Source organism: Streptomyces sp. NPDC025651, from assembly GCF_055558735.1.
Map to the genome: position 1 here is coordinate 845697 of NZ_JBVHLZ010000002.1, position 101027 is coordinate 946723.

Sequence of the window (101027 nt, forward strand, 5' to 3'; positions counted from 1 at the left end):
GACGCCTCCGAACTGTCCGAGCGGCCGGGCGACTTCCCCTCCGAGTCGCCTTCGCCGCCGCTCCCGGGAGATGCGGGGCGGGAGCCGTCGCCGTCTCCCTCGCCCTTCGGCGCACCGCCACCAGGGGTCTTCCCGTCGCCGCCCCCGTCCAGCGGCACCAGCTTCACGTCGCCGGTCGGGCCCACCGCCTCGCCCGGCGCCCGCTCCGGTACGGCACCGGCCGCGCCGGTCGCCACATAGCCGTCGCCGCTCCCGCCGCCGCACGCGGCGAGGAGGCCGCCGAGACACACCACGGCCGCACCGGCACCGAGCACGTTCCGCACACCACGTCGCATCGCGCCAGTGTGGCTGACGGCCCGTCACTTAGGAACCCCGACAGCAACACCGGCCACGCGACGGACGGTTGACCTCGTACTCGGGTCGGATTCAGTCCGAGATGAGTCCCTCGCGCAGCTGCGCCAGCGTCCGTGTGAGCAGCCGGGAGACGTGCATCTGCGAGATGCCGACCTCCTCGCCGATCTGCGACTGCGTCATGTTCGCGAAGAACCGCAGCATGATGATGCGGCGCTCGCGCGGCGGCAGCTTGGCGAGCAGCGGCTTGAGCGACTCGCGGTACTCCACGCCCTCCAGGGCGGAGTCCTCGTACCCGAGGCGGTCCGCGAGGGAGCCCTCGCCGCCGTCGTCCTCGGGGGCCGGGGAGTCCAGCGAGGACGCGGTGTAGGCGTTGCCCACCGCGAGCCCGTCGACCACGTCCTCCTCGGAGACCCCGAGCGCCGCGGCGAGTTCGGGCACGGTCGGCGAGCGGTCGAGCCGCTGGGCGAGCTCGTCGCTGGTCTTGGTGAGCGCGAGCCGCAGCTCCTGGAGGCGGCGCGGCACCCGCACCGACCAACTGGTGTCCCGGAAGAAGCGCTTGATCTCACCGACGACCGTCGGCATCGCGAACGTCGGGAACTCCACGCCCCGTTCGCAGTCGAAACGGTCGATCGCCTTGATCAGGCCGATCGTGCCGACCTGGACGATGTCCTCCATCGGTTCGTTGCGGCTGCGGAAGCGGGCCGCCGCGTAGCGCACGAGGGGGAGGTTGAGTTCGATGAGCGTGTCGCGTACGTAGACGCGCTCCGGGCTGTCCTTGTCGAGCGCGGCGAGCCGCAGGAAGAGGGAGCGGGACAGGGTCCGGGTGTCGATGGCTTCCGAGGCTGTTGAGCTGTGAAGCGCGTCGGGCGCGGAGTCGCTCGGGCTCTTGGTGAGCGTGAGCGTGAGCACCTTCGAGCTGCCCTGGTCTGCGGACATGCCACCCCCTTGAGGTCGCGGACGGTCGCGGCGGGCGCTCCCGTCGGAGGAACGCAGCCTCCACCTGAATACCGGAGGTGGGGCTACGGCAAACGCGGTTCCAGCAGAATGTCACATGTCGGCAACACGCTGTAGTTACTTGTCGACAAACAAGGGTGACATCCGTGCAGGAAAGAGGGGGTCTGGGGGATTTCAGCAAGGAGTGCCGTCGGAAAGATCCCCGACGGCACTCCACTCGTTACGGTTACGCCTCGATCCGATTTGCGGACCGAAGCCGCGCGAAGCTTCTGGCGAGCAGTCTCGACACGTGCATCTGGGAAACGCCCAGTTCGGCGCTGATCTGCGACTGCGTCAGATTGCTGTAGTAGCGCAGCAGCAGGATCCGCTGTTCCCGCTCGGGGAGTTGGACCAGGAGGTGGCGTACGAGATCGCGGTGCTCGACGCCGTCGAGCGCGGGGTCCTCGTACCCGAGCCGGTCGAGCAGACCGGGCAGCCCGTCGCCCTCCTGGGCCGCCTCCAACGACGTTGCGTGGTACGAGCGTCCGGCCTCGATGCAGGCGAGCACCTCGTCCTCGGTGATGCGCAGGCGCTCGGCGATCTCCGAGGTCGTCGGCGAGCGCCCGAAGGCGGTCGTGAGGTCCTCGGTCGCCCCGGTCACCTGCACCCACAGCTCGTGCAGCCTGCGCGGCACGTGGACGGTGCGGACGTTGTCGCGGAAGTACCGCTTGATCTCGCCGACCACGGTCGGCATCGCGAAGGTCGGGAACTGCACGCCGCGGTCCGGGTCGAACCGGTCGATGGCGTTGATGAGACCGATGGTCCCGACCTGGACGACGTCCTCCATCGGTTCGTTGCGGCTGCGGAAGCGCGCGGCCGCGTACCGCACGAGCGGCAGGTTGGCCTCGATGAGCGCGCCGCGCACGCGGCCGTGTTCGGGGCTGCCCGGCTCCAGCTCCTTGAGCTGGCCGAAGAGCACTTGGGTGAGGGCCCTGGTGTCGGCGCCGCGGGTGCTCCCGGTGCCGGGTGAAGCCTTCGCGGGTGGAGCCTCGGGCGCAGTACTGGCCGGCACGGTCAACGCCACCCCTTCTCAGACAGTCACAGTCAAGCTCAGTCGACCTTGGTCAACTCATCCGTCAAAAGCGGTCATAGCATCACAAGACATGTGCACTGTGTGCAAGCACCCGATAACTACGTGTTGAGGGGCAAGTTGGGGCTGAAGACGCGGAACGGCCCCGCACCGTTCCGGTGCGGGGCCGTTCGGGGAGCTGCTGCGCCCTGCGGCTCAGAACTCGTAGTCCGCGATCACCCACGTGGCGAACTCGCGCCACTGCGCGACGCCCGCCTGGTGGGCCGGGTGCTCGATGTACCGCTTGAGCGCATCGGTGTCCTCGACCGCCGAGTTGATGGCGAAGTCGTACGCGATGGGGCGGTCGGTGATGTTCCAGTCGCACTCCCAGAACGTCAGTTCCGGGATCTGCTCGCCGAGCGCGCGGAAGGCCTTGACGCCCTCGACGACGCGCGGCTCGTCGCGCTGTACGCCGTCGTTGAGCTTGAAGAGGACCAGATGGCGGATCACGGGCACTCCTTGGAGAGGGCTGCGGCTGTACGGCCTTGGCCGCCGCTCAGTCCTTGCCTCCGTTGGCGATCCACGTCATGAAGTCGCCGATGCTCTGAGCGGCGCTCGAAACACCCTCGAACCCTATCTGCACGTAGTCCGCGGCCTTGGCGGGGTCGGTGATGATCACATAGAGCACGAAGACGACCAGCACGAAGAGCCCGATCTTCTTCCACTGCACTGCCACGATCTGGCCTCCCCTTACCGCGCCCCGTGTGACCCCTGTGACGGCCGTGAGTCTAACCCGGACCCTACTCACGGGGCTTTTAAGGACCAACGGCCCGGCAGCACAGGCCCTTTGCCTGCGCCGTGCGAGTGGCGCGAGGCGCAGGATGGGTGGTGAGCCCGGCGGATCTGGCAGGAATCCGCAGGGTGAGGGACTTGGCCCTACTGCGGGGTCGGCGCCGTCTGCTTCCCCCCTGACGGCGGTGCTGACTTGAGGGCCGGTCCTCGTCGGGGGAAGCGGCTTGTCCCCCCGATGCCGCTTCCCCCGTCCTAGCGGGAGAGAGAGCCCCGGTGCCGTACAGGCGCCGGGGTCTTCTGCGTATCAGGGGCCATACGGGAGAGACGACGACGAAGGGCCCGTCCAGCTGGACGGGCCCTTCGCATCAAGAGCGGTAGCGGAGGGATTTGAACCCTCGGTGAGTTTCCCCACACTCGCTTTCGAGGCGAGCTCCTTCGGCCGCTCGGACACGCTACCGAGAGGAACTCTAGCCCACGATGCCCCGTGGACTGAAATCCGTTCGGCGCAGCCCCGCGCTGCCCCTGCCTCACCGCTTCCGCCTCACCGCTTCCGGAAGAAGTCCGTCAGCTGCGCGGCGCACTCCTCCGCGAGGACCCCGAGGACGACCTCGGGCCGGTGGTTGAGCCGTCGGTCGCGCACGACGTCCCAGAGCGAGCCCGCCGCTCCGGCCTTCTCGTCCCGCGCGCCGTAGACCACCCGGTCCACGCGGGACTGCACGATCGCGCCGGCGCACATCGTGCACGGCTCCAGCGTCACGACGAGCGTGCAGCCGGTCAGCCGCCACTCACCGAGCTCCGCGGCGGCCCTGCGCAGCGCCAGCACCTCCGCGTGCGCGGTGGGGTCGCCGGTCGCCTCGCGTTCGTTGTGGCCCGCGGCGAGCACCGTCGTACCGTCCGGGGACAGCACGACGGCGCCGACGGGCACGTCACCGCCCCGTACGGCCAGCTCGGCCTCGGCCAGAGCGAGCCGCATGGGCGCCCGCCAGCGATCGCGTACGGGATCGGGGATGTCGTTCGGGTCGTTCTGGTCGGTCACACGGGGAACCTAGCGGACGGTCTCGAGCACCTCCGCCGCGCCGAGGATCTCGGCGATCTCGCCCAGCGCGTCGCCGCTCTCCAGAGCGAGCAGCTCCTTCTCCGGCACGCCCAGGTCGGCGAGGATCTCCGTGTCGCCGAGCGGCCCCGAGGGCACCGCGTCGCCGCTGTCGGCTTCCCCGTCGTCCGCGTCGGCGGAGTCCGAGGGCTCGCCGTCCTCCGTACCGTCGAGGTCGAGGGCGTCCAGATCGTCGGCCGGGTCGTCGCCCGGGTCCCGGCCGAGCATCTCGTCGGTGAGCAGGATCTCCCCGTACGAGCTGCGGGCGGCCGCGGCCGCGTCCGATACGTAGATGCGAGGGTCCTCCTCGCCGTCCACGCGGACGACGCCGAACCACGCGTCTTCCTGTTCGATGAAGACGAGCACCGTGTCGTCGTCGTAATCGACCGTGGCTTCACGGGCCAGATCGGCCAGATCCGACAGGGTCTCCACATCGTCGAGCTCCGTGTCGCTCGCTTCCCACCCGTCTTCGGTGCGCGCGAGCAGTGCGGCGAAGTACACCGTGACTCTCCCACTGGTCATAGGCAGTGCCGGTTGGCGGTTTGGGGTCCCCCCGGCGAGGTCGGGGAGCGGGGAGTGCAGTTTCTGGCCCCGCCCATTCGGAATCGTGGCAGAAACGGCGCCGTCAGGAGAGGTCTTCCGGCCGCTGTGTTCCGCGTCGCGTTCTCCGGCGCCTTCGCGAGGGCCCGCGGCGCGAGGGGCGGCTACCAGCGGAACGTACGCATACGCATCGCCTGCCGCATGCGTGCCGCCCGGGCGCGGCGCGGCTTCACGCGCTCGCGGAGCTCGATGGCCTCGGTGCGTTCACGCAGGAACTGGGCGCGGCGCCTGCGGCGCTCGGCGTCGGTCTCGTCCGCTGGTTCCGGCTTGTGCTCAGCCATGGGCCACACCACCTCAGTCCGTACGTCCCCACCTTCCCCCCGGCGGCGGGGTTGATGCCAGCGCGGGGAGAGGGGCCCTGTCCCGGTTACTGTTGATGTCATGCGGATCCACGTCGTCGACCACCCGCTGGTGGCGCACAAACTCACCACGCTGCGCGACAAGCGCACCGACTCCCCGACCTTCCGGCGCCTCGCCGACGAGCTGGTCACCCTGCTCGCGTACGAGGCCACCCGGGACGTGCGCACCGAGCAGGTCGACATCGACACCCCGGTGACCCGGACCACCGGCGTCAAGCTGTCGTATCCGCGCCCGCTGGTCGTGCCGATCCTGCGCGCCGGCCTCGGCATGCTCGACGGCATGGTCCGGCTGCTCCCGACCGCGGAGGTCGGCTTCCTCGGCATGATCCGCAACGAGGAGACGCTGCAGGCCTCCACGTACGCGACGCGCATGCCGGACGACCTCTCCGGCCGTCAGGTGTACGTCCTGGACCCGATGCTCGCCACGGGCGGCACGCTCGTCGCGGCGATCCAGGAGCTCATCAAGCGCGGCGCCGACGACGTGACCGCCGTGGTGCTGCTCGCCGCCCCCGAGGGCGTCGAGATCATGGAGCGCGAGCTGGCGGGCACGCCGGTGACGGTCGTGACGGCCTCGGTCGACGAGCGGCTCAACGAGAACGGGTACATCGTCCCGGGGCTCGGCGACGCGGGCGACCGGATGTACGGGGCCGCGGAGTAGTCCCGCGGCACCGGGCCCTCAGGGGCTCAGCAGTTCCTGTCGTTGCCTGACGGAGCGGGCGTCGGCTCGGGCTTGGCCAGTTGTGCCAGGGCCTTGTCGGCGTCCTCTTTCTTGGCCAGGTCCTTGAACTTGTCGCCGAGGATCAGGTCGACCTCGCCGCCCTTGCGGCCGTCGGTCCTGTGCTCGGCGCCCGCGAGCTGTGTGCCGAGGACCGGGAGCGCGGTGTCGGTGGCCGCCTTGGCGCCGAGCAGTATCCCGGTGCCCTTGACCTTCTTGTCGAAGGCCTTCGTCGCGTTGCCGACCTTGCCGATGGCGAAGCCGCGCTTCTTCAGCTCGTCGGCGGTGTCCTTGGCCAGGCCGCCGCGGGGCGTGGCGTTGAAGACGTTGACGGTGATCCGGCGGGGCTCGGGCAGCGGCTCCGGCTTGGGCGGCGAGGCCTTGGCGGAGGCCGCGGGCCTGCGGTCGCAGTCCGGGGCGGAGCCCGCGGCCGACGCCTTGTCGCCGCCCGTGAAGACGTCGATGAGCTGCAGGGTGCCCCAGCCGATAAGGCCCACGGCCGCGGTGGACGCGATGGCCGCGAGCACGATCCTGCGGCGCCCGCTGGGGCGGCGCATTCGCGGATATTTGTCCCCCGTGATGCGGTACTTGCCGCCCATGCCGGGGGGAGTGAGCATGCTCATGGGCGCAGCGTAGTGCCGCGTGGCGGCGATGCCTACTAAATGATCATTGCCCGGGGCTCAGTCCAACCCAAAAGGGCCAATGCGGACTTGGGCCCGGTTCGGGCGGGGGAACGGGCGCGTCAGCCCAGTTCGAGAACGCGCGCGTGGAGCACCTGGCGCTGCTGGAGCGCGGCGCGGACGGCGCGGTGCAGCCCGTCCTCCAGGTACAGGTCGCCCTGCCACTTCACGACGTGCGCGAAGAGGTCGCCGTAGAACGTGGAGTCCTCGGCGAGCAGGGTCTCCAGGTCGAGCTGGCCCTTGGTCGTCACGAGCTGATCGAGGCGGACCGGGCGCGGCGCGACGTCCGCCCACTGCCGGGTGCTTTCCCGGCCGTGGTCGGGGTACGGCCGGCCGTTTCCGATGCGCTTGAAGATCACACGGAAAGCCTACCGGTCAAGGCTCTCCGGGCGCAGCCATGGCGACGGAGTGCGACTCTGGGAAATGACGCCGGAAACCGGGATAAACCGGGAACTCTCAAGCCGGGAACAGGGGCCGAAGTGAGCGAGAGCCAGCCGATGCCGTCCATGTCCGGGAGTGGGAACCGCCCGAACGAGTCAGTGCCGGTCGCGGGGGTGACGGCCGGAGGCGATGGTTCCGGCGGTTCGGGAGGTCCCGAGGAGGCCGGGGGCGCCGCGGGTGCGCTCCCTCAGGAGGCCAGGGAGATCGCCGCCGGGTACGCCTTCACCGGGCCCGCCCTCGATCTGGGCGCCCTGATGTGGGGCGGGCGGTGCTACGCGGACGCGCAGATCCGCATCCCGCTGCCCATGCTCAACCGGCACGGCCTCGTCGCCGGGGCCACCGGCACCGGCAAGACCAAGACGCTGCAGCTCATCGCCGAGCAGCTGGCCGCGCAGGGCGTGCCCGTGTTCCTCGCGGACGTCAAGGGCGACGTCTCGGGGATCTCGGCCCCCGGCGAGGCGGGCGAGAAGGTCGCCGAGCGCGCCGGGGACGTGGGGCAGGAGTGGGAGGCGACCGGCTTCCCGTGCGAGTTCTACGCGCTCGGCGGCATCGGCACCGGCATCCCCGTGCGGGCCACCGTCACCAGCTTCGGGCCCGTCCTGCTGTCGAAGGTGCTGCAGCTCAACCAGACGCAGGAGCAGTCGCTCGGGCTGATCTTCCACTACGCCGACCAGAAGGGCCTCGAACTCGTCGACCTCAAGGACCTGCGGGCCGTGGTCACCTTCCTGACGTCGGACGAGGGCAAGCCCGAGCTGAAGGGCATCGGCGGCCTGTCGACGGTCACCGCCGGCGTCATCCTGCGGGCGCTGACCGCCTTCGAGGCGCAGGGCATGGCGGACTTCTTCGGGGAGCCCGAGTTCGACACGAGCGAGTTCCTGCGGGCGGCGCCGGACGGGCGGGGCCTGGTGTCCGTGCTCGAACTGCCCGCCGTACAGGACAAGCCGCAGCTCTTCTCGACCTTCCTGATGTGGCTCCTCGCCGACCTCTACAACGACCTGCCCGAGGTCGGCGACGTGGAGAAGCCGAAGCTCGTGTTCTTCCTCGACGAGGCGCACCTGCTCTTCAACGGCGCCTCCAAGGCCTTCCTCGAAGCCGTCACGCAGACCGTGCGGCTCATCCGGTCCAAGGGCGTGGGCATCTTCTTCGTGACGCAGACGCCGAAGGACGTGCCCGCGGACGTCCTGGCCCAGCTGGGCAACCGCGTGCAGCACGCGCTGCGGGCGTTCACGCCGGAGGACCAGAAGGCGCTGAAGGCGACGGTGCGGACGTTCCCGAACTCGGCGTACGACCTGGAGGAGGTCCTCACCGGGATCGGCACCGGCGAGGCCGTGGTCACCGTCCTGAGCGAGAAGGGCGCCCCGACGCCGGTCGCGGCGACGCGGCTGCGGGCCCCGGAGTCGCTGATGGGGCCGGTCGACGCGGGCGAGCTCGACCGGGCCGTGAAGGGGTCGCTGCTCTACGGCAGGTACGCGGACGCCGTCGACCGCGAGTCCGCGTACGAGAAGCTGACCGCCCGGGAGGCCGAGACGCAGGCCCGCAAGCAGGCCGAGGCGGAGGCGGCCGAGGCGGAGAAGGCGGCGCGCGCGGCGGCGCGGGCGAAGCCGCAGGGGGACGGGTCCGTGGTCGAGCAGGTGGTGGGGAGCGGGATGTTCAAGTCGCTGCTGCGCTCGATGGGGACGCAGATCGGGCGGGAGATCTCGCGATCGGTGTTCGGGACGGCTCGGCGCAGGCGCTGAGCGCGGCCCGGCGCCGCCTCGAGCAGGCGGCGCCGGGCCGTGGTCTCGCGGGGGTCAGTCCTCCTTGGGGCGGGTCCGGTTCCGGGGCTGGTCCTGGGGCCGGTTCTCGGCCTGGGCCCGGTTCGGGTGCTGCGTGGTGGCTTCCGGCTTCTGGTCCGTGTCGGCGGGAGCCGTGCGTACGGCTTCTGCGCGCAGGAGGGCGTGCAGGGCCGCGTAGGGGTCCATGGGCATGGGGGTGTCGTCCTTCGTCTGCGGTTTCTGCCGGGGGAGGAGAAGGCCCGGTTCCCTGAGGGGGGCCGGGCGTTCCTGTCAGCAGCGCAGGACCACCGAGCGGGGGGTCGGGACGTGGGGGTGGAGACGAGCGGGGGCCAGGCCCTTCGGGGTGCCGGGAGTCCGCGGAGGGCCGACCGCGGTGTGCGGGCGCCGTGTGGGGACGCGGGTGGCGTGGCGGGTCGGCAGGCGCAGGGCGGTGTCGGTGACGTCCTGCTGGAGCTCGCTGCCGGTCTCCGTGGAGAGGGCGGCCTGCGGGGGCGGGGTCGCGGGGCCCGCCGGGGCCGTGAGGGTGAGGGTGGCGGCGACCAGGACGAGGAGGGTGAGCAGCGCCCTGGGCCACGTGGTGCGGCGGTGGGGTGCGGGCGGGACGCTCATGCATGGCATGTCCCCCGGGCGGACCCCGAAGCCGATCGGTCCCCGCCCAGATCCGCCCTCATGGGCTAGGGCACGGCCTCGCTCCGTCCTACTTCGACGACGCCTTCGCCGCGGCCTTCAACGCCTGTTTGTGGGCGCGGACCTTCTGGAGGGACTCCGGGCCCGTGATGTCCGCGACCGAGCGGTAGGCCTTGGGGGCGCCGTAGTCGCCCGCGGCCTCGCGCCAGCCCTTGGGGTGGACGCCCAGTTGTTTGCCCAGGAGGGCCAGGAAGATCTGGGCCTTCTGCTTGCCGAAGCCGGGGAGGTCGTTCAGGCGCCTGAGGAGTTCGTCGCCGGTGGCGGCGTCCTGCCACAGGGCCGTGGGCTCGCCGTCGTAGTGGTCCACCAGGTACTGGCAGAGCTGCTGGATCCGCTTGGCCATCGAGCCGGGGTAGCGGTGCACCGCCGGCTTCGTGGAGAGGAGCGCGGCGAAGGCCTCGGGGTCGTACGCCGCGATCTCGTGGGCGTCGAGGTCGTCCGCCTCCAGCCGCGTGGCGATGGTGTACGGGCCCGCGAACGCCCACTCCATGGGGACCTGCTGGTCCAGGAGCATGCCGATCAGTGCGGCCAGCGGACTGCGGCCGAGGAGCTCGTCGGCCTCCGGCTGCTGGGCGAGGTGCAGGGTGACGTCCATGGGTCGATGATCCCTCGCGGGACCGTCCGGCGCAGTGCAGGAGGGTGGGGGCGGGCGGAAATCCGGGTGCGGGGATCTCGGAGGGCCCGTTAGCCTCGGCTTCATGTCTACGCCCCGCATTTCCTAGCCAGGACACACGCCTTCACGCCACCCGTGTGTCCATTCGCTATTGCGGAGCGTCATCCCATGATCACCGTACGAGGTGTCGACGTGCGCGTCGGCGCCCGCCTCCTGCTGTCCCGCGCCTCCTTCCACGTCGCCCCCGGCGACCGCGTCGGCCTGGTCGGCCGCAACGGCGCCGGCAAGACCACCCTCATGAAGATCCTCGCCGGGCGGACGGCGCCCGCCGAAGGGACCGTCACCCACACCGGTTCCGTCGGGTACCTCGCCCAGGACCCCGGCGCCGCCGACCCCGCCGCCACCGTCACCGACCGCATCCTGTCCGCCCGCGGCCTCGACGAGGCGGTCGCGGCGCTGCGTACCGCGGAGACCGCCATGGCACAGGCCGCGGGACCGGCCGCGCAGGAGCGGGCCATGGCCGCCTACGCCCGCGCGGACGACCGGTTCCAGGCGCGCGGCGGGTACGCCGCCGAGGCCGAGGCGGCGCGCGTCGCCGCCGGGCTCGGGCTGCCCGAGCGGGTGCTGCGGCAGGCCGTCGGCGAGCTGTCGGGCGGTCAGCGGCGCCGCGTCGAGCTCGCCCGGATCCTGTTCTCGCGCCACGACACCCTGCTGCTCGACGAGCCGACCAACCACCTCGACGCCGACTCGGTGGGGTGGCTGCGCGGCTACCTGGCCGGATACCCGGGCGGCGTCGTGGTCATCAGCCATGACACCGGGCTGCTCGCCGGCATCGTGAACCGGGTCTTCCACCTCGACCCGGCGCGCGCCGCCATCGACGTGCACAACACCGGCTGGCACACCTACCTCGCCCAGCGTGCCGCGGACGAGCGGCGGCGCGCCCGCGAGCGCGCCAACGCCGAGCGGAAGGCGGCCTCGCTGCGCGCCCAGGCCGACAAGATGCGCTCCCACGTCTCCACCGCCACCGCCGCGAAGAACATGGACCGGCGTGCCGAGCGGCTGCTGTCCGCCGCGGAGCCGGTGCGGCGCGGCGAGAAGGTCGCGCGGATCCGGCTGCCCGAGCCCGCGCCGTGCGGCCGGATGCCGCTCGGCGCCATCAGCCTCACCAAGGCGTACGGGTCCCATCGCGTCCTCACGGGCGTCGACCTGGCCGTCGACCGGGGCAGCCGGCTCGTCGTCCTCGGGCTGAACGGGGCCGGGAAGACGACGCTGCTGCGGATCCTCGCCGGGCGCGAGGTGCCGGACGAGGGGCGGGTCGTCGCGGGGCCTGGGCTGCGGCTCGGGTACTTCGCGCAGGAGCACGAGACGCTGGACGGCGCGCGGACCGTCCGGGAGAACCTCGCCGCCGCCGCGCCGCGGCTGGCCGACGGCGAGGTGCGGGGCGTCCTCGGGGCGTTCCTGTTCCGCGGGGACGACGCGGACAAGCCCGTCTCGGTCCTCTCCGGGGGGCGAGAAGACGCGCCTCGCGCTGGCCGGGCTCGTGCACTCCGGCGCGAACGTCCTGCTCCTGGACGAGCCCACCAACAACCTCGACCCGGCGTCCAGGGACGAGGTGCTGGCCGCCGTGGGGACGTATCCCGGGGCCGTCGTGATGGTCACGCACGACGAGGGCGCGATCGACGCGCTGCGGCCCGACCGGGTGCTGGTGCTTCCCGACGGGGTCGAGGACCTGTGGGGTCCGGAGTACCGGGGGCTAGTCGAACTCGCGTGAGCCCGGCTCCGGCTCCGGCTCCGGTCCGACTCCGGCCTCGGCCCCGGTCCCGGCCTCGGCTCCGGCCTGACTCCGGCCTCGGCTCCGGCTCCGGTCCCGGCTCCGGCCCCGAGGGTTCACCAGGACTCGGTGCGGTGCATCGGTCGCGTCGGCGGGTTCACCTCGCTCCCGCTCCCCGCGCGCAGCCTCAGCGCGAGGAGCGGGAAGACCAGGACCGACACCATGCCCGCGCCGACCAGCGCCGCCGCCTCGCCCGCGGTCAGTGCCTCCTCGTCGAGGCCGATCGTCGTGATCGCCACGACCAGCGGCAGCGCCGTCGAGTTGTAGAGCATCAGCGCCGTGCGGTCCCGGCGGCCCAGGTCGCGCGGGGCGAGCGCGTAGACGGGCAGGCCGCGTACGACGAGGAACAGGAGGAGGAAGGCGGGGAGCAGGATCAGCGCGCGGCCGCCGTGCAGCAGGGCGTTCAGGTCGAAGTCGATGCCGGTGACGATGAAGAACACCGGGACCAGGAAGCCGAAGCCCATCGCCTCGATCTTGCCGAGGACGAGTTCGCTGCTCTCGGGGGCCGCGCCCTGCAGCACGAGCCGGGTGAGCAGGCCCGCCGCGAACGCGCCGAGCAGCGTGTCGAGCCCGAAGGCGTACGACAGGCCGAGCATCGCGGCCAGGAGCAGCATCACGAAGCGGACCGCGAACTGGGCGCTGCTGTGCAGGGTCCTGGCGATGACGTTGGCGAACCACGGCGGACGCGGGCGCAGCGCCCAGAACACCGCGCCCGCCGTGACCGCGGCGAAGGCGGCGAGCAGCGCCGTGGACCTGCCCGGGGCGCTGCCGCCGAGCAGCAGCGTCATCGCGATGATCGGGCCGAACTCGCCCACCGCGCCGAACGCCATCATCACCGTGCCGAAGCGGCCCTTCAGGTCCCCGGAGTCGCGCAGGATCGGCAGGACCGTGCCGAGCGCGGTGCTGGTGAGCGCCGTGCCGATGACGAAGCTCTTGGTGACCGCGCCGCCGTTCAGGGCGAAGGCGATGCCGAGGCCGAGGGCCAGGGCCGCGAGCCAGGCCCACACCGAACGGCGCAGGGTGTCGCCGCGGACCGTCGCGAACTCGATCTCGTACCCGGCGAGAAAGATCAGCATCGAGAGGCCCAGGTTGGAGAGGGCGTTGACGGTCTCGCTGTGGTGGGCGACCCCGAGGACGTCGGGGCCGATCACGATGCCGAGGACGATCTCGAAGATGACCAGGGGGACCGGGATCCAGCGGCCGATCCCGTAGGCCAGGAGCGGGGCGAGGACCGCGACGGCCATGATCAGAATGAGGGTCCCCGACTGCGACATACGGAGTTATTTAGCATAAAGTCGGGCGAAGTCGGACCAGGTCGGGCTGTTGGAGGGCCCGGCGCGGTCCGGAGCGGTCCACAACGGTCTGGAAGGGGGTCCTGTGAGCCTTGGTCAGGATCCGGTCGACGGCGGTGGCGTGCCGGGCACGAAACCCGGGCTCACGAAACCCGGGCTGTGGAAGCGGTGCCTGTGGGGCGGGCTCGGTCTGTGGCTGCTGACCGCCCTCATCACGTACGCCACGAGGAACACCAACCTCCTGCCCACGCTGATCCTGCTGGGCAGCTTCCTGGTCCCCGGCGTCTTCGTCCTGTGGGCCTACGAGCGGCACGGCCGCGACCTCGGTCTCGGCGTGCTGCTCAACTGCTTCGTCGTGGGCGGTGTGCTGGGCGTGCTCGGCGCGTCCGTCATGGAGTACTACCTGCTGCACCCCTCGGTGTGGATCTTCGTGGGGGTCGGGCTCATCGAGGAGGCCGTGAAGCTCGCCGCGCTCGTGATCGTGCTGCGGCGGTTCCGGCAGGTGCGGGGGGTTCGGGCCGGGCTCGTGCTCGGGGCGGCGGTGGGGTTCGGGTTCGCCGCGTTCGAGAGTTCCGGGTACGCGTTCAACGCCGTGGTCAGCATGCGGGGGCTCGATCTGCGGTCCCTGCTGGAGACCGAGATCCTGCGGGGGCTGCTCGCTCCCTTCGGGCACGGGCTGTGGACCGCGATCGCCGGCGGCGTGCTGCTCAAGTACCGGGAGCCGGACGGGCGGTTCCGGTTCCCGGGGGCTTTCGTCGTCACGTATCTCGGCGTCTCGTCGCTGCACGCCCTGTGGGACTCGATGCACGGGATCGCCGTCTGGCTCGTCGCCGAGATCACCACCACCGGGCTCGACCGGGAGCTCTTCGCGCAGGGGTACATCCCCGATCCCACCGCCCAGCAGAAACACCTGTTCACCGTCTTCTCCGTGGGCGGGCTTGTGCTCGTCTCGCTCGTCGGAGTCGCCTGGCTGCTGTCGCTCGCCCGGTCGGGTGCGCGGGGCGGCCGCCTCTCCGCACCCCGTCCCTCGCTCCCGCACGCAGAAGCCCACCATCCCGGCTCGCCGGAGGCATAGGGTGGCGACGCATGGTGCACACGCTCCCCGCGCTGGGCGACACCGCCCGGCGCCTCGCCACCCGCTGCGAACCCCGCGTCAACGAACTCGCGCGCCGCATGACGCGCGACGCCTTCGCCCGCCTCCGCGGCTACGCGGAGCTCCCCGCGGACGTGAAGGACGTCGAGATCGCCGCCACCGCCCGGCACGGCCTGCGGCTCTTCCTCGACCGCGTGGCCGCCCCCGCGCCCGTCGAGGCCCCCGGCGACTACGAGTACTTTCGCGAGCGCGCCGCCCAGCGGGCGGACGAGGGCATGCCCCTGCACCTGCTGCTCAGCACGCACTGCCTGGGCACCCAGGTGCTGTGGCGCGCCCTGCGCGACGCCGCCCTGCCCGGCGAGGAGGCCGCGCTCGCCGAGCTCAGCGACTACCTGTTCGCCGCGCAGGAACGCATCGTGGCCGCCGTCACCGAGACCTACCTCGACGAGCAGGCAGCCATCGTGGCCGAGCGCCGCGAGGAGCGCAGGTCGCTGGCCAAGGCCCTGCTGGAAGGGGCCCCGACGGGGGACGCGGAGCGGGAGGCGCTTGCGCCCTTCCGAGAAGGGGCCCTGGTCCTGTTCCTGCGGCTGCCCGCCGCCGGCCGCAGTGGCCGCCCCGTCGCCGTGCGGCGCCTCGTGCGACGGCTGCAGGCCACGCTCGACCGCGTCTTCGGCGCCGGCGTGCTGACCCGTCTCGACGGTGCGGGCGGCCACGCCATCGTGCCCGGCCGCGGCGGCGCCTCCGAGCGCGTGCTCGGTGACGTACGCGGTGACGTACGCGATGACGTACGCGACGGCGTACTCGATGAACTGACCGAACTGCTGCGGGAGTTCTGCGGGCCCGAGCTCCGCCTCGCCGTCGCGGCCGCCGGGTCCGTCCAGGAGATACCGGAGGCCGCCCGCACCACCGAAGAAGTCGTACGCGTCGCCCGTGCCTGCGGCAGGCCCGCCGGGCCGCACCGACTCGACGACGTACTGCTCGAATACCACCTGTCACGGCCGAGCGCGGGCAGCGAGCGGATCGCCGGGCTGCTCGAACCCGTCGCCGAACGGCCCGAGTTGACCGAGACCCTGCGCGCCTATCTGGCCCTGCGGCAGGACCGCAGGGCCACCGCGCGCCGCCTCAGCCTGCATCCGAACACCGTCGACAACCGGCTCGCCCGCGTCTCGTCCCTGACCGGGCTCGACCTCACCTCGTCGCACGGCACGGCCCTCGCCCTCGCCGCGCTGCTCCTGCGCGAGATCAAGGAGCCGACGGCTTCGCCTGCGCCGCCGCGCACTCGTCCGGCGTGAGCAGGCTCTGCCGCGCCGTCCGTACCGTCCGCGCCGTCCGTACCGTCCGCGCCGTCCGTACCGCGCCGCGCCGTCCGTACCGCGCCGCACCGCCCGCACCGCCTGCGCCGTCCGTACCGCGCCGCGCTGTCCGTACCGCGCCGCGCTGTCCGTACCGCGCCGCGCTGTCCGTACCGCGCCGCGCTGTCCGCGCCGCGCCGCGCCGACCGCACCACCCGTGCCGCGCCGCCGCCCGCGCCGTACGTGGTGCCGCCGACCAACAGGCCGCGCGGCAGCGGAGCGCCGCCCCGCACCTCGCACTCGCCTGCTCGGCGGGCGAGTTGATCGGTAAACCCTTTCCCGGTCGTACGGCTGTGCTTCCATGCTCCGATGAGACGAGACCGTGCCGCCGACGCGGCCGAAGGCCACCCCGTCCTGCGCATACGGGAGCCGGCCGGCGAGCGCGACCTGGAGGCGTGCGTCGGTGTGCTCGCCCAGGTCCACCGCACCGACGGTTACCCCGTGAACTGGCCTGCCCGGCCCGCCGAATGGCTGGCCGGGCAGGCCCCGCTCGGCACCTGGGTGGCCGAGCTCGACGGCCGGGTCGTCGGCCACGTCAGGCTGTCCCGGGGCGGGCCCGGGGACGTGGCGCCGGGTCTGTGGAGCGAGCGCGCGGGCGTCGGCGCGGACACGACCGCCGTGGTCAGCCGTCTCTTCGTCATGCCGGACGCCCGCGGCCACGGCATCGGCGCGCTGCTCCTGGGCCGCGTGACGCGGGAGGCGCGGGCGCTCGGGCTGCACCCGGTCCTGGACGTCGAGTCCTCCGGCACCTCGGCCACCGCGCTCTACGAACGCCTCGGGTGGCAACTCCTGTCCGTCGTCGAGCGGGAGTGGCAGCCCGGCCAACGGGTCACCCTGCGCTGCTACGCGGCCCCCGACGCCGACGATGCCGTACGCGATGCCTCCGCCGCCTCGCGCAGCGCCACCAGCAGCCCCCGCAGCGCCGGTTGAAAGGCGCCGGCTGAACCGGTGACCCGCCCCGCTCCGCGGCCTGGATCCGTCGGGGTCAGCCGAGCAGCGAACGCACCGCGGCGCGGTCGACGTTCGTCAGGGCGCGGACCAGCTTCGGGGTGAGCAGGACGAGTACGGCGCCGACGGCACCGACGGCCAGGACCTGCGCGGGCGAGGTGATGTAGTACTGGTGCCGCTCGCCGCCCGAGGTGAAGTCGTAGAGGCGGTAGCCCGGCCAGCCCACGTAACGGTGGAAGACCCAGGAGTACGTGGGGAAGAGCGCGACCACCCAGCCGGTGACGAGGAACGTCACCGAGAGCGTGAAGCTCAGCACCCGCCAGGGGAACATCACCAGCTGGAAGAGCAGCGCCTTCCAGCCCGCGGCGTCCGCGAGCCGGGCCCTGGCCCCGGCCCACCACCCTTCGCCCCTGGGCGCTTCGAACGCCTCGGGGCCCGCGACGTCGAGCCCGAGCCCCGTGCGGGCCCGACGCCGCTCGGCGGCCCCGAGGCCGCGCGCCGCCGCGAGCGCCGCGGCGAGGACGGGCAGCCCGAGCGCGGTGACGAGCAGACCCGCGCCGAGCGCCAGCGCGGTCACGGCGAAGGCGAACCCGGCGACGGCGACGGGCAGCGACGTCAGTACGTGGCCGATCTCCCGGAAGGTGACGGCGCTGAAGGGCGCCCGCCAGAAGCCGGGCCGCCGCGAGGGAGCGGCGGTACGCAGGGGAGCGCCGGTACGCAGGGGAGCGGCCGTCGAAGCGGCGTACGGGAGGGTGTCGGTGCTCATGGCGGGCCTCGGATCCTTCGCGGTGGGAGGGAGTGGGGAGGGGGGAACGACGTGCCGTGCTGACGTCCTCCACACTCGCGAATCCGCGGGCCCCGCGGCATACGGTGATGTGGTGTCTTGGGGGTGGTGCTAGGCCCCCTGTCGCCCTGCGGCCCGCCGGTGCAGATGGTCGCTGCCGGTGAACGGCGGCCGGGCGGGCCGTACTTCGACGAACGCGTACCCCGCCTTCTCGGCGACGCGGCACGACGCGGGGTTGCCCACCTGGTGGAGCAGGTCCAAGTGCCGCAGGCCCTCGGCCCCGTACGCCCCGAAGGCCCAGTCGGTGAGGGTCCGCAGCGCCCGCGGTGCCACGCCGCGGCCGCGGGCGCGCGGGGCGGTCCAGTACCCGACCTCGGCGGTTTTGGAGGTGGGGACGGTGGTCCTGAGCGTGGCGTTGGCCAGGAGGCGTCCCTCGCCGCCCTCGCCGTCCTCCTCCAGGACGGCGAAGCAGAGGTACTCCCCGCTGTCCCAGCCCTGGCGGCGGATCTCCAGCCACCGCTCGGCGTCGCCGAGGTCACGCACCGGCGGTGTCGCCCCGTCGCGCGGGACGTCGCCGCGGTAGGCCTCGACGAGCGCGGGGGCGTCCTCGCCGCGCCACGGACGCAGCAGCAGGGCGGGCAGCGCGTCCGTGGCGGCGGCACGCAGGACGGGGCCGCTCACGCCACCTCCGTCCCGGTCCGCGCGCCTTGGGCGCGCAGCCATGCGACGACGTCCTCCGCGCCCGCCTCGACGGCGATGTCCAGCGGCGTCATGGCGTCATAGCCGATCCAGTCGAGCTCGGCGCCCCGCTCCAGCAGATACCGCGCGGTCGCCAACTGCCCGCCGTGGCAGGCGCCCCAGAAGGCGCTGGTGAGGTCCTCGGCGTCGGGACGGTCCGCCGGGTCACCCCCCTCCACGCGGGCCTCGACGCGGTCGAGGAGCCCCAGCGTCGCCGCGTCCTGCAGGGTCGTCCGCGCCCCGTGCTCCAGAAGCCGCCGCGCCGCACGCCACTGCCCGAACCCACGGGCGTCGGCCAGTGGGGTGCCGCCCCCGATGACGGCGCCGGTCGCCTCGATGTCCGCGCCGGCCGCGATCAGGGCGTCGAGCGCGGCCACGTCGTCGTTGCTCGCGGCCCAGTGCAGGGGAGTCTCGGCATGCGCCCCGACGAACCGGGCATCGGGGTCCGCGCCCGCCGCGGCCAGTACGCCGATGACCTCGGGCCCCGCGGGGAAGTGCCCCGGCCAGTCCGTGGCGATGTGCAGCAGACTGCGCGTCCCCGCGGCCTCGCCGTCCTGTCTGACGCCCGCGGAGGCGAGCGAGGGATGCGCGCCGAGCAGCTCGCGCAGGACGGGGACGTCACCGGCGCGGATCGCCTCGGTCACCGCGACGGCCAGCGGGTCCCGCGCTTCGAGAACTGCCATGCCCGACCTCCTGATCGACTGCTCCCGAGTCTGCCAGCGACCACTGACAACGCACGGCGGCGAGGGCCATCGCGACGGCCACGGCGATCAGGTGCTCGCGCCCGGCGAGGTTGGGCTCGGCGATCGAGCCCGCGACCGTCGGCACGACGGCGGCGAGAAAGAGGAGCGGCGCCCGTAGCCGCACGGCCGTGAAGGCGAAGAGCCCGACGATCGCCGCGGAGGCACCGGTGTCCACCGCGTGCGCGGCATCGGCGGGGAGCCCGGGGCCGCCGGGGCCGAGGGCGACCATCACGCGCGCCCCGAGGGTCCCGGCGAGCGTGACGGCGTACGCCACCACCAGCGCGCGCACGCGCCCGAAGAGCAGCTCGGCGAGCGCGAAGGAGAGGAACAGCCGGGGCAGCCCGCCCCACACGGCCAGATCCACCGCGGGCACGAACACGGAGACGGGCGTACGTATCAGGGACAGCCAGAGCGGCTGGTCGGCCCGCACCTCGCTGAGCACCCGCACGACATCGGCGCCGACGCCGGTCTGCTGGAACTCGTGCAGTCCGATCACGGCGACGGTGGCGAAGAGGGCGAGCGAGACCCCCAGAGGGCCGCGCTCCAGAAGCCGGCGGCAAGGCACGACCACGACGCCCCGCCACTCACGCAACAGAACATCGCGCAACAACACTGCCCCATCCCCTTCCCGGCCGCCCTGTCCGGGCGGAGAAGGCGGAGAACGTCGAAGGCCCCAACCGCGAACGGTTGGGGCCTTCGGCTGCCCTTGCGGGCGAGTGCGGAGGATACGAGATTCGAACTCGTGAAGGGCGGCCCCAACACGCTTTCAAGTCTTCGCCCGACCGTTCTTGAGGGTACGGGACTACCTTGACCTGCAGTGTGACTGGGATGGGTATGGCTTCTGGACGGTGCTGTACGACGGCGAATGCAACCAGAACTGCAACCACGGATCAGCGTGGTCTGTCTGGTCACCGCCCCACTCGACTACTGCTCGTTCGCTCAGGGTTCGCGCGGGAAGGCGGCTGACCACTTCGTGCAAGTGGAGGCAGTCGGCGAAGCGGAGCACCCCAGGCCCGTTCTGTGCCTTCATGCTGGCGGAACTGTTAGAGGTAGACGTGGGCGATGCCGTACCGGTCGTTGTAGTCGAGGAGCAGGTATCACCGATGTCGCCCCTGCCAGTGAGCACTGGGCTGCAGATGCGGGCCTGAGGAGGCAGCCTAACGGAAGTGCCTCACTCCATCCTCTCCGAGCCACTTGTCATTGGGGATGACTGCGTGCGAAATAACTTCTGGGTAGCGATCCGCCAGGTACTCCTGTTGAATTTCTTCGCCCGTCCTTCGATCGAGAACAGTTTTGATTCCACCCAACTTCATCTTCTTCAAGGTTCCGATGGACTCGCCAGAGACAAGAGCATTGAAGGCTTTGACCGCTTGTGCTGACTGCTGAACGCTGTCCCGACTGACCATACCGCGGTTCACGCTGAGCATGGTGTTTGTGTACATTGCTCGTGGGTCCCTGCCGACGAATTCTCGGCTCGCCTCGCCGATGCCGTCAAAAAACAAGTCTGCGGCGTGCTCCGGCCATACTTCTGTGATGATTTCGTAAGCGACGATCAGACCTGTTGCGCTGGAATGGCACTGCTTTCCTTTGCTCACCAGGCGGAGGATGTGTTCCTCGGGGACGGGCCACTGCGTCACGAGTTTCTGCAGCTCCTCGGCGGTGAGCCGGCCGTTGGTCCAGCGCGTCCAGGAGTGTCCCGCTTCCCGGTTGGCGAGAATTTTCAGTGCCGCCGCGTACACGTTGGCGTTGGCCTGCTTCATTTCCGTGATCTGCGCGACGAAGTCGCCAGCAGTGCGGACGCGGCCACCGTCGATGGCAGTGAATGTTTCAGGGCTGAGGTTGTACGTGACCTGTGCAGTTACGGTCGTATCGGTCTCGATGATTGCTGCGGCGCGGTGCTGTCCATCGATGAGGCAGCCATGCCAGTCGAGTGCGAATCCCTGATGTGTGGTGCGGAATTCCCCATTGCGAAGAATATTCTTAAACTTATCTACATTGCCGCGCTTCAAGGGGACTCGATTGCACGTCCTTTTGGTCATCCAGTCCGAGCATTTTTCGGGCGTCACCTCGATGATCTCGGTGTACACCGGCGGATTGTTCCCGCTTTGCTCGGCCATAGTGTCCTCTCCCTGCGATCATGTGATGGTCGTCTCGCTCCTCGTCGAAGGCTAGAGACTGCCTCGTCAGGCAGTGGGTGATGTTGCAATTCGATCAAATGTGATCAATAAGTGTCTGCAAGTACATTCTTTCTGACTGATTCTCCCTCTATGTGGGTGTGCTCGCCGGCCTCCACAACCATCGAGGCCTGTGCAGAGCCATGAGCAGTCACCCCCGCCCGTCCTGCCTACGGCCCTGCGATCAGACCGCGGGAGCCCGCGTGTCAGTCATCGGTGGATTTGCCCGGCGCCGGGCACAGTGACGCGGGCCCTCTACGTCTGGACGTAGCTGCTGCGGCGCGCGCCTTGTCGTCGATCCCCTGCTTCACTGAGGCGCTTTGAGTCGTGTGTTGAGGGCGTCGCAGCAGCCTGCCAAGATCACCCGGCAGCGGCTCGGTGATGCCTGGAACTCGACAGCGAGGTGATGGCCGAAGGGGAGGGCCATCAGTTCCAGCCCCGACCGTCCTTGAGGATTCTGACCTTCGGTAACAGCCGCTTTTGGGGACTTCTGAGCGATGTGCGGTGGTGAATGCAGCCAGAACTGCAACCACTGCTGACTACTTGCTGTGTTCCGGGCCGTACCACTGGAGGGATTGCCTGGTCGCTGTGGCGATGCACTCGAAGTCGCGATCGCGATGGAGCAGGGTGAGCTCCGCATCTCAGCGGTCGCAGCGACGCCCAAACCAACCGCTGCGGCACTTCAGTGTTCCCCCTGCTTGGCGAGGGCCTCTTGGACCTGTCATGTGCGGTCGTGGGCGCGGTTGTCGACGGACACCCAGCCGAGAGCAGCCGTATGCCCTCGAAGTCCTCTGCCCGGTCCGCGGCGGGGCGGGCGCTGCAGAAGAATTCGAGTTCCGTGATGAGGCAGTCTGCGATCGTCCCGGCCGCTGCAGCCGTGGGTCACGGCAAGCCATCGTCCGATCGGTAGTCGGGCAGCATGCGGATCTCGTCGCCCAGCTCGGGGGCGGAGATCTCGTGACCCCTGGCGAAGCTCTTGAACACTGCAGCCCCAGTACGTCGATCGACCGAGGAGGCGTAGCAGACCTCCATCTGCTTGCATTGATCGCATAGAAGGCTGGCGACGAAGGGCGCCAGGGTGAGTGGGCCCTCTGGACTCAGCACGTAGAACGTGTCGTTGGCGACAGGCTCAGCCCATGTGAAGGACTGGCACTCGAAGTCGGGGTGGTCGCCCGTTACACGCTGCATGACTACTTCGAAGGCTCGCGGTCTCGGCCGATAACTGCACGAAATAGTGAGAAGCCACCGAGCGCCGCTGAGGAAGTCGGCCTGTCCCAGGGCCCGTTCGAGCTGTGGTCTGAACTCGACCATGCGCAGAGCGGATTCCTGCGGGCTCCGGGGTTTGTCGCCGTGCGAGGCGCGGTTGCGTTCGTTCTGCAGGGCCCGGAGATCCGCGAGGACCCCTGGGGCCCCGTTGTCGCCCCGGAGGGCGTTTCGGAGGCCGGGGATTAGGTCGGGCTGGGTGTCGGCGATCGGCCCGAGGTGCTGGTCGAGCCAATTCGTCCAGGTCCCGAACGTAGTCCGCTTGAGAAACCCGTTTCGCAGCGCGGTAAGCGCCTGTCGCGCTTGATCTCGCTGGTCAGAGTCGCCTGGCACACGGCCATCAATCTGCCCCCTGAGCAGCGCTGCCCCGGTGACTGTGAGCGTGATGGCGAGAATCTCGGCAGCCTCGAGCAGTGCCTCGTACTGGTCCTTCGGGGCGTGTGCCTGTTGGAGCACTCGTACGGCGCGGGCGAGTGGGTGTGGCAACGATTCCTGGGCGGTCACGAGTGCCTGCGAGGAGCACGGAGGTTGACTGCTGTCTTCCCGACGCACGCTGCTGGTCGGCACAGCTGGCGATGGCTGGGGATTCGGCACGGGGGCACCCGGGCGTTGTGGGGCGTGCCTGGAGGGCGGCGCCGACCCGCCGGGACGAAGCAGCAGCTCGGTTGTTGGCCCAGCGGTTTGGGCCGGCACCCGTGGCACCGTGCCAGGCGACTCCTCCTGTCGTTGCCTCCGCCATCGGCGGAAGAGCAGCCGCAACCAAGCTGGGAATATGCCGAACAACGCGATGAACACGACGATGGCGAGAAGGGTGTCCAGCCATACCGGTAGAGCGCTCGGTTCTTTACCAGCCGGAATGGAGACAGCCGCCAGAAGCCCCCAGCCGATGGTCATCCACAACGCCCAGTCCCGGTGCACGGGGTCGTCGAACAGTCCGAGCACCGCGTTGCGCCGCTTCGGCCGGGTCACAGGCGGAGGCGATGACGGCACTCTGGCGTCACTGTCCATAGAGCCATGGTGCCTCGGGGCGTCGTCCGAAAACAGCGCCACGTAACAATCAGTTGATGCCTCAGAAGCCCTGGGTGACAGCGCGGTCCGAGGTGGTCCCTCGTTCGCGGTGCCATGGCCTGTTGCGGAGCAACGGCTGTGCGGCAGCGGGGGGCGACGCTTCACTGCCGTACAGACGGCCCGGCCGGGGCGGAGAACGCCGAAGGGCCCCACCGCGAACGGTGGGGCCCTTCGGCTGCCCTTGCGGGCGAGTGCGGAGGATACGAGATTCGAACTCGTGAGGGGTTGCCCCCAACACGCTTTCCAAGCGTGCGCCCTAGGCCACTAGGCGAATCCTCCGCCGCAAACAATACAAGACGTTGGGCAGTGCTCGCGAACACGATCCGTCCGAGGGCATCCCGAGGACACCCCGAGAGCTTCCCGAGGTCGGAAGGGTGCCTCCCGGCGTCGCTTCCGCGGCCGAGGATCCGCTAGGGTGGGCGTCAGCCCCTCACGTGGCGCTATCTGACTGAACTCCCCCAGGGCCGGAAGGCAGCAAGGGTAGGTCGGCTCTGGCGGGTGCGTGAGGGGCGCTTTGCGTTGGGGCGGTCCAGGTTGTCAGTGGTCCCCATTAACCTCGTATGCGTGTCGTCTCTCGCGCTGTACCGCCGCTATCGCCCGGAGTCGTTCGCCGAGGTCATCGGGCAGGAGCATGTAACCGACCCGTTGCAGCAGGCGCTGCGGAACAACCGGGTCAATCACGCATATCTGTTCAGCGGCCCGCGCGGCTGCGGCAAGACGACGAGCGCGCGCATCCTGGCCCGCTGTCTGAACTGTGAGCAAGGTCCCACTCCCACGCCCTGCGGCGAGTGCCAGTCCTGCCGGGACCTGGCGAGGAACGGGCCGGGCTCGATCGACGTCATCGAGATCGACGCCGCGTCGCACGGCGGTGTGGACGACGCCCGTGACCTGCGCGAGAAGGCCTTCTTCGGCCCCGCGTCGAGCCGGTACAAGATCTACATCATCGACGAGGCCCACATGGTCACCTCGGCGGGCTTCAACGCCCTCCTGAAGGTGGTCGAGGAGCCCCCGGAGCACCTCAAGTTCATCTTCGCGACGACCGAGCCCGAGAAGGTCATCGGCACGATCCGGTCGCGTACGCACCACTACCCCTTCCGCCTGGTGCCGCCCGGCACGCTCCGGGACTATCTCGCCGAGGTCTGCGGGCGCGAGTCCATGGCCGTCGAGGACGGGGTGTTCCCGCTGGTCGTGCGGGCCGGTGCCGGTTCCGTGCGTGACTCGATGTCCGTCATGGACCAGCTCCTCGCCGGCGCGGGCGACGCCGGTGTGACATACGCCATGGCGACCTCCCTCCTCGGGTACACGGACGGTTCGCTCCTCGACTCCGTGGTCGAGGCCTTCGCCTCCGGGGACGGCGCCGCGGCCTTCGAGGTCGTCGACCGCGTCATCGAGGGCGGCAACGACCCGCGGCGCTTCGTCGCCGACCTCCTGGAGCGGCTGCGGGACCTGGTGATCCTCGCGGCCGTGCCGGACGCCGCGGAGAAGGGGCTCATCGACGCCCCCGCCGATGTCGTCGAGCGGATGCAGGCGCAGGCCGGTGTCTTCGGAGGCGCCGAGCTGAGCCGCGCCGCCGACCTCGTCAACGAAGGCCTGACGGAGATGCGCGGCGCCACCTCGCCGCGGCTCCAGCTGGAACTGATCTGCGCGCGCGTGCTGCTCCCCGCCGCGTACGACGACGAGCGCTCGGTCATGGCCCGCCTCGACCGCCTGGAGCGCGGCGGGAACTTCATGCCCGGCGGCCAGGGCCCCGCCATGGGGTACGTCCCCGGGCCCGACGCCCACGCGGGCGTGCAGCAGCCCGGCGTCGCCATGCCCGCGGGCGGCCCGCCGCCCGTGCCGCAGGGTCCGCCGGTTCCGCCCGGGGGAGGACCTGCCGCCGCACGCGCGGCCGTGCGAGGCGGGACGCAGCAGGGCGGGGCCCCGGAAGCGGCGGCTCCAGCGGCTCCGGCTGCCCAGCCCGCTCCTGCGGCCCCGGCTGCCCCTGCCGCTCCCGCGGCCCCTGCCTCGCCTGCCGCCGCCCCGCCCGCCGCTGCCGCCGAGCGGCGGCCCGGTGGCTGGCCGACGGCTTCGGCACCGGGGAGCGGCCCGGCTCCCGCTGCCGCGCCCGCGCCGACCGCTCCGGAGGCGGCGCAGCGCCCGGGCGGCTGGCCCACGGCGGCGTCCGCGGGAAGCGGCGCTCCGGCTCCGGCCCCGCAGCAGCCCCAGTCCCAGTCCCAGCCCCAGCCCCAGGCCTCGGCTCCGGCTCCGCAGGCCCCCGCCCCGATGGCCGCCGCGGCGCCTGCCGCGGGCGGGCTCGACCCGCGCAGCCTGTGGCCGAACATCCTTGAGGCGGTGAAGAACCGCCGCCGCTTCACCTGGATCCTGCTCAGCCAGAACGCCCAGGTGGCGGGCTTCGACGGGACGACCCTCCAGATCGGCTTCGTCAACGCGGGAGCGCGGGACAACTTCGCGAGCAGCGGCAGCGAGGACGTGCTGCGGCAGGCGCTGTCCGAGCAGTTCGGCGTGCAGTGGAAGGTCGAGGCGATCGTCGACCCGTCGGGCGGCTCCGCGCCCCCGCCGGCCGCGGGCAACTTCGGCGGCGGCGCCCCGGCGGCCCCGCGCCCCGCGGCACCCCCGCAGCAGCAGCAGCAGCCGTCGCCGCCGGTGTCGGCCCCCGCCCCCCAGGCCCCGCCCCCGCCGGCCCCGGAACCCACCCCGGCACCCCAGTCCGCCCCCGCCCCGGAACACGTGGCCCCCGAGGACGACATCCCCGAGGACGACGACCCGGACCTGGTCGAATCGGCCCTCTCCGGCCACGACCTGATCATGCGGGAACTGGGCGCGACGGTGGTCGACGAGTACCCGAACGAATAGCCGGGGAGGGGCAGTCACCGGGTAGCCCGGGGCGGGCACCGGGTCCTTGCGCGGCAACCGCCCCACTGACCCACCGCGGAGCGGCGGCTCAGGTCGGATACGGCCCGAACCCGCCGAACCGCGAACCCGCCGAACCCGCGCACCCGCGAACCCGAGCCCCCAGCCACGGCCAGGCCTGCCCCCGGGGCCCGCCGAACTGGAGGAACGTACAACCGTCGAAGCCCCCGGACCTGGCGGCCCGTACAAAGCCACCCCGCCCCGCGGGCTAGGCTGGCCACCGTGAAGGTCCTCGTCATCGGCAGTGGTGCCCGCGAACACGCCCTGTGCCGCTCTCTGTCCCTCGACCCCGACGTCTCCGCGCTGCACTGCGCCCCCGGCAACGCCGGCATCGCAGAGGTGGCCGAGCTGCACCCGGTCGACGCCCTCGACGGCGCCGCCGTGGCCGCCCTGGCGACCGGGCTCGGCGCCGGGCTCGTCGTGGTGGGCCCGGAGGCCCCCCTCGTCGCGGGCGTCGCCGACGCCGTGCGCGCCGCGGGCATCCCCTGCTTCGGCCCCTCCGAGGAGGCCGCGCGGCTGGAGGGCTCCAAGGCCTTCGCCAAGGACGTGATGGCGGGCGCGAGCGTGCCCACGGCACGGTCGTACGTGTGCACCACCCCCGAGGAGATCGACGAGGCCCTCGACGCCTTCGGCGCGCCGTACGTCGTCAAGGACGACGGGCTCGCCGCGGGCAAGGGCGTCGTCGTCACCGAGGACGTCGAGGCGGCCAGGGCGCACGCCCGCGCCTGCGACCGCGTCGTCATCGAGGAGTTCCTCGACGGCCCCGAGGTCTCCCTCTTCGCGATCACCGACGGCGAGACCGTCGTCCCGCTCCAGCCCGCCCAGGACTTCAAGCGCGCGCTGGACGGGGACGAGGGACCGAACACCGGCGGCATGGGCGCGTACTCGCCCCTCCCGTGGGCCGACCCGAAGCTGGTCGACGAGGTCATGCAGAGCGTGCTGCAGCCGACCGTGGACGAGCTGCGCCGCCGCGGCACCCCGTTCTCCGGGCTGCTGTACGCGGGCCTCGCGATCACGAGCCGCGGCGTACGCGTCATCGAGTTCAACGCCCGCTTCGGCGACCCCGAGACCCAGGTCGTCCTCGCCCGCCTGAAGACCCCGCTCGCCGGCATCCTGCTGGCGTCGGCGAACGGCACCCTCGCCGACCTGCCCCCGCTGCGCTGGAGCGACGACGCCGCGGTGACCGTGGTCGTCGCCTCGCACAACTACCCCGGCACGCCCCGCACGGGCGACCCCATCGAGGGGCTCGACGAGGTCGCGGCGCAGGATGCCCCGGACGCGTACGTCCTGCACGCCGGGACGAAGCGCGACGGCGACGCCGTCGTCAGCGCGGGTGGCCGTGTGCTGTCCGTGACGGCCACCGGCGCGGGCCTCGCCGAGGCCCGCGAGCGCGCGTACGCCGCGCTGTCCCGCATCCGCCTCGACGGCTCCCAGCACCGCACGGACATTGCCGCGAAGGCGGCCGCGGAGGCGGCTTCGTAGCCGTGCTCCCCGTGGTTCCGACGGCGTGAACCGTCCGGTTCACGCACAGAACGCGTAACTTTCAGCCAACTTCAGGCCCCGGATCTGACACTGGATCCGGGGCCTTTTCGGCAGCCACCTTTAGCCAAAGCCATTCCATCGAGTGACCGATGGCCCATCCGGCTGACGACGACGGGCACCCCAACTAGGGTGCGGCGCAAGCGTTCAGGGCGCCCAGAGCCAAACAGACCACCGGCATTGCGATGTCGGTGGCGGGTGCCACAGTGGGGGAGTGAGCAACACCAACGCCATTGATGTGCGCCGCCGGTGCGAGCCGGCGGCCGAGCAGTAGGCAGCAGGGGGTGCCATCGGTCGTGTCAGGTATGGGTGTGGAGGTGGGCGCGCAGGCCGCGCGCTCCCGGGCCCTCGCCGTGCTGCGCCTGCGCAGCCGGGCGCTGGCCGTCGCCCTGCTGCCCGCGGCCTTCGCCGTCGTGCTGCTCGCGGCCGGTGCCACGGGCCATGCGGGCGGCGGGAGTTGGGACGTCGTCCGCTGGATCGTGACGATCTTCGCCGCGGTCGTCCTGCTCGCCGCGGCGGGCGTCGCCCTCGTCGTCGCGAGGGCCAGGCCGGCCCTGAGCCCCACCGTCCCGATCGCCGAGGAGTCCGCCCCCGACCTGTACCGCCTGGTGCGGGACCTCGCCGACCGCCTGGACGTCCCGGCGCCCTCGGCGATAGCGCTCACCCCGGACTGCGACAGCTGGCTGGAGGATCGCGCCCACCCCGCGCACGGCCCGCCCGCCCGGGACCGGGACGAGACATCGGCGGCGAGCGGACCGGCGTCCGACGGCGTCCGCGGCGGCGGTGCCCCGCCCCGTCGGTCGCCGATCGCCCCCGTGCTCGTCATCGGCTCCCCGTTCCTGTGGTGGATGCGGGTCGGCGAGCTCCGCGCGGTGCTCGCCCCGGTCGTCGCGGGCACGGGCCCCTCCGCCCACCCCGACATAGCCGCGGCCCGGCGCTTCGTGCGCGGGCTCGACGCCGCGGTCGCGGTCGCGGCCGCCCCCGGGCGCGGGCCCCTCGGGCGCGTGGTGCTCGGCGGCATCGGCCGGGTCGCCCGGTTCCTCCTGCGCAACTGCCGGGTTCACGCCGCCGAGATGGAGCGCGGCGTCGCCGCGGCCGCCGCCGAGCGCGCCCAAGCCGTGGACTACGGCGTGCGGATCGTCGCCCAGGAACAGGTCGGCCTCGCGTACGCGGGCTGGGACCGCCTCCTCACCCGCGTCGCGCTGCCCGCCTGGCGCATGGGCCGCTGGCCCTCCCGGCTGGACGCGGGCGTGGTCTCGGCGCTCACGGAGCTCTCCCGCAGGGACCGCCTGGCGGAAGGGTTCGCCTCGCGCCTGGGCGAGCGCCCCGCCTGTGACCTTCTGGAGGAGCCCGGTTCGGTGGACGAGGCGGCCTCGCTCCTCGCCGCCCGCCTCTTCCACGGCGGCCCCGCGGAGGCGGGCCCCGACTGGGCGCCGGTGGCCTGGCAGGAGTATCCGGACGAGGTCGTGGACCGCAAGTGGCGCATGGACGCCGCCCGGCTGCACCGCGTCCTGGACTCCCTGGGCGTCGGCCGCTCCGCCGACCCGACCGCCCCCGACCCCGAGGGCCCGACCCTCGACCGCGTACTGGATCACCTCACGGCGGCCGGCCCCGACCCCACGGGCATGGCTACGGAGGGTGACGATCCCGCCGCCGTCCCCCCGGGGCAACCGGCCCCCGCGGCCCCCACGGCCCCCGAGAACCCCGCGACCGAAACCGCCGCCGACGCGCACCTCGTCGTCGGACTCGACACCGACTCCCGCGCCGACTCCCGCACCACCACCGCGCCCGGCACCGACCCCGATGCCTACCCCGACATCGACACCGACGAGGAAGGCCCCGGCGGCATGCTCGCCGCCGGCCTCAGCGCCGAGCTGGCCCGCGAGGAGGCCGCGGCCCCGCCCCGCCCCGCCCCCACGGGACAGGGCCCGGACGAGTCCCTCTGGGACGACGGCGCCCTGCCGCTCTTCCCGCTGCAGCCGCCCCGATCGGGCCGCGAGCTGCTCGCCGACCACGTCACGGCCATGGTGTGCTGCGCCGCGGTGGACACCGCGGGAGCCGCCCCCGGCCTCGACTGGCTCGACGGTCCCGCCCTCCTGGTGGACGGCGAGCGCGCGGCGGACCTCGCGCCGCGCGTCCTGAGCCTCGTCGAGGACGGTGACCCGTCCCCCCTGCGGGACTGGCTCACCCGCCTCGGCATCCGTCCGGAGAAACCGGTCCGCCTGGTCTGACCCCCCTCCGCCCCGCCCGCGCGCGGACCGCCCGCCGCCCCTGCCCGGCAAACCCGCAGGCAGGCCCCGCCCTCGCGCCACCCCGGTCCGCCCCCCTCACGCCACCCTCCCCGCCACCCCGCCCGGAAGGTCACGTTCCGTTCACGTCAATTCGCGACGAACGGTGACGGTGCGCGTGCGTAATGTGATGTGCTGGGACCCGCCGCCGGGACCTTGGCGCCGGGCGGCGCCGCAAGCTCGGGGGAGCGAGGGAGGGGACGTCATGGGACCGGAGCCGATCCGCCGCTGGGAATCGGGCGCGCTGGCGCATGCCGTGTCGGACCCCTTCGGCCAGGGCCCGCTGCCCTGGCTGCGCGGAGCCGAGCACTACTTCGACGACACCGGCAACGTCGTTCCCTGGTACGTCGACCACGCCCCGGCCCCCGGCGCCGCGGACATCCCGGCGCCCCGCACCGGCGGCCCGCTCACCGCCGACGACGTGCACCGCCAGATCAAGGGCTTCACCTCCACCGGCGCCGCGGCCCCGGGCGAGGCGATCGACTTCCACGTCACGGTCGACCCGCCCCAGCAGTTCAGCGTCGACATCTACCGCATCGGGCACTACGGAGGGGACGGCGCCAGCAAGATCACCACCAGCCCCCGCCTCTCCGGCATCGTGCAGCCGCCCCCGCTCGCCGCCGACCGCACGGTCTCCTGCCACCACTGGTGGCTCTCCTGGCGCCTGCAGATCCCGACGTACTGGAGCATCGGGGCGTACGTGGCGGTTCTCACCACCGCCGACGGATACCGCTCGCACGTCCCCTTCACGGTCCGCGACAGCCACCCCGCCGACCTCCTGCTGCTCCTGCCGGACGTCACGTGGCAGGCGTACAACCTCTATCCGGAGGACGGCAGGACGGGCGCCAGCCTCTATCACGCGTGGGACGAGCAGGGCCGCCTCCTCGGCGAGAGCGAGGCCGCCGTCACGGTCTCCTTCGACCGTCCCTACGCGGGCGCGGGCCTGCCCCTGCACGTCGGCCACGCCTACGACTTCATCCGCTGGGCCGAGCGCTACGGCTACGACCTGGCGTACGCCGACGCCCGCGACCTGCACGCGGGCCGCATCGACCCCACCCGCTACCGCGGCCTGGTCTTCCCCGGCCACGACGAGTACTGGTCGACGAACATGCGCCGCACCACGGAACTGGCCCGCGACGGCGGCACCTCCCTGGTCTTCCTCTCCGCCAACACCATGTACTGGCAGGTGGAGTTGGGCCCGTCCCCCTCCGGGGTCGCGGACCGCCTCCTGACCTGCCGCAAGCGCCGCGGCCCCGGCAGGCCGGCCCTCTGGCGCGAGCAGGACAAGGCCGAACAGCAGCTCCTCGGCATCCAGTACGCGGGCCGTGTCCCCGAGCCGCACCCCCTCGTCGTCCGCAACGCCGACCACTGGCTGTGGGAGGCGACCGGGGCGCACGAGGGCGACGAGATCGAGGGCCTGGTCGCGGGCGAGGCCGACCGCTACTTCCCGCGGACGCCGCTGCCCGAGCACCAGGGCCGCATCCTGCTCGCCCACTCCCCGTACGCCGACGCGGAGGGAGTCACACGCCACCAGGAGTCCTCGCTCTACCGCGCCCCCTCCGGCGCCCTGGTCTTCGCGTCCGGCACCTTCGCCTGGTCACCGGCGCTCGACCGCCCCGGCCACGTGGACACCCGTGTCCAGCGCGCCACCGCCAACCTCCTGGACCGCATCTGCAAGCGCGACTGACCCCGCGCCCCCGCGCCGACGCACAGTCCGGCCCAACCCCTGGCCAAGACCACACTCCCGATACGGGAGAATCGACCTCACTTGGCCAGAACCACGGGAGGGAACCGTGTCCGGATTCGTAGAAAAGCCCGAGCCCCTTGAGGTGCCGGGCCTGGTCCACCTCCACACCGGCAAGGTGCGCGAGCTGTACCAGAACGAGGCGGGCGAGCTCGTCATGGTCGCCAGCGACCGCCTCTCCGCCTATGACTGGGTGCTGCCCTCGGAGATCCCCGACAAGGGCCGCGTCCTCACCCAGCTCTCCCTGTGGTGGTTCGACCAGCTCGCCGACCTCGTCCCCAACCACGTCATCTCCACCGACCTGCCGCAGGGCGCGCCCGCCGACTGGGAGGGCCGCACCCTCGTCTGCAAGTCCCTGGAGATGGTCCCGGTCGAGTGCGTGGCCCGCGGCTATCTGACGGGCTCGGGCCTCCTGGAGTACGACGAGTCGCGCACCGTCTGCGGCCTCGCCCTGCCCGAGGGCCTGGTCGACGGCTCCGAGCTGCCCGCGCCGATCTTCACGCCCGCCGCGAAGGCCGCCGTCGGCGAGCACGACGAGAACGTGTCGTACGAGGAGGTCGCCCGCCAGGTCGGCGCCGAGACGGCGGCCCAGCTGCGCCAGACGACCCTCGCGGTCTACGGCAGGGCGCTGGACATCGCGCGCGAGCGGGGCCTGATCCTCGCGGACACGAAGTTCGAGTTCGGCTTCGAGGGAGAGCGGCTGATCCTCGCCGACGAGGTCCTGACCCCGGACTCGTCCCGCTTCTGGCCCGCCGACCAGTGGGAGCCGGGCCACGCCCAGCCGTCGTACGACAAGCAGTTCGTGCGGAACTGGCTGACCTCGCCGGCCTCGGGCTGGGACCGCAAGAGCGAGCAGCCGCCGCCCGCGCTGCCGCAGGACGTGGTGGACGCCACTCGCGCCAAGTACATCGAGGCGTACGAGCGCCTGACCGGCACCGCCTGGTAGCCGGCGCCCGCGTCGGTGCACGAGCCGGCGCACGAGAAAGGCCCCGGTCGACTCGACCGGGGCCTTTCATCTGGAGCGGACGACCAGGTTCGAACTGGCGACCTCAACCTTGGCAAGGTTGCGCTCTACCAACTGAGCTACGTCCGCGCTGCGCCGAAGCGCGAGGACAACTATACCCAACCTCGCTCGCGTGCGAGACGCACTGCGGCATGACGGTTCTCGGCACCGACTTTGGTGGCCGCCGACGAGAGGTAGTTGCGGACGGTCCCCTGGGAGAGCGCGGCGCGCTGGGCGATCTCCGCGACGGGTGCCCCGTCGGCGGCGAGTTCGAGCACTTCGGCCTCGCGGTCGGTCAGCGGCGAGTCCCCCGCGGAGATCGCGTCGGCGGCCAACTCCGGGTCCACGTAACGGTTTCCGGCGTGCACGGTCCGGATGATCTCGGCGAGCCGCTGGGCGCTCACAGTCTTCGGCACGAAGCCGCGCACCCCCACCGCGAGGGCCCGCTTGAGATGTCCCGGTCTGCCGTGGCTCGTCACGATCATGGTGCGGCAGTGCGGGAGTTCGTCCCGCAGGGATGTGGCGACACTCACACCGTCGGCGCCCGGCATCTGGAGATCGAGCACCGCGACATCCGGCTGGTGGGCGCGCGCCATGGCGAGCGCCTCGGGCCCGGACGCCGCCTCGGCGACCACGACGAGATCGTCCTCGAGCGCGAGCAGGGCGGCGAGGGCTCCCCGGATGAGGTGCTCGTCATCGGCGAGCAGTACGCGAAGACTCACGCGGCCACCTCTTCGTCCCGGTCCTTGTACCGCTCGTCGTCTTGGTGCTCGCACCGCTCGTCGCCCTGGTGCTCGCACCGATCCTCGTATCGCTCGTTCCGTCCCGGCCGGGCGCGGGTGTGGCGCGCGGTGGGGCAGGGCACCTCCACGCTGAGCCGGAACACCCCGTCGCCCGACGTGAAGTCCAGCGTCCCGTCCACCGCGGCCAACCGCTCCCGGAGGCCCGCGAGCCCGGATCCGGACCGGGCCCCGGCGCCGTCCGCGGGCGGCGCCTCCGGCACTCCGTCGTTCTCCACGACCAACGTCGTACGCCCCTCACTCACCGCCACGGCGATGTCGCACCGCTTGGCGTCGCCGTGCCGCAGCACGTTCGTCGCCGCCTCCCGCACGGCCCACCCGAGGGCGGACCGCACGGCGACCGGCAGCTCGGCCGCCGCCCCGGTCACCCGGCAGGTGATCCCCGCGGCCTCCAACACGCCCTGCGCACCGGCCAGTTCCACCCCGAGGTCGACCTCCCGGTAGCCCCGCACCACTTCGCGCACCTCCCGCTGCGACTCCTGCGCGATCCGCTGCACCTCGACCATCTGGTCCACCGCCTCGGGGCGCCCGCGCCGCGCGAGCTGCACCGCCAGCTCGCTCTTGAGCGCGATGACGGCGAGGTTGCGCCCCATCACGTCGTGCAGGTCACGCCCGAACCGCAGCCGCTCCTCGGCGACCGCGAGCCGGGCCTCGACCTCGCGGGACCGGTCGGCCTCCCACATCACGGAGAGCGTCCAGGCGCCGCAGCGCGCGGAGAACAGCGTCAGGACGCCGCCGAAGGCGGTGAGCCCGGCGAACGCGGCGAGCTGCCCGCCGCGCACGCCGACGGCGGCCATGGCGCCCACGGCCACGGCGTCGACCAGCGCGAGGCACAGGAGGAAGCGCCGGACGGGAACGGCGAAGGCGAGGGACTGCCCGAACGGCACCACCAGGTACAGCAGGGTGAAACCGATCAGCCCGTCGGCGACGCCGTCCACCGCCTGCAGCGCGACGGTGAGCCCCAGCGCGACGGCCATGAGGGTGCCGCCCACGGCCAGGTCGCGGCGCGGCAGGGGGCCCCGGTCGAGGTAGTGGTCGAGGGAGCGCCGCAGCGTGCGGTTGACGTGCACGCTCTGCGCGGCGGCCACCGCGATCAACGTCCAGCCGAGGAGCTGCGCGCCCGGCTCGTGCCGCAGGCTCAGGCCCAGGGGCACCGCGCCCCAGCTGAAGAAGAAGACCCAGGGCATCGCGTGCCACACGGCCACGCTCTGGAACTCGACCTTCTCGATCTTGCGGCGCCCGTGCCAGCCGCGCTGCCAGGTCCGTATCCGGTCGAGTAGCACCCCTGGTACCTCCCTCAGTGCCGCGGTTCCCAGCGGAACCACCGTCGTACAGCAAACACCGAGAGCAGGGTCCAGGCCACCGCCGTGGCGACGGCGCCCACGGTGTCGCCGGACGAGAGGTTGCCGGCCCAGCCGCCGCGGATCAGCTCGATGACGGGGGAGAGCGGGAGCAGTTCGCAGAACGACGCGACCTTGTCGGGCATGACTTCGAGCGGGATGAAGAGCCCCGAGCCCATCATCGAGCCGAAGACCAGCGGCATGCTCATGACCTGCGCGGACTCGGCGGACCTGGCGAAGCTCCCGGTGACGGCCGCCAGCGCGGCGAACATCACGAGGCCCGCGACCATGCCGAGCACGACGAGGTGGGGCGCGCTCGGCGCTCCGGCGTCGAGCAGCACCGCGCAGCCCACGGCGAGGACGAGGGACTGCACGACCGCGATGACGATCGACGGCAGCGCGGCGCCCGCCAGGATCTCCTGGTCCCGCAGCTCGCCGGTGCGCAGCCGCTTCAGCACGAGCTCCTCGCGCCGTGCGACGTAGACGCCGGTCAGCGTGGAGTACACGGCGAAGAGGAGCGAGAAGCCGAGGGCGCTCGGCAGCACGACGGTGCCGACGTCGAGCCCGGTGCCCTTCAGGTCCATGCCCTTGGCGGCCTGCTTCATGCTGATCGGGATGATGAAGGGCACGAACAGCGCCGCGAACAGCGTCCCCTTGCTCCGCCCGAGCAGCGTCAGTTCGGCGCGGGCCAGCGCCCGCATCCGCCGCGCCGGGGTCGTCACAGCCATGGTGCTCATACCGCCATCTCCTTCTCGGCGAGGCGCCCGCCGCGGGCCCCGTCCGCTCCGCTCTCGGCGTCCCTGGCGATCCGCAGGAACGCCTCCTCCAGCGAGGCCGCGCGTACATCGAGCCCGCCTAGCTCGACCCGCGCCTCCCTGGCCCACAACAGCAGCTCGGTGGCGGTCCGTTGGAGTTCGTCCGTACGCAGACTGACCCGGCGCCCCGTCAGTTCGTGCCCGGTCACGCCGAGCTCGGCGAGCGGCGGCAGGTCGCCGACGAAGTACCCGTCGGGCAGTTCGAAGGAGACGTGCGAGGGCTGCGAGGCCACCACGTCGGCGACGCGTCCCTCGGCGGCGATGCGCCCCTCGTGCAGGATGGCGAGCCGTTCGGCGAGCTCCTCGGCCTCTTCCAGGTAGTGCGTGGTGAGCAGCACGGTCGTGCCGTTGTCGCGCAGCGTGCGGACCAACTCCCAGGTCTCGCGCCGCCCTTCGGCGTCGAGCCCGGTGGTGGGCTCGTCCAGGAAGAGCACCTCGGGCTGTCCGATGAGCGCCATCGCGAGGTCGAGCCGGCGCTTCTCGCCGCCGGAGAGCTGCTTCACGCGGACGCCGGACCGCTTGTCGAGCCCCACGGTGCCCAGCGCCTCGCGGACGGGCCGGGCCCCGCTGGTGCAGCCGGCCCACATCCGCGCGGTCTCCGCGACCGTCAACTCGGCGGGGAAGCCGCCCTCCTGGAGCATGACGCCGATGCGCGGCCGCACGGTGGCGCGCTCGGTGTACGGGTCGTGCCCGAGCACCCGCACCCGCCCCCCGGCCGGCGCCGCGAGCCCTTCGAGGAGCTCGACGGTGGACGTCTTGCCTGCGCCGTTGGTCCCGAGGAGCGCGAACAGCTCCCCGCGCCGCACGGTGAAGGAGATCCCCCGCACCGCCTCGAAACCGCCCCCGTACACGCGCCGGAGATCGGTCACGTCGATCACTTGGTCAGTCATGGGAAAAGCGTCCCCCGGCGGCGGGGGCCGGAGCAGTGCGCGCTGTCATCGGCCCGCATGACAAATGTCAGACACCCGGCGGCGTACGCATACGAAGAAGGCCCCGGTCACGGGGACCGGGGCCTTCTCGACTGGAGCGAACGACGAGGTTCGAACTCGCGACCTCAACCTTGGCAAGGTTGCGCTCTACCAACTGAGCTACGTTCGCATTGCCTCCGACCGACCGCCTGAAGAAGCACGGCCACCGATCGGTGCGAGCACCAGCCTACCGCAACCAGAGGACTGGTCCGTAAGCGGTGCGGAGCGGGTGACAGGGATTGCACACTGCGCCTTCCCCCTGGAAGGGGGATGTTCTACTACTGAACTACACCCGCACGACTCCGTGAGGTCCGGCCTTTCGGCCTCGCCCCTCGGCGTGCTCCAGACTCTAGCTGACCAGCGGGGGTGCAGCGCAAGTCGGTTGCCGCGAGGGGCTTCCCGGCCGCGTGGAGCACCAGGTCAGTTGGCCGCCTCAAAGGCCTCGTAGACCTTCTTCGGGATGCGGCCGCGGGGCGGGACGTCCATCTGGTGCGAGCGGGCCCAGGCGCGGACCGCCGACGGGTCGGGGGTCACGGCTGTGTGACGGAACACCTTCCCGGACTTCGACTGCTTGCGGGCCGCCTCCAGGTACGGTGCAAGTGCCGTGCGCAGTTTCTTTGCATTGGTTTGGTTGAGGTCGATCTCGTACGACTTGCCATCAAGACCGAACGCGACCGTTTCTGCCGCTTCCCCGCCGTCGATGTCGTCAAAGAGAGTGACCACGACACGCTGCGCCACGAATATCGGTCCCTTCGTGCGGCTCTACCGCGTTGACGTGCGGTGATGCCGACTGTCCGGCTGTTTTGGGGCAAAGTATCGAGTATTGCCAATTCCTTTGTACAGTGCCCGGCATTGAATTGTGAAGCCCGCCCTATTACCTCCGCGTGTCCGGCTTGATTGCAGATCCGTGATCTTTTCCTGGATTCTTCGTGAAGGTGTCCCGTTCGAAACCTGTCCAGGTGCCGGAACGTGACCGCCATCACGTAGGTTGCTACGAATCTACGCGAGTAGAAATTTTGTGCCGGTAGTCTGAAGGAACCTGCTCAGCACCTCGCAAGCAGCACACGCCAGCACCACACACCGGGAGTGCCAGTGGCACGCGTCGTAGTCGACGTCATGCTCAAGCCGGAGATCCTCGACCCCCAGGGCCAGGCGGTGCAGCGTGCACTGCCGCGCCTCGGTTTCCAGGGCATCTCCGACGTACGTCAGGGAAAGCGCTTCGAACTCGAGGTGGACGGGCCCGTCGACGACGCGGCCCTCGCCCGTATCCACGAGTTGGCGGAAACCTTCCTCGCCAACACCGTGATCGAGGACTTCGTCGTAAAGGTCGAAGAGGCTGAGAAGGCCGAGGAGGCCGCGAAGTGACTGCTCGAATTGGAGTCGTCACTTTCCCGGGAACCCTCGACGACCGCGACACCCAGCGCGCCGTCCGGGTCGCCGGCGCCGAAGCCGTGCCGCTCTGGCACAAGGACAAGGACCTCAAGCAGGTCGACGCCGTGGTGCTGCCCGGCGGTTTCTCCTACGGCGACTATCTGCGGGCCGGCGCCATCTCGCGTTTCTCCCCGGTGATGGAGTCCGTCATCGAGCAGGCGAAGGCCGGAATGCCGGTCCTCGGCATCTGCAACGGCTTCCAGGTGCTCACCGAGACGCACCTCCTGCCCGGCGCGATGCTGCGCAACAACCACCTGCACTTCATCTGCCGCGACCAGAAGCTGCGGGTGGAGACGGACAAGACGGCCTGGACCGCGGACTACACCCCCGGCCAGGAGATCTCGATCCCGCTCAAGAACATCGACGGGCGGTACGTCGCCGACGAGCGGACCCTGGACATGCTGGAGGCCGAGGGCCGCGTCGCCTTCCGCTACCTCGACGTGAACCCCAACGGCTCGCTCCGTGACATCGCCGGCATCACGAACGAGGCGGGCAATGTCGTCGGCCTCATGCCGCACCCCGAGCACGCCGTGGAGCCGCTGGTCGGGACCGGCCGCACCGACGGCCTCGGATTCTTCACCTCGATCCTGAAGAAGCTGGTCAACGCATGACTCTGGACACCGTCAAGCACGCGGCCGAGACGCCCGACGTCAAGCTGCCCTGGGCCGAACTCGGCCTGAAGGAAGACGAGTACGAGCGCGTCCGCGAGATCCTCGGCCGCCGCCCGACCGGCGCCGAGCTCGCCATGTACTCCGTCATGTGGTCCGAGCACTGCTCGTACAAGAGCAGCAAGATCCACCTGCGGCAGTTCGGCGAGAAGGCCCCCGAGAACGACGCGATGCTCGTCGGCATCGGCGAGAACGCCGGCGTCGTCGACGTCGGCCAGGGCTACGCCGTCACCTTCAAGGTCGAGTCGCACAACCACCCGTCGTACGTCGAGCCCTACCAGGGCGCGGCCACCGGCGTCGGCGGCATCGTCCGCGACATCATCGCGATGGGCGCGCGCCCGGTCGCGGTCGTGGACCCGCTGCGCATGGGCGACGCGCACCACCCCGACACCAAGCGCGTGCTCCCCGGAGTCGTCGCGGGCATCGGGGGCTACGGCAACTGCCTGGGCCTGCCCAACATCGGCGGCGAGCTCGTCTTCGACGCCTGCTACCAGGGCAACCCCCTGGTCAACGCCGGTGCCATCGGCGTGATGCGGCACGAGGACATTCACCTCGCGAAGGCGTCGGGCCCCGGCAACAAGGTCATCCTGTACGGCGCCCGCACGGGCGGCGACGGCATCGGCGGCGCCTCGATCCTGGCCTCCGAGACCTTCGACGACAGCAAGCCGTCGAAGCGTCCCGCCGTCCAGGTCGGCGACCCCTTCCAGGAGAAGCTCCTCATCGAGTGCACCCTGGAGGCCTTCGCCGAGAAGCTCGTGGTCGGCATCCAGGACCTCGGCGCCGCCGGACTCTCCTGCGCGACCAGCGAGTTGGCGTCCAACGGCTCCGGCGGCATGCGCGTCGAGCTGGACGACGTCCCGCTGCGCGACTCCACGCTCACTCCCGAGGAGATCCTCATGAGTGAGTCGCAGGAACGCATGTGCGCCGTCGTCGAGCCGGAGAAGGTCGACCGCTTCCTGGAGATCTGCGAGAAGTGGGACGTCATCGCCACCGTCGTCGGTGAGGTGACGGACGGCGACCGCCTGGAGATCTTCTGGCACGGCGAGAAGATCGTCGACGTCGACCCGCGCACGGTCGCGCACGACGGCCCGGTCTACGAGCGTCCCTACGCCCGGCCGAAGTGGCAGGACGCGCTCCAGGCCGACGACGCCAACAAGCTTGCGCGGCCCGCGAACTCGGCCGAGCTGCGCGAGCAGGTCCTCAAGCTGGTCGCCGCGCCGAACCAGGCCGCGAAGTCCTGGGTCACCGACCAGTACGACCGTTTCGTGCAGGGCAACACCGTGCTCGCGCAGCCCGAGGACTCCGGGATGATCCGGGTCAACGAGGAGACGGGGCTCGGCGTCGCCATCGCCACCGACGGCAACGGCCGGTACGCGAAGCTCGACCCGTACACGGGCGCCCAGCTCGCGCTCGCCGAGTCGTACCGCAACGTCGCCGCCTCCGGCGCCAAGCCGCTGGCGATCTCGGACTGCCTGAACTTCGGTTCGCCCGAGGACCCGGACGTCATGTGGCAGTTCGCCGAGGCCATCCGCGGCCTCGCGGACGGCTGCCTGGAGCTGGGCACCCCGGTCACCGGCGGCAACGTCTCGCTCTACAACCAGACGGGCGAGGCGGCGATCCACCCGACGCCGGTCGTCGCGGTCCTGGGTGTGATCGACGACGTGGCCCGGCGCACGCCGATCGCCTTCAAGGAAGAGGGCCAGCTCCTCTACCTGCTCGGCGAGACGCGCGAGGAGTTCGGCGGTTCGGCCTGGTCGCAGGTCGTCCACGACCACCTCGGCGGGCTGCCGCCCGAGGTCGACCTGGCGCGCGAGAAGCTGCTCGCCGAGATCCTGATCTCGGCCTCGCGCGACGGCATGATCGACGCCGCGCACGACCTGTCGGACGGCGGTCTCGTGCAGGCCGTCACCGAGTCCTGCCTGCGGGGCGGCAAGGGCGCGCGGCTCGTCGTGCCGGACGGCCTGGACGCGTTCACGTTCCTCTTCTCCGAGTCGGCAGGGCGTGCGGTCGTCTCCGTGCCGCGCAGCGAGGAGCTGCGCTTCACCGACATGTGCGGGGCGCGGGGTCTGCCCGTCACGCGCATCGGTGTGGTCGACGGCGACGCCATCGACGTACAGGGCGAGTTCGCGCTGCCGCTGAGCGAGCTGCGCGAGGCGCACGAGGGGACGATCCCCGGGCTCTTCGCCTGATCCGTCCTTCTTCGAAGCCCCCGTTCGGACCTGGTCCGGGCGGGGGCTTCGGCGTTTTCGGGGTCCGGGTGCGTCACGGGTGCCGGGTTCGGGGTTGCGCGTCATTACGTAACTACGTAATCTCAAGATCATGAATCTGGAAGAGCGCGTCGCCGAGCTGGAGCGGCGCATGGCGGAGCTGGAGAGCGCGGAACCGGCCGCGCCCGCCGTGGGAGAGGGCGACTTCTGGGCCCTCGACGCGCTGAAGGCCCGGCACCCGGTGTCCGAAGACGCGGACGGCGCCGTCCTGTTCACCGGCGCGGTGCGCGTCCCGACGGGACATCGGTACGAGTGGCAGTACGGTCAGCTCGCCGAGGCGGTCTTCGAGGACGAGTGGTCCGAGCTCGCCGACTCCTTCGCCGCGCTCGGCCATCCCGTACGGCTGCGGCTGCTGCGGGAGATCCTCGGCGGTCTGCGCACCGCGGCCGAACTTGCCGCGCTCGACGACATCGGCACGACCGGCCAGATCTACCACCACCTGCGCCAACTGACCGGCGCGGGCTGGCTGCACAGCGCGGAGCGCGGCCGCTACGAGGTTCCCGCGGGGCGGGTGGTGCCGCTGCTCGTGGTGCTCACCGCCGCGCGTCCCGTGCTCTGACCGTTTCTCGTACGAGGGGGAAGTCATGTCTGTGGGTCAACGCAAGGCCGCGGCGCTGCTGCAGCGCCTCCTGTTGTTGTTCATCGCCGCCCACCTGATCGTCGTGTTCACCATGGAGCCGCCCTACCCCGGCTGGCTCGGCTTCGCCGCCGCCGTCGGGGTGTTCGGCCTCAGCCTCGCGCTCGGCGCCGACGCGCGCCGCGAGGCCAAGGTGTCGGAGCCCCCGGCCACCGTCGAGATCGCACCGCCGGTCCTCGGCCGCTGGTCCGCGCTCAACAGCCCCGCCGACAAGGTGCCGAGCCACGGCACGCGGAGCTACGGGCAGGCCTACGCCATCGACATCGTCGCCGAGCCGGAGGAGGGGCCGGCCCGGCCCGCCTTCGCCTGGCTCTGGCCCCTCGCGCGCGGCAACCGTGCCTTCCCTGCCTTCGGAGCGCCGCTGCTGGCCGTTGCCGACGCCACCGTCGTACACGCGGAGGACGGACAGCGGGACCATCTCAGCCGCAACTCCCTCGCCGGAGTCCTGTACCTGATCGTCGTCGAGGGCTTCGGCAGGTCGCTGGGCGGAGCCCGCCGCATCGTCGGCAACCACGTCGTCCTCGACCTCGGAGAGGGGACGTACGCCGTGTACGCGCACGTCCAGCGCGGCTCGCTCGCGGTGCGGGCCGGCGACAAGGTCGTCGCGGGGCAGGTGCTCGGCCGCTGCGGCAACTCCGGCAACTCCACCGAGCCGCACGTGCACTTCCAGCTGATGGACGGGCCCGATCTGGACACGGCGCGGGGCGTTCCCTTCACCTGGCGCGGGGTCGGCGTGCCCGCGAACCACGAGGTGTTCACCGTGGGCGAGGAAGCCGCAGCGCAAGCACCGTCGCGAGCAGCATGATCCCCGCCCCGCACAGGAACACCACGTCGGTGGCGTCGACGTAGGCCCGCACGGCGGCGGCGTGCGCGTCCCCGGTCAGTCCGGGGATGGCGCTCACGTCGCCGCCGGGCCCGTGCGCCGTGTACAGGCGCAGCAGGACCGTGCCGAACAGGGCCGTGCCCACCGCGTTGCCGAGGGTCTGGAAGAACCGGACGCCCGTCGTCGCGACGCCCAGCTGATGGCGCGGCGCCGAGTTCTGCACGAGCTGGATCAGCTGCCCGATGAGCTGGCCGAACCCGGCCCCGGTGAGCAGGAGTTCGGCCCTGATCAGCCAGAGCGAGGTGTCCGGGCCGACGGTCGAGAGGAGCACGAAGGCCGCGGCCGTGGTCAGCGTCCCGCTGATGGTGAAGGTCCGCGCCGACCAGCCACGCTCGGCCAGGCGTCCCGAGAGCAGCCCGACCCCGGTCATGCCGGCCGCCATGGCGAGCAGATGGAGCCCGGCCGCCGAGCTGGAGAGGCCGCGGGCGACCTGCAGATAGACGAGTACGTAGTAGATCGCGCACATCATGGCCGCGCCCATCAGACCCTGGATCGCGAAGCCCCCGCGCAGTTGCGGAACCCGGAACAGGGAGAGCGGAAGCAGCGGTTCGGCGGCCCGTGCCTGGCGCCACACGAAGAGTGCGAGGGCGGCCGCGGTCGCGGCGAGCAACCCGAGGACGACGGGGGACGACCAGGCGTACTCCTTGCCGCCCCAGTCGGTGACCAGGAGCAGCGCGACGGAGAACGCGGCGGCGAGCACGGCCCCGCAGTAGTCGACGGCGCGGCGCACGGGGGGCCGCTCCGGCAGTCTCAGCGCGACGGCGGACGCGGCGAGGACCGCGACGCCGGCCGGCAGATTGACGTAGAAGATCCACCGCCAGCTCGCGTGGTCGGCGAGGAGTCCGCCCAGCCAGGGCCCGAGCGCCATGCCGCCGCCCGCGACGATCCCGCCGAAGCTCGCCCCCTTGCCGGACTTCTCGTCGGGACCTTTCAGCTGGGCGAGGACCACCATCGTGACGCTCATCAGGCCGCCGCCCCCGATGCCCTGCACCGCGCGGGCGGCGATCAGCTGTCCCATCGACTGGGCGGCGCCGCAGAGCGCGGAGCCCAGCAGGAAGACGGCGACGGCGGTGACGAAGACGCGCTTGGCGCCGAGCACGTCGCAGAGCTTGCCGTAGAGCGGCAGCATCGCGGCGCCCGCCAGTGCGTAGGCGCCGACCAGCCAGGGGATCGCGGCGACGCCGTGGGCCGGGTCGAGGTCGCGGACGATCGGCACGGCGGCGGCCGACACGATCTGGGTGTCCAGGACGGCGAGGGCGATCGTGGCGAGGCAGACGGCGAAGCCGATTCTGCGCCGACCTGCGGACAGGGGTGCGGCGGCGCCCGGAGGCGCGGTGGTGGTCACGGTCATGGCGCCACCCTGCATCAGGAAAATGTACTCAGTCAATGTTTCATCCCAGGCAAAAATTCATCCTGGTACAGTGCGGAAATGGCTGAGGAAACCCTGGGGCTGCGTGAGCGCAAGAAACGGCAGACCGCGTCGAGGATCTGGCGGACCGCGCTCGACCTGTTCCTGGAGCGGGGCTACGACAAGGTCTCCGTCGCCGAGATCGCCGCCGCCGCCGAGGTCTCGAAGATGACCGTCTTCAACTACTTCGGCACCAAGGAGGACCTGCTCCTCGGCCCGATGGAGGACCACGTCGCCGACGCCGCCGACGCGGTGCGCGACCGCGAGCGCGGCGAGTCCGCGGTCGCCGCGATCCGCCGTGAGTTCCTGGCCAAGGTCGACGCGCGCGACCCCTCGGTCGGGCTCTCCGACGACCCGCGGATGATCCAGTTGCGCCAACTCATCGGCGACACACCGGCGTTGGCGCGCAGGGCCATGCTCTTCCAGATGCGCGGCGTCGAACTCCTCGCCGACGTGCTCGCCGAGGAGACCGGCGACCGGCTCATGGCGGGCATCGCCGCTCAGCAGCTCGTCGCCGCGCGGGACGCGGTCATCCTGGAGAACCACCGGCGCCTGGTCGCGGGCGACAGGGCCGAGGACATGGCCGCCGACTGCGCGGCCCTCGCCGAGCGCGCCTTCGACCTGGTGGAAAAGGGACTTCAGGGGTATCCGGCGAAGGCTTAGGCTCGGCACCATGCCACCGGCCAAGAAGCGCACGCGCTCGTACGACTCCGCCAGGATCCGCACCGCCGTGCTCACCCAGTTCGGCAACGTACGAGCCGCCGTCAGCACCCTCACGCCCGAGCAGCTCGCGCGGCCCACGCGCCTCGGCGACTGGACCGTGCACGAACTCGCGGCGCACCTCGCGATGGTGCTCGGCACCGTCCACCGCTACCTCGGCATGCCCGAGCCCGCCCAGCACGAAGTCCCGCTCATGGACTGGCCGTTCGCGACGATCACCGCCGCCGCCCAGGTCGACGAGGACACCCGCGCCATCGCCGAGAGCGCGGGCACGGAACTCGACGAGCTGTTCACCCGCACCCTCACCGGCATCGAGGAGTCCCTGGCCGCCGCCCCGGACGAGCGCCTGGTGCCCTCCCGCTTCGGCGCCATGACCCTCGGCGACTTCCTGGTCACCCGCACCGTCGAACTCACCGTCCACACCGACGACTTGAACGACGCGGTGCCCGGCCTCGACGTTGCGTACGACCGGCAGTGCGTGGCCGCCTGCACCCGGCTGCTCGCCGACGCCCTCGCGGTGAAGGCGCCGGGCGCCTCGACCGAGGTGCGCGTCCCGCCGTACGCGGTCGTGCAGTGCGTGGAGGGCCCGCGGCACACCCGCGGCACCCCGCCCAACGTCGTCGAGACCGACCCGCTCACCTGGATCCGCCTCGCGACGGGACGTACGGACTGGGCGACGGCGCTGGACGCCGCGCGGGTCAGCGCGAGCGGGGAGCGGGCCGACCTGTCGGGGCTGCTGCCGATCATGGGCTGATCAACGGGCGGACGGCGGGGGATGGAACCGGTACCCCCACTTGCCCCGTCACATCGTCATGCACACGCAGCGTCTGACCCTCACCCTGACCGCGCTGGCCTCCGCCGGGCTGCTGCTCACCGCATGCGGCACCGAGTCGGGAGCCGGCTCCGAAGGCGGCTCCGGCGGCCGTTCCGTGGACACCGGGCTGCCCATCACCGGCGTCCGGTGGAACGTCGACAGCCTCACCGTGGGCGGGAAGAAGTACGAGGCCCCGGCCGGCGCCCACCTCAAGATAGGCAAGGACGGACAGGCCGGCGGCAGCTACGGCTGCAACCACGTCGGCGCCAAGGTCTCGGTCAAGGGCGACACCCTGGACTTCGGCGAGACCCAGATGACGAACATGGCCTGCGACGGCGGCCGCATGAAGTTCGAGGAGAACCTCTCGCGCGCCCTCGGCAAGGAGAAGTTCACCGCGAAGGTGGACGGCGACCGCATGACCCTCACCACGGCCAAGGGAGACCGCGTGGACTTCACCTCGAAGCCGGCGGAGCCCGACGCCCCGCTCACCGGCACCAAGTGGACGGTGAACGGCATCGGCGACGGCAAGGTGACCGCCACCCTGCCCGAGGCGGTGTCCGGCAAGGTCCATCTGACCTTCGGCAGGGACGGCAAGGTGCGCGGCAACCTCGGCTGCAACGACGTCACCGCCAAGGCCGAGGCGAAGGACGGCAAGGTCACGTTCGGCGCCCCCGCGAGCACCCGGAAGATGTGCCCGGGCGACGCGATGACGACCGAACGCAAGCTCCTCAAGCTCTTCGGCGGCACGGCGGGTTACGAGGTGAAGCAGGACGTGCTGACGCTCACCGCCGCCGACGGCACGGTGATCCACGCGAACGCCGCGCAGAAGGACGCCGGCCAGCAGAAGGACGCCGACCAGCGGAAGAACGACGACAAGTAGCCCTGGGCCGTATCCGGCTCAGGCCCCTGCACCCTGAGCCGGATACGGCAGCAGCCCCTTGTCCGTCCGTTCCCACGCCGCCTTCAACTCCGCGAGCAGCGCGGGCTCGGCGGCGCTCCGGTCGGCCTGCTCGCGCCGGTCCTCCGCGAGGTTGAACAGCTGGTCGCCCCCGCCCTTGCCCCGGTAGTACTTCCAGTCCCCGCGCCGCAGCGCCCGCTCCCCGCGCACCCGCCAGAACAGCTCGCGCTCGGCGACCTCCTCGCCCTTCAGCAGATAGGGCGCGAGGCTCGTCCCGTCCAGCGGATGGGCGGAGTCGGGCCGAGCCCCGGCTATCTCCAGCAGCGTCGCCGTCCAGTCCGGCGTGTAGACGGGCTCGTCGCTGACCTGTCCGCCGTCGATCCGCGCGGGCCACCGCACGATCGTCGGCACACGGATCCCGCCCTCCTTCAGCGAGCCCTTGTTGCCGGACAGCGGCCAGTTGTACGAGAAGCGCTCGCCGCCGTTGTCGGAGGCGAAGAACACGAGGGTGTCCCGCTCCTGCCCGGACTTCCTCAGGGCACCCAGCACCTCACCGATCGACCGGTCCAGGTCCTGCACCATCTCCGTGTACTTCTCGACGGAGCCGCCGTCCTGGTGCCAGAGCGCGCCCTTGTGACCCGCCTTGATCCTCCGCACGATCTCGGCGCTCTCCTCCTCGTCCCCGTCGGCGATCCAAGGCCAGTGCGGGGTGGTGAAGTTGAGGTTGAGCAGCCACGGCCTGTCCCCGTGGTCGCGCCGCACGTACTCGCTCGCCCGCTCGGTCAGGATCCGCGTGTAGTACCGCAGGTCCTTGTACGCGGCGTCGCCCTCCCGCACATCGCCTTCGTAGAGGTCGTACTCGCCGCCGAGCCCCAGCTTCGAGTAGTACTCCAGGGCGCCGCCGAAGTTCCCGAAGAACTCGTCCCAGCCCGACTTGGTGGGGGAGTAGTCCGGCAGGTAGCCGCAGTGCCACTTGCCGATCAGGGCGGTCGCGTACCCGGCGTCGCGAAGCAGTGAGGCGAGCGTGGGGTGCGTCGGTTCGAGCCCCGCGGACTTGTCGGCGATGGGCTCGGCGAGACCGCCCTTCGTCCGCCCGGGGAAGCGCCCCGTGTAGAGGCTGAAGCGGGTGGGCGAGCAGGTCGCGGACCCGGAGTAGGCGTCGGTGAACCGCACGCCCTGGCGCGCGAGCCGGTCCAGGTTCGGGGTCCTGATGTGCGGCGAGCCGTAGGCGGACAGATCGGCCCAGCCGAGGTCGTCGCCGAGGATGAAGAGGATGTTGGGCCGCTTGGCCCGCCGGTGCGGCGCGGCCCTGAACGGCCTTTCCCTGTCGGTGGTTTGGGCCTGTGCCTCGGCGGCGGGCAGCCCGACCGCGGCTGCGGCGGCGGAGGCACCGACGACGCCGCCGAAGGCGCGCCGGGACAGCTTGGATTCATGACGGGACACGGAGCGCTCCTGAACGGAGAAAAAGAGGGAGAAAAGGAAGAGGGGGAGGCGGGGTTCAGGCAGCGCGGCGACAGATCGCGCTCGCGACACGGACGAGGTCTACGTGGCGGCGCTCCACAAGCGTGACCGTCGGGCCACTGAGGGGCTGCATGGGCCAGGAGCCTGGCCGGGGCATCGTGTACGTGTCAACGATCCGGCCCACCTGTTCACACGGGCTTCGTACTCCGTACGCACCCCCTGAAATCGCGGGATCACGCAGAGTCCCCTTGGCTGACTGTGCGTACTCATTCACGTACGTGTCCACAGAACCCCAAGAAGAAGGCACTCCCATGCGACGCATATCCCCCCGCGCCACCGCCACGACCGCCCTGCTCGCCCTCGCCCTCACCGCGGCCCCCGCCACCGCATCGGCCGCCGAGCCGCCCCCGCCCGCCAAGCCCGCGAAGGACGTCCCCGTCGACGGCGGCTTCGTCAAACTCACCCTCGACGCCGAGCTGCTCGCTGGCCTCAAGGCCAAGGGCGTCGTCATCTCCCAGCTGACCGCCGACTGCAAGGTCCCCAAGGACCCCAAGGGCAAGCCGTACGTACCGCCGGTGACCGCCCTCAGCCTCGGTGTGACGGCCGGCGACATCGCCGCCGTGGACGCCAAGGTCGGCGGCAAGCTGACCTTCGCCAAGACCTGCCTCGGCCTGGTGAACGTGAAGACCAAGGCGGGCGTCACCCTCTCCGGCCTGGAGGCGGACCTGTCCACCGGCGTCCTGATCGGCACGCTCCACGACGCCAAGGGCACCGCCAAGGTCAAGCTCGGCACCTTCGAGCGGGCCGCCCTGGACAAGAAGACCGTCGACACCGCCGCGAACTCCGTCTCGCTGAACGCCGACGTGAAGGTCGACGCGGCCCTCGCCGCACGCCTCAACGCGGGCCTCGGCGTGGAGGCCGTCGCCGCGGGCACCGCGCTGCTCACCGCGGACACCGACCTGTCCCTGCAGGCGGACGCCGACCTCAGCCTCGACCTGGGCCTGAACGTGAAGACGGAGGTCTCCACGGGCCTCGACCTCGGCGTGATCCTGGGCGGTCTGCTCGGCATCAAGTGAGACCGAGCGACAAACCGTGCGACAACGGGAGCCGACCGTCACCGCGATCACGGTCCGTACAGATTCCGTATCCCCAATTCGGACCAGTGGTCGATCTCGCCTACACTCGGTGCCGTGCCACGTGGTGACGGTCGACTCAATCACGATCTGCTCCCCGGCGAGAAAGGCCCCCAGGACGCGTGTGGCGTCTTCGGTGTCTGGGCTCCGGGCGAAGAGGTCGCAAAGCTCACGTACTTCGGGCTCTACGCCCTCCAGCATCGGGGCCAGGAATCCGCGGGAATCGCGGTCAGCAACGGCTCCCAGATCCTCGTCTTCAAGGACATGGGCCTCGTGTCCCAGGTCTTCGACGAAACCTCTCTCGGATCCCTCCAGGGTCACATCGCGGTCGGTCACGCCCGCTACTCGACCACCGGAGCCTCCGTCTGGGAGAACGCCCAGCCGACGTTCCGTGCCACCGCGCACGGCTCCATCGCGCTCGGGCACAACGGCAACCTCGTCAACACGGCCCAGCTCGCCGAGCTGGTCGCCGAACTGCCGAAGGAGAACGGCCGCGCGACCCAGGTCGCCGCGACCAACGACACCGACCTGGTGACGGCTCTCCTCGCGGGCCAGACCGACGACGACGGCAAGCCGCTGACCATAGAGGAAGCCGCCGCCAAGGTCCTCCCGGACGTGCGGGGCGCCTTCTCCCTCGTCTTCATGGACGAACACACGCTGTACGCCGCCCGCGACCCGCAGGGTATCCGCCCGCTGGTCCTCGGCCGCCTGGAGCGCGGCTGGGTCGTCGCCTCGGAGTCCGCGGCGCTCGACATCTGCGGCGCCAGCTTCGTCCGCGAGATCGAGCCCGGCGAGTTCGTGGCCATCGACGAGAACGGACTGCGAACGTCCCGATTCGCAGAAGCGAAGCCCAAGGGCTGTGTCTTCGAGTACGTCTATCTGGCGCGCCCCGACACGGACATCGCGGGTCGGAACGTCTACCTCTCGCGCGTCGAGATGGGCCGGAAACTCGCCGAGGAAGCTCCCGTCGAGGCCGACCTCGTCATAGCGACCCCCGAATCCGGCACCCCCGCCGCGATCGGTTACGCGGAGGCGTCGGGCATCCCCTTCGGCGCGGGCCTGGTCAAGAACGCCTACGTCGGCCGGACCTTCATCCAGCCCTCGCAGACGATCCGCCAGCTCGGCATCCGCCTCAAGCTGAACCCCCTCAAGGAAGTCATCAAGGGCAAGAAGCTGGTGGTCGTCGACGACTCGATCGTCCGCGGCAACACCCAGCGCGCCCTGGTCAAGATGCTCCGCGAGGCAGGCGCCGCCGAGGTCCACATCCGGATCTCGTCCCCGCCCGTGAAGTGGCCGTGCTTCTTCGGCATCGACTTCGCGACCCGCGCCGAGCTCATCGCCAACGGCATGACCATCGAGGAGATCGGCACCTCGCTGGGCGCCGACTCCCTCTCGTACATCTCCATCGACGGCATGATCGAGGCCACCACCATCGACAAGCCGAACCTCTGCCGCGCCTGCTTCGACGGCGAGTACCCGATGGAGCTGCCCGACCCCGAGCTGCTCGGCAAGCAGCTCCTGGAGACGGAGCTGGCGGCAGGCCCTGCCGCCACGGCAGCGGCCGACGCGATCCGTCGCCCGTAAGCCCACGTAGTAACGACACGAAAGTTCTCACCCCCTATGTCTGAGACCACCGGTGCCAGCTACGCAGCCGCGGGCGTCGACATCGAAGCGGGCGACCGCGCCGTCGAGCTGATGAAGGAATGGGTCAAGAAGACCCAGCGCCCCGAGGTCGCGGGCCTCGGCGGCCTCGGCGGCTTCGCCGGGCTCTTCGACGCCTCCGCCCTCAAGCGCTTCGAGCGCCCGCTGCTCGCCTCCGCGACCGACGGCGTCGGCACGAAGGTCGACGTCGCCCGCCAGATGGGCGTCTACGACACCATCGGCCACGACCTCGTCGCGATGGTCATGGACGACATCGTCGTGTGCGGCGCCGAGCCGCTCTTCATGACCGACTACATCTGCGTCGGCAAGGTCCACCCGGAGCGCGTCGCCGCCATCGTGAAGGGCATCGCCGAGGGCTGCGTCCTCGCGGGCTGCTCCCTGGTCGGCGGCGAGACGGCCGAGCACCCGGGCCTGCTCGGCCCGGACGACTTCGACGTCGCGGGCGCCGGCACCGGCGCGGTCGAGGCCGACCGCCTGCTCGGCCCGGATCGCATCCGTAAGGGTGACGCGGTGATCGCCATGGCGTCGTCCGGTCTTCACTCCAACGGGTACTCGCTGGTCCGGCACGTGGTCTTCGACCGCGCGGGCTGGTCCCTGGACCGCCGGGTCGAGGAGTTCGGCCGCACGCTCGGCGAGGAGCTCCTGGAGCCCACCAAGATCTACTCCCTGGACTGCCTGGCGCTCACCCGCACCACGGACGTCCACGCCTTCAGCCACATCACCGGCGGCGGCCTCGCGGCGAACCTCGCGCGTGTGATCCCCGACGATCTGCACGCGATCGTCGACCGCGAGACGTGGACGCCGGGCGCGGTCTTCGACGTGGTCGGCAAGACCGGTCAGGTCGAGCGCCTGGAGCTGGAGAAGACGCTGAACATGGGCGTCGGCATGATCGCGATCGTCCCCGAGGAGTCGGCGGACGCGGCCCTGACGACCCTCGCCGACCGCGGCGTGGAGGCCTGGGTCGCGGGCGAGATCACCGACCGGGGCGACCGCGCGACGGGCGCCGAGCTCATCGGTGACTACGCCAAGTAGGACGGCGGTGCTGCCCTCGGGGCAGCACAAAACCCGGTCCGGTGTGGTGACCACCCCGGACCGGGTGAAGTGCAGTCGCTATGAGAACTGCGAATACTGCGTAAGCAACAAATACTGCGAATGCAACGAGGTCAAGCGCCGCGGCGCTGCGACGACGGACCGGACTCGTCGTCCTCGTCCTCGTCGTCGTTATACAGATCCGCGTACTGGGCGTACGGGTCGTCTTCCTCGTCGTCGTCCTCGAACGGCTCGCCATTCGGCGGCTGTTGCGAAGTCGAAGCGCCCAGCTCATTGGCCAGACGCGACAGATCCGTCCCGCCGCTGCTGTACTTCAGCTGGCGGGCGACCTTCGTCTGCTTGGCCTTTGCCCGGCCGCGCCCCATGGCTCGACCCCCTCGGATACGGGGCTCGACGGCCCCAGAGTCTTGACACGCGTTCATGATCTGGAACGGGCTCTCCGTGGAGAGACCGGTCCGTAGGGCTTCCACGGTACCTGCTCCTGCGGCCATACGGTACGTCGCCCGCAGGACGCGCCTCGGCGCACAACCCGCGAGGAGCCCCGTCCTCGCTGGTCAACTGCGATTTTAACCTCTTCTTGCCGGGCGACCCGCCGACGGGGGTGAGTCTTGTCTCTCGTGTACGTCGGCGGGGCCCTGTCAAAACGTCGTACGGCCCCCGAGGGGCGGGCGGAAGGTCAGCGTCCGAGTGCCTCCGCCATCCGCTGCTCGGCGATCCTGTCCGCCGCCGCGGCCGGCGGAATGCCGTCCTCCTTTGCGCGAGCGAATATGGCAAGCGTGGTGTCGAAGATCTTCGACGCCTTCGCCTTGCACCGGTCGAAGTCGAAGCCGTGCAGCTCGTCGGCGACCTGGATCACGCCGCCCGCGTTCACCACGTAGTCGGGTGCGTACAGGATCGAGCGGTCGGCGAGGTCCTTCTCCACGCCCGGGTGCTCCAGCTGGTTGTTGGCGGCGCCGCACACCACCTTCGCGGTGAGCACCGGCACGGTCTCGTCGTTCAGGGCGCCGCCGAGCGCGCAGGGGGCGTAGATGTCGAGGCCCTCGACGCGGATCAGGGCCTCGGTGTCCGCCACCGCCGTCACCGAGGGGTGCCTGTCGGTGATCCGGCGCACCGACTCCTCGCGCACGTCCGTGATCACGACCTCCGCGCCGTCCTCGATCAGGTGCTCCACGAGGTAGTGCCCGACCTTGCCGACGCCGGCGACGCCGACCTTGCGGCCGCGCAGGGTCGGGTCGCCCCACAGGTGCTGGGCCGATGCGCGCATGCCCTGGAAGACGCCGAAGGCGGTGAGCACGGAGGAGTCGCCCGCGCCGCCGTTCTCGGGGGAGCGTCCGGTGGTCCAGCGGCACTCGCGGGCGACGACGTCCATGTCGGCGACGTACGTACCGACGTCGCAGGCCGTCACGTACCGGCCGCCGAGTGAGGCGACAAAGCGGCCGTAGGCGAGGAGGAGCTCCTCGCTCTTGATCCGCTCGGGGTCGCCGATGATCACTGCCTTGCCGCCGCCGTGGTCGAGCCCGGCCATGGCGTTCTTGTACGACATCCCGCGTGCGAGGTTCAGCGCGTCGGCGACGGCCTCTTCCTCGGTCGCGTACGGGTAGAAACGAGTGCCGCCGAGGGCGGGACCCAGGGCGGTGCTGTGGAGGGCGATGACGGCCTTGAGGCCGCTGGCGCGGTCCTGGCACAGCACGACTTGCTCGTGGCCCCCCTGTTCCGAGTGGAACAGGGTGTGCAGGACGCCGTTGTCTGCTTCGGTCACTGTGGTGACTCCCGGTCGAATAGCGGCGGTTGGGCGGGCTCCCGTGAGGGTGGCGGGCGCCCGATGGGCATGAGACTAGAGCCTGTCCACCGCCCTTGGCCGCCCAGTGCGGAGGATCACCCCCTGCCGGAGTACGCGGGGGTGCGGCGCAGTTCGGCCATGGCACGCTGTGCGGGGTTTTTCAGCCGTGAGTCGGGGGAGAGAGCAGCCGTGCCCAAGGTGTCATCGGTGACGGTCCCTTATGCGTCCTACCTGCGTGTGTACGAGCCGCTGGCCGCTTTCCCCCAGCCGGAGCGCGACCACTGGGCGCGCTATGCGCGCCGCCGGGACCTCCCCTCCTACCAGGACGAACTCCGCCGCTCCCTGGCCGACCTGGTGCCGACGCCGCCCGTGCCCGTGCCGGTGCACGAGAGCAGCGACGCCTTCGTCGTGGAGGTCGACGGGGTGCTGTGCGTCTGCCCGTGGCGGACCCGGCTGCGCGGCTGGCAGGCCATGGGGGACCTGGCCGAGCAGCTGCCGATGCCCGTCCTGGACGCGGTGCTGCCGCCGGTGGTGCGCCGCCAGACGACCGCCGACTACGAACAGTGGCTGGCCGGCAACCCCGACGCGCGCCCCTGGATCCGCACGTCCACGTGGCAGGTCCCGCTGCACTGGTTCGTGCTCGTCGCGGACGAGGAGCGGAGCTACGAGAGGGACGAGAAGGACGGCGCCCCGCCGGTCCTGCGCTACCGCACCCCGATGGTGCAGGCCCGGCGCCGGGTCGCGCGCGGTCTGAAGACGCTGCGGGAGGCGCTGGACGAGGGACCGCTCATCGATGGTCTCGTCGACGTCGGCCGGTGGCTCGAGGAGTTCCACCCGCGCTCCCTGGTCGAGCTCGACTACGGAGGGCTCGTGCACGCGGTGTCCGCCGACGAGCTCGACGAGGACCACTCGGCGGCGGACGTCGCCGAAGGAATCGAGGCGCTGCGCAACGGCGACGGCGAGGTGGCCGGCGAAGCGTATGCAAGGCTCGTGGAGCGCTGGCGGGCCGTTCGGGACCTTCAGTACGCGAACTGAGGGCGGCTCCGGGACGTAGGTCCCGATCCGGGCTTTTGGTTCAAGCGTGATGGACCGCACTTACTGGGCCCTTGCGCCCATCACCCCCCCTCGTGCCAAAATAGGACAAGGAGTCCGGGGAGGGCTCCTTCCGCCCAACTAAGGGCGGAATGCTCAGCATTGCACTCTATGGGGGGTCTGTTGACTCCTGATCGCTCTGTGACTGATCGTCACTGTGGCGTGACTGTCCGCTATGGCATGGTCCATCGGCTTCCGTCGGTGATGAACACCTGGGAGGGCAATTCCATCGGTTTGGCCGACGCGGCTGGACGGATGGTGTAGTTGTAGTGCCGAGGACAAGCCGTTCGTCCTATAACCGACTCGACTCGCGTCCGCCATTTCGGGCAACGCGGGTCAAGGTGCAGAATTTAGAGGAATGAACCGAGAAGGTTCGGTTCTCCCGAGGAGGCCGCTCATGACCGCTCGCACCCCTGATGCCGAGCCGCTGCTGACCCCGGCTGAGGTCGCCACGATGTTCCGCGTCGACCCGAAGACGGTGACGCGCTGGGCCAAGGCTGGCAAGCTCACGTCGATTCGCACGCTCGGCGGTCACCGCCGTTACCGCGAGGCTGAGGTCCGCGCACTGCTCGCGGGCATTCCGCAGCAGCGCAGCGAGGCCTGAACTACCGCTTAACCAGCAGTAACCCGCACAACTCGGGCGAAGAGCACCACTGCTGCCGGGTCCCCCAACCTGGCCGTACGTCCGACATATAGCTACACGCGACGAGGGTCCTGCCCCAACGGGACCCACGCCTGAGACACATGGGTGCGTCGTTCGATCGCGCTGGACTCCGCCGGGTCCAGCGCGATCTTTTTTGTGTGCCGAGGATCCGCTGGTGGGCGGGTCCGTGAGCGCCCTTGTTGGTCTCTGGGGGGTCCCTGCGGGGTCACGTGGTGAGCGCTGTGGGGGAGGTGCAATTGCACATATTAAATTGGCCTGTTGTAGGGAGGGTGTAAGTTCCGGGGTTCCCAAAACTTGTTCGGTGACACCCGTCACATGCCGTGAATCTTGTTGCGCGCGTCGGCCTTGCGCTAGTGGGGACGCGGCGTGATGTGAAGCCCTGTGACTGACAGCCTCCCACCGAGGGGGCGGGCCGCGCGGCGCCTTTGGTCATGCGTTGGGGGGACTTTCGTCCTCGGTGGGTTGGTCCTGTGCGGCGCTCTCCCGGACGAACGCGGCCTCGGGCGTCTCGCACCCGTCAGGGACGCGCTGAGAGGGCTCCAGGGCGAGCCTGAGCAGTTGGTGGCAGATCGGGCAGTGCCGCGTCAGATGGCGGTAGCTGGTGGCCGCCGCGAGGTGTGCGCGCAGCAGGGCGCGCGTCTCGTGCCGCGCGGACGCCGGAGAAGCAGACATGCGTCACCTCCAGGGGGAGCCTCCCGCCGGCTCCCTGTTGTCTGGGGTACCGGCGGAATGTGACGCAGTCAAGATGCGGGAGCGGCAACGGGCCGCATTCACAGGGGGTGCGAAGAGGGGTCTGCGTCCAGGGGATCCCGGGCCTCGGCGGGGCGATCGACGACCGGGGTCCCGGGCGTGGTCGGAGGGGGCAGGGAACCCGTGAACGCGAAAGCGGGCCGCACCTTCTGGTGCGGCCCGCTTTCCTGATGCGGTCCTGACGGGATTTGAACCCGCGGCCTCCACCTTGACAGGGTGGCGAGCACTCCAAACTGCTCCACAGGACCTTGCTTCGCTGCGCTCATTGCTGCGTTGCGCTGCGAGAAGGACTGTACAGCAGCTCGGGGCCGCCGGTCGAACTCACGCTGAGCGACCAGTCCGTCACGGCTTCGGAGGCTACGGAACCGCCGCGTCGATGGCCTTCACGATCCGCTTGTCCGAGACGGGATACGCCGTGCCGAGCGCGTGCGCGAAGTAGCTGACGCGGAGTTCCTCGATCATCCAGCGGATGTCCAGGACCTCCTGCGGCACGGGCCTGCCCTGCGGCATCTGCTCCAGGAGCCACAGGTACTCGTCCCGCATCTCGCGGACCTTCTCCATGCGCGTGGTGTCCCGCTGGACGTTGGTCGGCATCTGCTGGAGGCGCCGGTCGGCCGCCACCATGTACCGCATCAGGTCCGGCAGGCGCCGCAGGCCCGTCTCCGTCACGAAGCCCGGCTTGATGAGGGAGTTCAGCTGCTCCCGCACGTCCGCGAGGTTCGCGAGCAGAGCGGGGCTCTTCGCCGACTTCAGGCGCCGCTCGCACGCCTGCCAGGCGGCGAGCACCTGCTGCACCTGGGCGACCGCCTTCACGGTCGTGTCCACGATCTCCGCGCGCACCTTGTCGAAGAGCTTGCGGTACGACTCCTCGTCCCAGACAGGGCCACCGAAGTCCGCGATCAACTTGTCCGCGGCCGCCATCGCGCAGTCGTCGAAGAGCGCCTGCATGGAGCCGTGCGGGTTCGCGGACAGCGCGAGCTTCTGCTGGTTGGTCAGCTTGTCCGAGGCGAACTTGGCCGGATTCACCGGGATGTTGCGCAGGATCAGGTGGCGCGTGCCGCGCCACATCGCCCGCTGCTGCTCCGCCTCGGTGTCGAAGAGGCGTACGGAGACGGTGTCCCCGTCGTCCACGAGCGCGGGGTACGCCTTCACCGGCTGCCCCGCGCGGCGCGTCTCGAAGACGCGCGTGAGGGTGCCCAGGGTCCAGTCCGTGAGGCCCGTGCGCTCGACGGCCGCGCCGCCCGTCCGCTCGGCCGTCGCCGCGGCGGCCTGCGAGAGCGCCTTGCGGGCCTTCGGCTTCAGGCGCAGCTTCAGCGCTTCCAGGTCCTTGTCCTCGGCGAGCTTCCTGCGCCGCTCGTCGGTGATCCGGAACGTGATCTTCAAGTGGTCCGGTACGCGGGTGAGGTCGAAGTCGTCCGGCGAGACCGGGACGCCGACCATCCGCTGGAGCTCGCGCGCCAGCGTGACGTGCAGCGGCTCCTGCAACGGCACCGCGCGCTCCAGGAACGCCTTCGCGAAGTTCGGCGCGGGCACGTAGTTGCGGCGGATCGGCTTGGGCAGGGAGCGGATCAGCTCGATGACCACGTCCTCGCGCAGGCCCGGGATCTGCCAGTCGAAGCCCTCGTCCGTGACCTGGTTCAGGACCTGGAGGGGGATGTGGACGGTCACGCCGTCCGCGTCCGCGCCCGGCTCGAACTGGTACGTCACCTTGAACTTGAGCTGCCCCTGACGCCACGAGTCGGGGTAGTCGTCCTTGGAGACGTCACCCGCCTTCTCGTTGATCAGCATCGACCGCTCGAAGTCGAGCAGTTCGGGCTCCTCGCGCTGCTTCTTCTTCCACCAGGAGTCGAAGTGCGCGCCGGAGACGACGTGTTCGGGCACCCGCTGGTCGTAGAAGTCGAAGAGCGTCTCGTCGTCGACGAGGATGTCGCGGCGCCGCGCGCGGTGCTCCAGCTCCTCGACCTCGGTGAGGAGTTTGCGGTTGGCGGCGAAGAACTTGTGGTGCGTGCGCCAGTCGCCCTCCACCAGCGCGTTGCGGATGAACAGGTCGCGGGAGACCTCGGGGTCGATGCGGCCGTAGTTCACCTTGCGGTCGGTGACGATCGGGACGCCGTACAGCGTCACCTTCTCGATCGCCATCACCGCGGCCTGGTCCTTCTCCCAGTGCGGTTCGCTGTACGTCCGCTTCAGGAGGTGCTGGGCGAGCGGCTCGACCCACTCCGGCTCGATGCGGGCGTTCACACGGGCCCACAGGCGCGAGGTCTCCACCAGCTCGGCCGACATGATGAAGCGCGGGGGCTTCTTGAAGAGGGCGGAGCCCGGGAAGACCGCGAACTTGGCGCCCCGGGCGCCGATGTACTCGTTCCGCCCGCCGCGCTGCTTGGGGTCCTTCTCCTTGCTCTCCTTCGACTCCTTCACGTCCTTCATCCCGATGTGGGACAGGAGGCCGGAGAGGAGGGAGATGTGGATGTGCTGCTCGGGGGCGTCGTCCTCGTTGAGGTGTATCCCCATCTGCTTGGCGACCGTACGCAGCTGCGTGTAGATGTCCTGCCACTCGCGGATGCGCAGGAAGTTCAGGTACTCCGCCTTGCACATCCGGCGGAAGGACGACGAGCCGCGCTCCTTCTGCTGCTCGCGCACGTACCGCCACAGGTTCAGGAAGGCGAGGAAGTCGCTCGTCTCGTCCTTGAAGCGGGCGTGCTGCTGGTCGGCCTGCGCCTGCTTCTCGGAGGGGCGCTCGCGCGGGTCCTGGATGGAGAGCGCCGCGGCGATCACCATGACCTCGCGCACGCAGCCGTTCTTGTCGGCCTCCAGGACCATCCGGGCCAGCCGCGGGTCGACGGGCAGCTGGGCGAGCTTGCGGCCCTGCTGCGTCAGCCTCTTGCGTACGTCCTTCTGGCTCGGGTCCAACGCGCCCAGTTCCTGGAGGAGTTGGACGCCGTCACGGATGTTGCGGTGGTCCGGCGGGTCGATGAAGGGGAACTTCTCGATGTCGCCGAGGCCGGCGGCCGTCATCTGCAGGATGACCGAGGCGAGGTTCGTACGGAGGATCTCCGCGTCCGTGAACTCGGGCCGGGAGAGGAAGTCGTCCTCGCTGTACAGACGGATGCAGATGCCGTCCGACGTACGACCGCAGCGGCCCTTGCGCTGGTTGGCGCTGGCCTGGCTGATCGCCTCGATGGGCAGGCGCTGCACCTTGGTGCGGTGGCTGTAGCGGGAGATGCGGGCCGTGCCCGGGTCGATCACGTACTTGATGCCCGGGACGGTCAGGGAGGTCTCCGCGACGTTCGTCGCGAGGACGATGCGTCTTGCTGTCCCTGCGTCGGGCCGCTGGAACACGCGGTGCTGCTCGGCGTGCGACAGCCGGGCGTAGAGGGGGAGGACCTCGGTGAACTTGTAGTTCTTCTTGTTCAGCGCGTCCGCCGTGTCACGGATCTCGCGCTCTCCGGAGAGGAAGACGAGGATGTCGCCCTTGCCCTCGGCCTGGAGCTCCTCGACGGCGTCCGTGATCGCGGTGATCTGGTCGCGGTCCGAGTCCTCGGAGTCCTCTTCGAGGAGCGGGCGGTAGCGGACCTCGACGGGATACGTACGCCCGCTGACCTCGACGATCGGGGCGTCCCCGAAGTGCCGCGAGAAGCGCTCGGGGTCGATGGTCGCCGAGGTGATGACGACCTTCAGGTCCGGGCGCTTCGGGAGCAGCTGGGCCAGGTAGCCGAGCAGGAAGTCGATGTTGAGCGAGCGCTCGTGGGCCTCGTCGATGATGATCGTGTCGTACGCGCGCAGCTCGCGGTCCGTCTGGATCTCGGCCAGCAGGATGCCGTCCGTCATCAGCTTGATGAACGTGCCGTCCTGGTTGACCTGGTCCGTGAAGCGGACCTTCCAGCCGACGGCCTCGCCCAGCGGCGTGTTCATCTCGTCGGCCACGCGCTCGGCGACCGTGCGGGCCGCGATGCGGCGCGGCTGGGTGTGGCCGATCATGCCGCGCACGCCCCGGCCGAGCTCCAGACAGATCTTGGGGATCTGCGTGGTCTTGCCGGAGCCGGTCTCGCCCGCGACGATCACGACCTGGTGGTCGCGGATCGCCTCGGCGATCTCGTCCTTCTTCTGGCTGACCGGCAGCTGTTCCGGATAGGTGATCGCGGGCACACGGGAGCCGCGCTCGGCCATCCGCGCCTCGGCCTTCTCCACGTCCGCCGCGATCTCGGCGAGGACGGCGGCACGGGCCTCGGGCTTGCGGATCCGGCGCGCACCCTCCAGCCGCCGGCCGATCCGGTGCTCGTCGCGCAGCGAGAGCTCGGTGAGGCGGGGGGCGAGGGCGTCGAGGGCGAGGGCGGGCTGCGTAGACATACGGCGTCCAGGATCTCACCCGCTCCTCGGCAGTGGCGAACCGATTTCCCGCGGGGCGCCGGGCGGTTTTCCCGTCGGGCGCCGGGCAGCACGTACGATTCCGGGCATGCCGACCCGCACGCGCACACCCTGGAGCCCCCTCGCGGTGGTCTTCCTCGTCGTGCTCGGGCTCGGGATGTTCTGCGGGCCCGCGGCCGCCGCCGCGCAGCAGCCGGTGGCCAAGGCCGCCGGGACCGAGGTGTTCGTCGCCCAGGAGGCCGGCGCGCACGACTCGCCCGGCTGCGGCAAGGGCACCGACCGGGACGGCGACCGGGCGCCCGGCACCCCGCAGCGCCCCGGAACGGCGTACGAGCTGCTGCCCGCGCTGCACGACACCCGCGCGGCGTCCGGCTCCTGGGGCGCCGACCAGGCCGTTCTCCTGGTGGCGCCGGGCCGGGCCCCGCCCGCGCTCACCCCGCCCTCACCGATAGACCTCTCGATCCTGCGCGTGTAGGAGGCCCCTGACCCAGGGGCCCCTTCATCGACGTACACAGGACAAGAGAGAGCACACCCATGCCCAAGAAGGACAACAAGAAGAGCCGCAACATCGCCATCGGCGCGGGCGTCGCCGTCGCCGCCGTGCTGCTCGGCGTCGCCTCGTACACGGCGACCAAGCCCGGCGACTCCAGCGGCAGCACGGTGAAGGAGGAGGCCGCGGGCGCCGCGCCCTCCACCGAGGACCAGCCCGGCGTCTACCCCGAGCTGGAGAAACTCGCCCGCCGCGACGCCAAGGACCCGCTCGCGCAGGGCCGTGCGGACGCGCCCGTCGTCATGGTCGAGTACGCCGACTTCAAGTGCGGCTTCTGCGGCAAGTTCGCCCGCGACACCGAGCCGGGCCTCGTGAAGAAGTACGTCGACGAGGGCACCCTGCGCATCGAGTGGCGCAACTTCCCGATCTTCGGCGAGGACTCCGAGCGGGCCGCGCGCGGCGCGTGGGCGGCGGGGAAGCAGGGGCGCTTCTGGCAGTTCCACGAGGCCGCGTACGCCGAGGGGTCCAAGGAGAAGGGCTTCGGCGAGGACCGCCTGAAGGAGCTGGCGAAGGAGGCCGGGGTCAAGGACGTCGACCGGTTCGTCTCCGACGCGGACAGCGACGCCGCCAAGGCCGCGGTGAAGAAGGACCAGGAGGAGGCGTACGGCCTCGGGGCCACCTCGACGCCGTCCTTCCTGGTCAACGGGCGGCCCATCTCGGGCGCGCAGCCGGACCAGGTCTTCGACCAGGCGATCGAGGCGGCGGCCAAGGCCGCGAAGCCCGCCGGCAAGGGCGGCTCCAAGTGACCGCCGACGTCGGGTACTTCGCCGCGTTCCTCGGCGGGCTGCTCGCACTGGTGAGTCCGTGCAGCGCGCTGCTGCTGCCCGCCTTCTTCGCGTACTCGATCGACTCGGCCTCTCGCCTGGTCGCGCGGACCGGCATCTTCTACGCGGGGCTCGCGACCACGCTGGTGCCGCTCGGCGCGGCCGGGTCCTTCGCCGGGCGGTTCTTCTTCGGCCACCGCGACCAGCTGGTGCTCGCCGCCGGGTGGCTGATCATCGGGCTCGGCGCGCTGCAGATCCTCGGCATGGGGTTCGCCTCGCGGAAGATGGCCGAGCTCTCGGGGCGGATCAGGCCGACCACCGCGTTCTCCGTGTACGCGCTCGGTGCGGTGTACGGGCTCGCCGGGTTCTGCGCGGGGCCGATCCTCGGCAGCGTCCTGACGGTCGCCGCGGTGAGCGGGAGCCCGGTGTACGGAGGGCTGCTGCTCGCGGTCTACGGGCTCGGCATGGCCGTGCCGCTCTTCCTGCTCGCGCTGCTCTGGGAGCGGTTCGACCTGGGGCGGCGGCGGTGGCTGCGGGGCCGGACGTTCACGGTGGGGCGGTTCGAGCTGCACACGACCTCGCTGCTGTCGGGGCTGTTCTTCATCGGGCTCGGCGCGCTCTTCCTCGCGTACGACGGGACGACGGCACTGCCCGGTCTGCTCGACGTGGACGACTCGTTCGCGGTGGAGCAGTGGGCGGGGCGGCTCGGCCGTTCGGTGCCGGACGCGGTGCTGCTGATCGGGGTCGTGGCGCTGGTGGGGGTGGCGCTCGCGGTGCGAGGGTGGCGGCGGAGCAGGGAGCGGGACGCGGCGGTGGAGGCCCCGGAGGGGTAAGTCCCTTTTGGGTGTTTTAGCGTGGTCGTATGTCTGACCACGGTGATCACGGTGCGCACGGGCGGGTTCCCACGAGGAGCGAGCGGTGGGCCGCCTTCAAGCAGTCGCCGTTCCTGCCCGCCACCGTGCTCGTGTTCATCCTGGCGGCCGCCGCGGGGCTCTTCGCGGGTTCGTACACGTACTCCATGGCGAACCCGACGCCCCACCGGATCCCCACGGCGGTCGTCGGCGCGCAGGACACGGGGCGGGGCAAGGCCTTCCTCGACGGCATGGAGAAGGCGCTGAACGCCTCCCTGGAGGTGCGGCGCTACGACAGCCGGGCGGCGGCCCGGCAGGACGTGGAGGAGCAGCAGGTCTTCGCGATCCTCGATGCGGGGCCGGGGGACAAGGTCACCCTGGACGTCTCGGGGGCGTCCGGGGCCTCGGTCGCGCAGGTGCTCGCGGAGACCGCGCCGAAGGTGGGGGCGGAGGTCGGGGTGCCGGTCACCGTGAAGGACATCAAGCCGCTGCAGGCGGGCGATCCGCGGGGCCTCGCCATCTTCTACATCTCGCTGGCCGCGGTGATCATCGGCTTCGTCGGGGCGATTCAGCTGAGCGTGCACGCGCGGGGGCTGAACCCGGCGGAGCGGATCGGCTTCACCGCGCTGTACGCGCTGCTCGGGGCCTTCGTCATCGCGGCCGTCGTGGACTGGTGGCTGGGTGCGGTGGATCTGCCGTTCGTGGAGTCGTGGCTGATCCTGGCGCTGACGATGTTCACGTCGGGCATGGTCTTCACGATGTTCAACACCCTCTTCGGGCGGTGGGCGATGATCCCGACGTGGGGCCTGATGGTGCTGCTCGGCAATCCGTCGTCCGGGGGCGCGGTGTCGTGGCCGCTGCTTCCCTCGGTGCTCGGCCACATCGGGCGCTGGCTGCCGCCGGGGGCGTCGGTCAACGCGCAGCACACGGCGGTGTACTTCGGCGGCCACCAGCACGCGTTCCCGTTCCTGGTCCTCGGGGGGTGGGCGCTGGTGGCCTGCACGGTCTTCTGGGTCTGGCGCCATCGCCATCCGGGCGGCCGGGAGTCGGCGCCGGCGCATGCGGGCGCATGAACGCCGGAAGCCCCGCTGGGTCAGCGGGGCTTCCGAAAGAAGTGGCTGGGGCCGGGATCGAACCGGCGACCTATCGCTTTTCAGGCGATCGCTCGTACCAACTGAGCTACCCAGCCACGCGATTCACGAAGGAATCGCAAGCGGTCCTGACGGGATTTGAACCCGCGGCCTCCACCTTGACAGGGTGGCGAGCACTCCAAACTGCTCCACAGGACCAAGCGTTGTGCGAGCACTAGTCTCGCACAAGGTGTTGCGTGCCCCCAACGGGATTCGAACCCGTGCTACCGCCTTGAAAGGGCGGCGTCCTGGGCCACTAGACGATGAGGGCTAAGAGGCCCGCCGTGTGCGCCTCGCAGCGCGTCGGGGACGTGAGAAGCATATGGGATGCGGGGAGCTATCGCCAAAACGGTTTAGTGGGAGGGGGCGGGAGCGGACGGGGACGGGGGCGCTCCGGGCTGGTTCTCCTTGGGGAGATGGCGGCTGACCTCCGCCTTCGTGAGCCCCAGACCGCCGAGTTTGATCTCGTCCCAGGCCTGCAGCCGCTTGGTCGTGCGGTCCAGGTAGAGGATCGACGCCTCGACCGGGTCGGGGTACTTGTCCTCGACCGCCCGCAGCCCGCTGCCGCCCGTCGATCCCTCGATGCGCAGCCGCGTGCCCTTGTCCATGACCTCCATCTCCTGGTGGTGGACGTGCCCCGCGAGGGCGAGCGGTACCTCGCCGTCCGTCTCGCGCGCCGCCGTCGGGTTGTGCGCGATCGCCACGTCGACCGGGGTGCCCGCCGCCCGCTCGGCACGCAGGGCCGACGCGAGCCGGATGCCCGCCATGTTCTGGACGGCGTCGCTCTCCCGCTTCACCGAGCGGTCGGGGGTGTACTGCGGGTCGCCGATGCCGGCGAAGCGCAGGCCGGCGACGGTCTCGGCCCTGCCGTCGTCGAGCACGTGGACGTTCTTGAGGCGCTCCATGTAGCGCTGGGTGGTGTGCGAGTCGTGGTTGCCGCGCACCCACACGTACGGCGCGCCCAGGTCCTCGATCGGGTCGAGGAAGGCGTTCTCGGTGGCCGAGCCGTGGTCCATGGTGTCGCCGGAGTCGACGATGACGTCGATCTCGTACTGCTCGACGAGGGAGGCGATGATCCGCCAGCTCGCCGGGTTGAGATGGATGTCCGAGACGTGCAGGACCCGCATCGTGGTGGGGTCCGGTTGGTACGTGGGGAGCGTGGACGTCACGTCGTAGAGCTTGGTCACGTTGGTGACCAGGCGCGCCAACTCCTGTTGGTAGACGTCGAATTCGCTCACGATGCTGCGGGCGTTGCCGACGACCGAAGGCGCGCTGCTGAGCAGGCCCGAGAACTTCGGCTCGAGGACCGACTTCGGGTTCCAGGTGGCGTACGCGGCCGTGCCCGACGCCGCGAGCAGGGCGAGGGCGAGACCGCCGGCCGCGAGCGCGCGGCGCGGGCGGCGGTAGACGGCGAGGCCGAGCGCGGTGGCGCCCGAGACGACGGCGACGCAGGAGCGCACGGCCAGGTCGAGCGTGCCGTGGCCGACGTCGCGCACGACCTCGTCCTGGAGCCCGGAGAGCCGCTCGGGGTGGTCGACCAGGGCCTGGGCGCGCACCGGGTCCAGGCGGTCCACGTCGACGTCCAGGCGGATGGGTGCCGTGTGGGAGCGCAGCTCAAGGGCGCCCAGCGGCGAGACGTTGATCTTCGTGCCGCCGGAGACGGACGGGCGGAGCGTCATCCGGGTGTCCATCGGGCCGACCGGCGCGCGCACGCTGCCCACGATGAGCAGGCCCAGCCAGGCGCCGAGCAGCACGACCGTGATCAGGCCGAGCGCGCGGGCGTAGGGATGGGGCGGGCTGACCAGTTCGGTTTCGGGGTGGGCACGGCGAGCGCGGTAGTGGCCTACGAGGGCGGTGCCCGCCCTTCGTACGCCCTGGAGAACGACTGTGAAGTCGCGGGCCATTGGTCCCGTATGCCCAATTGGGAGGGCGGGTATGCCGGGACGGGCGCGGTGGCGTGGCTGACAATGGGGGCGTGCTGGAGATGACGCGCGAGGAGTTCGAGGAACTGGTCGCCGAGGCGCTCGACCGGATTCCTCCGGAGCTGACTCGGCTGATGGACAACGTGGCCGTCTTCGTGGAGGACGAGCCGCCCGCCGACGATCCCGAGCTGCTCGGGCTCTACGAGGGGACGCCGCTGACCGACCGGGGCGAGTGGTACGCGGGCGTCCTGCCGGACCGCATCACGATCTACCGGGGTCCGACGCTCCGGATGTGCGAGTCGCGCGAGGACGTGGTCGCCGAGACGGAGATCACCGTCGTGCACGAGGTGGCCCACCACTTCGGGATCGACGACGCCAGGCTGCACGCGCTCGGATACGGGTGACGCGCTCGGGCAGGGGTGACGCGCTCGGGTGCGGATGAGGTTCGTGGGGCGGGTGAGCCAGGGCTCGGGTGAGTCCCGGGCACGCGTGAGCGAGGGCGTCCGCCCTGGTGTGCGGGGCGGTGCGGGCGGGGGTGGACGTCCGTGTCCTCTTGCGGGCCGCGGGAGTTGGGCAGGGCGTCCCGATTCTCAGCGCCTCGGAGGTGCTCGGCCGTGCGCCAGTTGTACGTACCCGTCCGTTGGGCCGCGGTCGCGGTGGCCGTCGCGGCGACCGCGGGCTGCATGAGCGTCAGTGACGACGGGAACGCCCCTGGGCCCGGTCGCTCCGCGGGGCAGCGCGGCGGGGCGGCCGCGCCCGACGGCGATCCGGTGACGCAGGGCGGTGACGTCGCCTCCGGCGGTGAGCGGGGGCAGGGCCGCGGGCGGGGCAAGGGCAAGGGCAAGGGCGGCGACGAGGCCGAGCCGAGCGCGAGCAAGTCCGCCGCGGGGTCCGCGAAGCCCTCGGCGTCCTCCTCGGCCTCGGCGTCGGCGGAGCCGTCGAAGCCGGGCAGGCCGGGGAAGCCGTCGCCGACCCGGCCGAAGCCGGACCCGACGAAGACCAGCGCGACGCCCACCCCGCCGAAGCCCACGCCGCCCGACCCGACGCCGGATCCGACCACCCCGGAGCCGTCGTCCTCCGAGGGCTCGGGGCAGGACGCCCAGCTGCAGCGGCGGGACGAGGAGATCGCGGGGCGCGAGCCCTCGCCTCAGGCAGGGCCTCGGTAGGGTCTGAAAGCCCTCGGACCGCACTCCTGAAAGAGGGCGGTTTGCCATTTGGGGTGGGGGGTGCGTATGGTGGTAGATCGTTTGATCCCATTTGCCCGGCGCCGCCACAGAAGAGCGCCGCGTGGCGCGTACTCTCCCTTGCCGTGGCTGACCGCATAGAGGCGGTCCATTGCGAAATCACGGAGTTGACGGGCGCGTGCCGAGACTCCGGAAGGTTTCGCATTTCGCATGTCCATTTCCAGTTCTGACCAGGCCGTCCTGCCCGAGAACGAGACCGTCGAGATCGTCGCGTCCGTCGAGAACGACGCCGTAGAGGCCGTCGCCGACGCCGCCGAGACCGTCGAGTCCGTCGAGGCCACGGACGCCACCGAGGTCACCACCGACGCCGACGCCGACGCCGAAGCCGTGGAGGCCGACGCCGACGCCGAGCCCGAGATCACCTTCGCCGACCTCGGCCTGCCCGAGGGCGTCGTCCGCAAGCTCGCGCGCAACGGCGTGCACACCCCCTTCCCGATCCAGGCCGCGACCATCCCGGACGCCCTGGCCGGCAAGGACATCCTCGGCCGCGGCCGCACCGGCTCCGGCAAGACCCTCTCCTTCGGTCTGCCGACCCTGGCGCGCCTCGCCGACGGTCACACCGAGAAGAAGAAGCCCCGCGCGGTCATCCTGACCCCGACCCGCGAGCTGGCGATGCAGGTCGCCGACGCCCTCCAGCCCTACGGCGACGTCCTCGGCCTGAAGATGAAGGTCGTCTGCGGCGGTACGTCGATGGGCAACCAGATCTACGCCCTGGAGCGCGGCGTCGACATCCTCGTCGCCACCCCGGGCCGACTGCGCGACATCATCAACCGCGGCGCCTGCTCCCTGGAGAACGTCGAGGTCGCCGTCCTCGACGAGGCCGACCAGATGTCCGACCTGGGCTTCCTGCCCGAGGTCACCGAGCTGCTCGACCAGGTCCCGGCCGGCGGCCAGCGCATGCTGTTCTCGGCCACGATGGAGAACGAGATCTCCACGCTGGTCAAGCGCTACCTGACCAACCCGGTGACGCACGAGGTCGACAGCGCCCAGGGCAACGTCACGACCATGACGCACCACATCCTGATCGTGAAGCCCCGCGACAAGGCGCCCGTCACGGCCGCGATCGCCGCGCGCAAGGGCCGCACCATCATCTTCGTCCGCACCCAGCTGGGCGCCGACCGCATCGCGGAGCAGCTGCGCGACGCCGGTGTGAAGGCCGACGCGCTGCACGGCGGCATGACGCAGGGCGCCCGTACGCGGACCCTCGCGGACTTCAAGGACGGCTACGTCAATGCGCTCGTCGCGACCGACGTCGCCGCGCGCGGCATCCACGTCGACGGCATCGACCTCGTTCTGAACGTGGACCCGGCCGGCGACCACAAGGACTACCTGCACCGCTCCGGCCGTACCGCCCGCGCGGGCCGCTCCGGCACGGTCGTGTCCCTGTCCCTGCCGCACCAGCGCCGCCAGATCTTCCGCCTGATGGAGGACGCGGGCGTCGACGCCTCGCGCCACATCATCAACGGCGGCGGCACCTTCGACCCGGAGGTCGCCGAGATCACCGGCGCCCGCTCCATGACCGAGGTGCAGGCCGACTCCGCGGGCAACGCCGCGACCCAGGCCGAGCGCGAGGTCAAGGACCTCACCAAGGAGCTGGAGCGCGCCACGCGCCGCGCCGCCGAGCTGCGCGAGGAGGCCGACCGCCTCACCGCGCGTGCCGCCCGTGAGCGCGGCGACGACCCGGAGGCCGCGGTCGCCGAGGCCGCCGCCGCTGCCGAGGCCGTCGTCGAGGCCGCCGCCTCGGTTCCGGAGCAGCCGGTGGCCGAGCGTGCCGAGCGCTTCGAGCGTCCGGCTCGCGAGGAGCGTTCCTCCTCGTACGAGAACCGCCGTCCGCAGCGTGACGAGCGCGGCAACTACGAGCGCGACCGCCGTGGCGACCGTGGCGGCTTCAACCGCGACGACCGCGGTGGCTTCCGCCGTGACGACAACCGTGGTGGCGGCTTCAACCGTGACCGTCGTGACGACAACCGCGGTGGCGGCTTCAACCGTGACCGTCGTGACGACAACCGCGGTGGCGACCGTGGTGGCCGTTCCTTCGAGCGCCGTGACGACCGTGGCGGCTTCCGCCGTGACGACAACCGTGGTGGCGGCTTCAACCGTGACCGTCGTGACGACAACCGCGGTGGCGACCGTGGTGGCCGTTCCTTCGAGCGCCGTGACGACCGTGGCGGCTTCCGTCGCGACGACAACCGTGGTGGCGGCTTCAACCGCGACCGCCGTGACGACAACCGTGGTGGCGGCTTCCGTCGCGACGACCGCCCCTCCGGCGGCCACCGCGGCAGCGACCGTCCGTTCAACCGTGACCGCCGTGACGACCGCCCGGCCGGCGGCCACCGCTCGGGCGGCCACGACCGCCCGTCGTACAACCGCCGCGACGACCGCTCCGGCTCCGGCACGGGCTCCTTCGGCCGCCGTGACGACAAGCCGCGCTGGAAGCGCAACGGCTGACCTCGTCCGCACAGGACCGGCCTGAAAGGCCCCGCCTGAACAGGCACAGCGGGCCCACCCCTGAGGGGTGGGCCCGCTTCTGTTTACATCACCAACCCCTGTTAAAATCCGGGCATTTGGTGGGGTACATGGATGATCCGGGGTGGGGCCTGGGAGCGTGCCGCGCCTGAAGCTCCGCGTCATCGGATCCCAGGGGGGACCTCCTTGTCTCGTCATGTCCGCGTGCGCGGCGGCACAGCCGCCGTCGCCGCCCTCGCCCTCTCCACCGGGCTGCTCTCGCTCACCCCGCAGACGGCCGCCGCCGTCGCCGCGGGGCCCGCCGAGACCGTCATCGATGCCGCGCCCCGGTTCGCGCCGCGCGGCGAGACGCTGCACGCGGCGGGCCGCACCGGCTATCTGCACCGCGAGGAGGGCGGTGACATCCAGTGGACGGACTACGCCACCGGCGCCTCCCGCGCCGCGCAGCCCGCCGGCTGGTGGAACGGCTCCCTGGCGGGCCGGTACAGCACGCCGGCCCGCACGCTCGACCTCACCGACCTGGAGTCAGGGAAGGCCGCCTCGATCACGCTGCCGGACGGCCATCTGTGGGCGCAGAAGGCCTTCACCGACGACACCGCGGTCACGTACACGTACGGTGCCGAGGGCCGGATCGCCGGGTTCCACCTGCTGCGCGCCGGCGCCGACGGGCAGGTCACCGACCAGCCCGTGACCGGCCTCCCGGAGGACGTCACGGGCTTCGCGGGGATGCGCGCCCAGGACCGCGACGGCGCGGTCCTGATGCTGCGCGCGGGCCCCGCCACCAGCCGGGCGTACCTGCTCGACTACCGCACCGGCGTGCTGACCCGGGTGTTCCCGGGCATGGAGGGCGCCGCGGTGCCCAGCAGGTTCGCGCTCTCCAAGGACCGCGTCCTCGGCTACCGGCCCGACGCCGCGGTCGCGTTCACGGTCGACCGCGGCAGCCCGGACGCGCAGCCCGTGAAGACCTCCGTGCCCGGCCCCGTCCAGTCGACGTCCCGGCGCTCCGCGACCATGGCCCTGGCCGGTGACCGGATCCTGGTCGTGCACAAGGAGGCGCTGCCCGGACAGCACGTCGCCCAGCCGCTGTTCGCGGTCCGCATCGGGGGCGGCGGCCACGAGACGCTCCTGAAGCACGCCACGACGGGGCTTGCCACCGCCGACGACGGAGCGGTCCTCGCCGTGGGCGGCACGAGCGCGTCCCACTGGGCGGTGCGGCGGGTCTCCGCCGACGCGGCGGGCGGCGTCACGGTCGGCACGGTGCGCGACATCGAGCCGGTGAACGCCGCGATCCAGGGGCTCGCGCTCGGCGGTGGCCGCCTGACGCTCGCGACGGCCAGTCCGGTCACCGGCCTCGGCACGTTCAGCGACTACGACCTCGCGGTCGACGGCGACCCGAAGGTCGTCTCGGGGCCCACCCGCGGGTTCGCCTACGGGCTCGGCCACAAGCGGTGCGCGCCGGGGGGCGCGGACTGCGTCAGGGCGCACGCGCTCGGCGACGGCCGCGTCGTGTACTCCGCGGGCGACTCCGCGCACGTGCCCACCGGCACCAACTCGTTCCGGAGCATCGCACCGGGCGCGGGCCCCGTGACCGTCGCCGACGCGTCCGGCCGCTACACGCTCCTCAAGAAGGACGGCACGGACACGTACTACGTCGGTGACTCCGAGCGGTTCGACGCCACCAACGTCGTCCACACCCTGAGGGCCCGCTCGGCCGCCGTGTGGGGCACGAAGGTGTGGAAGCCCGCCGCGACGTCCGGCAGCGTCGAGTCGTACGACCTGAAGTCGAAGAAGACGAGTGCCGCGGTGAAGCTCGGCTCGGGCTGTGTGCCGGACGAACTGCAGGCCGTGGGGCGCTGGTTGTACTGGGCGTGCGGCGGCAGGGCGGGGGTGTGGGACCAGACGGCGAGGAAGAACATCGCCGTGCCCGCGGGCGGCCCGGTGCTGCTCGGCGACGGCTATCTCGTCCGCCAGAACGGCATCGACCTGGACCTCACCGACTTCCACCGGGGCGCTTCCGCCGCGGCGGCCACCACGAAGGGCTTCGCGCACGTCCCCGAGGGGGCGCGCGCCGGGGTCGACTGGACCGTCGACAAGTACGGCGGCCCGATCGCGTACGCCGACGACGAGCGGCGCGTGCACGTGAAGCCGGTGGCCGTGCCGCGCTCGCCGATCGCCTCGATCGAGTCGCGCGTCGAGAGCCACGCCCTCTACGTCGGCGGCAACAGCAAGGAGAAGTGGCGGGGGAGCTGGCAGCTCTCCCGGCCCGCCACGGCCTGGAAGGTGACGTTCACCGACGGGGCGGGAAGGACGGCCGCGACGGTCGCCGGGTCCGCGCGCGGCGCCGCGTCCGTCGCGGCCGAGTGGGACGGGCGCGCCACCGGCGGCAAGAAGGCGGTCAGTGGCGCGTACGCCTGGAAGGTGAGCGCGAAGGGCGCGGGGGACGGCGCGTACCGCACGGTGAAGACCGGCACGCTGCGGCTGACCGGCGGCACCGCCCCGTACCGCGACGCCCACTCGGACGGCCGCGGCGACCTCTACACGGTCAACTCCAAGGGCACGCTCACCGCGCACGACTTCGGCGCCGGCGCCAGCCACACCAAGGCGTCCAAGGCGGGCTGGAACACCACGTACACGTACGTCCCGTTCGGCGACCTCAGCGGCAACGGCTGCAACGACCTTCTGGTGCGCAACACCGCGGGGACGCTCCACCGCTACAAGGGGAGCTGCTCGGGCCCGCCCGCGCCGGGTGCGGCCAAGGTCTCGCTCGGCGGCGGCTGGGGCGCGTACGACGTCCTCACCTCGCCCGGCGACCTCACCCGGGACGGCCGTGCCGATCTGATCGCGCGCAGGAAGTCGACCGGGGACATCTACCTCTTCGCGGCCAGGAGCGACGGAAAGCTCGCCGCGGGGAAGAGGATCGGGTCCGCGTGGAAGTCGTACACGCAGATCGCCGGGGTCGGTGACCTCGACGGCGACGGGATCGGTGACGTCGTCGCCCGGGACAGGAACGGGACGCTGTACCGGTACGCGGGCAAGGGCGACGGCACCCTGAAGGGCCGGGTCACGGTCTTCACCGGCTGGGGCGCTTCGTACAACGCGATCGTCGGCGCCGGTGACATCACCGGGGACGGAAGGGCCGACCTGGTCGTGCGCGACGTGTCGGGGAACCTCTATCGCAACGACGGCAAGGGGAACGGCTCGTTCACCGGGCGGACGAAGATCGCCACGGGGTGGGGCGTCTACAAGGGCCTTTACTAGCACGTGAGTTGAGGCCTTTCCGGCGAGGCGGGACGCGTGGCGCGCCCCTTCCGGAACCCCGGGATCCGTAACTCTCTCCGGCCCTCGACGGCGATACCCGATCGGACGGCGGGGCCCGTCCCGCTATGCTCGGGGGTGCACCGACGGGGACCGTTAGCTCAATTGGCAGAGCAGTGGACTTTTAATCCATTGGTTGTGGGTTCGAGTCCCACACGGTCTACCTCTCAGGCCCGGATCAGACAGGACGTCTGATCCGGGCCTGACGCGTTTTCACCCCCTCCCGCGCGCATGGCGTTCGCTTCTTGCGCACGGTGTGCGCAGTGCGTACAGTGTTCGCAACGAGGGCACGTCGTACGCAACGGATGTGCCGCCACGTCCTGAGGGGGTTTTCGCGATGGAAGAGCGCCGTCACCCGCGCCGCTGGCTCATCCTGATCGTGCTCTGCCTGAGCACGCTCGTCCTGGTCGTCGACAACATGGTCCTGACTGTCTCGGTCCCGCCGATCGCCGCGGACCTGAAGGCGGACGCGCAGGACATCCAGTGGATCATCGACTCGTACATCCTGGTCTTCGCCGGCCTGCTGCTCACCGCGGGCAGCCTCTCCGACCGGTTCGGACGGCGGCGGGTGATGATCCTGGGGCTTGCCCTCTTCGGGGCCGCGTCCCTGCTGGCCACCGTCGCCCAGAATCCCGAACAGCTCATCGCGGGGCGGGTGTTGATGGGGGTCGGCGGCGCCCTCGTCATGCCGAGTACGCTGTCGATCCTGATCACCGTCTTCGACGACGAGGAGCGCCGCAAGGCGATCGGCGCCTGGAGCGCGGTGGCCGCGGTCGGCCTGGTCGGCGGGCCCGTGCTGGGCGGCGTGCTGATCGCCCACTTCTGGTGGGGCTCGGTCTTCCTGATGAACGTCCCGGTCGCCGCCCTCGCCATCGTCGCCGCGCTCGTCCTGATGCCGGAGTCCAAGGGCCCCGCCCGCAAGGCCGATCCGCTGGGCATGATCCTGTCGGTGATCGGCATGACCGCGCTGGTGTGGACGATCATCGAGTCCGCCGAGGCCGGCCTCGGCGGGATGAGCACGCGGCTCTCGCTCGCCGTCGCCGTCCTCTCCCTGGCCGCCTTCGTGATCTGGGAGCTGCGCACCGAATCGCCGATGGTGCCGCTCTCGCTCTTCCGCAACCGCGTCTTCAGCGGCGCCAGCTTCTCCCTGGTCCTGCTCACCTTCGCCAACGGCGGCCTGATGCTGGTCCTCACCCAGTACCTGCAGTTCGTGCTCGGCTACTCGCCCGCCAAGACCGGCATCGCCTTCGCCCCGATGGCCGTCGCCACGCTGGTCTTCAACGGAGTCGGCGCCGCCCTCGGCAACAAGATCGGCAACCGCCCGATGACCGCCGTCGGCCTGGCCGTCATCGCCGCGGGCTTCGGCGCCCTCGCCTCCCTGCCCTCCGACGCCGGGTTCGGGATGCTCTCCGCGGCCATGGTCCTGATCGGCATCGGCGGCGGCCTGGCGATGCCCGCGGCGACCGCCGCCCTGATGAGCGCGGTCCCCGCCGAGCACGCCGGGGTCGGCTCCGCCCTCAACGACACCGTCCAGCAGGCCGGCGCGGCCCTCGGCGTCGCAGTCCTCGGCACCGTCCTCTCCGGCACCTACACCGACGCCATGCCCGACTCGACCCCCGCGGCCGCCGGCCACTCCGTCTCCGACGCCCTCGCCCTGGCCGCCTCGTCCGGCGACACCGCCCTCGCCACGGCGGCCCGCGAGGCCTTCACCGAGGCGATGTCCGCCAGCTTCTGGGCCGGCGCGGCGGGCGTCCTGGCAGCGGCCGCCCTGGCGGTCGTCCTCATCCGCGACCGGAAGTCCCCGACGGTGGACCAGCCCCGGCCGGCCGGTACCGGCGAGCTGACCACGGCGGCCTGACCCTCCCCTCGCCACCACCGCGTACGACACCACCGCGTACGACTCCACGGCGTCCCGCCCGGCTCCGGCCCGGCGGGACGCCGTGCCTGCGTACGCGGCGGGTCGCCCGAACGGCGTAGGCCGGCCGTGCGGGCGCCATGGCGGCGGGCCACTCTGAACTGCCAGGTCCGCAGGGCTCGACCCGGAGGTGCAGCATGGCGGCTCGCGTGTGGGGGCCTGAGCGGCGCGTTCTCGTGCTCGTGCTCGTACCCCTCCTTGTTCTGGCCGCGGCCTGCGGTGGCGGCGGCAAGAAGGGTTCGGCCCCCCGGGCCGCCGCCCGGCCGCTCGACCTGCCGTTCACCCACCCCGGCGTCCTCGTCGGCAAGGCGCAGCTCGACCGGGTCCGCGCGCACGTCCGGGCCAAGGAGCAGCCCTGGCTGACGGCGTTCGAGCAGATGCGCGACAGCAAGTACGGGGCCGCCGACTACCGGGCCACTCCGTACGCCGTCGTGGAGTGCCCGCCCGACACCCGCCCCGGCCGCGGCTGCGTCGAAGAGCGTGAGGACGCCCTGGCCGCGTACACCCAGGCCCTTCTCTGGAACGTCACCAAGGACCGCGCGCACGCCGAGAAGGCCGTGCAGATCATGGACGCCTGGTCGAGGGTGATCACCAAGCACACCGAGGCCAACGCCGGGCTGCAGACCGCCTGGGCCGCCTCGTCCTGGGCCCGCGCCGCCGAGGCCGTGCGCTACACCTACGACGGCTGGACCGACGGTCAACTGCTGCGTTTCGAGCGGATGTTGCGCAACGCCTATCTGCCCCAGGTCAAGGACGGTTCCGCCGACTTCAACGGCAACTGGGACCTCGTGATGGCCGACGCCACCATGGCCATGGCCGTCTTCCTCGACGACCACGCCACCTTCGAGAAGGCCGTGCACCACTTCAGGACGCGCGTGCCCGCGTACTTCTACCTGGAGTCCGACGGGAAGCTGCCCGTCTCCCCGGAGGGCAGCGGCATCGACACCGCCGCCGAGCTGACGAGTTACTGGTTCGGGCAGGACACCTTCGCCGACGGGCTCTCCCAGGAGACCTGCCGCAACTTCAAGCACGCCGGTTACGCGCTCGCCGCCACCTCCCACATGGCGGAGACCGCCCACCACCAGGGCGTCGACCTGTACGGGGAGGTCCAGGAACGGCTGCGGGCCGCCTTCGAGTTCCACTCCGCGTACCAGCTGGGCGCCAAGGCCCCGGACTGGCTGTGCGGCGGCAAGGTGCAGCGCGACATGGGGCCCGACACGGAGGTCGGCCTCAACCATCTGCGGGGGCGGCTGGAGCTGGAGATGCCGCAGACCGAGAAGTACACGGAGCGGCGGCGGCCCGAGGGCACGGACGGCCTCTTCGTGGCCTGGGAGACCCTCACGCACGCGGGCAACGCGTAAGTGGTTCGACGCACCCCTCCGGATGGCGTACTGTTGTGTTCACCGACGCGGGGTGGAGCAGCTCGGTAGCTCGCTGGGCTCATAACCCAGAGGTCGCAGGTTCAAATCCTGTCCCCGCTACTGAAGGCCTGAGGCCGGGAAGCATCAGCTTCCCGGCCTCAGGTGTTTTCCCGGTCCCGTCGTCCGGTCGGTCCCGTAACCCGGACGGCCCACATCAGGTCGCACCCTTCCCCCGCTGCGGGAAGCCTGGATGGAGCGCGGTGATGGGCGCGGAGTCGGCGGGAGACAAGCGGTGGGGCAGCGAGGAGGATCCGGCGACAGCGGTGCCACCAGCCGGGAGGCCACCCACGAGTGGGCCTTCGTCAGATCCCTGCCCTTCCTGCTCCTCATCGTCGGCGTCGTCTTCGACGTGTTCACCCCGCCGGACTTCACCGCGGCGCCCCTGTTCACGGCCGCCCCGCTGATCGCCGCCCCCTTCTACTCGCTGGCCAACACCGTCCTGACCGGCGTCGCGGCCTCGGCCGCCGTCTTCTTCCTGCACTACGGCAGATCGGCCAACAGCCATGTCGAGGCCGTCACCGAGCTGATCACCGTGATGACCGTGGCCGCCCTCGCGATCGTCATCAACCGCGTCGTCCGCCGCGGCAACGCCAAGCTCGCCACCGCCCGTTCCATCGCCGAGGCCACCCAGCGCGCCGTGCTGCCCGAGCCGGATCCGCGCATCGGCGGGCTCGACATCGCGGCGCGGTACGAGGCCGCGCAGGCCGACGCGTTCATCGGGGGCGATCTGTACGCGGTGCAGGACACCCCGCACGGCGTACGGCTCATCGTCGGCGACGTACGGGGGAAAGGCATGGGCGCGGTCGCCGCGGTCGCCGTCGTCATCGGCGCCTTCCGCGAGGCCGCCGAGCAGGAGGCCACCCTGGAGGCGGTGGCGCAGCGTCTGGAGCGGGCCCTCGCGCGCGAGGGCACCCGGCGCGACGGGCTCGACGCCTTCGAGGGGTTCACCACCGCGGTCCTCGCCGAGATCCGGCACGGCGAGGGCGTCGTACGGCTGATCAACCGCGGGCACCCGGCGCCGCTGCTGCTGCGCGGCGACGGGCGTCTGTGCGTGCTCTCCGCGAGCGAGCCCGCCCTGCCGCTCGGCATGGGCGAGCTCGGCACCTGGCCGGACCGGGCGGACGAGACGGACTTCCCGCCCGGCGCGATGCTGCTCCTGTACACGGACGGCCTGTCGGAAGCGCGCGACGTGGCGGGGGAGTTCTACGATCCGGCGGCCCGGCTCGGCGGGCGGATCTTCCCGGGGCGCGGAGGGCCGCACGCGCTGCTCGCCGCGCTCACGGAGGAGGTGCGGCGGCACACCGGGGGCGCCGCGACGGACGACATGGCGCTTCTCGCGGTGCGGCGGCCGACCGCCGACGATTCCGAGGGGACGCCCGCCCCCGAGCCCCCGGTGACACCGCGTGACTGAAGAGCACCCCTCCGCATAACAACTGACGTACTGTCAAGAGAATGTGAAGCTCCGGTGTGCGTGCGGGTGGGGTCAACTCGCCCCGTTCCGAACCCTCGTGTCCCGGTAAGTACGGCCGAAGAGCGTTAACGATCAACCGGAACGGCTTGGAATACCGACCTGCCGTCTATTAACGTTCGATAACGCAGCGCGGTCGTCCCAGCCGTCACTCGAGGCGGCTCCGTGCGCACGCGCCTAATCCCGCAAGGGAGCCGGGGAACCACCAACTTGGGGTGAATCGGGCATCTGTGCATCCGTGCCAGATGTTCGTAGGAGACCTTCCTGCTCCGAACCCGTCAGCTAACCCGGTAGGCGAGAAGGAAGGAAAGGAGTGCGCCCCAGTGGCGTCCAACCGGCCTGCCCCCCGAGCCGTGTACGTGCCGAATGACGACGACTTCGGTTCGTACGACGAGGCACCCTTCGAGGAGTGGAACCCCACCGAGGAGTCCATCCGTCCCGTCCGCGGCAGGCACCGTGTGCACAAGAAGAGCGGCGGCGGACTCGCCCGCAGCTCCACCGTCCTCGGCGTGGGCGTCATCGCCGCCGTCGGCGCGGGCGGCATCGCCACCGCGCAGGGCGGCAAGCCGCCGGTCTCCATATCGATGCCCGACCTGGGCACCGTCACCGACTCGCTGCCCGAGGCCAAGTCCCTTCCGGGCGTGGGCTCTTTGATATCCGACGACGACGCGTCGGACACCACGACCACCGCGGCCGCCGCTGCCCCCCTCACCGCCGCCGGCGTCAGCACCACCGACGCCGAACAGGGCACCACCGACGCGGGCGAGGCACTGCGCGCCCGCATCATGCAGCAGGCCGAGAACCAGCAGAACCAGGCGGACGCCGCCGTGCAGACCGCGGCCGAGGACGCCGCCGTCAAGAAGGCCGCCGAAGAGGCCGCCGCACAGCAGAAGGCCGCGGAGAAGGAGGCGGAGGCCAAGGCCGCCGCCAAGAAGAAGAAGGAAGAGGAGGCCAGGAAGGCCAAGGCCGAGGCCGAGCGCCTGGCCAAGCTCGCCAAGAGCTACGCCATCCCCACCTCCTCGTACACCCTCACCTCGCACTTCGGCGACGCCGGATCCATGTGGTCCTCCGGCCACCACACCGGCCTGGACTTCGCCGCGCCCACCGGCACCCCGCTCAAGGCCGTGCACACCGGCACCGTCAAGGAGGCGGGCTGGGCCGGGGCCTACGGCTACCGCACCGTCCTGGAGCTCGAGGACGGCACGGAGATCTGGTACTGCCACCAGTCCTCGCTGAACGTCAGCGCCGGCCAGAAGGTCACCACGGGCGAGGTCATCGGACGCGTCGGCGCGACCGGCAACGTCACCGGGCCGCACCTCCACCTGGAGGTCCACACGCCCGACGGCACCGGCATCGACCCCCTCGGCTGGCTGCAGAGCAAGGGCCTCAACCCCTGACGCACCCCAGGAACTCCGGCGGTCCTGGCGGCGACCCCCCGACGCCAGGGCTGCCGGTCCGGCGTGTCCGCAGGACGGGGCTGCGTGCCCAGGCCGCCGCCTTTACGGAATGCCGCTTCCGGTAAGCGTGTTGAGGAACGTATGACGTCTCTTCGCACACTTGGCTCATCCGACCTCGAGGTCTTCCCCCTCTCCCTCGGCGGCAACGTCTTCGGCTGGACCGCCGACCGCGCGGCGTCCTTCGCCGTGCTCGACGCCTACACCGCGGCGGGCGGCAACTTCATCGACACCGCCGACGCCTACTCGTTCTGGGTGGAGGGCAACAAGGGCGGCGAGTCCGAGACCCTCATCGGCGAGTGGCTGGCCGAGCGCGGCAACCGCTCCGACGTCGTCGTCGCGACGAAGGTCGGCGCCCTCCCCGAGTACAAGGGCCTCTCCGTGAGCACCATCAAGGGCGCCGCGGACGCGTCCCTGCGGCGCCTCGGCACCGACTACATCGACCTCTACTACACGCACTACGACGACCCGTCGGTGCCTGTCGAGGAGATCATCGGGGCGCTCGACGAGCTGGTGACGGCCGGCAAGGTGCGTGCCGTCGCCGCCTCCAACATCACGCCCGAGCGGCTCCAGGAGTCCCTCGACTTCTCCGACCGCGAGGGCCTCGCGCGCTACGTCGCGCTGCAGCCGCACTACAACCTCGTCTCCCGCGACACCTACGAGGGCCCGCTCCAGGAGGTCGCCTCGCGCTCCGGCCTCGCGGCCGTCCCCTACTACGCGCTCGCGTCCGGCTTCCTCACCGGCAAGTACCGCCCGGGTGCGCAGGTCGAGAGCGCGCGCAGCGGCAAGGTCGCGGAGTACGCGGGCACCGAGCGGGGCGACCGCGTCATCGCCGCGCTCGACGAGATCGCCGCGGCGCGTGGCGCCGAGGTCGCGACGGTGGCGCTCGCCTGGCTCGCGGCACAGCCCACCGTGGCGGCGCCGATCGCCTCCGCGCGCACGGTCGAGCAGTTGCCGGCGCTTCTCGCGGTGGCGGACCTGGAGCTGACGGAGGCGGAGGTCGCGGCGCTGACGGCCGCGTCCGCCTGACGTCGCTCCCTAGGAGCGGTAGGGGTTGTACGTCGGGTAGCCGTAGGCCGGGTAGGGCTGCGGCTGCCCGTACGGGGGAGGGCCGTAGGGGGCGGGCCCGTAGGGAGGGTGGCCGTACGCCGCGTACGGCATGGGGGGCATGACCGGCGCCGTCGCCCGCGCCGCGTACGCGAGGGCGGGGCGGGCCGGTTCGCGGCGCTCCCAGAGCTTCTCCAGCAACTCCCGCTCGCGTACGACGAAGTCGGCACCGGCGCGGCCGCGGCGGCCCCGGTGGCGCAGCGCCGCGAGGGACGTCGCGTACTGCTGGTACTCCACGACCGTGCGGGCCGCCGCCTTGCCCCAGGTGTACGAGGCGTAGTCGCGGGCCAGGGCGCGGGCGCGCATCGAGCCCAGCGCGTACGGCTCGGGCGGGGTGAGCCAGCCCGCCACCGCGTACACGGGCAGCTCGGCGCGGATCGTGCGCAGCTCGCGCTGCCTGGTCCAGATCGCCAGCCAGGTCAGCAGGCCGAACGAGGGCAGCATGAAGAGCGCGTACACGGTGAAGAAGCCGTACTGCCCGAAGACCGCGGAGCCGTTCCACAGGGCGTGCATGCCCATCGCGAGCAGCAGTCCGGCGAGCGGGAGCAGCACGCGGCGCACCTGCTGGCGGTCGGCGCTGAGCGCCGCGATGCCGAAGCCGATGCCGGTCAGGACCGTGAACAGCGGGTGCGCGAAGGGCGACATGACGACGCGTACGAAGAAGGTCGCCGCCGTCACGGAGGCGAGGCCGCTCTCACGGCTGAGCTGGTCGGTGACGTAGGCGTTGCCCAGATAGAGGATGTTCTCGGTGAACGCGAAGCCGGTCGCGGTCACCCCCGCTATGACGACGCCGTCGACGATGCCCGTGAAGTCGCGTCTGCGGAAGAGGAAGACGAGCAGCACCGCCGCCGCCTTCGCGCTCTCCTCGACGATCGGGGCGATGACGGTCGCGCCGAGGGTGTCGGCGCTGGTGGGGTCGGCGGTCGCGGTGGCTATCCAGCGGATCGCGAAGCTGTTCGCGACGATCGCGATGAGCGCGGCCGCGCAGGCCCCCCAGGAGAAGGAGAAGAGGAGGTTCCGCCAAGGGCCCGGTGCCACCCGGTCCAGCCAGCGGAACGCGGCGACGAGCAGCGGCACGGGCACGGTCGCGAGGCCGAGCCCGACCAGGAAGCCCTGGGTGCCGGTCTGCTCCCTGACCAGGGCGAGGATCACCAGGCCCGAGAGGGCGAGCAGCGTGACGAGCGCGGCCACGCGTATCGCGCGCCGCTGCCACCAGCGGGCACGGCGCAGCTCCCCCGGAGCGGGCGCCTCGGGGGGTATCGGATACGGAGTACTGATGGCCACCTGTTGACCCTAACGAGGGATGGGGGTGGCCGCGACGGTGTCTCAGGCCGCGGGGGCGGAGTCGGACCCTCCGGTTCGGCGGAACAGCAGGTCGTGGACGACGTGGCCCTTGTCGAGGCCCTGGCCCTCGAAGCGGGTGAGGGGGCGGAAGGACGGCCGTGGCGCGTACCCGCCGTCGGGCTGCGTGTTCTCGAAGTCGGGGTGCTCGGTCAGCACCTCCAGCATCTGCTCGGCGTACTCCTCCCAGTCCGTCGCGCAGTGCAGGATCGCGCCGGGCTTGAGGGAGGGCGCGGCCAGCGTCAGGAACTCCGGCTGGATCAGGCGCCGCTTGTGGTGGCGGGCCTTGGGCCAGGGGTCGGGGAAGTAGACGCGCAGGCCGTCGAGCGAGGCGGGCGGGAGCATCTCGCGGAGCAGGATGATCGCGTCGCCGTTGGCCACGCGGACGTTGGTCAGGCCGTTCCGCTCGGCGAGGCCGAGGAGGTTGCCCTGGCCGGGGGTGTGCACGTCGACGGCGAGGATGCCGGTGTCCGGGTCGTCGGCGGCCATCTGGGCGGTGGCCTCGCCCATGCCGAAGCCGATCTCCAGGACGACGCGCTCGACGGGCCGCTTCTCGTCCGCGAACAGCTCGGCGAGGTCCAGCGTGCGCAGCCCGTCGATGTCCAGGCCCCACGTGGGCCAGAGCCGGCGCAGGGCGTCGCCCTGGCTGGTGGTCACCCGGCTGCGACGGGGCTGAAAGCTACGGATCCGCCGCTCGTGGTGCGACCCCGCGGGGTCGGGCGATGGCCCGCCGGGAAACCGCGGCGCGGCCTGCGGACGACCGGTCGGCCGGTCGGCTTCGGGGGTGTTGGGTGAGTCAGACACAGTGCGGCAATTTTACGGGGAGATGAGCTGCGGGCACGTGGTCGCGCCCCGTAAGGGGTGTGGGGCTGTGTCGTCAGCGGTTTTGGCGTGGGGGCAGGTGTCTGAAGGGGGTGTGGGGCTGTGTCGTCAGTGGTTGTGCCGTGGGGCGGGGGCAGGCTCCTGAAAGGGGCGCGGGGAACTGCGCGACCAGCCACATCCGGCCCGCAGCCAAGCGGAGACCCCAGCAACCCCGGCCCCGCATCCACCCCAGCAACCCCGGCCCCGCATCCACCCCAGCAACCCCGGCTCCGAATCCACCCCGGCCCCGATCCACCCCGGCAACTGAAGCCACCCAGAAGCCGAGGCCACCCCTCAGCCGTCGCCTCGCAGAGCGATCTGCGCCCGGCGGGCGACTTCCCTGCCGATGGGCAAGGACGCGGTAGCCGCAGGCGACGGCGCGTTCAGCACATGAACCGCCCGCGCCCCCTCCCGTATCAGGAAGTCGTCGACCAACGTGCCGTCCCGCAGCACCGCCTGCGCCCGCACTCCCGCGGGCGCAGGCACCAGGTCACCCGCTTCGACCCCCGGCAGCAGCCGCCGCACCGCGTCGGTGAACGCGGACTTGGAGGCGGAGCGGCGCAGCTCACCCGCCCCGTACCGCCAGTGGCGGCGGGCTATGTGCCAGGAGCCGGGCCAGCCGAGGGTCCCGGCGAGCTCGCGGGGGCGGACGACCGACCAGTCGTACCCCTCGCGGGCCAGGGCGGGGACCGCGTTCGGCCCGACGTGGACGCCGCCGTGGATGCCTCGGGTGAGGTGGACGCCGAGGAAGGGGAAGGCCGGGTCGGGCACGGGATAGACGAGGCCGCGCACCAGCTCGGGCCGGGCGAGGTCGAAGTACTCACCGCGGAACGGGACGATCCGCATGCCCGGGTCGTCCCCGGTGAGCCGCGCGATCTGGTCGCACTGCAGCCCCGCGCAGTTCACCAGGACCCGGCCGCGGACGATGCCGCCGTCCGCGGTGCGGGCCGCGACGCCGAGGTCGGGGCGGCGGTCGATGCGGACGACCTTGCCCTGGTCGCCGAACCGGATCTCGGCCCCGGAGGCCTCGGCCAGGCGCTCCGCCACCGCGGTGTAGTCGCAGATGCCGGTCGTGCCGACGTGGATGGCGGCGAGGCCGCGGACCTCCGGCTCGTACTCGGTGATCTGGGCGGGGCCGAGCTCGCGCACCGGGATGCCGTTCTCCCTGCCGCGCTGGACCAGGGCGTGCAGGCGGGGGAGCTCGTCGCGCTCGGTGGCGACGATCAGCTTGCCGGTGACCTCGTGCGCGATGTCGTGCTCCGCGCAGAACTTGACCATCTCGGCGGCGCCCCGGACCGCGTACCTCGCCTTGAGCGAGCCGGGGCGGTAGTAGATCCCGCTGTGGATCACGCCGCTGTTGCGCCCCGTCTGGTGGCGGGCGGGGCCCGGCTCCTTCTCGAGCACCGTCACCTTTGTGCCCGGGGCGGTGCGCGTGAGGGCATACGCCGTCGCGAGCCCGACGATTCCCCCGCCGATCACCAGCACGTCGCAGTCGTACGCGACCTTCTTCACCGCGCCTCACCTCCCACCACAGATATTGCCCTGCGCCACTGACAACGCCGCCAAACCTCGGGCGCCGGATCCTTCCTGCTCTGCTCCGCGCCGGTTCACGCGGACCCACCCGCGCGTTAACCGGGGCCGTCGGCCGGTGCCCTCGATGCCGGGTACAGCTTGTGGGGGGAGAGATCCGCCGCGAAGCGACGGCAGAGGACCGAGCCCTAGGCCGGCGCCATCAACAACGGCCTGGCCCGCTCCCGCAGCTCCACCACCCGAGGCTCGTCCCCGTACGGCTCCAGGCGGTGCAGCAGGTCCTTCACGTACTCCGTGGTCCTCGCGGACGAGATCCGCCCGGCGACCTCAAGGGCACGTGTCCCCTGCTCGCACGCCGCGTCGAGGTTCCCGGACTCCAGCTCGGCGACCGCCGACACCACCAGGCGTAAGCCGTGCGACCGCACGAACTCCTCCGTGGGCCTGGACAGTGCCTGCTCCGTGAAGCGCCGCACCTGCCGCGGCGCCTTCAGGTCGCGGTAGCACTCGGCCGCGTCGGCGGCGAAGCGGTCGTACGAGTAGAAGCCGAGCCAGGAGGGGTCGTTGTCGCCGTCGCGGGCCCGCTCCAGCCAGCCCTCGGCGGCCCGCAGCGCCGCCCCCGCGGCCTGCGCGTCATTGGCACGCGCGTGTGCCCGCGCCTCGACGAGCCGGAAGAAGCTCATGGTGCGCGCGGTGGCCAGGCCCCTGTTCCGCTCCAGGGCGGCCTGCGCGAGGTCGACTCCCTCGTCCCCGAAGCCGCGGTACGTCGCCTGGAGGGACATGGAGGCGAGGACGTAGCCCCCGAGGGGGACGTCCGCCGCGGCCCTGGCGAGCCGTAGGGCCTGGATGTAGTACCGCTGGGCGGCCTCCTGTTGGCCCGTGTCGAACGCCATCCACCCGGCGAGGCGCGTCAGTTCGGCGGACGCCCCGAAGAGCGCGCGCCCCACCTCGTCGGAGTAGGAGCCGAGCAGAAGGGGCGCAGCCTCGACGCGCAGGCACTCCGGGACCATCGAGGAACGCCAGTCGCCGCCCCCGTACTTGGAGTCCCAGCGCCGCGCGTCCTCGGCGGCCTCCCGCAGCTTCAGGACGTCGCTGTGGCCGACCTTCATGGGCGCGCCGGTGTCGTCGGCGTGGGCGGAGTCGCGCGGCACGTCGCGGGTGGCGTCGCGCGCGACGGAGCTGTCGGCCGGGGTTATCAGCCAGCGCGAGGCGGGCGTCGCGTACGCGCTGACGGCGAAGGAGCCGGCCAGGGACTGCCAGATGCCGCCGCTGCCCGCGCGCCGTCCCGCCAGGTCCAGGCGGTACAGCTCGGTCGCCGACTTCACCGCGGCCCCCACGTCACGGGGAAAGGCGAGGCCCACCTCCGGCGCGGGGTCGGCGTCCGCGAGGCCGATCTCGTGCAACGGCACGGGGCGGCCGAGCTTCTGCCCGATGGCCGCCGCGATCAGGTGCGGGGCGGCGCCCTGCGGCACCATGCCCTTGGACACCCAGCGGGCCACCGATGTCTTGTCGTAACGGAGCGTCAACCCGCGTTGTGCGCCGAGGTCGTTGACCCGGCGGGCGAGTCCCGCATTGCTGATTCCCGCGAGGGCGAGAACGGTGCCGAGCTTTTCGTTCGGCCCGCGTTGCTCCCTGGACATGCGCCACCCCTCGACACAGACGGCTGCCGGGCAGTGGCTGGACCGCGCGGCATTCGTGCTGCGTTCCCCCGGGGGCAGGGGCACCCGTCGACCACGCGCGCGTGGCCGGAATCACGGCCGCAAGAGCGCTTGGCCGATCCTCCAGGTATATGCCTCCGCGAAAACATCAGCACACACAGCGTAGTTCGCCGCATCCCAAGCGTTAAGAGGCGCAGTTCCGGATGGCGAGATTGTTGTCCGTGCGGAAGCGCGGCGATCCCGGAGCGTGCTCCCGGTGTGTGGCCGTGCGCCTCTTCGTGCGCTCTTCTCCGGCCATGAGGGGAGCGCTTCCATTGGCGGTGCGTGGGTCGGCCCGCTGCGCTGGAGTCAGTGGGCTGGGGGACACCGCCGCCTCCATCCCCGCGGGCGGCGGACCGGTCCGGGAGGCGAACACCGCCTCCCGGACTGAGTGTTGCCTTCGAACGGTTCCGCCCTGGGCGCATCCCAGGCCGATTTGGCCGAAAAGCGCCTACGCGCGCGGGCCGTCTCGTCGGCCCTGCGCGAGGCGTGCGCGAGCGTATGTGCGAGGCGCGCACGTCGTACGCACGAGGACTCCGCAAGGCGTCCCCAAGAGGGAGGCCTTGGTTCCGCCCTTCAACTACCGCTGCCCCAGGGCGCATTCACTGCCGCACAAGCGGCCCCGCGGGCCCTCTCGCGCGCCTCCTTCGTGGCAGCATGGGACCCCAGTTCTTCGGTGCACTGGTCGGCCGTGCCCGGTGGCGCTCCGCCGCCGGTCCGTCCACAGCCTGTGGAGGCAGCGATGCGGTGGTTGGTGGGGTGGAGCAGTGCCGCCGCGAGGCCCTCGACGGCGGGCTCGGCCGGGGCCACCGGTGACGACGGGCAGACCGTGCACCCCGTGGGGTCCCAACTCCTGTGGGGCGACCCGGATCCGCTCTGGGCGGTCGGCGACTGGCGCGCCGACGAAGTACGCACAGTGACGGCCGACGAGCAGACCCGCATGGCGGTCCTCGGCACCTGCGGGGCCTCCGACGAGGAGCTGCGGGTCGGTCTCCTCGCCGCGCGCGGCGGCGCCCTGCGCCATCTGACCGCCTGGTCCGGCAGTTACACGGCGGTCGTCCAGGTCGGCCGCCGCGTCATGATCGCCGGCGACCTCGCGGGCGCGCGCCCCGTCTTCTACACCCCCTGGGCGGACGGCACGGCCTACGCGACCGCCGCCCTGCCGCTGGCCGACCTCATCGAGGCCCACCTGGACATCGGCCACCTCGCGGCCCTGCTCGCCGCCCCCGACGTGCCCGAGGCGCTGCACGACTCGACGCCCTACCAGGGCGTGCGCCGTGTGCCCCCGGGGCACGCGTTGATCCTGCGCGCGGGCGCACGGGAGGTCGCGGGGTACGAACCGGTGGCCTCGCTCGCCGTCGCGGCCCCCTCGGCCGACGCCACCAGTGCCGTGGACGGCGTCAGGGACGCCCTCATAGAGGCGGTACGCGCCCGGCTCACGGCCCCGCGCCACGTGCCCGGCACGGACATGGACCCCGGCCCCGTACCCGGCATGGGGCCCGCCGAGCGGCGCGCGGCCCGCGGCATGCCGGTGCCCGGCATCGGAGCCGACCTCTCCGGAGGACCCGCCTCGGGAACCCTCGCTCTCCTTGCGGCCGGTCTGCCCGGCATGCCCGGCACGGTCCTCGGGCACGGCACCGGCGCGGGAGAGCGGCTCCTGGCCGTCACCTTCAACGACCTCGCCGTCAACGGCCGCGAGGCCGAGCTGGAGCGGGCCGGGGCCATCGCCGCCAACCCGCGCCTGCACCACGTGGTGGTCGCCGCGGGCGAAGAGGCCCTTCCCTACGCCGACTTGGACGGGCCTCTGACGGACGAGCCCAGCGGCGCCCTGGTGACCGCGCAGCGCCACCGGGCCCGGCTCGCCTCGGGCAGCGCCGACCACTTCACGGGCTACGGCGCCCGGCAGGTCCTCGACGCCCACCCGGCCCGTCTCGCCGATCTCCTGATGGACCGCAAGCGGCGCCACATGGTGCGCCCCGTGGCAGCGCTCGCGAAGGCCGACGGCTCGGTGATGGTCCCCGCGCGCGTGTACGGCGCCGCCCGCAAGCTCGCCCGCATGCCGCACCGCTCGGGCGTCGAGTCGCTCGCCGACCGGTTGCTGCACCGCCGCTTCGACGAACCGGGCGGAGCCGTGGGGGCGTCGCTCGCCGCCCTCGCGTGGGCCAGACCCGGACCCGCCGCGCGCTGGCTGACCGGCGAGGCCCTGGCTGAAGTATCGGTTCGCCTCAACGACACGACGATGCGTCCGGGCGGTCCGGGACAGCGCCCCGGCGAGTTCCGCGCGCGGGCGGCCCTGGCCCGGCACGCCGCGGACCTCCGCATCCTGGAGCAGGCGGCCGAGGTCCGCTTCCAGCGCCTGCACGCGCCCTTCCTGGACAACCAGGTCGTCCGCGCGTGCCGGGCGCTCCCCGAGGCCCTGCGCGTCCAGCCGGGGGCCCGGGCCGCGATCCTGCGCACGGTCCTGGAGGGCGCGGGGGTCGCCGATCTGCCGCCCGGCTGGGGCGCCCCGTCCCACGCCTCGAACGCGGCCGCCGCCCGCACCGGCCTGCGCGTGGCGGTGGACGACCTGGTCGCCCTCTTCGACACGCCTCTCCTCGCCCAGGCGGGCCTGGTCGAGGCCCGCGTCGTCCGCAAGGCCCTGCGCGAGGCCGCCGAGGGAGAACCACTCCCGCTGGACGGCCTCGCGGACCTCGTCTCCACCGAGCTGTGGTTGCGCCGTCTGCTGTCGCGAAGAGGAACGTGCTGGACGGGGACTCCAGCACGGCAACGGGCTGTTCCTACGGGGAGTGTGGTTCCGCAGAGGGGCGCGCTAGGAGCGGGGCGGTAGCCGTTTGGCCGGGGCTGTTCCGCTCTGTGGTGGGCTGGCTCCGTCGACAGCTGGTCTGCTCCGTGGTGGGCAGGCTTCGTCGGGGCTGTTCCGCTCCGTAGTGGGCTGGCTCCGTCGACAGCTGTCCGTGGAGGGCTGGTTCCGTCGGCAGTTGTCCCGCTCCGTGGAGGGCCGGTTCCGTCGGCAGTTGTCCCGCTCCGTGGAGGGCCGGTTCCGTCGGCAGTTGTCCCGCTCCGTAGACGGCCGGTTCCATGGACGCGCGCCCGAAGAGAAAGCACGAGCCTCGGGGCGTCCCTCCGGGGAGAATGACCCGGTGCGGTACCGAATCCTGGGCGCCACCGAGGCGTACGACGACCAAGGCGCCCCCCTGCCGGTGGGGGGCCAGCGGCTGCGCGCCCTGCTCGCCGCCCTCGCGCTCCACGCGGACCGCACCACCGCCGTGAGCACCCTCATCGACGAGGTCTGGGCCGACGATCCGCCGGCCGACGCCCCCGCGGCCCTGCAGGCCCTCGTCGGCCGCCTGCGCCGCGCCCTCGGCAAGGACGCCATCGCCTCGGGCCCCGGCGGCTACCGCCTCGCCGTCGCCCCCGACGACGTCGACCTGCACCGTTTCGAGCGCCTCGCGCGCGAGGGCCGCGCCGCTCTGGACCGCGGCGACCCGGCCCCGGCCGCCCGCACCCTGCGCGACGCGCTCGCCCTGTGGCGCGGCCCCGCCCTCGCCGACCTGCCCGACCGCAGCGCCGCGGCACGGCCCGAGGCCCAGCGCGCCGAGGCCGTCCGCGCGCGGATCGAGGCGGACGTGCTCCTGGGCCGCGCCTCCGATGTCGTACCGGAGCTGCGGTCACTGACCGCCGCCCAGCCGTACGACGAGACGCTGCGCGCCCTGCTGATCCGCGCCCTGCGCGATGCCGGACGCGGCGCCGACGCGCTCGCCGCGTACGAGGACGCGCGCCGCGCACTCGCCGACGGGCTCGGCACCGACCCGGGTCCCGAACTGCGGGCGCTGCACGCCGAGTTGCTGGCCGGGCCCGAGCCGCGCGGACCACAGGGCCAGGGGCAAGCCGAGCGGGGGACGGCCGAGGGGGAGAAGGGCGCGCGGGAGACGACTGAGCAAGGGCAGGCCGAGCGGGAGGCGGCCGAGCGGGAAAGGGGCGCGCGGGAGAAGGCCGAGCGGAACGGGAACATCCGTACCCGCCTGACGTCTTTCGTCGGCCGGGAACCCGAACTCGCCGCCATCCGTTCGGACTTGTGCAGGGCCCGCCTCGTCACCCTCACCGGACCGGGCGGCTCCGGCAAGACCCGCCTCGCCGAGGAGGCCGCCGCCGGGCATCCCCAGGCATGGCTGGCCGAGCTCGCCCCGCTCGACCACCCGGAGGCGGTGCCCGGCGCTGTCGTCAGCGCGCTCGGTCTGCGCGAGACCGTGCTGATGACCAGCGAACTGACCACCCCGCAGGACGACCCGGTCACCCTGCTCGTCGAGTACTGCGCCCCGCGCAGCCTGCTCCTGCTGCTCGACAACTGCGAACACGTCATCGGTGCCGCCGCCGAGCTCGCCGAGACCCTCCTCACGCACTGCCCCGACCTCACCATCCTCGCCACCAGCCGAGAACCCCTGGGCGTACCGGGCGAGTCGGTGCGCCCCGTGGAGCCGCTCCCGCCCGACCCGGCCCACCGCCTCTTCGCCGAGCGGGCCGTGGCGGTGCGGCCCGGCTTCGTACCGCAGGAGGACGCCGAGGCCGTCGCCGAGATCTGCCGCCGCCTGGACGGACTGCCGCTCGCCATCGAACTGGCCGCCGCCCGCCTGCGGATGCTCACCCCGCGTCAGATCGCCGACCGCCTCGACGACCGCTTCCGCCTCCTGACCAGCGGCGCCCGCACGGTCCTGCCCCGCCAGCAGACCCTGCGCGCCGTCGTCGACTGGTCCTGGGAGCTCCTCGACGAGGCCGAGCGGACCATGCTGTGCGAGGTGGCCGTCTTCGCCGGCAGCTGGGACCTTTCGGCCGCCGAGGCCGTCTGCACCGGCCCGGCCACGGACCTGATCGGCGCCCTGGTCGACAAGTCCCTGATCGTGGCCGTCCCGTGCGCGCGGCCCGAGGACGCCGGCATGCGCTACCGCCTCCTGGAGACCATCCACGAGTACGCGGGCGAACGCGCCGCCGAGACCCCCGGCCTGCCCGAGGCCGCCGCGCGGCGCCACTGCGCGTACTTCCACGCGCTGGTCGAGCGGGCCGAGCCCCTGCTCCGCTCCGCGGAGCAACTGCCGTGGATCGAACGCATGGAGACGGAGCTCGACAACATCCGGGCGGCCTTCCAGCACGCCATCGACACCCGTGACGTGGCGACGGCCATCTCGCTCGCCCTGAGCACCGGCTGGTTCTGGTGGCTGCGCAACTTCCGCAAGGAGGGCGCCGAGTGGCTGGGCCGCATCCTGGACCTGTCAGGCACTCCGCGCTTCGACGTCGCGGCCTTCCCCGACGAGGACGACCCGCTGTACTGGCCGTGGATGAAGCTGAGGCTGCTCCACCTCTTCATGGAGGCGGAGTCCCGGCCCGCCGAGGCGCTGACCGCCCACGGCGACTGGGTCCACAGGGAGTACGTCGAGCAGGTGCGTGCCGTCTTCGGGCGGCCCATCCCCGAAGCCGCCCAGTTCCCGGGCCTGATCTGGCCGTTCACCATCTTCTTCACCGGCGGCACCCCCGACGACGCACGCCCCGCCCTGGAGGACGCGGTCGAGAACTGCCGCCGCTTCGGCGACACCTGGGCGCTCTGCGTCATCCTCATGTTCCGCACGCACATGGCCGTCGACATGCCCGGCAACCTCTCGGGTGTCGACGAGGACCTGGCCGAGCTGCGGGCACTGAGCGCGCGCGTGGGCGACCGCTGGATGATCGCCCAGGTCAGCAGCGCGGCCGGGGAGGCCGCGATGGCCCGCAGCCGCCACGAGGAGGCCCGCGTCGCCTACGAGGACGCGCTGCACTTCGCCTATGAGGTGGGTGCGTACGCCGAGACGCCCTTCCTCATCGCCCGGCTCGCCGAGATCGCCTACCGCGAGGGCGACCGGCCCGTCGCGGAGAAGGCCCTCGACGAGGCGAGCGGCGAGGCGGACCGCCACGGAGTGACCGACTCACGCGCTTTCGTACGCCTGTTGCGCGCGCTGTTCGCGCTCGACGACGGAGACACGGCCCGGGCCAGGGCGCTGTGCGTGCAGGCCCGCGCCGAGTCGGCGTACGGCACACCGCCCCCGCAGTTCAGCGCGGCCATGCGCGGTGTGGAGGCCCGCGTCACCGCGGCCGAGTCCGGACCCGCGGCGGGGCTGCCGGAGCTGGCCGAAGCGCTGCGCGAGGCCATGGCAGCCCAGTGCTCGGAGGTGATCCTCGCGTCCCTCGTGGACAGCGGCGCCACGCTGGTGAGCCAACTCGGCGACCACGCGCGCGCGGCACGCCTGCTCGCGGCCGGCACCCACCTCCGCGGCGGCCATCCGCGCCCGCTGCCCGAGGTGACCGCCGCCGACCGCGTCGAGGCCGACGCCACGGCCGCGCTGGGCGCGCCGCGGTACGAGGCGGCGCGCGCGGCCGGCTCCACCCTCACCGTCGACGAGGTGCTCCGGGAAGTGCTCGACGCGGTGCCGCGCTAGGCCCTCAGGTGCAGCGCAGCCGCGACTGCGCCCAGTCCGCGAGCGCCACGGCGGCGAAGGGCGTGTGCGGCTCGACGACCAGCCGGATCGTCTTGCGCCCGGTGAGGTTCACCTGCACGGGCACCGCGGGATCGCCGCCCTTCATCAGCGGTGACTGCCACAGGCGCGCCCCGTCCGCGTACACGGAGAAGCGCATCTTCCCGAGCCCCATCGTCATGTCGTCGACCCCGACGACCGCGTCGTACGTCGAGCAGCTGCGGTTCAGGTCGATCGTCACGGAGGACTCGCCGTGCACGGTCACGCCGTGGGAGTACTGCTTGTCGGCGATCGACATGCCCCAGCGCTGCCACACCCAGCTGCTCTCGCCGAGCCGCATCTCGGGCTTGGTGCCGTCGCCCGTGGCGCCGTACTCCAGCTCGTTCCACTGGTAGACCTTCGGGGCCGGTGGCGGCGGGGGCGGCGGCTTCGGGGTCGGCTTGGGCGGGGTGGGCTTCGGCGTGGGTTTCGGCGTCGGCTTCGGAGGGGGCGGTTTCGGCTTGGGCTTCTCCTTCGCGGGAGGCTTCGGCTTCGGGGTGGGCTTCGCCTTCGCCTTCGCCGGCGGCGGCTTCGGAGCGGGCGGCGGCGGAGTCGGCTTGGGCTTCGGCTTCGGGGGCGGCGGCTTCTGCGGCACGATCGACTCCGACACCGCGGGCTCCTTGGCCTTCGGCGGCGGGTCCTCCTTGGGCTTGCCGCCCCCTCCGGTGAGGGCGATGGCCGCGGCGACACCGGCCGCCACGACGACGCTCGCCGCGATGCCGGCCTTCGCCGGGGCGCCGAGCCCCTCGGACGCGGCGGCACCGCCACCCGCGGCCGACCCTCCGGACGATCCGCTCGCGGCGGCCGCACCCGCGGCTCCCGCGGCACCGGCTCCCGCCGCGCCGCCGCCGATGAGCGCGGCCACCTTCGCGTACCCCGCGGCACCGAACCAACCGATGACGGCGATCGGCACGACCGCGGGGATACCGCTGGCGACTTCCTTGATCTGGCCCGCGGCCAGACGGCACTTGGCGCACTCCTCCAGGTGCTTGCGCAGGCCCCGCTCGGCACGGGTGCGCAGGCCGCCGCGGGCGTAGGCACCCAGGCGGTCGGCGTAGCGCGCGCACTCCTCGCTCTCGGTGAGCGTGGCGCTCACATGCGCCTGCAGATAGGCCTGTTTGAGACCCTCGCGGGCGCGGCTCGCGAGCACGCGCGTGCCGTTCGCGTCGAGGCCGAACAGCGTGGCGACGTCGCTCGGGGACTCGTCCTCGATCTCCGTGTGCCACAGCACGGCCTGCCAGCGCTCCGGCAGACTCCGGAACGCCTGCATGGCCATCGACTGCTCGGCCTCGTGCATCGCGCGGACGTCCGCGCCCAGGTCGAGCGTGTCGTCGTCGGAGACCTCGGCGCCCCGCGCGGCCTGCGCGGCGAACACCGCGAAGTCGTCGACCAGTTGCTCGCGCTTGGCCGACTTCGTCCAGCCCGCGGCGACCCGGCGCACGGTGGTGAGCAGATAGGCGCGCACGGCGTACTCGGGCCCGCTGCCGCCGCGCACCGCCTGCAGCATGCGGGCGAAGACCTCGGCGGTGAGGTCGTCGGCGGTGTGGGCGTCGCGGCAGCAGGTGCGGGCATAGCGGCGCACGGCTTCCGCGTGACGGCGGTAGAGCTCCTCGTACGCGGAGTCGTCGCCCGCCCGCATCCGCGCGATCAAGTCGGCGTCGGAGAGCGGGACGTCACCGCCCGCGGGCGCGGAAGCACCCGCACCGCCCTCGCGCTGCGGAGGCACGCTGGGATCGGGCGCACCGGACGCCGGGCCCGCGGAGCCGCCCGGGGCACCGGCGGGGGTCCCCGCGCTGCCGCCGGGCCCGCCCTGGCTCGGCACCTGCCGTGAGGGCAGCCCACCGGTTTCCGTGCCGCCGCTTCCCGAGGGGGTCTCCTCGCCGAAGCCGGCGGACGGCTCGTCCCGACCGTCAACACTCATCGCGGAACGCCCCCGGTTGCACACTCAGACCCGACCACCGGGAAAGAGTGCCACACGGTCGCGCTCCGGCCGATAGCCGCGACGGGCAACCACCCGTCCGGGGCGACTTCCCGAAATCGAGCACTACCGGTCACCCATTCGGGGAAGGCTCAACAACCGCTGTTCAGCGCGGAGTTGAGCCTTCCGCCGGATGGTGTGCGACTGAGGCGCCGGAAAGAACCACGATCACGCGGGCCGCATCACGCGGGCCGCGAGCGCAGCCCTTCGAGCAGGATGTCGAGCAGCCGCGACGAGGCCGCCGCCTGCTGCGCCGCGTCCGGCAGCGAGGGCGCCGCCGTCGCTATCACCAGCAGGACGTCCGACACCGTCACGTCCGCGCGCAGCTCGCCCGCCGCACGGGCGCGCTCCACGAGACGGCCGACGACGTCGAGCAGCGTCGCCGCACCCGAGTCGTCGCCCACGGAAGCCGACTCCTCGGCCGGCGCCTGGCGCTGTTCGATGAGGCGCAGGTCGGGGGCGTCCGAGACCGACTGCCGCTGCTGCGGCACCCGGACCTCGTCCTCCTTGGCGGCGCCGTCCTCGACGCTCACCCGCAGCACCTGGGGCGGCAGGAGCCGCCCCGCGCCCGACGCCACGGACGTCCGCAGGAAGCGCGAGAGCGCCGACCACGGCTCGTCCTCCTGCCCGAGCGCCGCACGCGCCTGGTCGGTCAGCCGGGACGTCTCTTCCTCGGCTATCCGCCTGACCAGTACGTCCTTGCTCGGGAAGCGTCGGTAAACGGTGCCGACACCGACTCGCGCACGGCGTGCCACGTCCTCCATCGGCGCGCCGTACCCCAGCTCGCCGAAGACTTCGCGAGCTGCCCTGAGCACATGTTCGAGATTGCGCTGTGCGTCGACACGCAGCGGTGTCGTGCGCGCTCCTTCCCCCATGTCTCGTCCGTTCCCGCCCGGGCCGACAGCTGTTGCCGGCGTGACGGCGGAAGTCCAGTGAGTCTCCTGAATGTGCATACACGTTCCCCCGGTAATGACGTCTCCCCCCGGAGACACTCCCCGTCATTGACTAACCGGTGTGTTGAGGAGCGAGCCCTTCCGCGAACCGGAAACTCGGTTCGACGAGCGCATCCCCCGACACCCCGACGTCACACGAACATAGTTGAGCGGGGGTCAATTCAGAAGAGGTGGGTTCCGCACGGTGAGCCCCCCGATCGGAGTACGCACCTTTTCAGGCCTTATTGCACCCCATCCCCGTACCCCTCTCATACGTGCTGACCTGCACGCCTTTCCTGCTCACCGGCCGAAGTCCGGGCGCCCGCCGCACATCGCGTCCGGTCACACAAATTGCCGGGCCTGTGGACAAACTCCGGAGCCGGGTGCGTCATGGGATGGTGAAGGAACCTGTGCGCATTCTCGTCGTGGGCGGCGGCTACGTCGGCATGTACACCGCGCTGCGCCTCCAGCGGAAGCTGAAGCCGGAGCTCAAGCGGGGCGAGGCCGAGATCGTGGTGATCACGCCCGAGCCGTACATGACCTATCAGCCGTTTCTGCCCGAGGCCGCGGCCGGCTCCATTTCGCCGCGCCACGTCGTCGTCCCGCTGCGCCGGGTCCTCGACAAGTGCCGCATCGTCATCGGTGAGGTCGCGTCGGTCGACCACGCCAAGCGCACCGCGACCTTCACCACCCTCGCCACCGAGGAGGAGGGCACCGGGGCCGTCGACATCACGTACGACGAACTCGTCCTGGCCCCCGGCTCCATCTCGCGCACGCTCCCCGTGCCCGGCCTCGCCGAGTACGCCATCGGCTTCAAGACCGTCGAAGAGGCCATCGGACTGCGCAACCACGTCATCGAGCAGATGGACATCGCCTCCTCCACCCGCGACCCCGCCATCCGCGACGCGGCCCTGACCTTCGTCTTCGTAGGAGGCGGTTACGCCGGCGTCGAAGCGCTCGGCGAGCTGGAGGACATGGCGCGCTACGCCTCCCGCTACTACCACAACGTCAAGGCCGAGGACATGAAGTGGATCCTCGTCGAGGCTTCGGGCCGGATCCTGCCCGAAGTCGGCGAGGAGATGGGCAAGTACACGGTGCGCGAGCTGCGAAGGCGCAATATCGACGTACGCCTGGAGACCCGCCTTGACTCGTGCGAGGACCGCGTCGCCGTCCTGAGCGACGGCGCACGCTTCCCCACCAGGACCGTCGTGTGGACCGCGGGCGTCAAACCGCACCCCGTCCTCGCCGCGTCCGACCTGCCGCTGAACGAACGCGGCCGCCTCAGGTGCACGGCCGCGCTGACTGTCGACGGCGCCACGCACGCGTGGGGCGCGGGAGACGCGGCCGCCGTCCCCGACGTCACGGCCGACGAACCCGGCAAGGAGTGCGCGCCCAACGCCCAGCACGCGGTGCGCCAGGCCAAGGTCCTCGGCGACAACATCACCGCCTCGCTGCGGGGCAGGCCCCTCCAGGACTACACGCACAAATATGTCGGCTCTGTCGCGTCGCTGGGACTGCACAAAGGTGTCGCGCACGTCTACGGACGCAAGCTGAAGGGCTACCCTGCCTGGTTCATGCACCGCGTCTACCACTTGAGCAGAGTGCCGACCGTCAACCGCAAGTCCCGTGTGCTCGCCGAATGGACCCTGTCCGGCCTGTTCAAACGCGAGATCGTCTCCCTGGGTTCGCTCGAACACCCCCGTGCGGAGTTCGAACTCGCAGCCGGTGGCGAGCGCCCGAAGGAGTCCTCCTGACCGGAGTCAGGAACTCCCCGCACAGGGCCGGCGTCTGACGGATGTCAGTCCGGTCGGCCAGACTGTTCGTGTGACCATGGGCAGGCCGCCAGGCCGACACCAGGGACGTCCGCTCTCGACATGCTGTGTTCCCGATCCAGAAGCGACACCACGAGGCCTACCGCAGTGAACTTCACGCGCTGGAGCGCCCGGCTCCCCGGAACGCAGCGCCGCGCAGCAGCGCGGACCGAACAGGCGGCGGCGTCCCCGCCGTCGCGCGGGGACGGCTCCGTCCCCGCGGCCCGCGCCGAGCGGCTCTCCGACGGGGCGGAGCCCGGCACCGCAGACGGCATCGAAGGCGTCGACGAACTGCCGGTCCGCGAGGTGCTCGACCGCATCCCGGCCCTCGTCGCCCTCGTGCACGGCGCCGAGCACCGCATCGCGTACGTCAACGACGCGTACGTGTCCGCCTTCGGCCCCCGCCCCGTCGGCGAGCCCGCGCGCGAGGCGCTGCCCGAACTGGACGAGCTGGGCCTGCTGCCGCTCCTGGACCAGGTCCTGCGCAGCTCGAAGCCGCGTACCGTCAAGTCCCGCAAGGCACCCTCAGGGCGCTCCTACACCTTCACGTGCACCCCCGTGACGCTGCCGCTCGGCGGCTCCGCCGCGGGCCCCGAAGAGGGCGGCGGCGTCCTGGTGTTCGCCGCCGACGTCACCGACCACGCCGAGGCCGCCGAGCGCCTGCGCACCAGCGAGCGCGCCCAGCGCGAGACGGCCGTCACCCTCCAGAAGTCCCTCCTGCCCCAGGAGTTGGAGCAGCCCGACGACCTCCGCATCGCCGCCACCTACCAGCCGGGCGGCACCGAGGCGGCGGTCGGCGGCGACTGGTACGACGTGATCACCCTCGGCGGCGGCCGCACCGCCCTCGTCATCGGTGACGTGATGGGCCGCGGCGTGCGCGCGGCGGCCGTCATGGGCCAGCTCCGCACGGCCGTGCGTGCCTACGCCCGCCTGGACCTGCCCCCGCACGAGGTCCTCCAGCTCCTGGACGGCCTCGCCGCCGAGATCGACGCCAGCCAGATCGCCACGTGTGTCTACGCCGTGCACGACCCGAACGAAGGCAGCCTCGTCTACGCCTCCGCGGGACACCTGCCCATCCTCGTACGCGACGAGAACGGCGTGATCCACCGCGCGGAGGAACCCACCGGACCCCCGCTCGGCACCGGCGGCTGGCTGCACACCTCGGGGTCGGTACCGCTCAGCCCCGGCTCCACCGCCGTCCTCTACACGGACGGCCTGGTCGAGCGGCGCAGCGAGGACATCGACGAAGGCGTGGCCTCCCTGGAGCGCGCCCTGGCCGGCGCCACCGGCACGCCCCAGGTGGTGTGCGACCGCCTGATCCGCGCCCTGGGCGTGACCGCCGACCACGACGACGACGTCGCGGTCCTGGTCCTCCAGCACCCCGCCCGCACCGGCTCGGACGCCGAACTCTTCAGGAACGCCGCCCTGGAACTCCTCGGCGGCGTGGAAGCGGCACCACGCGCGCGTGCCTTCGCCACGGGCGTCCTCGCCAGCTGGCGGTTCTCCCCGGAGCTGCACGACCTGGGCGTCCTCGCGGCCAGCGAACTCGTCGCCAACTCCCTGCAGCACGGCACCCCGCCGATGCGCCTTCGCCTGCGCCGCACCGACCGGCGCCTGATCATCGAGGTCACCGACGGCGACGACCACCTGCCGCGCCGCCGCCGCGCCGAACCGGCCGACGAGGCGGGCCGCGGCATCGCCATCGTCGCCACGATCGCGTCGAACTGGGGCTCGCGCCGCACACCGGGCGGCGGCAAGGCGGTCTGGTGCGAGTTCGCGCTGCCCAAGTAGGACCACAAAAAGCAGGAGCCCCCCGACCGGCGCCGGGGAGCTCCTGCTCGGGGGACGGGGCCTATGCGTTCGCCGCGGCGGGCTCGGCCGTGGCCGGACCGCCCTGCGCCACCACACTGCTCTTGGCCAGCGACGGCTGGTTCTGCACCGGCGTGAGCCGGCGCCCCAGGCGCACCGCGAGCACCGTGATGCCCAGCGAGAACAGAATGAACGTGACGATGTACGGGGCGTGCAGCGCGGCACCCATGGGCCCGCCCACCGCCGGACCGACCGCGAGTGCCAGCTGCTTCACCAGGGCGAAGGCCGAGTTGTACTGACCGACCATGCCGCTGGGGGCCAGGTCCGCGACCAGCGGTGCGACGGTCGGCGACAGCATCGCCTCACCGAGCCCGAAGAGGGCGTACGTCGAGATGAACGCGGCGGTGGCCATCGCCTGGCTGCCGTGCCCGAGCCCCGCGTACCCCGCGAGGATCCACGCGAACGCCCAGATCAGACCCACGGCGGCGATCACCCTGGACCGCTTGCGGCGCTCGACGAACTTCAGGACGGCGAACTGCGCGATCACGATCATCGCCGTGTTGGCGGCGAGCGCGATGCCGAGCGTCGACGGGGAGATCCCCGCGGCCTCCACGCCGTACGCGGAGAGCCCCGACTCGAACTGCCCGTAACAGGCGAAGAAGATCACGAAGCCGAGACCGCACAGCTGCACCATCGCCTTGTGCTTCATGAGCGCGCGCATGCCGCCCTGCGGGGCGGAGGCGTCCTTGGGCATGGCGTCCTGGATGGACAACGCGTGCGGCAGCCGGACGGTCAGCGCGATGGCCGCGAGCACCAGGAACATCACGGACTCGATGGAGAACAGCAGCGTGAAGCTGCCGGGCCGGTCCTCGTCGACGATCTGGCCGCCGATGAGACCACCGATGCCGAGGCCCAGGTTCTGCAGGAAGAACTGCATCGCGAAGGAGCGCGTGCGGGTCTCCGGCGTCGAGGACCAGACGATCATCGTCGCGAGCGCGGGCTGCATGACCGCCGTGCCCGCGCCGAGCAGCGCAGCGGACAGGATCGCTGTCGGCTCGCTGTTCGCGAAGCCGAGCGCGACCGCGCCCACGGAGGCGACGACCGCCGCGCCCACGAGTACGGGCAGCGGCCCGCGACGGTCGATGACGCGGCCGGTGATGGGCAGGACGATCAGAGCGGCCATGGCGAAGGCGGCGAGCACGATGCCCGCCGTACTGGCCCCGAGCTCCCGCACCTGCGCCACATAGACGTAGAGGAACGGGACCGTGAACCCGATGCCGAACGCGCTCAGCGCGCTGCCTGCCTGAATACGACGCATCGCTGCGCCCATCGCCCTGGTCACTTTCACCTGCCTTAGGAGTTAGAAGTGAAGACTTCGAAGCTAAAGTTAGGAGCTAAACAATACACACCGAAGGACTTCGATGCCAAGCGAGGGCGTGCCATACTCGGCCCATGGGTGACACCCCCGGCCCCAGTGAGCCGACACTTGAAGAGCAGATCGCCGCGTACCAACGGGAGTTCCAGGACCTCGACCCCCAGGTAGAGAAGATCGTCTCGGCCCTGGGGCGCCTGAACCGGCGCATGAACGTCGCCTACGGTCGCCAGACCGCGACCCTCGGCATCAGCAACGCCGAGTGGGAGGTCCTCAAGGCCCTCGTCCTCTCCGGAGCCCCGTACCAAATGGGCCCCGGCGACCTGGCCAAGCGCCTCGGCCTCACGCCCGCCGCCATGACCCACCGGATCGACCGCATGGTGGGGGAGGGTCTGGTCACCCGCGACCGCGACGAGTCCAACCGCGTCCGCGTGATCGTCGAGCTGACCGCGGAGGGCCGCGAGAAGTGGCTGGAGGCGATGCGCCTGGCGACGGTCTTCGAGGAGGACCTTCTCCAGGACCTGTCCGCCGAGGAGCGTGGCGTCCTGGGCGAAGTGCTGACCCGTCTTCTACGCCGCGTGGAGCACGCCCAGCCGGACGCCGGCGGACGCCTCAACGACCTCGACTGAGACCCCGGCCGGAACCTCGATCGACGGTCGGCCGACGGAGCCCGGGTGGGGGTTGACAGCCACCCGCCCGATCCGTAAGGTTCTTCGGGTTGCCACGGAGCCGTAACGGTTCTGCGACAGCACCTCCCGCCGCTGTTGAGCGGCAAACCAAACTCTGCACAACCTCCCAACGGAACGCATTCGGCATGCCCGAATTCAATTCCAAGGCTCGATTATGAGTCGCCGGGAAAACCCGCTAGAGTTTGAGACGTCGGAACGGCCCAACAGCCGCGAAGGCAACGCCCGCTGACTGGGAATCAGGCCCGAAAGGATCTGATAGAGTCGGAACCGCCGGAAAGGGAAACAGGAAGGCCGAAAGGCCGGACCGGGAACCGGAAAGGCACCGAGGAAATCGGACACGAAAGAGTCTGATAGAGTCGGAAACGCAAGAACAGAAGAAA

The 101027-nt window shown here is 71.5% G+C and carries 81 protein-coding genes, 11 tRNA genes, 1 other RNA gene, 2 pseudogenes and 1 riboswitch (1 of these 96 only partly in view); of the genes and pseudogenes, 45 read left to right on the forward strand and 50 right to left on the reverse strand.

Annotated features, from left to right (window positions below; all coding sequences use genetic code 11):
* The 9 genes from ACZ4D5_RS11850 to ACZ4D5_RS11890 all read right to left on the reverse strand — a co-directional run.
* Positions 1–335 carry the 5' portion of a hypothetical protein gene (locus tag ACZ4D5_RS11850; RefSeq protein WP_467772173.1) on the reverse strand. It extends 430 nt beyond the left edge of the window, so the window shows 335 of its 765 coding nt (coding positions 1–335); its start codon is at positions 333–335; its stop codon lies off the left edge, out of view.
* A 91-nt stretch (positions 336–426) separates the two neighbouring features.
* Positions 427–1290 (reverse strand): RNA polymerase sigma factor SigF, encoded by an 864-nt coding sequence (locus ACZ4D5_RS11855; RefSeq protein ID WP_467772174.1) that lies wholly within the window; start codon positions 1288–1290, stop codon positions 427–429.
* Between the two features lie 244 nt (positions 1291–1534).
* The gene (locus ACZ4D5_RS11860; RefSeq protein WP_467772175.1) at positions 1535–2371 is read right to left on the reverse strand and encodes an RNA polymerase sigma factor SigF; all 837 of its coding nucleotides are present in this window, start codon (positions 2369–2371) and stop codon (positions 1535–1537) included.
* 201 nt (positions 2372–2572) lie between these two features.
* Positions 2573–2866: a Dabb family protein gene (locus ACZ4D5_RS11865; protein WP_453776450.1), complete on the reverse strand. Its 294-nt coding sequence runs from the start codon at positions 2864–2866 to the stop codon at positions 2573–2575.
* A gap of 46 nt (positions 2867–2912) precedes the next feature.
* On the reverse strand, positions 2913–3092 hold the full coding sequence (locus ACZ4D5_RS11870) for a hypothetical protein (protein ID WP_362338874.1): 180 nt from the start codon (positions 3090–3092) through the stop codon (positions 2913–2915).
* A 428-nt stretch (positions 3093–3520) separates the two neighbouring features.
* Positions 3521–3605: transfer RNA gene (locus ACZ4D5_RS11875), tRNA-Ser, on the reverse strand.
* 84 nt (positions 3606–3689) lie between these two features.
* Positions 3690–4121 (reverse strand): tRNA adenosine(34) deaminase TadA, encoded by a 432-nt coding sequence (tadA, locus tag ACZ4D5_RS11880; protein ID WP_362339110.1) that lies wholly within the window; start codon positions 4119–4121, stop codon positions 3690–3692.
* A gap of 72 nt (positions 4122–4193) precedes the next feature.
* On the reverse strand, positions 4194–4742 hold the full coding sequence (locus ACZ4D5_RS11885) for a tRNA adenosine deaminase-associated protein (RefSeq protein WP_467772176.1): 549 nt from the start codon (positions 4740–4742) through the stop codon (positions 4194–4196).
* A 203-nt stretch (positions 4743–4945) separates the two neighbouring features.
* Positions 4946–5122 (reverse strand): hypothetical protein, encoded by a 177-nt coding sequence (locus tag ACZ4D5_RS11890; protein WP_362338878.1) that lies wholly within the window; start codon positions 5120–5122, stop codon positions 4946–4948.
* Positions 5123–5222: 100 nt separating this feature from the next.
* Between ACZ4D5_RS11890 and upp the strand changes: the two genes are divergently transcribed.
* Positions 5223–5858, forward strand: a complete 636-nt coding sequence (upp, locus tag ACZ4D5_RS11895; protein ID WP_362338880.1) for a uracil phosphoribosyltransferase — start codon at positions 5223–5225, stop codon at positions 5856–5858.
* A 26-nt stretch (positions 5859–5884) separates the two neighbouring features.
* On the opposite strand, the gene ACZ4D5_RS11900 is transcribed toward upp, so the two are convergent.
* Positions 5885–6538, reverse strand: coding sequence for a LytR C-terminal domain-containing protein (locus ACZ4D5_RS11900; protein ID WP_467772177.1), 654 nt, complete (start codon positions 6536–6538; stop codon positions 5885–5887).
* Positions 6539–6657: 119 nt separating this feature from the next.
* The gene (locus ACZ4D5_RS11905) at positions 6658–6954 is read right to left on the reverse strand and encodes a type II toxin-antitoxin system VapB family antitoxin (RefSeq protein ID WP_003955420.1); all 297 of its coding nucleotides are present in this window, start codon (positions 6952–6954) and stop codon (positions 6658–6660) included.
* Positions 6955–7101: 147 nt separating this feature from the next.
* On the opposite strand from ACZ4D5_RS11905, the gene ACZ4D5_RS11910 reads away from it, so the two are divergent.
* Positions 7102–8772 (forward strand): helicase HerA-like domain-containing protein, encoded by a 1671-nt coding sequence (locus ACZ4D5_RS11910; protein WP_467772278.1) that lies wholly within the window; start codon positions 7102–7104, stop codon positions 8770–8772.
* A gap of 54 nt (positions 8773–8826) precedes the next feature.
* Here the strand turns inward: ACZ4D5_RS11910 and ACZ4D5_RS11915 are convergent, their stop codons facing one another.
* The 3 genes from ACZ4D5_RS11915 to ACZ4D5_RS11925 form a co-directional block, all read right to left on the reverse strand.
* Positions 8827–9003 (reverse strand): hypothetical protein, encoded by a 177-nt coding sequence (locus ACZ4D5_RS11915; RefSeq protein WP_467772178.1) that lies wholly within the window; start codon positions 9001–9003, stop codon positions 8827–8829.
* 78 nt (positions 9004–9081) lie between these two features.
* Positions 9082–9420 carry a hypothetical protein gene (locus tag ACZ4D5_RS11920; RefSeq protein WP_467772179.1) on the reverse strand — a complete coding sequence of 113 codons (339 nt, stop codon included), beginning with the start codon at positions 9418–9420 and terminating at the stop codon, positions 9082–9084.
* Positions 9421–9508: 88 nt separating this feature from the next.
* Complete coding sequence (locus ACZ4D5_RS11925; RefSeq protein ID WP_467772180.1) at positions 9509–10093, reverse strand: HhH-GPD-type base excision DNA repair protein; 585 nt, start codon at positions 10091–10093, stop codon at positions 9509–9511.
* Positions 10094–10279: 186 nt separating this feature from the next.
* Between ACZ4D5_RS11925 and ACZ4D5_RS11930 the strand changes: the two are divergent.
* Positions 10280–11882, forward strand: a pseudogene (locus tag ACZ4D5_RS11930) (ABC-F family ATP-binding cassette domain-containing protein).
* Between the two features lie 116 nt (positions 11883–11998).
* Here ACZ4D5_RS11930 and ACZ4D5_RS11935 read toward each other — a convergent pair.
* Positions 11999–13216: a cation:proton antiporter gene (locus tag ACZ4D5_RS11935; protein WP_467772181.1), complete on the reverse strand. Its 1218-nt coding sequence runs from the start codon at positions 13214–13216 to the stop codon at positions 11999–12001.
* Between the two features lie 139 nt (positions 13217–13355).
* Between ACZ4D5_RS11935 and ACZ4D5_RS11940 the strand changes: the two genes are divergently transcribed.
* The 3 genes from ACZ4D5_RS11940 to ACZ4D5_RS11950 all read left to right on the forward strand — a co-directional run bounded on the left by ACZ4D5_RS11940 (position 13356) and on the right by ACZ4D5_RS11950 (position 16609).
* On the forward strand, positions 13356–14309 hold the full coding sequence (locus tag ACZ4D5_RS11940; RefSeq protein WP_467772279.1) for a PrsW family intramembrane metalloprotease: 954 nt from the start codon (positions 13356–13358) through the stop codon (positions 14307–14309).
* Positions 14310–14320: 11 nt separating this feature from the next.
* Positions 14321–15619 (forward strand): PucR family transcriptional regulator, encoded by a 1299-nt coding sequence (locus ACZ4D5_RS11945; protein WP_467772182.1) that lies wholly within the window; start codon positions 14321–14323, stop codon positions 15617–15619.
* 369 nt (positions 15620–15988) lie between these two features.
* A complete protein-coding gene (locus ACZ4D5_RS11950) occupies positions 15989–16609 on the forward strand; it encodes a GNAT family N-acetyltransferase (RefSeq protein WP_467772183.1) in 621 nt (206 codons plus the stop codon).
* 55 nt (positions 16610–16664) lie between these two features.
* On the opposite strand, the gene ACZ4D5_RS11955 is transcribed toward ACZ4D5_RS11950, so the two are convergent.
* The 8 genes and pseudogenes from ACZ4D5_RS11955 to ACZ4D5_RS11990 form a co-directional block, all read right to left on the reverse strand.
* Positions 16665–17393 (reverse strand): sensor domain-containing protein, encoded by a 729-nt coding sequence (locus tag ACZ4D5_RS11955; protein WP_467772184.1) that lies wholly within the window; start codon positions 17391–17393, stop codon positions 16665–16667.
* Positions 17394–17522: 129 nt separating this feature from the next.
* On the reverse strand, positions 17523–18092 hold the full coding sequence (locus ACZ4D5_RS11960) for a GNAT family N-acetyltransferase (RefSeq protein WP_467772185.1): 570 nt from the start codon (positions 18090–18092) through the stop codon (positions 17523–17525).
* Entirely contained in the window at positions 18089–18832 is a 744-nt protein-coding gene (locus ACZ4D5_RS11965; RefSeq protein WP_467772186.1) for an ankyrin repeat domain-containing protein, read from the reverse strand. Before ACZ4D5_RS11965 ends, ACZ4D5_RS11960 begins: the two co-directional genes overlap by 4 nt.
* The gene (locus ACZ4D5_RS11970; protein ID WP_467772187.1) at positions 18768–19499 is read right to left on the reverse strand and encodes a hypothetical protein; all 732 of its coding nucleotides are present in this window, start codon (positions 19497–19499) and stop codon (positions 18768–18770) included. The genes ACZ4D5_RS11965 and ACZ4D5_RS11970 overlap by 65 nt, the downstream gene beginning before the upstream one ends.
* Positions 19500–20049: 550 nt before the next feature.
* The gene (locus ACZ4D5_RS11975) at positions 20050–21009 is read right to left on the reverse strand and encodes a hypothetical protein (RefSeq protein ID WP_467772188.1); all 960 of its coding nucleotides are present in this window, start codon (positions 21007–21009) and stop codon (positions 20050–20052) included.
* A 596-nt stretch (positions 21010–21605) separates the two neighbouring features.
* Positions 21606–21942, reverse strand: a pseudogene (locus ACZ4D5_RS11980) (PIN domain-containing protein); the annotation flags it as partial.
* 6 nt (positions 21943–21948) lie between these two features.
* Positions 21949–23298, reverse strand: a complete 1350-nt coding sequence (locus ACZ4D5_RS11985) for a hypothetical protein (RefSeq protein WP_467772189.1) — start codon at positions 23296–23298, stop codon at positions 21949–21951.
* Between the two features lie 293 nt (positions 23299–23591).
* A tRNA-Ser gene (locus tag ACZ4D5_RS11990) sits at positions 23592–23676 on the reverse strand.
* 142 nt (positions 23677–23818) lie between these two features.
* Here ACZ4D5_RS11990 and ffs point away from each other — a divergent pair.
* The 6 genes from ffs to ACZ4D5_RS12020 all read left to right on the forward strand — a co-directional run bounded on the left by ffs (position 23819) and on the right by ACZ4D5_RS12020 (position 32824).
* Positions 23819–23917: signal recognition particle sRNA small type (gene ffs / locus ACZ4D5_RS11995), an RNA gene on the forward strand.
* 44 nt (positions 23918–23961) lie between these two features.
* Positions 23962–26250, forward strand: a complete 2289-nt coding sequence (locus ACZ4D5_RS12000; RefSeq protein ID WP_467772190.1) for a DNA polymerase III subunit gamma and tau — start codon at positions 23962–23964, stop codon at positions 26248–26250.
* Between the two features lie 279 nt (positions 26251–26529).
* Complete coding sequence (gene purD / locus ACZ4D5_RS12005) at positions 26530–27789, forward strand: phosphoribosylamine--glycine ligase (RefSeq protein ID WP_467772191.1); 1260 nt, start codon at positions 26530–26532, stop codon at positions 27787–27789.
* Between the two features lie 362 nt (positions 27790–28151).
* Positions 28152–30077, forward strand: a complete 1926-nt coding sequence (locus ACZ4D5_RS12010; RefSeq protein WP_467772280.1) for a hypothetical protein — start codon at positions 28152–28154, stop codon at positions 30075–30077.
* 262 nt (positions 30078–30339) lie between these two features.
* On the forward strand, positions 30340–31821 hold the full coding sequence (locus ACZ4D5_RS12015) for a N,N-dimethylformamidase beta subunit family domain-containing protein (protein WP_467772192.1): 1482 nt from the start codon (positions 30340–30342) through the stop codon (positions 31819–31821).
* Between the two features lie 106 nt (positions 31822–31927).
* Positions 31928–32824 carry a phosphoribosylaminoimidazolesuccinocarboxamide synthase gene (locus ACZ4D5_RS12020; RefSeq protein WP_467772193.1) on the forward strand — a complete coding sequence of 299 codons (897 nt, stop codon included), beginning with the start codon at positions 31928–31930 and terminating at the stop codon, positions 32822–32824.
* Positions 32825–32895: 71 nt separating this feature from the next.
* Here ACZ4D5_RS12020 and ACZ4D5_RS12025 read toward each other — a convergent pair.
* From ACZ4D5_RS12025 to ACZ4D5_RS12060, 8 genes are all read right to left on the reverse strand, one after another.
* Positions 32896–32971: transfer RNA gene (locus tag ACZ4D5_RS12025), tRNA-Gly, on the reverse strand.
* 23 nt (positions 32972–32994) lie between these two features.
* A complete protein-coding gene (locus ACZ4D5_RS12030; RefSeq protein WP_467772194.1) occupies positions 32995–33603 on the reverse strand; it encodes a response regulator in 609 nt (202 codons plus the stop codon).
* The gene (locus ACZ4D5_RS12035; RefSeq protein WP_467772195.1) at positions 33600–34964 is read right to left on the reverse strand and encodes a sensor histidine kinase; all 1365 of its coding nucleotides are present in this window, start codon (positions 34962–34964) and stop codon (positions 33600–33602) included. Before ACZ4D5_RS12035 ends, ACZ4D5_RS12030 begins: the two co-directional genes overlap by 4 nt.
* Before the next feature lie 14 nt (positions 34965–34978).
* Complete coding sequence (locus ACZ4D5_RS12040; RefSeq protein WP_467772196.1) at positions 34979–35758, reverse strand: ABC transporter permease; 780 nt, start codon at positions 35756–35758, stop codon at positions 34979–34981.
* Positions 35755–36726, reverse strand: coding sequence for an ABC transporter ATP-binding protein (locus tag ACZ4D5_RS12045; RefSeq protein WP_467772197.1), 972 nt, complete (start codon positions 36724–36726; stop codon positions 35755–35757). Before ACZ4D5_RS12045 ends, ACZ4D5_RS12040 begins: the two co-directional genes overlap by 4 nt.
* A 132-nt stretch (positions 36727–36858) precedes the next feature.
* Positions 36859–36934: transfer RNA gene (locus ACZ4D5_RS12050), tRNA-Gly, on the reverse strand.
* Between the two features lie 94 nt (positions 36935–37028).
* Positions 37029–37100 (reverse strand) — tRNA-Gly (locus tag ACZ4D5_RS12055).
* Positions 37101–37224: 124 nt separating this feature from the next.
* A complete protein-coding gene (locus ACZ4D5_RS12060; RefSeq protein WP_384551383.1) occupies positions 37225–37542 on the reverse strand; it encodes a histone-like nucleoid-structuring protein Lsr2 in 318 nt (105 codons plus the stop codon).
* A 354-nt stretch (positions 37543–37896) separates the two neighbouring features.
* Between ACZ4D5_RS12060 and purS the strand changes: the two genes are divergently transcribed.
* The 5 genes from purS to ACZ4D5_RS12085 all read left to right on the forward strand — a co-directional run bounded on the left by purS (position 37897) and on the right by ACZ4D5_RS12085 (position 42612).
* Positions 37897–38169 carry a phosphoribosylformylglycinamidine synthase subunit PurS gene (gene purS / locus ACZ4D5_RS12065; protein ID WP_467772198.1) on the forward strand — a complete coding sequence of 91 codons (273 nt, stop codon included), beginning with the start codon at positions 37897–37899 and terminating at the stop codon, positions 38167–38169.
* Complete coding sequence (gene purQ / locus ACZ4D5_RS12070; protein ID WP_467772199.1) at positions 38166–38846, forward strand: phosphoribosylformylglycinamidine synthase subunit PurQ; 681 nt, start codon at positions 38166–38168, stop codon at positions 38844–38846. Before purS ends, purQ begins: the two co-directional genes overlap by 4 nt.
* The gene (gene purL / locus ACZ4D5_RS12075; protein ID WP_467772200.1) at positions 38843–41092 is read left to right on the forward strand and encodes a phosphoribosylformylglycinamidine synthase subunit PurL; all 2250 of its coding nucleotides are present in this window, start codon (positions 38843–38845) and stop codon (positions 41090–41092) included. The genes purQ and purL overlap by 4 nt, the downstream gene beginning before the upstream one ends.
* A gap of 130 nt (positions 41093–41222) precedes the next feature.
* Entirely contained in the window at positions 41223–41729 is a 507-nt protein-coding gene (locus ACZ4D5_RS12080) for an ArsR/SmtB family transcription factor (protein ID WP_467772201.1), read from the forward strand.
* A 25-nt stretch (positions 41730–41754) separates the two neighbouring features.
* The gene (locus ACZ4D5_RS12085) at positions 41755–42612 is read left to right on the forward strand and encodes a M23 family metallopeptidase (protein WP_467772202.1); all 858 of its coding nucleotides are present in this window, start codon (positions 41755–41757) and stop codon (positions 42610–42612) included.
* Here the strand turns inward: ACZ4D5_RS12085 and ACZ4D5_RS12090 are convergent.
* Positions 42563–44041: an MFS transporter gene (locus ACZ4D5_RS12090; RefSeq protein WP_467772203.1), complete on the reverse strand. Its 1479-nt coding sequence runs from the start codon at positions 44039–44041 to the stop codon at positions 42563–42565. The genes ACZ4D5_RS12085 and ACZ4D5_RS12090 overlap by 50 nt on opposite strands.
* A 78-nt stretch (positions 44042–44119) precedes the next feature.
* On the opposite strand from ACZ4D5_RS12090, the gene ACZ4D5_RS12095 reads away from it, so the two are divergent.
* Genes ACZ4D5_RS12095 through ACZ4D5_RS12105 form a run of 3 tightly spaced genes read left to right on the forward strand, consistent with a single transcriptional unit; the run spans position 44120 to position 46512 of the window.
* A complete protein-coding gene (locus ACZ4D5_RS12095; RefSeq protein ID WP_467772204.1) occupies positions 44120–44761 on the forward strand; it encodes a TetR/AcrR family transcriptional regulator in 642 nt (213 codons plus the stop codon).
* A 10-nt stretch (positions 44762–44771) separates the two neighbouring features.
* Positions 44772–45572, forward strand: a complete 801-nt coding sequence (locus tag ACZ4D5_RS12100) for a maleylpyruvate isomerase family mycothiol-dependent enzyme (protein ID WP_467772205.1) — start codon at positions 44772–44774, stop codon at positions 45570–45572.
* A gap of 58 nt (positions 45573–45630) precedes the next feature.
* On the forward strand, positions 45631–46512 hold the full coding sequence (locus tag ACZ4D5_RS12105; protein WP_467772206.1) for an META domain-containing protein: 882 nt from the start codon (positions 45631–45633) through the stop codon (positions 46510–46512).
* An 18-nt stretch (positions 46513–46530) separates the two neighbouring features.
* Here the strand turns inward: ACZ4D5_RS12105 and ACZ4D5_RS12110 are convergent, their stop codons facing one another.
* Positions 46531–47973, reverse strand: a complete 1443-nt coding sequence (locus ACZ4D5_RS12110) for a sulfatase family protein (protein WP_467772207.1) — start codon at positions 47971–47973, stop codon at positions 46531–46533.
* A 55-nt stretch (positions 47974–48028) separates the two neighbouring features.
* Positions 48029–48313, reverse strand: a complete 285-nt coding sequence (locus ACZ4D5_RS12115; protein ID WP_467772208.1) for a putative leader peptide — start codon at positions 48311–48313, stop codon at positions 48029–48031.
* Here ACZ4D5_RS12115 and ACZ4D5_RS12120 point away from each other — a divergent pair.
* The 3 genes from ACZ4D5_RS12120 to purM all read left to right on the forward strand — a co-directional run bounded on the left by ACZ4D5_RS12120 (position 48303) and on the right by purM (position 51818).
* Positions 48303–49067: a hypothetical protein gene (locus tag ACZ4D5_RS12120; protein WP_467772209.1), complete on the forward strand. Its 765-nt coding sequence runs from the start codon at positions 48303–48305 to the stop codon at positions 49065–49067. The two genes, ACZ4D5_RS12115 and ACZ4D5_RS12120, sit on opposite strands and share 11 nt — an antisense overlap.
* 114 nt (positions 49068–49181) lie before the next feature.
* The gene (gene purF, locus ACZ4D5_RS12125) at positions 49182–50708 is read left to right on the forward strand and encodes an amidophosphoribosyltransferase (RefSeq protein WP_467772210.1); all 1527 of its coding nucleotides are present in this window, start codon (positions 49182–49184) and stop codon (positions 50706–50708) included.
* 36 nt (positions 50709–50744) lie between these two features.
* A complete protein-coding gene (purM, locus tag ACZ4D5_RS12130) occupies positions 50745–51818 on the forward strand; it encodes a phosphoribosylformylglycinamidine cyclo-ligase (protein WP_467772211.1) in 1074 nt (357 codons plus the stop codon).
* A gap of 131 nt (positions 51819–51949) precedes the next feature.
* Here purM and ACZ4D5_RS12135 read toward each other — a convergent pair whose 3' ends face one another.
* Positions 51950–52201: a DUF3073 domain-containing protein gene (locus tag ACZ4D5_RS12135; RefSeq protein WP_361172967.1), complete on the reverse strand. Its 252-nt coding sequence runs from the start codon at positions 52199–52201 to the stop codon at positions 51950–51952.
* Between the two features lie 311 nt (positions 52202–52512).
* Positions 52513–53595, reverse strand: coding sequence for a Leu/Phe/Val dehydrogenase (locus ACZ4D5_RS12140; RefSeq protein ID WP_467772212.1), 1083 nt, complete (start codon positions 53593–53595; stop codon positions 52513–52515).
* A 210-nt stretch (positions 53596–53805) separates the two neighbouring features.
* Between ACZ4D5_RS12140 and ACZ4D5_RS12145 the strand changes: the two genes are divergently transcribed.
* Both ACZ4D5_RS12145 and bldC read left to right on the forward strand, forming a co-directional pair.
* Positions 53806–54651 carry a DUF8083 family protein gene (locus ACZ4D5_RS12145; RefSeq protein WP_467772213.1) on the forward strand — a complete coding sequence of 282 codons (846 nt, stop codon included), beginning with the start codon at positions 53806–53808 and terminating at the stop codon, positions 54649–54651.
* Between the two features lie 454 nt (positions 54652–55105).
* Positions 55106–55312, forward strand: coding sequence for a developmental transcriptional regulator BldC (bldC, locus tag ACZ4D5_RS12150; protein ID WP_003949541.1), 207 nt, complete (start codon positions 55106–55108; stop codon positions 55310–55312).
* A 489-nt stretch (positions 55313–55801) separates the two neighbouring features.
* Here bldC and ACZ4D5_RS12155 read toward each other — a convergent pair whose 3' ends face one another.
* From ACZ4D5_RS12155 to hrpA, 3 genes are all read right to left on the reverse strand, one after another.
* Positions 55802–56044: a DUF6274 family protein gene (locus ACZ4D5_RS12155; protein WP_467772214.1), complete on the reverse strand. Its 243-nt coding sequence runs from the start codon at positions 56042–56044 to the stop codon at positions 55802–55804.
* 251 nt (positions 56045–56295) lie between these two features.
* A tRNA-Asp gene (locus ACZ4D5_RS12160) sits at positions 56296–56370 on the reverse strand.
* Between the two features lie 109 nt (positions 56371–56479).
* On the reverse strand, positions 56480–60469 hold the full coding sequence (gene hrpA / locus ACZ4D5_RS12165; RefSeq protein ID WP_467772215.1) for an ATP-dependent RNA helicase HrpA: 3990 nt from the start codon (positions 60467–60469) through the stop codon (positions 56480–56482).
* Positions 60470–60575: 106 nt separating this feature from the next.
* On the opposite strand from hrpA, the gene ACZ4D5_RS12170 reads away from it, so the two are divergent.
* From ACZ4D5_RS12170 to ACZ4D5_RS12185, 4 genes are read left to right on the forward strand one after another with little or no spacing between them, the layout of a single operon-like run.
* Positions 60576–60962 (forward strand): hypothetical protein, encoded by a 387-nt coding sequence (locus ACZ4D5_RS12170; RefSeq protein WP_467772216.1) that lies wholly within the window; start codon positions 60576–60578, stop codon positions 60960–60962.
* A gap of 59 nt (positions 60963–61021) precedes the next feature.
* Complete coding sequence (locus tag ACZ4D5_RS12175) at positions 61022–61783, forward strand: DsbA family protein (protein ID WP_467772217.1); 762 nt, start codon at positions 61022–61024, stop codon at positions 61781–61783.
* Positions 61780–62634: a cytochrome c biogenesis CcdA family protein gene (locus tag ACZ4D5_RS12180; RefSeq protein WP_467772218.1), complete on the forward strand. Its 855-nt coding sequence runs from the start codon at positions 61780–61782 to the stop codon at positions 62632–62634. Before ACZ4D5_RS12175 ends, ACZ4D5_RS12180 begins: the two co-directional genes overlap by 4 nt.
* 29 nt (positions 62635–62663) lie before the next feature.
* On the forward strand, positions 62664–63725 hold the full coding sequence (locus ACZ4D5_RS12185; protein WP_467772219.1) for an ABC transporter permease: 1062 nt from the start codon (positions 62664–62666) through the stop codon (positions 63723–63725).
* A 42-nt stretch (positions 63726–63767) separates the two neighbouring features.
* On the opposite strand, the gene ACZ4D5_RS12190 is transcribed toward ACZ4D5_RS12185, so the two are convergent.
* The 4 genes from ACZ4D5_RS12190 to ACZ4D5_RS12205 form a co-directional block, all read right to left on the reverse strand.
* A tRNA-Phe gene (locus tag ACZ4D5_RS12190) sits at positions 63768–63841 on the reverse strand.
* Between the two features lie 25 nt (positions 63842–63866).
* Positions 63867–63941 (reverse strand) — tRNA-Asp (locus ACZ4D5_RS12195).
* Positions 63942–63980: 39 nt separating this feature from the next.
* A tRNA-Glu gene (locus ACZ4D5_RS12200) sits at positions 63981–64053 on the reverse strand.
* Positions 64054–64135: 82 nt separating this feature from the next.
* Positions 64136–65686: a metallophosphoesterase family protein gene (locus ACZ4D5_RS12205; protein WP_467772220.1), complete on the reverse strand. Its 1551-nt coding sequence runs from the start codon at positions 65684–65686 to the stop codon at positions 64136–64138.
* A 71-nt stretch (positions 65687–65757) separates the two neighbouring features.
* Here ACZ4D5_RS12205 and ACZ4D5_RS12210 point away from each other — a divergent pair, with 71 nt between their 5' ends.
* The 11 genes from ACZ4D5_RS12210 (at position 65758) to ACZ4D5_RS12260 (ending at position 80016) form a co-directional block, all read left to right on the forward strand.
* Positions 65758–66108: a metallopeptidase family protein gene (locus ACZ4D5_RS12210; RefSeq protein ID WP_362339115.1), complete on the forward strand. Its 351-nt coding sequence runs from the start codon at positions 65758–65760 to the stop codon at positions 66106–66108.
* Positions 66109–66318: 210 nt separating this feature from the next.
* Positions 66319–66870, forward strand: a complete 552-nt coding sequence (locus ACZ4D5_RS12215) for a hypothetical protein (protein WP_467772221.1) — start codon at positions 66319–66321, stop codon at positions 66868–66870.
* A gap of 228 nt (positions 66871–67098) precedes the next feature.
* On the forward strand, positions 67099–69396 hold the full coding sequence (locus ACZ4D5_RS12220; protein ID WP_467772222.1) for a DEAD/DEAH box helicase: 2298 nt from the start codon (positions 67099–67101) through the stop codon (positions 69394–69396).
* A gap of 204 nt (positions 69397–69600) precedes the next feature.
* The gene (locus tag ACZ4D5_RS12225) at positions 69601–72672 is read left to right on the forward strand and encodes an FG-GAP-like repeat-containing protein (protein WP_467772223.1); all 3072 of its coding nucleotides are present in this window, start codon (positions 69601–69603) and stop codon (positions 72670–72672) included.
* A 147-nt stretch (positions 72673–72819) separates the two neighbouring features.
* A tRNA-Lys gene (locus ACZ4D5_RS12230) sits at positions 72820–72892 on the forward strand.
* A gap of 174 nt (positions 72893–73066) precedes the next feature.
* Complete coding sequence (locus ACZ4D5_RS12235) at positions 73067–74587, forward strand: MFS transporter (RefSeq protein WP_467772224.1); 1521 nt, start codon at positions 73067–73069, stop codon at positions 74585–74587.
* A gap of 194 nt (positions 74588–74781) precedes the next feature.
* Entirely contained in the window at positions 74782–76005 is a 1224-nt protein-coding gene (locus ACZ4D5_RS12240; protein ID WP_467772225.1) for an alginate lyase family protein, read from the forward strand.
* Between the two features lie 46 nt (positions 76006–76051).
* Positions 76052–76125 (forward strand) — tRNA-Met (locus tag ACZ4D5_RS12245).
* Between the two features lie 130 nt (positions 76126–76255).
* Entirely contained in the window at positions 76256–77476 is a 1221-nt protein-coding gene (locus ACZ4D5_RS12250) for a PP2C family protein-serine/threonine phosphatase (protein ID WP_467772226.1), read from the forward strand.
* A 221-nt stretch (positions 77477–77697) separates the two neighbouring features.
* Positions 77698–77845, forward strand: a riboswitch (cyclic di-AMP (ydaO/yuaA leader).
* Positions 77846–77856: 11 nt separating this feature from the next.
* On the forward strand, positions 77857–78930 hold the full coding sequence (locus ACZ4D5_RS12255) for a M23 family metallopeptidase (protein WP_467772227.1): 1074 nt from the start codon (positions 77857–77859) through the stop codon (positions 78928–78930).
* 141 nt (positions 78931–79071) lie between these two features.
* Positions 79072–80016, forward strand: coding sequence for an aldo/keto reductase (locus ACZ4D5_RS12260; RefSeq protein WP_467772228.1), 945 nt, complete (start codon positions 79072–79074; stop codon positions 80014–80016).
* A 9-nt stretch (positions 80017–80025) separates the two neighbouring features.
* Here ACZ4D5_RS12260 and ACZ4D5_RS12265 read toward each other — a convergent pair whose 3' ends face one another.
* From ACZ4D5_RS12265 to ACZ4D5_RS12280, 4 genes are all read right to left on the reverse strand, one after another.
* Positions 80026–81378 carry a PrsW family intramembrane metalloprotease gene (locus tag ACZ4D5_RS12265; RefSeq protein ID WP_467772229.1) on the reverse strand — a complete coding sequence of 451 codons (1353 nt, stop codon included), beginning with the start codon at positions 81376–81378 and terminating at the stop codon, positions 80026–80028.
* Between the two features lie 42 nt (positions 81379–81420).
* Entirely contained in the window at positions 81421–82239 is an 819-nt protein-coding gene (gene trmB / locus ACZ4D5_RS12270; protein ID WP_467772230.1) for a tRNA (guanosine(46)-N7)-methyltransferase TrmB, read from the reverse strand.
* A 351-nt stretch (positions 82240–82590) separates the two neighbouring features.
* Positions 82591–83808: an L-2-hydroxyglutarate oxidase gene (gene lhgO, locus ACZ4D5_RS12275; protein ID WP_467772231.1), complete on the reverse strand. Its 1218-nt coding sequence runs from the start codon at positions 83806–83808 to the stop codon at positions 82591–82593.
* Between the two features lie 206 nt (positions 83809–84014).
* The gene (locus ACZ4D5_RS12280) at positions 84015–85463 is read right to left on the reverse strand and encodes an MFS transporter (RefSeq protein WP_362339088.1); all 1449 of its coding nucleotides are present in this window, start codon (positions 85461–85463) and stop codon (positions 84015–84017) included.
* 799 nt (positions 85464–86262) lie between these two features.
* On the opposite strand from ACZ4D5_RS12280, the gene ACZ4D5_RS12285 reads away from it, so the two are divergent.
* Positions 86263–88347: an asparagine synthase-related protein gene (locus tag ACZ4D5_RS12285; RefSeq protein ID WP_467772232.1), complete on the forward strand. Its 2085-nt coding sequence runs from the start codon at positions 86263–86265 to the stop codon at positions 88345–88347.
* Between the two features lie 313 nt (positions 88348–88660).
* A complete protein-coding gene (locus tag ACZ4D5_RS12290) occupies positions 88661–91981 on the forward strand; it encodes an ATP-binding protein (RefSeq protein WP_467772233.1) in 3321 nt (1106 codons plus the stop codon).
* 4 nt (positions 91982–91985) lie between these two features.
* Here the strand turns inward: ACZ4D5_RS12290 and ACZ4D5_RS12295 are convergent, their stop codons facing one another.
* Together ACZ4D5_RS12295 and ACZ4D5_RS12300 are read right to left on the reverse strand one after the other, a co-directional pair.
* Positions 91986–93977, reverse strand: coding sequence for a sigma-70 family RNA polymerase sigma factor (locus ACZ4D5_RS12295; RefSeq protein WP_467772234.1), 1992 nt, complete (start codon positions 93975–93977; stop codon positions 91986–91988).
* Positions 93978–94216: 239 nt separating this feature from the next.
* On the reverse strand, positions 94217–94987 hold the full coding sequence (locus ACZ4D5_RS12300; RefSeq protein ID WP_467772235.1) for a TetR/AcrR family transcriptional regulator: 771 nt from the start codon (positions 94985–94987) through the stop codon (positions 94217–94219).
* Between the two features lie 374 nt (positions 94988–95361).
* On the opposite strand from ACZ4D5_RS12300, the gene ACZ4D5_RS12305 reads away from it, so the two are divergent.
* Positions 95362–96720, forward strand: coding sequence for an NAD(P)/FAD-dependent oxidoreductase (locus ACZ4D5_RS12305; RefSeq protein ID WP_467772236.1), 1359 nt, complete (start codon positions 95362–95364; stop codon positions 96718–96720).
* Between the two features lie 165 nt (positions 96721–96885).
* Positions 96886–98568 (forward strand): ATP-binding SpoIIE family protein phosphatase, encoded by a 1683-nt coding sequence (locus tag ACZ4D5_RS12310; RefSeq protein WP_467772237.1) that lies wholly within the window; start codon positions 96886–96888, stop codon positions 98566–98568.
* 61 nt (positions 98569–98629) lie between these two features.
* Here ACZ4D5_RS12310 and ACZ4D5_RS12315 read toward each other — a convergent pair whose 3' ends face one another.
* Entirely contained in the window at positions 98630–99916 is a 1287-nt protein-coding gene (locus ACZ4D5_RS12315; RefSeq protein WP_467772238.1) for an MFS transporter, read from the reverse strand.
* Positions 99917–100038: 122 nt separating this feature from the next.
* On the opposite strand from ACZ4D5_RS12315, the gene ACZ4D5_RS12320 reads away from it, so the two are divergent.
* Positions 100039–100587 (forward strand): MarR family winged helix-turn-helix transcriptional regulator, encoded by a 549-nt coding sequence (locus ACZ4D5_RS12320; protein ID WP_467772239.1) that lies wholly within the window; start codon positions 100039–100041, stop codon positions 100585–100587.
* Positions 100588–101027 lie beyond the last annotated feature (440 nt).

Excerpts from the sequence above, each read along its gene's own strand:
- tadA (WP_362339110.1), bottom strand. The coding sequence starts at position 4,121 with ATGCGGCTCGCTCTGGCCGAGGCCGAGCTGGCCGTACGGGGCGGTGAC.
- ACZ4D5_RS12045 (WP_467772197.1), bottom strand. The coding sequence starts at position 36,726 with ATGACTGACCAAGTGATCGACGTGACCGATCTCCGGCGCGTGTACGGG.
- ACZ4D5_RS12080 (WP_467772201.1), top strand. The coding sequence starts at position 41,223 with ATGAATCTGGAAGAGCGCGTCGCCGAGCTGGAGCGGCGCATGGCGGAG.
- ACZ4D5_RS11855 (WP_467772174.1), bottom strand. The coding sequence starts at position 1,290 with ATGTCCGCAGACCAGGGCAGCTCGAAGGTGCTCACGCTCACGCTCACC.
- ACZ4D5_RS11955 (WP_467772184.1), bottom strand. The coding sequence starts at position 17,393 with ATGAGCACCGACACCCTCCCGTACGCCGCTTCGACGGCCGCTCCCCTG.
- ACZ4D5_RS12085 (WP_467772202.1), top strand. The coding sequence starts at position 41,755 with ATGTCTGTGGGTCAACGCAAGGCCGCGGCGCTGCTGCAGCGCCTCCTG.
- ACZ4D5_RS12315 (WP_467772238.1), bottom strand. The coding sequence starts at position 99,916 with ATGGGCGCAGCGATGCGTCGTATTCAGGCAGGCAGCGCGCTGAGCGCG.
- ACZ4D5_RS12205 (WP_467772220.1), bottom strand. The coding sequence starts at position 65,686 with ATGGCCCGCGACTTCACAGTCGTTCTCCAGGGCGTACGAAGGGCGGGC.
- ACZ4D5_RS11935 (WP_467772181.1), bottom strand. The coding sequence starts at position 13,216 with ATGTCGCAGTCGGGGACCCTCATTCTGATCATGGCCGTCGCGGTCCTC.
- ACZ4D5_RS12285 (WP_467772232.1), top strand. The coding sequence starts at position 86,263 with ATGCGGTGGTTGGTGGGGTGGAGCAGTGCCGCCGCGAGGCCCTCGACG.
- ACZ4D5_RS12260 (WP_467772228.1), top strand. The coding sequence starts at position 79,072 with ATGACGTCTCTTCGCACACTTGGCTCATCCGACCTCGAGGTCTTCCCC.
- ACZ4D5_RS11975 (WP_467772188.1), bottom strand. The coding sequence starts at position 21,009 with ATGGCCGAGCAAAGCGGGAACAATCCGCCGGTGTACACCGAGATCATC.
- ACZ4D5_RS12235 (WP_467772224.1), top strand. The coding sequence starts at position 73,067 with ATGGAAGAGCGCCGTCACCCGCGCCGCTGGCTCATCCTGATCGTGCTC.
- ACZ4D5_RS11945 (WP_467772182.1), top strand. The coding sequence starts at position 14,321 with ATGGTGCACACGCTCCCCGCGCTGGGCGACACCGCCCGGCGCCTCGCC.
- ACZ4D5_RS11900 (WP_467772177.1), bottom strand. The coding sequence starts at position 6,538 with ATGAGCATGCTCACTCCCCCCGGCATGGGCGGCAAGTACCGCATCACG.
- ACZ4D5_RS12105 (WP_467772206.1), top strand. The coding sequence starts at position 45,631 with ATGCACACGCAGCGTCTGACCCTCACCCTGACCGCGCTGGCCTCCGCC.
- ACZ4D5_RS11890 (WP_362338878.1), bottom strand. The coding sequence starts at position 5,122 with ATGGCTGAGCACAAGCCGGAACCAGCGGACGAGACCGACGCCGAGCGC.
- ACZ4D5_RS12300 (WP_467772235.1), bottom strand. The coding sequence starts at position 94,987 with ATGCACATTCAGGAGACTCACTGGACTTCCGCCGTCACGCCGGCAACA.
- ACZ4D5_RS12240 (WP_467772225.1), top strand. The coding sequence starts at position 74,782 with ATGGCGGCTCGCGTGTGGGGGCCTGAGCGGCGCGTTCTCGTGCTCGTG.
- ACZ4D5_RS12220 (WP_467772222.1), top strand. The coding sequence starts at position 67,099 with ATGTCCATTTCCAGTTCTGACCAGGCCGTCCTGCCCGAGAACGAGACC.
- hrpA (WP_467772215.1), bottom strand. The coding sequence starts at position 60,469 with ATGTCTACGCAGCCCGCCCTCGCCCTCGACGCCCTCGCCCCCCGCCTC.
- ACZ4D5_RS12250 (WP_467772226.1), top strand. The coding sequence starts at position 76,256 with ATGGAGCGCGGTGATGGGCGCGGAGTCGGCGGGAGACAAGCGGTGGGG.
- ACZ4D5_RS12115 (WP_467772208.1), bottom strand. The coding sequence starts at position 48,313 with ATGCGTCGCATGGGAGTGCCTTCTTCTTGGGGTTCTGTGGACACGTAC.
- ACZ4D5_RS12305 (WP_467772236.1), top strand. The coding sequence starts at position 95,362 with ATGGTGAAGGAACCTGTGCGCATTCTCGTCGTGGGCGGCGGCTACGTC.
- ACZ4D5_RS11965 (WP_467772186.1), bottom strand. The coding sequence starts at position 18,832 with ATGGCAGTTCTCGAAGCGCGGGACCCGCTGGCCGTCGCGGTGACCGAG.
- ACZ4D5_RS12135 (WP_361172967.1), bottom strand. The coding sequence starts at position 52,201 with ATGGGGCGCGGCCGGGCAAAGGCCAAGCAGACGAAGGTCGCCCGCCAG.
- bldC (WP_003949541.1), top strand. The coding sequence starts at position 55,106 with ATGACCGCTCGCACCCCTGATGCCGAGCCGCTGCTGACCCCGGCTGAG.
- ACZ4D5_RS12155 (WP_467772214.1), bottom strand. The coding sequence starts at position 56,044 with ATGTCTGCTTCTCCGGCGTCCGCGCGGCACGAGACGCGCGCCCTGCTG.
- ACZ4D5_RS12280 (WP_362339088.1), bottom strand. The coding sequence starts at position 85,463 with ATGTCCAGGGAGCAACGCGGGCCGAACGAAAAGCTCGGCACCGTTCTC.
- ACZ4D5_RS12295 (WP_467772234.1), bottom strand. The coding sequence starts at position 93,977 with ATGAGTGTTGACGGTCGGGACGAGCCGTCCGCCGGCTTCGGCGAGGAG.
- upp (WP_362338880.1), top strand. The coding sequence starts at position 5,223 with ATGCGGATCCACGTCGTCGACCACCCGCTGGTGGCGCACAAACTCACC.
- ACZ4D5_RS12185 (WP_467772219.1), top strand. The coding sequence starts at position 62,664 with ATGTCTGACCACGGTGATCACGGTGCGCACGGGCGGGTTCCCACGAGG.
- ACZ4D5_RS12095 (WP_467772204.1), top strand. The coding sequence starts at position 44,120 with ATGGCTGAGGAAACCCTGGGGCTGCGTGAGCGCAAGAAACGGCAGACC.
- ACZ4D5_RS11925 (WP_467772180.1), bottom strand. The coding sequence starts at position 10,093 with ATGGACGTCACCCTGCACCTCGCCCAGCAGCCGGAGGCCGACGAGCTC.
- ACZ4D5_RS11915 (WP_467772178.1), bottom strand. The coding sequence starts at position 9,003 with ATGCCCATGGACCCCTACGCGGCCCTGCACGCCCTCCTGCGCGCAGAA.
- ACZ4D5_RS12175 (WP_467772217.1), top strand. The coding sequence starts at position 61,022 with ATGCCCAAGAAGGACAACAAGAAGAGCCGCAACATCGCCATCGGCGCG.
- ACZ4D5_RS12170 (WP_467772216.1), top strand. The coding sequence starts at position 60,576 with ATGCCGACCCGCACGCGCACACCCTGGAGCCCCCTCGCGGTGGTCTTC.
- ACZ4D5_RS12100 (WP_467772205.1), top strand. The coding sequence starts at position 44,772 with ATGCCACCGGCCAAGAAGCGCACGCGCTCGTACGACTCCGCCAGGATC.
- ACZ4D5_RS12090 (WP_467772203.1), bottom strand. The coding sequence starts at position 44,041 with ATGACCGTGACCACCACCGCGCCTCCGGGCGCCGCCGCACCCCTGTCC.
- ACZ4D5_RS12320 (WP_467772239.1), top strand. The coding sequence starts at position 100,039 with ATGGGTGACACCCCCGGCCCCAGTGAGCCGACACTTGAAGAGCAGATC.
- purM (WP_467772211.1), top strand. The coding sequence starts at position 50,745 with ATGTCTGAGACCACCGGTGCCAGCTACGCAGCCGCGGGCGTCGACATC.
- ACZ4D5_RS12010 (WP_467772280.1), top strand. The coding sequence starts at position 28,152 with ATGGGTGTGGAGGTGGGCGCGCAGGCCGCGCGCTCCCGGGCCCTCGCC.
- ACZ4D5_RS12015 (WP_467772192.1), top strand. The coding sequence starts at position 30,340 with ATGGGACCGGAGCCGATCCGCCGCTGGGAATCGGGCGCGCTGGCGCAT.
- purL (WP_467772200.1), top strand. The coding sequence starts at position 38,843 with ATGACTCTGGACACCGTCAAGCACGCGGCCGAGACGCCCGACGTCAAG.
- ACZ4D5_RS12040 (WP_467772196.1), bottom strand. The coding sequence starts at position 35,758 with ATGAGCACCATGGCTGTGACGACCCCGGCGCGGCGGATGCGGGCGCTG.
- ACZ4D5_RS11950 (WP_467772183.1), top strand. The coding sequence starts at position 15,989 with ATGAGACGAGACCGTGCCGCCGACGCGGCCGAAGGCCACCCCGTCCTG.
- ACZ4D5_RS11920 (WP_467772179.1), bottom strand. The coding sequence starts at position 9,420 with ATGAGCGTCCCGCCCGCACCCCACCGCCGCACCACGTGGCCCAGGGCG.
- ACZ4D5_RS11910 (WP_467772278.1), top strand. The coding sequence starts at position 7,102 with ATGTCCGGGAGTGGGAACCGCCCGAACGAGTCAGTGCCGGTCGCGGGG.
- ACZ4D5_RS12120 (WP_467772209.1), top strand. The coding sequence starts at position 48,303 with ATGCGACGCATATCCCCCCGCGCCACCGCCACGACCGCCCTGCTCGCC.